The organism is Pseudomonas sp., assembly GCF_040514055.1.
Taxonomy (GTDB): Bacteria; Pseudomonadota; Gammaproteobacteria; order Pseudomonadales; family Pseudomonadaceae; genus Aquipseudomonas.
This window is the reverse complement of record NZ_JBEVDL010000037.1, coordinates 1-87,118: the sequence shown is the minus strand read 5'-3', so window position 1 is coordinate 87,118 and position 87,118 is coordinate 1. Positions and strand designations below refer to the sequence as shown.

General features: G+C 64.5%; 77 protein-coding genes, 2 tRNA genes and 1 pseudogene. 37 read left to right on the top strand and 43 right to left on the bottom strand.

From position 1 onward, the window contains the following. Positions 1 to 365: 365 nt before the first annotated feature. The 10 genes from ychF to ABWY06_RS10105 form a co-directional block, all read right to left on the bottom strand. A complete protein-coding gene (gene ychF, locus ABWY06_RS10150) occupies positions 366 to 1,463 on the bottom strand; it encodes a redox-regulated ATPase YchF (RefSeq protein ID WP_353925449.1) in 1,098 nt (365 codons plus the stop codon). Between the two features lie 20 nt (positions 1,464 to 1,483). After that, positions 1,484 to 2,074, bottom strand: coding sequence for an aminoacyl-tRNA hydrolase (gene pth / locus ABWY06_RS10145; RefSeq protein WP_353925448.1), 591 nt, complete (start codon positions 2,072 to 2,074; stop codon positions 1,484 to 1,486). A 34-nt stretch (positions 2,075 to 2,108) separates the two neighbouring features. Further along, entirely contained in the window at positions 2,109 to 2,711 is a 603-nt protein-coding gene (locus tag ABWY06_RS10140) for a 50S ribosomal protein L25/general stress protein Ctc (protein ID WP_353925447.1), read from the bottom strand. Positions 2,712 to 2,839: 128 nt separating this feature from the next. After that, complete coding sequence (locus ABWY06_RS10135; protein WP_353925446.1) at positions 2,840 to 3,781, bottom strand: ribose-phosphate pyrophosphokinase; 942 nt, start codon at positions 3,779 to 3,781, stop codon at positions 2,840 to 2,842. 93 nt (positions 3,782 to 3,874) lie between these two features. Beyond that, positions 3,875 to 3,949: transfer RNA gene (locus ABWY06_RS10130), tRNA-Gln, on the bottom strand. A gap of 59 nt (positions 3,950 to 4,008) precedes the next feature. After that, positions 4,009 to 4,083: transfer RNA gene (locus ABWY06_RS10125), tRNA-Gln, on the bottom strand. Positions 4,084 to 4,107: 24 nt separating this feature from the next. Next, positions 4,108 to 4,983 (bottom strand): 4-(cytidine 5'-diphospho)-2-C-methyl-D-erythritol kinase, encoded by an 876-nt coding sequence (gene ispE / locus ABWY06_RS10120; protein ID WP_353925445.1) that lies wholly within the window; start codon positions 4,981 to 4,983, stop codon positions 4,108 to 4,110. Next, positions 4,980 to 5,612, bottom strand: a complete 633-nt coding sequence (lolB, locus tag ABWY06_RS10115) for a lipoprotein insertase outer membrane protein LolB (RefSeq protein ID WP_353925444.1) — start codon at positions 5,610 to 5,612, stop codon at positions 4,980 to 4,982. Before lolB ends, ispE begins: the two co-directional genes overlap by 4 nt. After that, positions 5,609 to 7,339 (bottom strand): tetratricopeptide repeat protein, encoded by a 1,731-nt coding sequence (locus tag ABWY06_RS10110; RefSeq protein ID WP_353925443.1) that lies wholly within the window; start codon positions 7,337 to 7,339, stop codon positions 5,609 to 5,611. The genes lolB and ABWY06_RS10110 overlap by 4 nt, the downstream gene beginning before the upstream one ends. Positions 7,340 to 7,431: 92 nt before the next feature. Then, positions 7,432 to 8,430: a LysR family transcriptional regulator gene (locus ABWY06_RS10105; RefSeq protein ID WP_353925442.1), complete on the bottom strand. Its 999-nt coding sequence runs from the start codon at positions 8,428 to 8,430 to the stop codon at positions 7,432 to 7,434. A 139-nt stretch (positions 8,431 to 8,569) separates the two neighbouring features. On the opposite strand from ABWY06_RS10105, the gene ABWY06_RS10100 reads away from it, so the two are divergent. From ABWY06_RS10100 to ABWY06_RS10045, 12 genes are all read left to right on the top strand, one after another. Continuing rightward, on the top strand, positions 8,570 to 9,364 hold the full coding sequence (locus ABWY06_RS10100) for a response regulator transcription factor (RefSeq protein ID WP_353925441.1): 795 nt from the start codon (positions 8,570 to 8,572) through the stop codon (positions 9,362 to 9,364). After that, positions 9,361 to 11,760 carry a hybrid sensor histidine kinase/response regulator gene (locus ABWY06_RS10095; protein WP_353925440.1) on the top strand — a complete coding sequence of 800 codons (2,400 nt, stop codon included), beginning with the start codon at positions 9,361 to 9,363 and terminating at the stop codon, positions 11,758 to 11,760. Before ABWY06_RS10100 ends, ABWY06_RS10095 begins: the two co-directional genes overlap by 4 nt. 12 nt (positions 11,761 to 11,772) lie before the next feature. Beyond that, on the top strand, positions 11,773 to 14,109 hold the full coding sequence (locus ABWY06_RS10090; RefSeq protein WP_353925439.1) for a TonB-dependent receptor: 2,337 nt from the start codon (positions 11,773 to 11,775) through the stop codon (positions 14,107 to 14,109). A gap of 722 nt (positions 14,110 to 14,831) precedes the next feature. After that, positions 14,832 to 18,347, top strand: a complete 3,516-nt coding sequence (locus tag ABWY06_RS10085; RefSeq protein ID WP_353925438.1) for an IPTL-CTERM sorting domain-containing protein — start codon at positions 14,832 to 14,834, stop codon at positions 18,345 to 18,347. After that, a complete protein-coding gene (gene xrtH / locus ABWY06_RS10080; protein WP_353925437.1) occupies positions 18,348 to 18,860 on the top strand; it encodes an exosortase H in 513 nt (170 codons plus the stop codon). After that, positions 18,857 to 19,465, top strand: a complete 609-nt coding sequence (locus ABWY06_RS10075; protein WP_353925436.1) for an exosortase H-associated membrane protein — start codon at positions 18,857 to 18,859, stop codon at positions 19,463 to 19,465. Before xrtH ends, ABWY06_RS10075 begins: the two co-directional genes overlap by 4 nt. 125 nt (positions 19,466 to 19,590) lie before the next feature. Next, on the top strand, positions 19,591 to 20,868 hold the full coding sequence (gene hemA, locus ABWY06_RS10070) for a glutamyl-tRNA reductase (RefSeq protein WP_353925435.1): 1,278 nt from the start codon (positions 19,591 to 19,593) through the stop codon (positions 20,866 to 20,868). Further along, entirely contained in the window at positions 20,865 to 21,947 is a 1,083-nt protein-coding gene (gene prfA / locus ABWY06_RS10065) for a peptide chain release factor 1 (RefSeq protein WP_353925434.1), read from the top strand. Before hemA ends, prfA begins: the two co-directional genes overlap by 4 nt. A 53-nt stretch (positions 21,948 to 22,000) precedes the next feature. Then, entirely contained in the window at positions 22,001 to 22,828 is an 828-nt protein-coding gene (gene prmC, locus ABWY06_RS10060) for a peptide chain release factor N(5)-glutamine methyltransferase (protein WP_353925433.1), read from the top strand. Further along, the gene (locus ABWY06_RS10055; RefSeq protein ID WP_353925432.1) at positions 22,825 to 23,601 is read left to right on the top strand and encodes a molybdopterin-synthase adenylyltransferase MoeB; all 777 of its coding nucleotides are present in this window, start codon (positions 22,825 to 22,827) and stop codon (positions 23,599 to 23,601) included. The genes prmC and ABWY06_RS10055 overlap by 4 nt, the downstream gene beginning before the upstream one ends. After that, the gene (gene murI / locus ABWY06_RS10050; protein WP_353925431.1) at positions 23,594 to 24,385 is read left to right on the top strand and encodes a glutamate racemase; all 792 of its coding nucleotides are present in this window, start codon (positions 23,594 to 23,596) and stop codon (positions 24,383 to 24,385) included. Before ABWY06_RS10055 ends, murI begins: the two co-directional genes overlap by 8 nt. 90 nt (positions 24,386 to 24,475) lie before the next feature. Next, the gene (locus ABWY06_RS10045) at positions 24,476 to 24,994 is read left to right on the top strand and encodes an acyloxyacyl hydrolase (protein WP_353925430.1); all 519 of its coding nucleotides are present in this window, start codon (positions 24,476 to 24,478) and stop codon (positions 24,992 to 24,994) included. Positions 24,995 to 25,156: 162 nt separating this feature from the next. Here the strand turns inward: ABWY06_RS10045 and ABWY06_RS10040 are convergent, their stop codons facing one another. From ABWY06_RS10040 to sbnA, 14 genes are all read right to left on the bottom strand, one after another. Beyond that, positions 25,157 to 25,465: a YkgJ family cysteine cluster protein gene (locus ABWY06_RS10040; protein WP_353925429.1), complete on the bottom strand. Its 309-nt coding sequence runs from the start codon at positions 25,463 to 25,465 to the stop codon at positions 25,157 to 25,159. A gap of 43 nt (positions 25,466 to 25,508) precedes the next feature. Continuing rightward, positions 25,509 to 26,021 (bottom strand): DUF2878 domain-containing protein, encoded by a 513-nt coding sequence (locus tag ABWY06_RS10035; RefSeq protein ID WP_353925452.1) that lies wholly within the window; start codon positions 26,019 to 26,021, stop codon positions 25,509 to 25,511. 7 nt (positions 26,022 to 26,028) lie between these two features. Next, positions 26,029 to 27,303 carry a class I SAM-dependent methyltransferase gene (locus tag ABWY06_RS10030; protein ID WP_353925428.1) on the bottom strand — a complete coding sequence of 425 codons (1,275 nt, stop codon included), beginning with the start codon at positions 27,301 to 27,303 and terminating at the stop codon, positions 26,029 to 26,031. Then, on the bottom strand, positions 27,290 to 28,105 hold the full coding sequence (locus ABWY06_RS10025; protein ID WP_353925427.1) for a DUF1365 domain-containing protein: 816 nt from the start codon (positions 28,103 to 28,105) through the stop codon (positions 27,290 to 27,292). The genes ABWY06_RS10030 and ABWY06_RS10025 overlap by 14 nt, the downstream gene beginning before the upstream one ends. Further along, on the bottom strand, positions 28,102 to 29,349 hold the full coding sequence (locus tag ABWY06_RS10020; protein WP_353925426.1) for an NAD(P)/FAD-dependent oxidoreductase: 1,248 nt from the start codon (positions 29,347 to 29,349) through the stop codon (positions 28,102 to 28,104). Before ABWY06_RS10020 ends, ABWY06_RS10025 begins: the two co-directional genes overlap by 4 nt. Positions 29,350 to 29,375: 26 nt before the next feature. After that, positions 29,376 to 30,137: an SDR family NAD(P)-dependent oxidoreductase gene (locus ABWY06_RS10015; protein ID WP_353925425.1), complete on the bottom strand. Its 762-nt coding sequence runs from the start codon at positions 30,135 to 30,137 to the stop codon at positions 29,376 to 29,378. Beyond that, positions 30,134 to 30,592, bottom strand: a complete 459-nt coding sequence (locus ABWY06_RS10010; RefSeq protein WP_353925424.1) for a nuclear transport factor 2 family protein — start codon at positions 30,590 to 30,592, stop codon at positions 30,134 to 30,136. The genes ABWY06_RS10015 and ABWY06_RS10010 overlap by 4 nt, the downstream gene beginning before the upstream one ends. Next, entirely contained in the window at positions 30,582 to 32,048 is a 1,467-nt protein-coding gene (phrB, locus tag ABWY06_RS10005) for a deoxyribodipyrimidine photo-lyase (protein WP_353925423.1), read from the bottom strand. Before phrB ends, ABWY06_RS10010 begins: the two co-directional genes overlap by 11 nt. Before the next feature lie 9 nt (positions 32,049 to 32,057). Further along, positions 32,058 to 32,996, bottom strand: coding sequence for a MerR family transcriptional regulator (locus ABWY06_RS10000; RefSeq protein ID WP_353925422.1), 939 nt, complete (start codon positions 32,994 to 32,996; stop codon positions 32,058 to 32,060). Between the two features lie 3 nt (positions 32,997 to 32,999). Then, complete coding sequence (locus ABWY06_RS09995) at positions 33,000 to 33,962, bottom strand: YbgA family protein (RefSeq protein WP_353925421.1); 963 nt, start codon at positions 33,960 to 33,962, stop codon at positions 33,000 to 33,002. Positions 33,963 to 34,234: 272 nt separating this feature from the next. After that, on the bottom strand, positions 34,235 to 35,725 hold the full coding sequence (locus tag ABWY06_RS09990; protein ID WP_353925420.1) for an L-lactate permease: 1,491 nt from the start codon (positions 35,723 to 35,725) through the stop codon (positions 34,235 to 34,237). Between the two features lie 26 nt (positions 35,726 to 35,751). Continuing rightward, positions 35,752 to 36,801, bottom strand: coding sequence for an iron-containing redox enzyme family protein (locus ABWY06_RS09985; protein WP_353925419.1), 1,050 nt, complete (start codon positions 36,799 to 36,801; stop codon positions 35,752 to 35,754). 14 nt (positions 36,802 to 36,815) lie between these two features. Beyond that, on the bottom strand, positions 36,816 to 37,835 hold the full coding sequence (gene sbnB / locus ABWY06_RS09980) for a 2,3-diaminopropionate biosynthesis protein SbnB (RefSeq protein WP_353925418.1): 1,020 nt from the start codon (positions 37,833 to 37,835) through the stop codon (positions 36,816 to 36,818). Continuing rightward, positions 37,799 to 38,779 (bottom strand): 2,3-diaminopropionate biosynthesis protein SbnA, encoded by a 981-nt coding sequence (gene sbnA, locus ABWY06_RS09975; RefSeq protein WP_353925417.1) that lies wholly within the window; start codon positions 38,777 to 38,779, stop codon positions 37,799 to 37,801. Before sbnA ends, sbnB begins: the two co-directional genes overlap by 37 nt. A gap of 204 nt (positions 38,780 to 38,983) precedes the next feature. On the opposite strand from sbnA, the gene ABWY06_RS09970 reads away from it, so the two are divergent. Beyond that, on the top strand, positions 38,984 to 39,754 hold the full coding sequence (locus ABWY06_RS09970; RefSeq protein ID WP_353925416.1) for a substrate-binding periplasmic protein: 771 nt from the start codon (positions 38,984 to 38,986) through the stop codon (positions 39,752 to 39,754). Between the two features lie 25 nt (positions 39,755 to 39,779). Here the strand turns inward: ABWY06_RS09970 and ABWY06_RS09965 are convergent, their stop codons facing one another. Both ABWY06_RS09965 and ABWY06_RS09960 read right to left on the bottom strand, forming a co-directional pair. After that, positions 39,780 to 39,995, bottom strand: coding sequence for a TIGR02450 family Trp-rich protein (locus tag ABWY06_RS09965; protein WP_353925415.1), 216 nt, complete (start codon positions 39,993 to 39,995; stop codon positions 39,780 to 39,782). After that, positions 39,992 to 40,978, bottom strand: a complete 987-nt coding sequence (locus ABWY06_RS09960) for an NAD(P)/FAD-dependent oxidoreductase (protein ID WP_353925414.1) — start codon at positions 40,976 to 40,978, stop codon at positions 39,992 to 39,994. Before ABWY06_RS09960 ends, ABWY06_RS09965 begins: the two co-directional genes overlap by 4 nt. Before the next feature lie 164 nt (positions 40,979 to 41,142). Between ABWY06_RS09960 and ABWY06_RS09955 the strand changes: the two genes are divergently transcribed. The 3 genes from ABWY06_RS09955 to ABWY06_RS09945 all read left to right on the top strand — a co-directional run bounded on the left by ABWY06_RS09955 (position 41,143) and on the right by ABWY06_RS09945 (position 44,613). Beyond that, positions 41,143 to 42,045: a TIGR01777 family oxidoreductase gene (locus tag ABWY06_RS09955; RefSeq protein WP_353925413.1), complete on the top strand. Its 903-nt coding sequence runs from the start codon at positions 41,143 to 41,145 to the stop codon at positions 42,043 to 42,045. A gap of 12 nt (positions 42,046 to 42,057) precedes the next feature. After that, positions 42,058 to 43,083: a ferrochelatase gene (gene hemH / locus ABWY06_RS09950; protein ID WP_353925412.1), complete on the top strand. Its 1,026-nt coding sequence runs from the start codon at positions 42,058 to 42,060 to the stop codon at positions 43,081 to 43,083. 249 nt (positions 43,084 to 43,332) lie between these two features. Continuing rightward, a complete protein-coding gene (locus tag ABWY06_RS09945) occupies positions 43,333 to 44,613 on the top strand; it encodes a spinster family MFS transporter (RefSeq protein ID WP_353925451.1) in 1,281 nt (426 codons plus the stop codon). A gap of 44 nt (positions 44,614 to 44,657) precedes the next feature. Here the strand turns inward: ABWY06_RS09945 and ABWY06_RS09940 are convergent, their stop codons facing one another. Then, the gene (locus ABWY06_RS09940; protein ID WP_353925411.1) at positions 44,658 to 45,941 is read right to left on the bottom strand and encodes a uracil-xanthine permease family protein; all 1,284 of its coding nucleotides are present in this window, start codon (positions 45,939 to 45,941) and stop codon (positions 44,658 to 44,660) included. A 3-nt stretch (positions 45,942 to 45,944) separates the two neighbouring features. After that, a complete protein-coding gene (upp, locus tag ABWY06_RS09935) occupies positions 45,945 to 46,583 on the bottom strand; it encodes a uracil phosphoribosyltransferase (protein WP_353925410.1) in 639 nt (212 codons plus the stop codon). 256 nt (positions 46,584 to 46,839) lie between these two features. On the opposite strand from upp, the gene ABWY06_RS09930 reads away from it, so the two are divergent. From ABWY06_RS09930 to ABWY06_RS09905, 6 genes are all read left to right on the top strand, one after another. Next, on the top strand, positions 46,840 to 47,397 hold the full coding sequence (locus ABWY06_RS09930; RefSeq protein WP_353925409.1) for a hypoxanthine-guanine phosphoribosyltransferase: 558 nt from the start codon (positions 46,840 to 46,842) through the stop codon (positions 47,395 to 47,397). A gap of 248 nt (positions 47,398 to 47,645) precedes the next feature. Next, positions 47,646 to 48,137 carry an acyltransferase gene (locus tag ABWY06_RS09925; RefSeq protein ID WP_353925408.1) on the top strand — a complete coding sequence of 164 codons (492 nt, stop codon included), beginning with the start codon at positions 47,646 to 47,648 and terminating at the stop codon, positions 48,135 to 48,137. Next, positions 48,134 to 48,973 (top strand): beta-keto acid cleavage family enzyme, encoded by an 840-nt coding sequence (locus tag ABWY06_RS09920; RefSeq protein ID WP_353925407.1) that lies wholly within the window; start codon positions 48,134 to 48,136, stop codon positions 48,971 to 48,973. Before ABWY06_RS09925 ends, ABWY06_RS09920 begins: the two co-directional genes overlap by 4 nt. Beyond that, positions 48,966 to 50,501, top strand: coding sequence for a glycosyltransferase (locus ABWY06_RS09915; protein WP_353925406.1), 1,536 nt, complete (start codon positions 48,966 to 48,968; stop codon positions 50,499 to 50,501). The genes ABWY06_RS09920 and ABWY06_RS09915 overlap by 8 nt, the downstream gene beginning before the upstream one ends. Further along, entirely contained in the window at positions 50,492 to 51,388 is an 897-nt protein-coding gene (locus ABWY06_RS09910; RefSeq protein ID WP_353925405.1) for a Gfo/Idh/MocA family protein, read from the top strand. Before ABWY06_RS09915 ends, ABWY06_RS09910 begins: the two co-directional genes overlap by 10 nt. Next, complete coding sequence (locus ABWY06_RS09905) at positions 51,381 to 52,499, top strand: DegT/DnrJ/EryC1/StrS family aminotransferase (RefSeq protein WP_353925404.1); 1,119 nt, start codon at positions 51,381 to 51,383, stop codon at positions 52,497 to 52,499. The genes ABWY06_RS09910 and ABWY06_RS09905 overlap by 8 nt, the downstream gene beginning before the upstream one ends. Before the next feature lie 80 nt (positions 52,500 to 52,579). On the opposite strand, the gene dauA is transcribed toward ABWY06_RS09905, so the two are convergent. Next, a complete protein-coding gene (dauA, locus tag ABWY06_RS09900; RefSeq protein ID WP_353925403.1) occupies positions 52,580 to 54,295 on the bottom strand; it encodes a C4-dicarboxylic acid transporter DauA in 1,716 nt (571 codons plus the stop codon). Between the two features lie 160 nt (positions 54,296 to 54,455). Here dauA and ABWY06_RS09895 point away from each other — a divergent pair, with 160 nt between their 5' ends. Further along, positions 54,456 to 54,743, top strand: a complete 288-nt coding sequence (locus tag ABWY06_RS09895) for a PA4642 family protein (protein WP_353925402.1) — start codon at positions 54,456 to 54,458, stop codon at positions 54,741 to 54,743. A gap of 126 nt (positions 54,744 to 54,869) precedes the next feature. Here the strand turns inward: ABWY06_RS09895 and mqo are convergent, their stop codons facing one another. Next, entirely contained in the window at positions 54,870 to 56,387 is a 1,518-nt protein-coding gene (mqo, locus tag ABWY06_RS09890; protein ID WP_353925401.1) for a malate dehydrogenase (quinone), read from the bottom strand. A gap of 467 nt (positions 56,388 to 56,854) precedes the next feature. Next, positions 56,855 to 57,088, bottom strand: coding sequence for a hypothetical protein (locus tag ABWY06_RS09885; RefSeq protein ID WP_353925400.1), 234 nt, complete (start codon positions 57,086 to 57,088; stop codon positions 56,855 to 56,857). Between the two features lie 164 nt (positions 57,089 to 57,252). Between ABWY06_RS09885 and ABWY06_RS09880 the strand changes: the two genes are divergently transcribed. After that, the gene (locus ABWY06_RS09880) at positions 57,253 to 57,837 is read left to right on the top strand and encodes a YajG family lipoprotein (protein ID WP_353925399.1); all 585 of its coding nucleotides are present in this window, start codon (positions 57,253 to 57,255) and stop codon (positions 57,835 to 57,837) included. Between the two features lie 94 nt (positions 57,838 to 57,931). Here ABWY06_RS09880 and ABWY06_RS09875 read toward each other — a convergent pair whose 3' ends face one another. Beyond that, the gene (locus ABWY06_RS09875; protein ID WP_353925450.1) at positions 57,932 to 58,138 is read right to left on the bottom strand and encodes a hypothetical protein; all 207 of its coding nucleotides are present in this window, start codon (positions 58,136 to 58,138) and stop codon (positions 57,932 to 57,934) included. Between the two features lie 242 nt (positions 58,139 to 58,380). Between ABWY06_RS09875 and ABWY06_RS09870 the strand changes: the two genes are divergently transcribed. Next, positions 58,381 to 58,665: a hypothetical protein gene (locus ABWY06_RS09870; RefSeq protein ID WP_353925398.1), complete on the top strand. Its 285-nt coding sequence runs from the start codon at positions 58,381 to 58,383 to the stop codon at positions 58,663 to 58,665. A gap of 43 nt (positions 58,666 to 58,708) precedes the next feature. Here the strand turns inward: ABWY06_RS09870 and ABWY06_RS09865 are convergent, their stop codons facing one another. Next, the gene (locus ABWY06_RS09865) at positions 58,709 to 59,875 is read right to left on the bottom strand and encodes a 1-acyl-sn-glycerol-3-phosphate acyltransferase (RefSeq protein ID WP_353925397.1); all 1,167 of its coding nucleotides are present in this window, start codon (positions 59,873 to 59,875) and stop codon (positions 58,709 to 58,711) included. A 103-nt stretch (positions 59,876 to 59,978) separates the two neighbouring features. Between ABWY06_RS09865 and ABWY06_RS09860 the strand changes: the two genes are divergently transcribed. The 3 genes from ABWY06_RS09860 (at position 59,979) to ABWY06_RS09850 (ending at position 61,173) form a co-directional block, all read left to right on the top strand. Next, positions 59,979 to 60,161, top strand: a complete 183-nt coding sequence (locus ABWY06_RS09860) for a CPXCG motif-containing cysteine-rich protein (RefSeq protein WP_353925396.1) — start codon at positions 59,979 to 59,981, stop codon at positions 60,159 to 60,161. 61 nt (positions 60,162 to 60,222) lie between these two features. Continuing rightward, the gene (locus ABWY06_RS09855) at positions 60,223 to 60,483 is read left to right on the top strand and encodes a putative signal transducing protein (protein WP_353925395.1); all 261 of its coding nucleotides are present in this window, start codon (positions 60,223 to 60,225) and stop codon (positions 60,481 to 60,483) included. A 69-nt stretch (positions 60,484 to 60,552) separates the two neighbouring features. After that, entirely contained in the window at positions 60,553 to 61,173 is a 621-nt protein-coding gene (locus ABWY06_RS09850) for an SOS response-associated peptidase (RefSeq protein ID WP_353925394.1), read from the top strand. Between the two features lie 166 nt (positions 61,174 to 61,339). Here ABWY06_RS09850 and ABWY06_RS09845 read toward each other — a convergent pair whose 3' ends face one another. Beyond that, on the bottom strand, positions 61,340 to 63,478 hold the full coding sequence (locus tag ABWY06_RS09845; protein WP_353925393.1) for a methyl-accepting chemotaxis protein: 2,139 nt from the start codon (positions 63,476 to 63,478) through the stop codon (positions 61,340 to 61,342). A 192-nt stretch (positions 63,479 to 63,670) separates the two neighbouring features. Here ABWY06_RS09845 and ABWY06_RS09840 point away from each other — a divergent pair, with 192 nt between their 5' ends. Beyond that, positions 63,671 to 64,492: a M48 family metallopeptidase gene (locus ABWY06_RS09840; RefSeq protein WP_353925392.1), complete on the top strand. Its 822-nt coding sequence runs from the start codon at positions 63,671 to 63,673 to the stop codon at positions 64,490 to 64,492. Between the two features lie 76 nt (positions 64,493 to 64,568). On the opposite strand, the gene ABWY06_RS09835 is transcribed toward ABWY06_RS09840, so the two are convergent. From ABWY06_RS09835 to ABWY06_RS09820, 4 genes are all read right to left on the bottom strand, one after another. Next, complete coding sequence (locus tag ABWY06_RS09835; protein ID WP_353925391.1) at positions 64,569 to 65,012, bottom strand: ester cyclase; 444 nt, start codon at positions 65,010 to 65,012, stop codon at positions 64,569 to 64,571. 87 nt (positions 65,013 to 65,099) lie between these two features. After that, entirely contained in the window at positions 65,100 to 65,684 is a 585-nt protein-coding gene (locus ABWY06_RS09830; protein WP_353925390.1) for a TMEM165/GDT1 family protein, read from the bottom strand. 257 nt (positions 65,685 to 65,941) lie between these two features. Continuing rightward, positions 65,942 to 66,940, bottom strand: coding sequence for a methyltransferase (locus tag ABWY06_RS09825; RefSeq protein ID WP_353925389.1), 999 nt, complete (start codon positions 66,938 to 66,940; stop codon positions 65,942 to 65,944). A gap of 63 nt (positions 66,941 to 67,003) precedes the next feature. After that, positions 67,004 to 67,969: a 2-hydroxyacid dehydrogenase gene (locus ABWY06_RS09820; protein ID WP_353925388.1), complete on the bottom strand. Its 966-nt coding sequence runs from the start codon at positions 67,967 to 67,969 to the stop codon at positions 67,004 to 67,006. An 85-nt stretch (positions 67,970 to 68,054) separates the two neighbouring features. On the opposite strand from ABWY06_RS09820, the gene ABWY06_RS09815 reads away from it, so the two are divergent. Then, positions 68,055 to 68,684, top strand: coding sequence for a LysE family translocator (locus ABWY06_RS09815; protein WP_353925387.1), 630 nt, complete (start codon positions 68,055 to 68,057; stop codon positions 68,682 to 68,684). 100 nt (positions 68,685 to 68,784) lie between these two features. Here ABWY06_RS09815 and ABWY06_RS09810 read toward each other — a convergent pair whose 3' ends face one another. Continuing rightward, positions 68,785 to 69,960, bottom strand: coding sequence for a thiolase family protein (locus ABWY06_RS09810; protein ID WP_353925386.1), 1,176 nt, complete (start codon positions 69,958 to 69,960; stop codon positions 68,785 to 68,787). Between the two features lie 193 nt (positions 69,961 to 70,153). On the opposite strand from ABWY06_RS09810, the gene ABWY06_RS09805 reads away from it, so the two are divergent. From ABWY06_RS09805 to ABWY06_RS09790, 4 genes are all read left to right on the top strand, one after another. Next, the gene (locus tag ABWY06_RS09805) at positions 70,154 to 71,836 is read left to right on the top strand and encodes a fatty acid--CoA ligase (protein WP_353925385.1); all 1,683 of its coding nucleotides are present in this window, start codon (positions 70,154 to 70,156) and stop codon (positions 71,834 to 71,836) included. A 226-nt stretch (positions 71,837 to 72,062) separates the two neighbouring features. Further along, positions 72,063 to 73,934, top strand: a complete 1,872-nt coding sequence (locus ABWY06_RS09800) for a DUF1302 domain-containing protein (RefSeq protein ID WP_353925384.1) — start codon at positions 72,063 to 72,065, stop codon at positions 73,932 to 73,934. A 32-nt stretch (positions 73,935 to 73,966) separates the two neighbouring features. After that, the gene (locus tag ABWY06_RS09795) at positions 73,967 to 75,334 is read left to right on the top strand and encodes a DUF1329 domain-containing protein (RefSeq protein WP_353925383.1); all 1,368 of its coding nucleotides are present in this window, start codon (positions 73,967 to 73,969) and stop codon (positions 75,332 to 75,334) included. A gap of 205 nt (positions 75,335 to 75,539) precedes the next feature. Beyond that, entirely contained in the window at positions 75,540 to 78,272 is a 2,733-nt protein-coding gene (locus ABWY06_RS09790) for a winged helix-turn-helix domain-containing protein (protein ID WP_353925382.1), read from the top strand. Here the strand turns inward: ABWY06_RS09790 and ABWY06_RS09785 are convergent. Further along, positions 78,261 to 79,136 (bottom strand): hypothetical protein, encoded by an 876-nt coding sequence (locus ABWY06_RS09785; RefSeq protein ID WP_353925381.1) that lies wholly within the window; start codon positions 79,134 to 79,136, stop codon positions 78,261 to 78,263. The two genes, ABWY06_RS09790 and ABWY06_RS09785, sit on opposite strands and share 12 nt — an antisense overlap. A gap of 167 nt (positions 79,137 to 79,303) precedes the next feature. Here ABWY06_RS09785 and ABWY06_RS09780 point away from each other — a divergent pair, with 167 nt between their 5' ends. Further along, a complete protein-coding gene (locus tag ABWY06_RS09780; RefSeq protein WP_353925380.1) occupies positions 79,304 to 80,242 on the top strand; it encodes an alpha/beta fold hydrolase in 939 nt (312 codons plus the stop codon). 48 nt (positions 80,243 to 80,290) lie between these two features. Here ABWY06_RS09780 and ABWY06_RS09775 read toward each other — a convergent pair whose 3' ends face one another. Further along, a complete protein-coding gene (locus ABWY06_RS09775) occupies positions 80,291 to 81,121 on the bottom strand; it encodes a metal-dependent hydrolase (RefSeq protein ID WP_353925379.1) in 831 nt (276 codons plus the stop codon). Between the two features lie 43 nt (positions 81,122 to 81,164). Further along, positions 81,165 to 81,998 (bottom strand): metal-dependent hydrolase, encoded by an 834-nt coding sequence (locus ABWY06_RS09770; protein WP_353925378.1) that lies wholly within the window; start codon positions 81,996 to 81,998, stop codon positions 81,165 to 81,167. 131 nt (positions 81,999 to 82,129) lie between these two features. Between ABWY06_RS09770 and ABWY06_RS09765 the strand changes: the two genes are divergently transcribed. Further along, positions 82,130 to 83,152, top strand: a complete 1,023-nt coding sequence (locus ABWY06_RS09765) for an AraC family transcriptional regulator (RefSeq protein WP_353925377.1) — start codon at positions 82,130 to 82,132, stop codon at positions 83,150 to 83,152. Between the two features lie 290 nt (positions 83,153 to 83,442). Beyond that, a complete protein-coding gene (locus ABWY06_RS09760; protein WP_353925376.1) occupies positions 83,443 to 85,902 on the top strand; it encodes a heparinase II/III domain-containing protein in 2,460 nt (819 codons plus the stop codon). A 132-nt stretch (positions 85,903 to 86,034) separates the two neighbouring features. Here the strand turns inward: ABWY06_RS09760 and ABWY06_RS09755 are convergent. Beyond that, positions 86,035 to 86,652, bottom strand: a pseudogene (locus ABWY06_RS09755) (GDP-mannose 4,6-dehydratase); the annotation flags it as partial. Positions 86,653 to 87,118 lie beyond the last annotated feature (466 nt).

Genomic DNA, 87,118 nt, shown 5'->3' with positions numbered 1-87,118 from the left:
CTTCGGGCCGTATCGCGTGAATGTCGGGTCTTATAATTACGACAATGCCTGCAACCGCTTCTATTTTTACAATACCAGCAAGAGAAACTATCAGTGCGCCTGGAGTGCCATGTATAACCCAGGCCCGTTGAAGTAATAAGCAATACCTTCACCCGCATCCGCGGCCGCCCCCTCACCCCAACCCTCTCCCGGCGGGAGAGGGGGGGCTGGGCGAATGGGGATTTTCCCCGCACCCTGTGGCGCCATGGTGCGCATTGGGTGAGTGCGACTTTTCCCCTCTCCCTGGGGAGAGGGCCAGGGTGAGGGGGGTATTCAGAAACGCAAAAGCCGCGCGGGTGCGCGGCTTCTGGGGTGTCGCTGAACGCTTAGACGTTGAAGCGGAAATGCATCACATCGCCGTCCTTGACGATGTATTCCTTGCCTTCCAGGCGCCATTTGCCGGCTTCCTTGGCGCCGGCTTCGCCCTTGAACTGGATAAAGTCGTCGTAGGCGATGACTTCGGCGCGGATAAAGCCTTTTTCGAAGTCGGTGTGAATCACGGCCGCGCCTTGCGGGGCGGTGGCGCCGATGCGCACGGTCCAGGCCCGGACTTCCTTCACGCCCGCGGTGAAGTAGGTCTGCAGGTTGAGCAACTGGTAGCCGGCGCGGATCACCCGGTTCAGGCCCGGCTCTTCCATGCCCAGGTCGGCGAGGAACTCGGCTTTTTCATCGTCTTCCAGTTCGCCGATCTCGGCTTCCAGCTTGTTGCAGATCGGCACCACAATGGCGCCCTCGGCATCGGCGATGGTGCGTACCACGTCCAGCAGCGGGTTGTTCTCGAAGCCGTCCTCGGCGACGTTGGCGATGTACATCACCGGCTTGACGGTCAGCAGGTGGAAGCTCTTGATCAGCTGCTTGTCATCGTCACTGAGGGTCTTGAGCAGGGTGCGCGCCGGCTTGCCTTCGCTGAAATGCGGGATCAGCTTTTCCATCAGGGCCTTTTGCGCCACAGCCTCCTTGTCGCCACCCTTGGCGTTGCGGGTGACCTTCTGCAGCTGTTTCTCGAGACTGTCGAGGTCGGCGAAGATCAGCTCGAGGTCGATGATCTCGATGTCGCGCTTGGGGTCGACGCTGTTGGAGACGTGAATCACGTTCTCGTCCTGGAAGCAGCGCACCACGTGGGCGATGGCATCGGTCTCGCGGATATTGGCCAGGAACTTGTTGCCCAGGCCCTCACCCTTGGACGCGCCTGCCACCAGGCCGGCGATGTCGACGAACTCCATGGTGGTCGGCAGCACGCGCTCGGGCTTGACGATGGCGGCCAGGGCTTCCAGGCGCGCATCGGGCATCGGCACGATGCCGGTATTGGGCTCGATGGTGCAGAAGGGGAAGTTCTCCGCGCTGATACCGGCCTTGGTCAGGGCATTGAACAGGGTGGACTTGCCGACGTTGGGCAGGCCGACGATGCCGCAGTTGAATCCCATGGTGTATTCCTCGCGGAGCGTTAAGAGGTGGCTTTCTGGCTGTGCAGGCTGTGCATCGCTTTGCTCCAGTTACCGGCGAGCATGTCCGGCAGCACGCCGAGGGCATTATCGATACTGCTGTCCAGCAGGTCCTGCTCGCTGCGCGGGGCGCGACCGAGCACGAAGTTGGAGACCTGGCTGCTGTGGCCCGGATGGCCGATGCCCAGCCGCAGGCGGTGAAAACTGTTCTGGTTGCCGAGCTGGGCGATGATGTCGCGCAGCCCGTTATGCCCGCCGTGCCCGCCACCCTGTTTGAGTTTGGCGACGCCGGGGAGCATGTCGAGTTCGTCGTGAGCCACCAGCAGCGCCTCCGGGGTGATTCGGAAGAAATTCGCCAAGGCCGCCACGGCCTGGCCGCTGCGGTTCATAAAGGTGGTGGGGATCAGCAGACGAACATCGCGTCCCTGGTGGCTGAATTTACCAACCAGGCCGAAATATTTGCGATCAGGCAGCAATTGAACACCTTGGCTCGCGGCCAGGCGCTCAACAAAAAGGGCCCCTGCGTTATGCCGGGTCTGTTCGTATTCAGGGCCGGGGTTACCCAGGCCGACGATCAGTTGTATGGCAGTCACGACAGGAGCCCTTGTTCAGGCAGACGAGTAAAGCTTACTCGGCAGCGCCTTCTTCTTTAGCGACACGCGAAGCGTGGACGTTGGCCACAGCCAGGTCGTTGCCGTGCGCCAGTGCGACGAACTCAACGCCTTTAGGGGCCTTGAGGTCGGACAGGTGAACGATCTGACCGATTTCAACGGCAGCCATGTCGACTTCGATGAATTCCGGCAGGTCTTTCGGCAGGCAGGACACTTCAACTTCCACGATGGTGTGGGAAACCTCGGCGCCTTGTTGCTTGACGGCAACGCTGGTGTCCTGGTTGATGAAGTGCAACGGCACGTGCGCGGTCAGTTTCTGGCCGGCAATGACGCGAATGAAGTCGGCGTGCAGCACGTGGCCTTTGGCCGGGTGACGTTGCAGGGCCTTGATCAGCACGTCTTCGGCTTTGCCGTCGACGGTCAGGCTGATCACGTGGCTGAAGGCCGCTTCGTTTTCCAGCAGCTTGGCCACTTCTTTGGCCAGCATGCTGATCGATTGCGGAGCCTTGTCACCGCCGTAGATCACGGCCGGTACCAGGCTGGCGAGACGACGCAGGCGGCGGCTCGCACCTTTCCCCAGGTCGGAACGCACTTCAGCGTTAAGGGTAAATTCGTTCATGGTGACTCTCCAAAATAACAACAACGCCCGCAACGCTTGCGACCGGCGTTCGGGCGGTTCGGCAAAAAAGCCCCGCACGGGGCGGGGCACTTTTCGTTCTACGCGCTGTGGACCAAGGGTTTGACGCCTTAGCGGAACATCGCGCTGATCGATTCTTCATTGCTGATGCGGCGAACCGCTTCAGCCACCACCGGTGCGATATCCAACTGACGGATACGGCTGCAGGCTTGTCCGGCCGCCGACAGCGGGATGGTGTTGGTCACCACCAGCTCGTCGAGCACGGAGTTTTCAATGTTCTCGATGGCCCGACCCGACAGCACCGGGTGGGTGCAGTAGGCGAAGACCTTGGCCGCGCCATGGTCCTTCAGGGCCTTGGCCGCGTGGCACAGGGTACCGGCGGTGTCGACCATGTCGTCGACCAGGATGCAGGTACGGCCTTCGATATCGCCGATGATGTGCATCACTTCCGAGTGGTTGGCTTTCTCACGACGTTTGTCGATGATCGCCAGGTCAACACCCAGGGATTTGGCCACGGCACGGGCACGCACCACGCCACCGATGTCCGGGGACACGATCATCAGGTTTTCGAAACGCTGATCCTCGATGTCATCCACCAGCACCGGAGAGCCGTAGATGTTGTCCACCGGGATATCGAAGAAACCCTGGATCTGGTCGGCGTGCAAATCCACCGTCAGCACGCGGTCGATACCAACCACGGTGAGCATGTCGGCCACGACTTTGGCGCTGATTGCCACGCGGGCGGAACGCGGACGGCGGTCCTGGCGGGCATAGCCGAAGTAGGGGATGACGGCGGTGATTCGCGACGCAGAGGAGCGGCGGAAGGCATCGGCCATTACCACCAGTTCCATCAGGTTGTCGTTGGTTGGCGCGCAGGTCGGCTGGATCAGGAAGACGTCTTTACCGCGAACGTTTTCGTTGATCTCGATGCTGATTTCGCCGTCGGAAAATTTTCCGACAGAAGCATCACCGAGGGGAATATGCAGCTGACGTACGATACGCCGCGCCAGATCGGGGTTGGCATTCCCGGTAAAGACCATCATCTTGGACACGCGTATTACCTGTCGCTGAGGCTGGGCCTAATAAATCAAAAGCTGTTCGAGAAGGCCGCTGGTGCGGAATTCTCGAACAGCTTCCTAAGAATATGGCAGGGGCGGCTGGATTCGAACCAACGCATGGCAGGATCAAAACCTGCTGCCTTACCGCTTGGCGACGCCCCTGTATCCGGTGTGACTCAATGCAACTCTTCAAGGTTGACAGACCACTCCCGTGAAGGAGATGGCAGGGGCGGCTGGATTCGAACCAACGCATGGCAGGATCAAAACCTGCTGCCTTACCGCTTGGCGACGCCCCTATCCGTTTAACTCTCGAACTGCATTCACTTCCCTGCCAGTTCTTCAAGCCTGCGATGCAACATCGAAACGTTGCGCCCCTGGGCTATGAAACACGGCAAAGTGTCTGGAAGTTGGCGGGCGACTTTATCAGCATCGTCCTGGTTTGGGAAGCTCCCAAACACACAAGCTCCAGTGCCGGTCAATCTTGCGAAAACAAATTTGTTTAGCAAGATCAAAGCGTTATGAATTTCTGGATAACGCTTCTGAACCACCGGCTGACAGTCATTACGACCGCACCCCTCAAGAAGGCTGCGAAGTTTATTGGCCGGAGTATCCCGTGTCAACTCAGGGTCGGAGAAAACTTCCGCTGTACTGACAGACACTTGCGGTATTGCCACGAGAAACCAGGGCTCCGGCAGGTCGACGGGGGTCAGGCGCTCGCCTATGCCTTCGGCGAACGCGGCGTGTCCGCGCACGAACACCGGCACGTCGGCGCCCAGGGTCAGGCCCAGGGCCGCCAACCGGTCATGGTCCCACTGCAGGTCCCAGAGGTGATTGAGTCCCAGCAGGGTGGTGGCGGCGTCCGAACTGCCGCCGCCGATGCCGCCGCCCATGGGCAGCCGCTTGTCCAGCCAGATGTCCGCCCCCAGTCGGCAGCCGCTGTGCTGCTGCAGCAGGCGTGCGGCGCGCACGATCAGGTTGCTGTCGTGGGGCACCCCGGGCATGTCGAGGTGTAGCCGTATCTGCCCGTCATCGCGCGGGGCGAAATCCAGCTGGTCGCCATGGTCGACGAACTGGAAAAGCGTTTGCAGCTCGTGATAGCCATCGGCACGGCGGCCGAGGATATGCAGCATCAGGTTCAGTTTGGCCGGCGCGGGCAGGCTCAGGCGCGTGCCGTGGGCCGTCGGCGCGCCGCTCATTGGCCGAGCTGGCGCGGTTGCCAGTCCTTGATCACCAGGGTGATTTCCAGGTCGTGGCCGCGCAGTTTGAGGCGCTCGGGCAGCCAGTAGCCGTTGGCTTCGCCATAGCGCAGGTACTCGACCTGCCAGCCGTCCTGTTCCAGGTTGGCCAGGCGGCTGTCGCCATCCAGGGTCAGCCGACTCTTGCTGTCAGGCGCGGGCAGGCCGCGGACCCACCACAGCAGGTGCGACACCGGCAGCTTCCAGCCCAGCTGTTGCTCCAGCAGCGCCTCCGGCGAAGCGGCCTGATAACGCCCGCGGTTGGCGACCTCCAGGGTCGCCTCGTCGGGACGCCCCGTCAGGCGCGCGGCGCCTCCGCCCAGTGGGCCGGACAGGCGAATGTCGTAATAGGCCTGGCGTTGCAGCCAGAACAGCGTGGCGCTGCCACTCTGGCTGCTGGTGCCCTTGGGCGCGCGTATGCCGACCTTGCCGTCGATCTGCCAGGCGTCCAGGGCTGCCAGGTGCGCCTTGTGCGCCTGCCAGGCCAGGGGGTCGCCCTGGCCCTGCAGGACTTCACGGGGAAACCAGCCGGCGCAACCGCCGAGCAACAGCGTCAGGCTAAGCGCGGTCGTGAGACGAGCGGCCTTCACAGCTGCTCGGAGCCGGTCAGGCGTTGCAGGGTGCTGCGCAGCACCGGGCTGTCCGGTTCCGCTTCCAGGGCCTTGCTCCAGACTTTGCGTGCCTCGCGTTGCTGGCCCGCGGCCCACAGCACTTCACCCAGGTGGGCGGCCACTTCGTGGTCGGGAAAGCGTTCGAGCGCCTGGCGCAGCAGCCGCTCGGCTTCTTCCAGGTTGCCCAGGCGGAAGTTGGCCCAACCCAGGCTGTCGAGAATCGCCGGATCTTCCGGGCTGAGCTGGTGCGCCTGTTCGATCAGCGCCTTGGCTTCGGCGAAGCGAGTGGTACGGTCGACCAGGGTGTAGCCCAGGGCGTTGAGTGCCATGGCGTTTTCCGGTTCGCGCTGGATAATAAAGCGCAGGTCTTTTTCCAGTTGCTGCAAATCGTCGCGTTTTTCCGCCAGCATGGCGCGGGTGTAGAGCAGGTTGAGATCGTTGGGGAACTGGGCCAGGGCTTGCTCGACCAGCGTCCAGGCGCGTTGGACCTGCTGACGGCTGGACAGTGCCTCGGCTTCGATCAGGTACAGCTGGATGGCGTAGTCCGGTTGGCTTTCCCGCGCCTTGGCCAGCTTGCTGGCGGCTTCGTCGATGCGCTGGGCATCGAACAGCAGCTCGCTGATGCGCAGCTGCGCCGGCAGGTAGTCGTTCCCTGGGCCGACCAGGGCATACTCGCGCAGGGCGTTGTCGATGTCCTTCAGTTCTTCGTGGGCGCGACCCAGGTTGTAGTGCGCGGCGTCGGTGTGGCTGCCGCGCTCCACCAGTTCTTCGAGATAGACCACGGCTTCGGCCCAGGCCTCGGCTTCCAGGCAGACCAGCGCCAGGGAAAAGCGCAGGTCGTCATCCTCGGGGAACTGCTGGACCAGGCTGGCGAACTCGGCCTTGGCGTCGTCCAAACGTTCCAGCTCGACCAGTTGGCGGGCATACGACAGGCGCAGCCGTTTGTCGTCAGGGTGTTGCTTGATGCCTTTTTCCAGCAGCGGTACGGCTTCATCGCCACGCTTGAGACCTTGCAGCAGGCGGGCGCGCAGCAGCAACGGGGCAACCTCGTTCCTGCTTGCCGCGTGGTCTTCCAGCAATTCCAGGGCGGCTTCGGGCTTGCCATCCTGTTGCAATAACAGTGCCTTGCCGAACAGCAGCTGGCCGTTCTCCGGGTTCTTCTGCAGCAGGCGCTCGAAGCTCTGCAGCAGGCCGGCGCGGGTGTCCGGGTCGGTTTCGGCGGCGGACAGGGCGAGGAAATCGAAGTGCGTGTCGCCTTGCCCCAGCAGCACCTTCTCCATGTAAACCATGGATTCGTCGTAGCGACCGGCACGGGCCAGCTGCACGGCGGCGGCGCGCTGGGCATCCAGGTTGTTCGGGGCGTTCTGGGCCCAGATCAGTGCCATGTCCAAGGCCGGTTGTTCGGCGCCCAGGTACTCGGCGATGCGAAAGCCGCGCTCGGCCACCGCCGGGTCCTGGGTGGCCTGGGCCTGCTGCTGATAGTTGCCCAGGGCGATGTCGAAGCGGTTGCGTTGCCCGGCCAGTTCGGCCGTGAGCAAGGCCAGCAGGGTATCCCGGCTAAAGCTGCCGTAGACCTGCGGCGGCGGCTCGACCGGCACGCTCGCGCTGTCCTGCACCGGTGGCGAACCGTCCGGCGTGACGGGTGACAATGCCTGGCAACCGCCGAGGAACAATAAGGCGGCGAATAACGGAAAGGATCTGGTCATAAGAGTAGGGAAACGGCGACTTACCTGGGGTCGGATCATCATGACACAAGCCTTTGGCTAAACCCATGGTCGAGTGATTGGCCAGTGAACCACTAGACGGTGATGCTGGGACCCTCGAATACCCGGGCAGGTTGCATGCCCGGACGCTGACCATCGGCCAGGTCGTCACGCAGGTGCTGGATCAGGCTACGCACGGTCTGGGTAATGCCCCGGTGCGCCGGGGTCAGGGCGTAGAGGGTGGCCGGCAGTGGTGCTTCCGCCGTGCACGCTCGCCTCAGGGTGCCCGCAGCCAGCTCATTGAGGCAGGCGCAGAGCGGCAAGCAGGCGAGCCCCAGTCCGGCTTTGGCCGCCTCGCGCAACATCTGCAGGTTCTCCGTGGTGAAGGCGGCGCCGTGGGGAAGGTAGAGGCGGTCGTGCAAGCGCCAGGGTTGCAGGGCTTGCGGCGGGCCACCGGCGAGCAGGGCGCTGGCGGGCACCTCGGCGAGTCGGCGGGGATCGTCGAGCCGTTCCAGCAGGCGCGGACTGCCGACGATCACGTTGGCCAGTTCGGCCACGGGACGGGCGACGAGTTCGCCGCTGTCGGTGGGGATCTCGTTCAGGCTCAAGGCCAGGTCCAGGCGCTGGGAGGCGAGCTCGGCCACGCTGTCCTGGGTGGTCAGGGCGAAGCTGACCTTGGGGTGCGTGGCCTGGAAACCGGCGAATTGCCCGAGCAGCCAATCGGACAATATGGCCGGCGCAGCCACACGCAGCAGGCCGCCCGGGGCGCCGCGCGCCTCCTGGGCACTGGCTTGCACCCTATCGACCACCGCGAGTACATCCAACGCATGACGGTAAACCTGTTCGCCCAGGGTGGTCATGGCGAAGTTGCGACTGGTGCGGCTGAGTAATTGCACGCCCAGGTGCTTTTCCAGCTGGATGATGCGTCTGCTCAAGCTGGATTTAGCGATGCCGGTGCGCTCGGCGGCGGCGGAAATGCTGCCGGCTTCGACGACATGCAAGTACCAATACAGCTGATCCAGGAGGTTGGCTTGGGTCAACGCATGGGTCAGCTGTTTGGGTGCCGCCGCGGTCTTTGCTCTGGACCGTTCCATAGTGATCCCCTGTTTCGAGTGCGCTATCTTAGGGCCGCCTTGAAAAGCCGCTTCCTGAAGGGGAGGACGCTGGTGAGTGGGGCCCCGCCTACAACAATTCGGGCGCCCGGCATCACAGGCGTTGTCATGGAGTGCAGTGATGCGTGATGAGGATATCTGCTTCGGCCAGGCGCCGCATGTTCTGGTTATCGACGACAGTCCGCAGGACATCGGTTCCCTGCTGGCGCTGTTGCGTTTGCAGCCGTGGCGCCTGTCGCTGGCCAGCGATGCGCGTCAGGGTTACCAGCGGGCGCTGGCGTTGCGCCCGGACCTGATCCTGCTGGATGTGCGCATGCCCGGTATGGATGGCTTCACCCTGGGCCGCCTGCTGCGCGAAGCGCCCGGGCTGCGCCAGGTGCCGATCATATTCCTGACCTCCGCCGGTGCCGTCGAGGAGCGCCTTGAGGGGCTGGCATTGGGCGGTGTGGACTACGTGCTGAAGTCCTGCGACCCCCAGGAAGTGCTGGCGCGGATTCGCATCCACCTGCAACTGGCCCGGCGCGAGCCGTCGGCCGAGGCCACGCGGGCGCCCGGCGAGCCACTGGCGGCCGAGCAGATCGTGCTGCGTGCGGCCATGCGCCTGATCGAGCAGAACCTCGACAGCATGCCCACGCTGGCGCAGATCGCGGCCAAGGTCGGCACCTACGACAAACGCCTGTCGAGCCTCTTTCGCCAGCAGCTGGGCATGACGGTGTTCGCCTATATCCGCGAGGCGCGCCTGCGCCGCGGCCAGGAACTGCTGGCCGACAGCGCACTGGAGGTACAGGACATCGCCGAACGGGTCGGCTTTCGCAGCGCCGGTAATTTCACCACCGCCTTTCGCGAGCGCCTGGGCCTGACCCCCAGCCAGTTTCGTCAGCAAGCCCAGGGCGGCGAGCAGACGGGCCTGACATGAGGGCAGTGCTGCGCTGGGGGCTGCTGTTGGTCGCTGTGTGGGGCCTGAGCCTAGGCCTGGCAGCTGCGCCGCGGGCCTGCTCGGTCGAGCAGCTGGAGCTGACGCCCTGGTTGCACGTGTTTGAAGACCCGACTGCGCGGTTGACCGCGCAACAGCTGATGGCGCTGCCGGAGCAGCGTTTCCAGACCAGCGAAGCGGCGCGGCGGCCTGAGGGCTATAGCCGTTCGGCCTACTGGTTTCGCCTGACACTGGACAATCCGCTGGCCAGCGACTGCAGCCGCTGGCTGAGCGTCGGCGATCCGCGGCTGGAGGATATCCAGGTGCATGTGTGGCAGGCCGGGACCTGGCGAGTGATGCGCGCCGGCAGCCGCTATCCGTTGCAGGCGTGGGCGGTGCCGCTGCGCCAGCCGCTGTTTGCCCTGAACTGGGCACCTGGCGAGCGCATCGAGCTGGCGGTGCGGGTGGCCAGTACCTCGTTGCTGCCGATCCAGCTGCAGCTCTGGTCCACGCCGGCCGCGCTGGCGAATCGCCAGAGCGGCCATATGCTCGACGGCATCGTCCTCGGGCTGGTGATCCTGGTGGTGCCGTTCAGCCTGGTATTGGGCGGCATCCTGCGCTCGCGTCTGCTGAGCACCAATGCCCTGTCGGTGTTCGGCTACCTGGTGGTTATCTGCCTGGTCAACGGTTACCTGTTCTACTGGCCGCCAGCGTTGCCCTGGACCCGTGAGTTCATCCTGGTGGCGGGTTGCGTCTCCTTCTTTTTCTTTCTCGCCTTTTTGCGCGTGCTGTTGCGGGTGGGTCATTTACCCTCCGGTTGGGGGCGTGCCTACACCGTGCTGTTGCTGCTCTATACGGTGCTGGCCCTCGGCGAGCTGGTGGGCGACTACGAGCTGGCGCGGGCACTGCGCGCCGACCTGCGGATAAGTGTCTATCCCCTGGTCGTCGCTACGTTGCTGACGGGCTGGCGCCGCCAGCTGCGCTATGACTGGCTGGTCTGGCTGATCGCGGGGTTGTTGCTGCTGCAGTTCGTGGTGCGTTATGTACTGCAGTGGTGGCAGTTGCCGTGGCAGGCACCGGCGCAGGTCCTGAGCATTTCTTCGGTGCTGCCGGGTGTGCTGCTGCTGGTCTGTACCCTGGTGATGGAGGTGAGTCGCACCCGGGTGCGGGAAAAACGCGCCTTGGGTGAGCTGGAGCGCCAGCAGCAGGCGGAGCACGCCAAACTGGAGCGCCTGGTGGCGCTGCGTACCGGGCAACTCAACGATTCGCTGCGTGCACGGACCTCGCTGATGGCGCGCATCAGCCACGACCTGCGCTCGCCCCTGGTGAGTATCATCGACTACGCGCGGCTGATGCGCATGGAGGCTGGAGGCGACTACCCGCAGAAAATCGAGCGCCACGCACGCCAGCAGTTGGAGCTGATCGACGAGTTGCTGGAATTTTCCCGCAGCGAATCGGAGCAGATGGAGCTGATCCTGGCGCCTGGCTACCTGTACGGTTTCCTGCGCGAAATAGAAGAGGAAGGCGCCGTCCTGGCCGTGCGCCAGGGCAACCGCTTCGAGGTCCGACTGGGCGAGGACCTGCCGAGCCTGGTGCGTGCCGACTTCCGGCGCCTGCGCCAGGTGCTGGTCAACCTGCTGGTCAACGCCGCCAAGTTCACCCGTGATGGGCATATCACCCTGGAGGTCGAGGGCGGCGCCGGCGACTCCGCGCAGTGGGTGCGCCTGCGCTTTACGCTCAGCGACACCGGCATCGGTATCGCCGCGAGCGAGCGCGAACATGTGCTGCAGCCCTTTAGCCGGGGGCGCAATGCCGGGTCGCATCCGGGCAGCGGGCTCGGGCTGTCCATCGTCACGCAGATGCTGCAGCGCATGGACAGCCGGCTCGAGCTGGAGGTGCCGGAGCAGGGTGGCAGCCGCTTCAGTTTCAGCCTGCAGCTCGAGCGCGCCACCGAACAGGACCTCGATAACGCCTTGGTCGAGAGCCATGGTTTGCCGGTCGACGGCGAGGGGCGGCGCATTTTGCTGGTCGACGACGTGGAGCAGAACCGCGAGTGGTTGGGCGACCTGTTGGCGGGTTACGGTTTCGAGGTGAACGGTGCCGAGCATGGCGAGCAGGCCCTGGAGGCGCTGCAGCAGGCGCCCTATGACCTGTTGATCAGCGACCAGATGATGCCGGTCATGGATGGCTGGCACTTGCTGCGCCACGTGCGCCAGCGCTGGGCGCGCTTGCCTGTCCTGCTCTATTCCGCCGCGCCGGCGCAGCGCCCCCCGCAGTTTCCCGAACACCTGGCCTTTGACGCGGCGCTGCTCAAGCCCGCCAGCAGCGGCGAGTTGCTGACCCAGGTCGAGGCCTTGACCCGCGAAGCCCAAACCCGACGCTTGACCTGCCCCCTCTGAAGAGCCTTGACCATGTTGAAGTTGTCGCCGCCCCGCGGCTCGTGGCTCCCTTGCCTGCTTGGCCTGGCGCTGCCGCTGTCGACCCGGGCCGCACCGCCAGCGCCGGTGGCCCTCGAGGAGGTGACAGTGACTGCCCGTCATCGCCCCGAAGCTGCCCGGGATGTGCCGATTGCCCTGACCGTGCTGGACGGCGAAGCGCTTGCCGCCGCCGGCCTGTACCGCCTGCAGGATATCCAGGAGCGCGTGCCGGGCCTGGTGGTGTCGGGTCATAACGAGCGTTTTGCCGGCTTCGGCCTGCGCGGCTTCGGCGCCACCGCCTACAACGATGGCCTGGACCCCAGTGTCGGCACCTTCATCGATGGCGTCTACCTGGGCCGCCAGGGCATGGCCTTCGCCGAGTTGCTGGACATCGAGCGCATCGAAGTGCTGCGCGGGCCCCAGGGCACCTTGTTTGGCAAGAACACCAGCGCCGGCGCGGTGAATATCGTCACCCGCCAGCCGAGCTTCCAGACCCAGGCCGAGGCCGAGGCCCGCTTCGGCGATTACGGCACCCGACAGTACCGGGCCAACCTGTCCGGCCCTGTGCTGGATGGCGTGCTGGCGGGGCGCCTGAGTGTTTTCGACAGTGAGCGCGACGGACTGGTGGAGAACCTGGAGGACGGCGGCAACCTCAATGCGCTGAACAGCCAGGGCGTGCGCGGTCAGCTGCTGTGGGCGCCGAACGAAGACTTCAGCCTGCGCCTGATCGGCGAGCGCGGCCAGCAGGAGCAGCACGGGAATGTCCTGCTGAACAGCCAGTACAGCCGCGAGACGCGTCAGCGCGCGGCATTCAACCGCTACCCGCTGTTGCCCAGCGACCCTTACCGGCGGGAAATCCGCCTGAACGACCCGGTCAGCTCGGAGACAGTGCAAGATGGGCTGTCGCTGGAAACCAACTGGGCGCTGAACCCGGACCACCGCTTGACCAGCATCACCGCCTATCGCGACTGGCGCAACCGCAATGACCGCGATGCTGACGGCATGGCGCTGTCGGTGTCCCAGGTCGACACCGACCTGGACCACCATCAGTTCAGCCAGGAATTGCGCCTGTCCGGTGCGGCGACCGCTCAGCTGGATTACCTGGTGGGTCTGTATTACCTGCGCCAGCAGCTCGACCGCGAAATCGGCGTGGGTTTTGGCGATCAGGCGGCGGCCTGGTTTCTCGGTGACCGCCCTGAGCTGGCGGCCGTCGGTATTACCGGCCCGGAGCAGATTCCGGGCAACCTGCTGGGCGGCGCGCAGCAGACTTTCGACGGTGAACAGGCCGGTGACAGTCGGGCGATTTTCGGTCAGCTGTCCTGGCGCCCCGTCGATCCGCTGGAGCTGACCGCGGGACTGCGCTACACCGCCGAACGCAAGTCCGCCTGGATCTCGCGCCAGGTGAGCAATCTCAGCCCGCTGGGACCTGACCTGATTTCCCAGGTCGGTGGGCCGCTGCTGCGCAATGTCGCCTTGGGCAGCGATTACTACCGGCGCGATTCGATCAGCGAAAACCACCTGTCCGGCCTGCTCGGCCTGAGTTATCGCCTCGCCCCGCAGGTGCTCGGCTACGCCAGCTGGTCACGCGGCCACAAGGCCGGCGGTATCAACCTCGAGGTGATCGGCCCGCAGGTTCAGTCGACCTATGACGCCGAGCGTGCGACGTCCCTGGAAGTGGGGCTGAAAAATCGCTTCTGGGGCGAGCGGGCCAGTGTCGACCTGGCGATCTACCAGACCGATGTGAACGACTACCAGGCCTTGACCTACAGCCAGCCAAAAGACGCCCTGACGCCGCCGCCCCGGGACAACCTGCTGAACGTGGGTAAGGTGCGCCTGCGTGGGGTCGAGTTGGATTCCCTGTGGCGCCTGCACGAACGGTTGGACCTGCGTTTGGGCCTGGCCTGGAGCGATGCGCGCTACCTGGACTTCGCCAATGCGCCGTGCGCCCCGGGCAGCAGCCAGGTCAGCTGCAACCTTGACGGGCAGCGCCTGTACAACGCACCCGAATGGAGCGGTACGGCAGGACTGGATTACCGCCATCCGCTGGACGCCGGGCTTGAGGCGTTCGGTGCACTGGACCACAGCTTTCGCGACGGCGCCTATGCCACGCTCGAGGGTGGTGACGGCAGCTGGCAGCCGGCCTTCAGCTTGACCCACCTGCGTGCCGGCCTGCGCCGGGTCGATGGTGGCTGGGAAGTGGAAGGCTGGGTGCGCAACCTGTTCGACACCCGGCGCATCACCGCAGTGTATGCCTTGCTCGGTGTGGGCGACTACGGGGTGCTGCCCGGGGAGCCGCGGACCCTGGGTGTGACGGTGCGCACGCGCTATTGAGTCGAGCGTGGCGTCGGTAGCGGTTGGCGCTGAGCGGATAGTAGCAACGGCGCCGCATCCTGGCTCCGTCATCCGCTATCGCCGCGCCAGGGTTGTCGCGCCGACCCATCGCGGAAATTGGATCTGCCTAGCAAAACGGGCGTTTTCGGCCCGTGGGTGCTGGGTCAGTGGGCCGCCTGTTCGCGCCGTTTTACCCTCGGCTGGCCGCTCGGGCAAAGCCGTCTGGCAACCGCTGTGCTGCTTTGTAACGCCTGTTTTAGAGCGCTTCGCGTCGAAATAAAAATGCCGCGTCGATGGCTGCCGGGTTTGCCCAAGGGGAATAATTATCGGTTTATGGGAACTTGCATGCCGATTTCGCGTCTCGCTTTTGCCCCGGCCTTTCATGATCATCCCCGCCGGCAGCGGTACCAGATCGCTGCCGTAGACCACACAAAACCAATGCCAATGCTCGACTCGCCCGGTTAGACCAGGTGCCGCGTCCGCTCCGTTCCGGAACGGACTGGCGACCCGCTCCTTGGCGCTAGAGCGTCGCGAAATGCAGCTCCCGGTCTTTGCTGGTGACGGTCCGTCCTGTGCGGCGGCGTCCCGTGCCCGGGTGTGCGCCGTATTCGAAGGGGAAGGGACAGTTGATGCGAGCAGGATTCAAGCAAGGACAGGCGAGGGCGAACGACGTCGTCCTATTCCGGCGCCCCCTGGGGCGGACACTGGCCCCGTGGCTGGTGGTGCCCCTGCTGTTGGGTGCGGTCTCGGTAAGCGCGGCCGACTTGGCGCTGGACTTCCAGGACTCGCCCAATATCGGCGCTGCCGGTGGCCTGTTCAGCTACACCCTGACGGTGGCCAACAACGGCCCGACCGCGGCTGATACCGCCAACGCTGTCAACCTGACCTTCAATATGCCGTTTTCGGGTGGCAATGAAGCGCTATTCGTGGGGGCCACCCCCTCCGGCGCGGGTACTTGCAACTACAACGCCGGCCCGAAAACCGTGACCTGCAGCGGCCTGGGCAACTTGGCGCTCAACCAGTCCACCAGCGCGGTGGTCACCGTGCGTCTGCCCCTGGCCGGCGTCTACAGCAGCAGCGCCAGTGCCAGCAGCGCCAGCCTGGACCCCAACAGCGGCAACAACGGCGCGCCCCAGACCACCACCGCCCAAGCTGCGTCGGACCTGGTGTTGAGCGCCACGCCATCCTCGTCCACCGTAGTGGCCGGCCAGGAGTTCGTCTACACCCTGGGCGTCAGTAACCAGGGGCCGGATCCGCTGCCCGGTGATGCCAGCAGCCGCATCAGTTTCGCGGTGCCGAGCAACGCCTCGATCACCGCGCGCCCGACGGGCAGCGGCTGGAGTTGCCTGCCGGCCACGGGTTATCCGCTGAGCACCGGTACCATCGACTGTACCCGTGCTGGCGGCCTGGCGGTCGCTGCCGATACGGCTGACCTGCTGGTACCGGCCGTGGTCCATAGCACCGGCACCATCACCGCTAATTTCTCGGTCAGCGCCAGCCAGAGCAATGGCGACCCGATGCCCGACGGCAACCCGGCTAACAACAGCCAGGCCCCCAGCGTAACCGCCTCCACCGGCTCCGACGTGGCGCTGATCAAGGGCGCCTCGGCGACCGTTCTCGAACAGGGCACCAACGTCACCTATACCCTCACCGCCAGCCACCGCGGCGGCAGTGCCCCGGGGGCCAGCGGCAGCCAGCTGATCACCGTCACCGACACCCTGCCGGCCGGCATGAACTATGTGCCCGGGTCCGCGTCCGGCACCGGCTGGAGCTGCGACGTCGCTGGCCAGGTGGTGACCTGTACCCGTCCGGGTCCCTGGATCGCGGGCAACTACACCAGCATGCCGCCCATCACCCTGGTGGCCACCGCCAGCGTGCTGGGCTCTTTGGAAAACGTCGCGCAGGTGACGATTCCCGAGCCGGATCCCGACCCGGTCAACAATACCGGCCGTGTGACCATCACCTCGAGTGACCAGGCCAACCTGCGCGGGGCGAAAATCACCTCGTTCGGCAACGACCCGGCCGTCACCCCGATCGGCAGTGCCTACCCGTACAACTATGGCCTGGCGGCGCAAAACACCGGTCCCCTGGTGGTGCGGGCCGGTCAGACCATTACCCTGGTCGACACCGTCCCGGTCAATGTCACGGTCACCGGCATCGCCCCAGGCCCCTGGACCTGTATCCCAAGCAGCCCGTACCCCTTGGTGGGCAACGGCACCACCAGCACCATCAGCTGCAGCCTGACCCTGACTGGCACGCTGGCGGTGAATGCGTACACCCCCCTGGTCGGGCTGACCGCGCACATGACCGCGGCCGGTACCTCGGTCAACCAGGTGTGCTCCAGCCTGTCCGGCACCGGTGGCCGTGACGACGACGCCAGCAACGACTGCGGCACCGCCAACGTCAAGGCCACGGTGGACGAGGTGGATGTCAGTATCGTCAAGACCATCACCAGCCCTGCCGCGCCGCACCTGGTGCGCGCCGGTGAAGACTTGACCTACCAGCTGCTGATCAGCAATGCCGGTCCGGCCATCGCCAGCAACGTCAGGGTGCGCGATTCCCTGACCAATCTGGTCGGCACGGGCAGCGTCCAGTCGGTTGCCATCGACGGCGGCGGCACCTGCAGCATCAACGGTGGTCCGTCCAGCGCCACCCTGGGCGTCAGCAACGGTTCCACGCGGGAGCTGGCGTGTAATATTCCGGCGCTCAATAGTGGTGCCAGCGTGACCCTGACCGTCGTGGTACGCCCTGGCATCGCCATCAGTGGCACCCGTACCAACGTGGCCAGCGCCTATTCCGAAGACATTGGCGACACCGATCGGACCAATAACCAATCGACCATCGTCAGCCCGGTGGACGCCCAGGTGAACCTGGTGGCTGGCAAGACTGCCAGCCATACCAGCATTCCCGCCGGTGCGCCGCTGACCTTCGTGGTGTCGGTGAACAACCAGGGCCCGTCCACGGCCCAGGCGGTGACGCTGACCGACAGCCTGCCCGCCAATGCGACCTTTATCGACCTCACCGCGGACAGCGGCGGCAGCTGTACCACGCCCGCCATTGGCGCGGCTGGCGGCAGCCTGCAATGCACCTGGGCGTCGCTGCCGTCCGGCGCGGCACGCACCGTGACCTACCGTGTGCGGCCGACCACCTCGGGTGACACCGTGACCAACAACGTGTCGGTCGCCACCAGCACCCTCGAGGCCGACCTCACAGACAATGCGGCGACCACCAGCACGCCGGTGACCAATGCGGTCCTCGACATCGTGGTCAACAAGAGCGACAACCCGAATATCGTCGACCTGGGTGACAGTTCGCTCTACAGCATTGCCATTATCAATGGCGGCCCATCGGCGGGTACCGGCCTGACCATGGTCGATACCTTTCCGGTGAATGCGCCGGGGGGCGAAGCGCCGACCGCGGTGTTCAGTTACCAGGGTGAGCTGCGGGTCTACAAGGGCGGCGTCGAGATCACTGCCGACGCCAGCCAGTACAGCTGTACGGAACCCGCGCTCGACGCCACCGCCGGCGTGTTGTCCTGTACGTTCAGCGGCGCGTTCGACAGTGGCTTGAGCCAGGCACGCCTGGTCACCTACCGCTTGCGGGCGGAGTCGATCAGCGGCGTACAGGGCTCCGCGGTGGGCACCAGCTATAACGCGGTGGCCGTTTCGGTCAACGAAACCGAAACTCAACTGGACAACAACCAGGCGGTTGAGGCCACCTCGGCCCGTCGCGAAAACATCGCCACTGATCTGGGTGGCACCAAGACCTCCACCCCGGCGGCGTTGCTGCCCGAGCAGAACGTGGTCTACACCCTGACTGTCAGCAACAACGGCGGCCCCAACGGTGAGCAGGTGGACAGCCTCGGCGCTCAGTTGATCGACCCGCTGCCAGCGGGCCTGACCTATGTCTCGTCGACGCCGTCCGGTGCCTGTGCCGCCAGCGGTACGACCCTGACCTGCCAGGTGGGCACGCTGGCCGCCGGTGCCAGTCGTGTATTCACCATCACGGCGCGGCTGGCCGGTGATTACTCGGGCCCCAATCCGCTGGTGAACCAGGCGCAGATCGATGCGCCGGGTGACTGGAACCCGGGCAACAACACGCCGCGCAACGAAGTGCCGGTGATCAAGAATTCGGTCGGTGCGCCGACCCTGTCGCAATGGGCGCTGATCCTGCTGTCGCTGCTGATGGGGGTAATGGCGCTGGGGATGATGGGGAGCTCGCGTCTGCGGTTGCGTTAAGTGGCGCTTAAGCGGTTCTTCCTGCTCTTCTGCCTGATCCAGGCCCTGCTGTTTGTGCTGGAACTCACCGCTCCGGCACAGCGCTGGGTGGTGCTGCCCTTCACCGAAGGGCTGGCACAGGCAAGTATCTGGCTGATCCAGTGGTTCGACAGCGACGTGGTGGCCAACGGTATTCACCTGTACCACCTGCCGTCGCGGTTCGCCATGTCGATCGAGGCCGGCTGCAACGGCATCGAAGCCTCGATCATCCTGCTGGCCGCCATCCTCGCCTTTCCGGCCGCCTGGCGGCACAAGTTCTGGGGCCTGTTGATCGGCCTGGGCTCGCTGCACGGGGTGAACCTGGTGCGGATCATCAGCCTGTTCTACCTGGGCCAGTGGAACCTGCGCTATTTCGAATGGGCCCATCTGTACGGCTGGCAAGCCTTGATCATGCTTGACGTGCTGGTGGTGTTCCTGCTCTGGTTGCGTTATTTGCGCGGCCTACAGGCGCCGGGACAAGGGATCGAACCATGAACACCACACAGTTGATTCGTCGGGTGCTGGCCTGGCTGCCGCTGACCTATGGGCTGTGGTTCCTGCTGGCACCGGCCATGGCCTGGCTGCTGGCCGGGTTGCTGCAGCCATTGCTGGTCTGGATCAGTGGCGAGTTGATCTTTGCCGTGCAGCACGAGGGGGCGCTGGTGCAGGCCGTGGTGCGCCTGGGCGGCGGCACCTATGGCGACCTGATGGTGCCCGCGGGGCGCTTCGCCGAGGTGCTGATCGAGGTGCGGCCACTGCTCTACGGTTACGGCGTGCCGCTGTTCGCGGCGCTGTTGCTGGCCAGCGGCGTGGGTCGATTGAGCTGGCGCGCCTGGCTCGGTAGCCTGGCCGGCTTACTGCTGATGCTGCTGTTCGGGGTTGGCGTTGGGCTGCTGAAGGCGCTGGTCTTCGACCTGCACCCCTCCATCGCCGCCCCCTGGCAGCTGCAATCCTGGTCACGGGAGCTGCTCGCCCTGGGCTATCAGCTGGGGTTGCTGATGCTACCGATTGTCACGCCGTTGTCGCTGTGGTTCGTCCTGTTCGCCGATCAACTGGTGCAACTCAGCCGTCAACCCCGGGCCGAACCGCCGCGGCCCTGACCGGGTGGAGGGCGCATGGCAGGGTCCGCTGGCACGCCATCGGCCGACCGCGGTCGGTATAGCAGTTGTCCTGGCCGGAGCGAAGTAGGACAATTGCCGGCTTCCGACCCTCACAGCGACTGTGCATGGCCTTTCTCGCCCTCGGCATCAACCACAAGACCGCTTCGGTGGACGTTCGCGAGCGCGTGGCGTTTACCCCCGAGCAAGTGGTCGAGGCGTTGCAGCAGCTGTGTCAGCGCACTCCCAGCCGCGAGGCGGCGATCCTCTCGACCTGCAACCGCAGCGAACTCTATATCGAGCAGGACAGCCTGACCGCCGAGGCGGTGCTGACCTGGTTGGCCGACTATCACCGGCTGAACCTCGAGGAGCTGCGTGCCTGTGCCTATGTGCACCAGGACGAGTCGGCGGTGCGGCATATGATGCGGGTGGCGTCGGGGCTCGACTCCATGGTGCTCGGTGAACCGCAGATCCTCGGCCAGATGAAATCCGCCTATGCCGTGGCGCGTGAGGCCGGTACCGTCGGTCCCTTGCTCGGCCGCTTGTTCCAGGCGACCTTCAGCACCGCCAAGCTGGTGCGCACCGACACCGCGATTGGTGAGAACCCGGTGTCGGTAGCCTTTGCCGCGGTCAGCCTGGCCAAGCAGATCTTCAGCGATCTGCACCGCAGTCAGGCGCTGCTGATCGGTGCCGGCGAGACCATCACCCTGGTCGCCCGGCACCTCTACGAGCAGGGCGTCAAGCGCATCGTGGTGGCCAACCGGACCCTGGAGCGGGCCAGCCTGCTGGCCGAACAGTTCGGTGCCCATGCGGTGCTGCTCTCGGAAATCCCCCAAGAGCTGGTCAACAGCGACATCGTGATCAGTTCCACCGCCAGCCAGTTGCCGATCCTCGGCAAGGGCGCGGTGGAAAGCGCGCTGAAGCTGCGCAAGCACAAGCCGATCTTTATGGTCGACATCGCCGTGCCGCGGGATATCGAGCCCGAAGTCGGTGAACTGGACGACGTCTACCTGTACAGCGTCGACGACCTGCACGAGGTCATCGCCGAAAACCTCAAGAGTCGCCAGGGCGCCGCCCAGGCGGCGGAAGAGCTGGTCAGCGTCGGTGCCGACGATTTTATGCTGCGCCTGCGCGAGCTGGCCGCGGTGGATGTACTCAAGGCCTACCGCCAGCAGGCCGAACGCCTGCGTGACGAGGAGCTGGTCAAGGCCCAGCGGCTGCTGGCCAACGGCGGCGCGGCCGATGAAGTGCTGGCGCTGCTGGCCCGTGGCCTGACCAACAAGCTGCTGCATGCGCCCAGCGTGCAGCTGAAAAAACTTTCCGCCGACGGCCGCATCGACGCGCTGGCCGTGGCCCAGGAACTCTTCGCCCTCGACGAGGGTTCGACGGATAAATCGACGCAATGAAAGCTTCGCTGCTGAACCGACTGGACATCATGCACGACCGTTTCGAGGAGCTGACCGCGCTGCTCGGCGACGGTGAAGTGATCGCCGACCAGACCCGCTTTCGCGGCTACTCCAAGGAGTACGCCGAGCTCGAACCGGTGGTGAACTGTTACCTGAGCTTTCGCAAGGTTCAGGCCGACCTGGAGGGCGCCCAGGCGCTGCTCAAGGACAGCGACCCGGACATGCGCGCCATGGCCGCCGACGAGGTGGCCGAGGCCAAGGACCGCCTGCTCGTGTTGGACGCCGAGCTGCAGCGCATGCTGTTGCCCAAGGACCCCAACGACGGGCGCAACGTCTTCCTGGAAGTACGCGCCGGCACCGGCGGCGACGAGGCGGCGATCTTTTCCGGCGACCTCTTTCGCATGTATTCGCGCTACGCCGAGCGGCGCGGCTGGCGGGTCGAGATCCTCTCCGAGAACCCCGGCGAGCATGGCGGCTACAAGGAAGTGATCGCCCGGGTGGAAGGCGACAACGTCTACGCCAAACTGAAGTTCGAGTCCGGCGCGCACCGGGTGCAGCGGGTGCCGGAAACCGAGTCCCAGGGCCGTATCCATACCTCGGCCTGCACGGTCGCGGTATTGCCCGAACCGGATGAGCAGCAGGCCATCGAGATCAACCCGGCCGATTTGCGGGTCGATACCTACCGCTCTTCCGGAGCGGGCGGCCAGCACGTGAACAAGACCGATTCGGCGATCCGTATCACCCACATTCCCTCGGGCATCGTGGTCGAATGCCAGGAAGAGCGGTCGCAGCACAAGAACCGGGCGCGGGCCATGGCCTGGTTGTCGGCCAAGCTCAATGACCAGCAGGACGCCGCGGCGCAGAAGGAGATCTCCGACACCCGGCGCTTGCTGGTCGGTTCCGGGGATCGTTCCGAACGCATCCGCACCTACAACTTTTCCCAGGGCCGGGTCACCGATCACCGCATCAACCTGACCCTCTATTGCCTGGACGAAGTCCTGGCCGGTGGGGTGGAGGCGGTGATCGAGCCCTTGCTGGTGGAGTACCAGGCCGACCAGTTGGCGGCCCTGAGCGATTGAGTCCCCGCAGTGGATCGGCAACGCCTGATCCACTCCACGATCAAGAGAGCTGCATGGCTACCATCGAACACCTGCTCCGCCACGCCGACCTGGCCGACTCGCCCAGCGCCCGGCTGGATGCCGAACTGCTGCTGGCGGCGGCCCTGGGCAAGCCGCGCAGCCACCTGCACACCTGGCCGGAGCGTGAGGTCGAGGCCGAGCCGGCGGCGCGCTTCGCCCGCGACCTGCTGCGTCGGCGTAACGGCGAACCGGTGGCTTATATCCTCGGCCTGCAGGGTTTCTGGACCCTCGACCTGGAAGTGGCGCCGCACACCCTGATTCCCCGCGCGGACACCGAGTTGCTGGTCGAAATCGCCCTGGAGCGCCTTGCCGATGGCCCGGCCGAAGTGCTCGACCTGGGCACTGGCAGCGGCGCAATCGCCTTGGCCCTGGCCAGTGAACGCCCGGCCTGGCACGTGTGGGGCGTTGACCGCGTGGAGCAAGCGGTGGCCCTGGCCGAGCGCAACCGGGCGCGGTTGGGGCTGGCCAATGTACAGTTTCGCGCCAGCCACTGGTTCGAGGCCGTGGCCGGGGAAGCCTTTGCGTTGATCGTCAGCAACCCGCCCTATATCGCCGCTGGTGACCACCACCTGAGCGAGGGCGATCTGCGCTTTGAACCCGCCAGTGCCTTGGTCGCGGGCCCCGACGGTCTGGACGATATCCGCCTGATCGTCGAGCAGGCGCCGGCGCACCTGCTGCCTGATGGTTGGCTGCTGTTGGAACACGGCTTCGACCAGGCCGGCGCGGTGCGCCAGTTGCTGCGCCAGCGCGGCTTCGTTCAGGTGCACAGCCGGTGTGACCTGGGCGGCCATGAACGGGTCACCTTGGGAGAATGGGTATGAACCCTGACGCCGAGTCGTTGAGCGATGAGGAACTGCTGCGCTACAGCCGGCAGATCCTGCTGCCCCAGATGGATATCCAGGGGCAATTGCGGCTCAAGTGCAGCCGGGTGCTGATCGTCGGCCTCGGCGGTCTCGGCTCGCCGGTGGCGCTGTACCTGGCCGCGGCGGGGGTCGGCGAGCTGCACCTGGCCGACTTCGACCAGGTCGACCTGAGCAACCTGCAACGCCAGGTCCTGCACGACAGCGCCAGTATCGGCCGCAGCAAGGTGGATTCGGCGGTGGCGCGCCTCACCGCGATCAACCCGGGCATCCAGCTGGTCACCCACGCCCGAGGGTTGGATGCGGACTCGCTGGCCGCCGCGGTCGAGGCGGTGGACCTGGTGCTCGATTGCTCGGACAACTTCGGCACGCGCCAGGCGGTCAACGCCGCCTGCGTCGCGGCCACGCGGCCGCTGGTCAGTGGCGCGGCGATCCGCCTGGAAGGGCAACTGTCGGTGTTCGACCCACGGCGTGCCGACAGTCCCTGCTACCACTGCCTGTACGGCGCCGGCAGCGAGGCCGAGCTGACCTGCAGCGAAGCCGGTGTGGCCGGTCCTTTAGTGGGCGTGGTGGGCAGCCTGCAAGCGCTGGAAGCCTTGAAGCTGCTGGCGGAATTTGGCGAGCCGATGGTCGGGCGGCTGTTGTTGATCGATGCCCTGGGCAGCCGTTTTCGCGAGTTGCGGGTCAAGCGTGATCCGGCCTGCCCGGTCTGTGGGGAGCAGCCCCATGAGTGAGGCCGCGGTCGGCGTGTTCGACTCCGGTGTCGGGGGCCTGTCGGTGTTGGGGGAAATCCGTACCCGCCTGCCCGCCGAAACCTTGCTGTATATCGCCGACAGCGGGCATGTGCCCTACGGCGAAAAAAGCCCGGACTACATTGTCCAACGCTGTTATGTCATGGCCGACTTTCTGCTGGCGCAAGGCTGCAAGGCGCTGGTGCTGGCCTGCAACACCGCCACCGTTGCTGCGGTCGCGCAGTTGCGCGCGCGCTACCCGACGCTGCCCATCGTCGGCATGGAGCCGGCGGTCAAACCGGCCGCCGCCGCCACGCGCAATGGCCGGGTCGGGGTGCTGGCCACCACCGGAACCTTGAAGAGCGGCAAGTTCGCCGCCTTGCTCGATCGTTTCGCCAACGATGTACAGGTTTTTACCCAACCCTGCCCGGGCCTGGTCGAGCGCATCGAGGCGGGGCAGCTGCACGACGCCACCACCCGCGCGCTGTTGCAGGGGTACCTGCGGCCGCTGTTGGAGCAGGGCTGCGACACGCTGATCCTTGGCTGCACCCATTACCCCTTTCTCAAACCGCTGCTGGCCGAGCTGCTGCCCGCGGACATTCGCCTGATCGACACCGGAGCTGCCGTGGCCCGTCAACTGGAGCGCCTGCTGGCTGCCGACGGCCTGCTGGCTGCCGGACCGGCCGGGCCAACCCACTGCTGGAGCAGCGGTTCACGTTTTGTGTTCGAGCAGGTGCTGCCCCAGTTGTACGGTGATAGCACCTTAGTGCACGATTTTGAAAAGTAACGGTCGGTTAGCCTGAGCGGTAACGGATAGTGATCCGGGCTCACTGGTTCGGGTAAGAACTCATCAAAGAAGAAAATTAAGGATATGCGGATGACCAGACTCTTTTCGTGCGCCGCGCTGGCGGCCTTGTTGTTGGGGGCCGTGGGGGGCGCGCAGGCCATGGACCTGACCGTCGGTGCGGGCCAGTCCAGCGAATCGACCACCGTAGCGCGCATCGGCCTGCAATTCGACTGGGGCACCAGTTGGTGGCAGAGCGACACCGGACGCCTGACCGGCTACTGGGATGCGGGGTATACCTACTGGGACGGCGAGAGCGGTTCGACCAACCATTCGCTGGCGTTCGCCCCGGTGTTCGTCTACGAGTTTGCCGGCGACGCCGTACGCCCTTATCTGGAGGCCGGGATTGGCGTGGCGGCGTTCGCCGATACCACCCTGGAAGGGCGCGAGCTCGGTTCGTCGTTCCAGTTCGAGGACCGCATTGGCGCCGGCCTGCGTTTTGGCCAGGACCAGGAAGTCGGCTTGCGTGCCATCCACTATTCCAATGCCGGTCTCAAGGAACCCAACGACGGTATCGAGAGCATCAGCTTGCATTACCGCCTGGGGCTGTAAGCACGAAGAAAAAACCGGGCCTGGCCCGGTTTTTTTATGCCCTCGTAACCGGCGCCAGCGTAGAGGGCCCATTTCGGACTACGACCCAGGGGGGCAGAGCGGGTGCAGTCCGTAGGGCGGGCGAAGCCCGCGGCTCTTAGCGAGGCTTGAGACCCCGGGCCTCTAGCGATAGATGGTCGCCAGTGCGCCACGTTCGTCCAGGCACTCGGGCGAACCCATTTCGAACTCGCGACAGACCCAGGGGCGGTTTTCATAGATGGTGCAGAGCATGGTGTCGCGGTCCAGGGCGATGCACCACCCATCGTCCAGGCGGGCCATGACATCACCGCCCCATTCATCGGTATCGATATAGCGCTGGGGCACGCCGGTGTCGGTCAGCAGTATCACTTCCAACTGGCAGCAACAGGCCGCGCAGTTGGCGCAGGTCACGGCGGGCGTGGCCTCGACAGGGGTCAGGGGAATCGTGTTCATCGTGCCAGTGTAAGCCAGAGCAGCCTCTGGCGGCGAGGTGCTTTCAGCTCGCCTCGACGGCTGGGCGTGCCTGTCGGCGGGCCCAAGCCTGCAACAGTGGCAGCAGCAGTGCCCAGATAATGGCCAGCACTCCGAGGCTGGGCCAGGTCCCATAGGGCAGGTCGACGCCTGCCAGCTGCGCCCCGCCGTAATAGGACAGCGGCGCGCTGATGGCCCCGAGCAGGCTGGCGCGCCACCAGGGGCGAGCGGTCCAGGCCAGGCAATGGTTGAGACAGGTGGCCAGCAGCAGCCAGAGCAACGACAGCCAGAGTGGCACCCACGGCCGCGGTTCGCCGAAGTCGAACAGGCCCAGCCGCAGCAACAGGCTGTCCAGCAGCGTGCCCGCCACCCAGACGCCCAGCAGCAGATAGCCTTCCGCGGCCCAGCTGCTAACCCAGCTCAGGTGCACGGCCACCGCCAGCAGCGGCACCAGCAGCAGGGCGGGTTGCTGCGGGCTGAGCACACAGGCGAACCAGCCGGCCTGGAACAGCAGGCCATTGCCCAGGCGCTGGCCCAGGCTCGACTCAGGCATCGAAACGGCCCAGCAGCGGGGACGGTTGCGCGGCCGGTTTCGCCAACAGTAACTGCGCGGTGCCGATGGTGCGTTCGATAAACCCTCCCTCGCAGTAGCAGAGGTAGAACTCCCAGAGGCGGTAGAAATAACTGTCGTAACCCAGTTGCTCGAGGTTGGTCCGGGCGGCGCGCAGGTTGTCGTGCCACAGGCGCAGGGTCCGCGCATAGTGCTGGCCGAAGTCCTCCATGTGGTGAAGGTTCATGTCGGTTTCGCGGGTGACAATGTCGAGCATCTTGTTCACCGACGGCAGGGCGCCGCCGGGAAAAATGTAACGCTGGATAAAGTCCACCGTGCCCTTGGCCTGTTCGTAGCGTTGATCACGGATGGTAATGGCCTGCAGCAGCATCAGACCATCGGCCTTGAGCAGCCCCGCGCAGCGCTTGAAGTACGTCGGCAGGAAAGGATGGCCGACCGCCTCGATCATCTCGATGGAGACCAGTTTGTCGTATTGCCCGGTTAGGTCCCGATAGTCCTGCAGCAGCAGGGTGACCCGCTCGCCCAGCCCCAGGGCATCGATGCGCTGGCGGGTGTAGGCGTACTGCTGCTGCGACAGGGTCGTGGTGGTAACCCGGCAGCCGTAGTGCTGCGCGGCATACAGCGCCATGCTGCCCCAACCGGTGCCAATCTCCAGCAGATGGTCGTCCGGCTTGAGCGCCAGCTTCTGGCAGATTCGCTCGAGCTTGTTCAGTTGCGCCTGTTCCAGGCTGTCCTCAGGGCTGAGGAACTGCGCGGCCGAGTACATCATGGTCGGGTCGAGGAACTGCTCGAACAGCGCGTTACCCAGGTCGTAATGGGCCTCGATATTCTTGCGCGAACCCTTGCGCGTGTTGCGGTTGAGCCAATGCAGGCCCTGGATCAGGGGGCGCCCGAGCAGCGCCAGACCGCGCTCCATGCCATCGAGCACCTCGAGGTTGCTGACGAACACACGGATCACCGCGGTCAGGTCCGGGCTGGTCCAATAGCCATGGATATAGGCCTCGCCGGAGCCGATCGAGCCGTTTCCGGCGACCAGGCCCCAGAGGGCCGGGTCGAGCACCTGAATTTCGGCCTGCAGGGCTGCGCCCGCCTGACCGAACACCAGGCGCTCGTCGCCTTCCAGGATCACCAGCTGGCCGTGACGCAGCTGGCCGAGCTGGCGCAGCACCGCGCGGCGCAACAGGCTGGCGCCCAGGCCGTGACCGGCGTTGACCCGGCCCTTGGCGGAGGTGAGGCTAGAACTTTTCATGGTGCGCTTCCTTCGAGTCCGAACTGGCCACGCCGAAGGAACCGTGCGCTGCCTGGTGGGAAAACAACGGTGTACGTTTGAGCAGCAAGCGCAGCGCCTGCCAATAGATGGCCAGCAGGGTCTTGCCGGTCATCCAGGGAAAGGTCAGCAGGTGGCGGTGCAGGCCGCGCCGGTCCAGGACCTGGCGATGCAGGCTGAGACTGGCATCGAAGACCTTTTGCTCGCCTTGCCAGTCGGCCAGGTGCAGGCCCAGACGTGCGCCCGGCGGGCTGAAACGCATGCGGTACTCCAGGTCGCGCGGCAGAAAGGGCGAGACATGAAACGCCTTGCTCACGCTGACCTGCTGGTGCCCCTCGGCACTGGCGGGCAGCACGTAGTGGTAGCGTTCGCGCCAGGGGGTATTGCTGACCTCGCAGAGCACCGCGGCGAGGCGCCCGTCGGCTTCGTAGCAGTAGAAGAAACTCGCCGGATTGAACGCCAGGCCCCAGCTGCGCGGTTGCGTCAGCAGGCACACTGGCCCCTGGGGAACACGCCCCAGGGCGTCACCCACGCGCTGGCGCACGGCGTCCAGCAGGGGCATGCCCTGACCGGTGAACTGGGGCAGGTAGTCGGTTTCGCGGAAGCCGAAAGGGGCGAGCCGGCCGCGGCCGGCCAGCGGCGACAATGCCAGGACCGCGTCTTGCTCCTCGAGGTCGAGGAACAGCAGGCCCATGCTGTAGCGGAAGCTGTGCGGCCGCGCCCCAAAGCGGCGGTGGCTGACCCAGCCGCGGTACAGGCAGCTGCGCTGGATGGCGCTGTTCACAGCATTTCTCCGAAGGCTTGCGCCACGCGTAGGGCGCTGACCACGCCGTCCTCATGAAAACCGTTGGCCCAGTACGCCCCGCAGTAGTAGCTGTGGTGTTCGCCGAGCAGCTCCGGCCAGCGCGCCTGGGCGGCCATGCCGGCCAGGCTGTACTGCGGGTGGGCGTAGGTGTGCCGGGAAAGAATCTTGCCCGGGTCGATGGCAGCGGTCTGGTTGAGGCTGACACAGAAGGTCTGCTCGCTTTGCAGGCCCTGCAGGATATTCATGTCGTAGGTGACGGCTGCCGGCCGTTGCTGAGGACCGCCCAGGCGGTAGTTCCAACTGGCCCAGGCCAAGCGGCGATCGGGCAGCAGACGGGTGTCGGTGTGCAGCACCACCTCGTTGTCGGCGTAGGGCAGGGCGCCGAGGATGCTCGATTCGGCGGCACTGGGGGCGGCCAGCAGGCGCAATGCCTGGTCGCTGTGGCAGGCGAACACCACCTTGTCGAAGCGCTCCTCGCCAGCGGCGCTGTGCAGGGTGACACCCTGATCGTCGCGCTCCACGCGCTGCACCGGGCAGTTCAGGCGAATACGCTCGGCGAAGCCAGCGCACAGCGGCGCCACGTAACTGCGCGAACCGCCCTGCACCACATGCCATTGGGGCCGGTTGCTGACCGACAGCAGGCCATGGTTCTTGAAGAAGCTGACGAAAAACTGCAGCGGGAAACCCAGCATGTCGTTGAGTGACATCGACCAGATCGCCGCGCCCATGGGCACGATGTAGTGGTCGATAAAACAGCTGCCGTAGTGACCGATCCTCAGGTAGGTGCCCAGCGTGGTGTCGATTGGCAGGCGATTGTTGGCCAGGTCGTCCAGTGCCTCGCGGTTGAAGCGCAGGATGTCGCGCAGCATGCCCCAGAACGGCGGCGACAGCAGGTTGCGCCGTTGGGCGAACAGGCTGTTGAGGGTGTTGCCGTTGTATTCCAGGCCCGTGGCCGGGTCGTGCACCGAAAAGCTCATTTCGGCGTTCTGATAACCGACTCCGAGACGCCCCAGCAGGCGGATAAAGTTCGGATAGGTCCAGTCGTTGAAAACGATAAAGCCGGTGTCGATGGCATAGGCACGGCCGTCGATCTCGACGTCCACCGTGTGGGTGTGGCCGCCGACCCAGTCGCTGGCCTCGAACACCTGGATATCGTGCTGACGGTTGAGCAAGTAGGCCGTGGTGAGGCCGGAGATACCGCTGCCGATAATGGCAATCTTCATACTGCTTCCTCGGGAATGGCAGGTGCTCAATCGTTGGCGGAGCGTGCGAGGCGTTTACCGACCGCCAGCTGCAGGCGTTTGGGCAGACTGGCCAACAGGCGCAGGCCCAGGATGAACGGACCCGGAAAGGCGATCTCCAGCGGGCGGCGGTCCAGGCGTCGGGCGATATGCCGGGCGGCCTTGGCCGCCGACCAGCGCAGGGGCATTGGGAAATCGTTCTTCTGCGTCAGCGGGGTGTCGACGAAGCCGGGGCTGATCAGGGTGACCTCGATGCCCTCGGCGGCCAGGTCGATACGCAGCGCTTCGAACAGGTAACGCAGGCCGGCCTTGGAGGCGCCGTAGGCCTCGGCCCGTGGTAGCGGCAGGTAGGTCACCGAACTGGCCACTGCGGCCAGGTGCGGTCGCTGGCCAAGGCGCAGCAGGGGCAAGGCCGCTTCGACGCAATAGGCCGCCGACAGCAGGTTGGCCTTGACCACCCGCTCCACCAGGGCGGCCTCGAACTGCCGCACCTCGACGTACTCGCAGGTCCCGGCGTTGAGAATCACGCTGTCCAGCGCGCCCCAGCGCTGGGCAATGGCTTCGCCGATGGCGCGGACTTGCTCGGCGTCGCTGAGGTCCCCGGGTACCACCAGCACCTGCTGCGGATACAGCTGGGCGAGCGCTTCGAGCGGTTCGCTGGTGCGCGCGCTCAGGGCCAGGCGATGGCCCTGCTCAAGCAGCTCGCCGGCCAGGGCGGCACCGATGCCACTGCTGGCGCCGGTCAGCCAGATACGTCGGGCCTCGTTCATGCCAGCCTTCCTTTCAACCAGTGGATGATGCGACCGAGCAGCGGCAGATGCTCGTACAGCAGGGCGCCGGCATCGAAGTAGTCGCGGTGGTAGTGGACCTTGTTGTGCCACAGCAGGTGCGAACAGCCCTCGACCTGGATCGCCCGTCCGCGGTTGAGGCGCGGGTGGCTGAAACGCAGGGTCCAGCGCAGGTAGCCTTCACCCTTGCGCACCGCGTCGAAGCCGTGGAAGTCGAAACGCAGGTCGCTGACATGGGCGTACAGCTGCGCGAAGTAGTCCCGCAGCGCCGGCAGGCCGCGAATTTCGTGCAGCGGGTCGGTGAACAGCACGTCGGCGCTGTACAGCTCACCCAGGCGCTGCAGGTTGTGCGCGTCGAGCGCGGCAAAGGCATAGGCGAAGCGCCGCAGGAAATCCCCGGCGTCGCCGAGCGCGGTGGTCGGCGGGCTACCAGACATGGTCGGGCTCCGGGATGGCGTGTGGGGTGGCCAGGCGCTTGAACGCGGCGAGGGCGCGGGCGCGGCTTTGACCCAGGTCGACCATCGGCCGCGGGTAGTCGGTGTGGCTGAACAGGCCTTGGGCGCGGGCATTGAGCGCCGCCACCTTATGCAAGTCCTTGTTGCCGAGCTCCGCCAGTTCCGGCAGCCACTGGCGGATGAAACGGCCTTCGGCGTCGAATTTCTCCGACTGCGACAGCGGGTTGAAAATACGGAAGTAGGGTGCCGAATCGGTGCCGGTGGAGGCGCTCCATTGCCAGCCGCCGTTGTTGGCGGCCAGGTCGCCATCGATCAGCTGGCGCATAAAAAACCGCTCGCCCTCGCGCCAGTCGATCAGCAGATTCTTGGTCAGGAACATCGCCACTATCATGCGCAAGCGGTTGTGCATCCAGCCGGTGGCCAGCAGTTGGCGCATGGCTGCATCGATGATCGGAAATCCCGTGCGCCCTTGCTGCCAGGCGGCCAGTTCGTTCGGCGCGTGGCGCCAGGCCACGGCTTCGGTATCGGCGCGAAACGCGCGATGACGCGACACCCGCGGGTAGCCCACCAGAATGTGTTTGTAGAACTCGCGCCAGAGCAACTCATTGATCCAGCTGACGGCGCCAGGATTGCCGCTTTCGAACTCGCCCGCGTTGGCCATCAACGCCGCCTGCAGGCACTGGCGCGGCGACAGCACACCCGCCGCCAGGTAGGGCGACAGCTGGCTGGTGCCCGCGCTGGCGGGGCGATCACGGGCCTCGCGGTAGTCGGCCATGCTCTCATCGGTAAAGCGCTGCAGCCGCGACAACGCTTCCTGTTCGCCGGCGGGCCAGAGCTGGCGCAGGCTTTCAGCCGGACGGGCGAAGCCCGCGACGGCCTGGGGGATCGGATCGCTGTCCTGCGCCAGCGGTGCCTGCGCCTCGGGCTGCGCCGCGCAGGCCGGCGCGGCCAGGTGCAGGCGGCTGTAGCAGACCTTGCGGAACTGGCTGTAGACCTGAAAGTAGCCGCCGGACTGGGTCAGGATGCTGCCGGGATTAAACAGCAATTGATCGAGGTGGCGGCGCAGGCCGATGCCGTGTGTTTGCAGTTCGGCGGCCACCGCCTGGTCGCGACGGCTTTCGTGAACACCGTATTCATCGTTGACCTGCACGCAGTCGATGCGCTGTTCCCGGCACAGCGCGGCCAGTGCCTGAGGCGCCTGCTGCCAGCTGTCGACCGTGCGGATCAACAGCGGTACGCCCAGGCGGCGCAGGGCGGTCGAGAGTTCGCCAAGGTTGCGCAACCAGAAGTCCACCTTGCAGGGTGCATCGTCGTGGGCCAGCCACTGCGTGGGGCTGACGAGGTACAGCGCCAGGGTCGGGCCTGCGGCCATCGCCGCCGCCAGGGCGGTGTTATCCCGCACCCGTAGGTCGGTGCGAAACCAGATGAGTTGACGCATCGGTGGTCCTTATCGTGGATCAAGCAGCCCCTGCCGAAGCAGGCTGCGCTGGGCACTGAGGGGGTCTTCGGCCAGGTGCAGGGCGCTCAGCGCCCGCAATTCCTGCTGATGAATCGAGGCGGCCGGACCGACCATGAGCACCGGCACGCTGCAGCTTTCATTGAGTTTGGGCAGTTGCCGGCGTAGCTGGGTGGCGTCCAGCGCCTGGCTGGAATAGAGCAGCAGGGCACGGGGTGCCATACGCTCCACCGCCAGGTTCAGTTCACCCGGCGGCAGTGCCCAGTCGAGCACTTCCACCGGGCAATCAGCGCTGCTGACCAGCCAGGCGCACAGCCATAGCCCCGGTTCCATCGGCTGGATAGAGAGGTTGGCGAGCAACAGCGGCGCGCTGCTGTGCTGACGGTTGTTGTGGTAGATGCGCGCGCCCAGCTTGCTGCGCAACCAGGTGTAGAAGAACACCTGCTCGAGTTGGGCGCCGAACTGACCCTGCCAGCGCTGCTCGAGGTCCAGCAGCAGCGGCAACAGCAACTGCTCGCACAGCGTGCGGGGTGGATACAACGCCAGGGCGCGGTTAAAACCCTCGTCCAGGCGCCGCTCGGCCAGGTCGCCGATTGCCTGCAGCAGCTCCAGGCGCAGCGCCTGCCAGCCATTGTCGAGGTTGTCGTTGACCGGCTGACGGGCATCCAGCAGGCCCTTGACCTGACTGACGGAAACGCCTCGATTGAGCCAGGTGAGAATGGCCTGGATGCGTTCCACGTGCTCCTGGGCGTACAGGCGATGACCCTTGGGCGTGCGCTGCGGCACGATCAGGCCGTAGCGTCGCTCCCAGGCACGCAGGGTCACGGCGTTGACGCCGGTGGCGCGTGCCACCTCGCGAATGGGCAACAACCCACTGTCCAGGGCCGCCTGATAGTCGTCGCTGTCCAGTTCCACGTTGAGGTCGTCCATAGGTCAGAGGGCATTCCTGAGGCCGAGATTTTCCGGGTGAGGTTGCAGGTAGACCTGACCGGCCACGTACGGGTCGGGGTGTTGCCGGAAGTGGTGCTTGAGCAACGTCAGCGGCACCACCAGCGGCACTATGCCGTGGCGGTATTGCTCGATCAGCTGGGTGACTTCGATTTTTTCGTCGCGGGACAGTGACTGCTTGAGGTGGCCACTGAGGTGCTGCAGCACGTTGCTGTGGCTGCCGCGGGTGGCGCAGTTTTTCAGGGCGGCCATCAGTGCGCCAAAATACCGTGGGGCAAGCTCGGCCACGTCCTGCCGGCCCATGCTGCCGAGCAGTTGGCCGAGCGCCTTGTACTGCAGCGGGTTATGCGCCAGCAGCAAGTACTTGTAACGGGCATGGAAGCTGAGCAGGCGATGCCGTGAAATCCCGTCGACCTGCAGTTGTTGCCAGGCGGCATAGGCAAATACCCGGCTGATGAAGTTCTCGCGCAGCACCGGGTCGTTGAGGCGGCCGTCCTCTTCCACCGGCAGGTTGGGGTGACGCGCGCAGAAGGCCGCGGCGTAGATGCCGCGGCCCGCCGGTTCGCTCGGTTTGCCGCCTTGCTGATAAACCTTGACCCGCTCCAGCCCGCAAGAAGGCGATTTCTGCATAAAGATGTAGCCGCAGATACTGCCCAGCTCGCCCGCCATACGTCCGCCATATTCGGCCAGCGGCAGCGTCACATCACGGTCGGGTTGCACGCTGCCGACCGCTCGCGGGCTGGCGGGGTCGCCGACCAGGCGGATGGGTTCACGAGGGGTGCCGAGTCCGATGGCCACTTCAGGACATACTGCGACGAAGTCGAAATGGTCGCTCAGGGTCCGGCTGCACAGCCGGGATTCCTTGTGGCCGCCGTTGTAGCGCACGGTGTTGCCCAGCAGGCAGGCGCTGATGCCCAATATGGGTTTGCTGGACGATGACGCTGACATGGCCTACCCCTGGACGAGACTTGTACAATAAAAATTTTATGTACATGATTTGGCCATAATAAGACCGTTATTGTACAGGTCAAGTTATTTGTATAAGTTTTGTGCGTGGTCTGTGATTGCCGAGTGGCTACAAGGCGTCACGGCGGCTTCCGCCCGGGGTCCCCTGGCGCAGGGGTAAGCAGGGCGGGCGGTCTGGGGATGGCGGCGGGTTGCCGCGCCGGTGTCGCTGGTCAGCGTCCCGGGGCGGCCTTGCGGCGGGCGGCGACTGCTCGCTAATAGAAGGACAGCAGGCTAACGGCAGTGACGAGCGCGAGGTAGACCAGGACGGCGGTCTTTAACCCGAAGTTCAGCAAGTCGTGTTCCGCCGACCGGCTGGGCTGTGCGTGCTTATCGGCGTCGCGGGCGATGGTCATGATCAACACGATGATCGGCAGCGAGGTGAATACGCTGTGGCCGGCGGCGCTGTTTTGCAGGGCGGCGAACAGCAAGCCCTGACCACTCTGCTCGCCGATCTGCTGCTGCACATTGATCAACAGGGCGTTGCCACTGAGGTTGGACCCGGTGATAAAACCGCTGAACATGCCCAGGGCGGGTGCCAGCAGTAACAGCATCCGCGCATCCCCGGTCCATTGTTGGAGGGCGGTAGAGATCGCCGCGACCATGCCGGCGGCATTCATGACTTGCGCCAGCAGGATAAAACACAGCAAGCCCAGGCAGGCGATCCGCACCCGGCTCCACAGGGCCCGATGGTCGATGGTCGCCGGTCGCAGCCACTGCAAGAACAGGCATACCAGGGCCAGGACGATGCCCGGGCTGGCCAGCACGCTGAGTTTGATCCGCGCGCTGCTCAAGACCCAGGCTTGCGCGAGGAAATCATGCAGCACCGGCACCGTGCGGGTGAGCAGGATCAGTACGAGGACCAGTACATAGGGCAGAAACATCCAGAACTTGCGTGCCCGTGCAGCCGGGTTTGGCGGCGTCGGGGCAGTTTCGCTGCGCCGACGAAAGCAGAGGAAAGCCAGCAGGCCCATCAGTGCGCCGGCCAGAATGCCGGCGGTCTCCGTCAAACCGAGGCGGTTGAACAGGTAGAGGGCCGCCGACAGCCCCCCGCCAATCGCCAGGGCCCACAGGGCTTGCTTGCGCAGCAGCGCCACGCCCCCAATGACGAACAGCGCGACCAGTCCGATCAGCGGGAAGACCAGGGCGCTGGTCAAGGCCGTGCGACTGCCCAGCGGGGTCAGGGCCGTGCCACTCAGCGACGCACCGACCACGGTGGCCAACGCCAGGGTGCCCCAGGGCATGATGTTCATGCCGAGCATGGACAGACGATAGGCCTGGTCGGCGGCGAACAGGCGAAAGAATATCGGTACTCCGAGGAACAGCGAGACGCCGAAGCCGGTCAGGGCCTCGATCGCCGGCAGTAGTCCGAGCAGCAGCATCAGGGCCTTGTGCTCGGCACTCAGCGGCAGCGCCTGGATCCACTCGACCAGGTCGTCGAGTATGCCTTGGCCACGCAGCGTGGCATTCAGGTAGAGCCCCGGGACTATCACCAGCGCGGCGCTCAAGGTGAGAATCGCGGTGGCCCCGAGGGCCTCGAGCAGGCGGCTGGCCTGCAGCTCGAAGCGGCTGTCGAGGGCGATCAGCAGCGCCGCCAGGGCGATGCCCGCGAGGGCGCCGATGACCGCGCTGCGCCGCAGCAGTAAGATCACCACGCCACACAGGGCAATGGGTGAGAAGGCGAGGGCAATGCTCAGTGCGGGCATGGGAACGTCCTTGTAGAGAAGGTCGGCTAGGCGCCGTCGATGCGTCGCAGGTGACGCAACACGCGCTGGTATTGGGAAACGCCGCCGGCCACCGCCAGATGCGCGCCGCGCACCACTTCCTGGGCCTGCAGCGGGGTCAGTGCCGGCACCTGATGGCGCAGGCCATCGAGCAGTTCGAGGGTATGGTGCGGGTCGATAGTCTGGTGCGCGAGGAAATACACGGCGATGTCGTCGTGGTGCAAGCCGACGCGTTCCAGGCCACCGAGGATGCGCTCGAAATGCGCGTCGACCCAGGCCTCGGTGGTCATAAAGCAGCCGTAGCCGCGCAGTTTGTAGGCCGGGCGGGTCAGCAGGGCATTGAAGGTATTGGAGGTTACGCTGGAAAACCAGGGTTTTGCCTCGCGGCGATAGGCCAGTAGACCGTCCCAGTCCTCCAGCCGGCCCAGGAGCCGGCGCAGCCAGTAGGTATGGAAGCGGCTCAGCTCGCCATTGCCGCACTCGTCCCACAGGTTGGAGGCCATGACCTTCTTCAGGTTGCCCTGCAGCCCGCAGACCAGCAGGGCGACTTCATCGTCCACAACTTCGTTGCGGCACACCTCGAGCCGGAGAAACTCCAGCAGCGCCTCGCGCGAGGCCTGTTCGCGCAGGTAGTCGAAGAGTTCGTGATAGACCCCGGCGTTGCTCTGCACGAACTGCTGCAGGTAATCGGCCGCCTCGTGCTGGTTGCTGACGCTGGGGGGAGGCTCGACGGGCAACCAGGCCTCGAGCATCTCCTCTTCAAGCAGCAGTTTCGCCGTCAGCAGGGCGCTTTCCAGCGTGATGTCGCTGCGCAGGTAACTCGGGCTGTCGGGGTAGCCATAGACGTAGGCATACAGGGTGCCTAGGCCCTGATGGATAAACTGTCCGTGGCCTTCCGGATCGGCGCGCAGGTTGGCCAGCTGGGCGTACTGGGTGGCACGGTCGGCGAACAGAAAGGCCTCGAATTCGGGGGTGAAGGCCTCGAACTCGGGGACCGGCGGCCAGGGCCGGTCCTGCAGTTCGGGACGGTCTTGCGCAATCCTGGGAAGTCGCAGCACGTAGTAGCTCCTGGTTACTCGATATAGGCCGTGGGGAAAAAGTCGTCGAAGGCGCTGAACGCCACTTCGTCGGGGCTGTCGAGGATCGCCCGGCCCAAGGCCAGGTCCAGTACGCCCATGCCGAACGGCGAAAAAATCCGGGTGCGGTCGCGGTCGGGTTGCAGCACGCCGTTGATCATGCCGGCGATGTCGCCCGCCATAAATCGCCGGTCGCCACACAGCTGTTCGGCGAGGTGCAGCGAAGTCTGGGCTTTCAGGCAATGATCGACGTCATCGGCAACGTTCTGCGCGTCCAGCACGATCGGTGCCGACAGATCGCGCAGTGACAGGTGCAGTACGGTGGGGTGGTGGGCGAACCACTGGGCCTCGTCGACGAAGGGCTTGACCGCCGAGGTGGCGAACAGCAGCAGGTCCGAGCGGACGACGGTGTCCTCCAGGCTGGCGCCGCGCAGGTGGCCGTGGAAGGCCGAGCACTTGTGCTTGAACAGCTCGACGCGCTCGGGGCTCAGGTCGCTGAGCAGGATTTCGTCGATTTCCCAACCCAGGCGGCACAGCAGTTCGACCGTGTTGAAGGCGATCAGGCCGCAGCCGACCACCCCCAGGCACGCGACGCGCCTGGGGGTGGGGTGCAGGTAATGCGCGCCCACGGCGGCGGCGGCGGCGGTGCGGGCGGCACTGATCGCACTGCCCTCGAGGCAGGCCAGCGGATAGCCGGTGTGCCGGTCGTTAAGGATGAGCAATGCCGAGGCGCGGTTCAGACCCTGCTCGATATTGCCTGGGAAACTGGCGATCCATTTGATCCCGGCGATCGGTTGTTCGTCCTCGATCGACGCGGGCAGGGCGATGATGCGGTCGCGCTCGCTGTCGGGGAAGCGCAGGAAGTAGCTGTCCGGGTTGACGGTGCGACCGGCACCATGGGTCAGGTAGATATCCCGCACCAGATCGAACACCCGCTGAGGGTTGGCGTCGAGCCATTGTTCGATCTGGTGCGCACCGATCAGTTTGAGAGCGTTGGGGCGATGTCCGCGAGGCATTCGGGTCTTCCTTGAAAGTGCTGTTGGATCCAGTCGGGGTTATAAAGGGTGTCGATGTAGCGGTCGCCCATGTCGGGCGAAATGGCCACGACACAGGCGTCCTTGGGAATGTGCGGGGCGTACTGGCGCACGGCGCAGAGGACAGTACCGGACGAGCCACCGAGCATCACCCCCTGCGCGGCCAGGTCATGGCACATGCGCAGGCTGTCACGCTCCTCGATCATCAGCAATTGGTCGAAGTGGGCATGCGCGCGGATGGGGGGTGGGCTGCTGGTGCCCAGACCCGGGATCAGACGTTTGCCCGGCGGATGGCCGAAGGTCACCGAACCGACGCTGTCCACCGCCACGATCACGGTGCTCGGGGACTGTTCACGGACGTAACGCGAGACGCCGCCCAGGGTGCCTGTCGTCCCGGCTCCGACGAACAGGTAATCGGGGCGGGCGAACTGGCTCAGGATCTCCGGGCCGGTCATCTGATAGTGCGCGTCGACGTTCAGCGTGTTTTCGTACTGGTTGATCCAGAGCAGGCGTGCGTCCTGCTGGAGCATCGTCCTGATCAGGTCGATGCGCGTCTGCAGGTAGCCGCCATTCTCGTCGCGACGCTGAACGATGATCAACTCGGCACCGAAGGCTTTGATTTGCCCAGCGGTTTGCCGGGAAATATTCGGGTCGCTGATGCAAACGAAGGGGTAGCCCTTGATGGCGCAAAGCATGCTCAGGGCCAGTCCCAGGTTACCGGACGAGCTCTCGATAACGCGCATGCCGGGCCTGAGCTGGCCGCTCTTCTCCATTTCGGTCAGCATGTGCAATGCCGACTTGATCTTGATCGAGCCGCTGATGGACAGCCCCTCCAGCTTCAGGTTGACGCTGAAGTGCGGGGCGATGGTCTTGAGAGACAGGAAGTGTTCGCCAAACACCAGGCTTGCGGGCGAGTCATGAATCATCGTATCCCTCCTTAGATGTTGTATCGCTACCATGCGTGAACAAAGCCTAATTCATATAGCTATATGCTCGCAATATCATTTTTCTTATTCCATATATTCGTTATCTGGGCCTTCAGGGTGGGCGCGCGCGCAGGGCCACGGGTTGCAGCCTACCGGCAGGCAGCCATACTCCCTGGACTGTCAGTCGGTAAGTGAGCGACGTTGATGGCTGTTCGCTGGGTTGTAGTGCGGGTACTGGTGGGGATACTGGGCTTGTCGAATGCTGCTGCGCGGGCTCAAGGGGTGATCGTCTTTGGCGACGAGAGCTACTCCGGGGTGATCTACCGCGATGCCGCCGGCGAGGCGCAGGGGCCGTTGCCCGCCCTGCTGAAGTACTACGCGACCATCAGCGGCAACAGCGTGGCGGTGGAATTGTCACCTTGGAAATTGGCCTACAACAGCGCCTTGGCCGGACGCGGTGGAGTGATAGGCCTGTCCAAGACTCCGGAACGCCTGCTGCAGTTCGACTACTCGGCACCGGTCTATTACGACGATGTGGTGCTGGTGGTGCTCAAGGGCCAGGAGTTCCCTTACCAGCAGCTGGCCGACTTGCGCGGGAAAAAGATCGGTGCCCAGCTCGGCGCCAGTTTTGGTAGCGAAGTGGACCAGGCGATTACCCAGGGATGGCTGCAGGTCGAGCGGGACCAGCGGCATGGCGCGCGCTTGAAGAAGCTGCTGCACGGACGCATAGATGCCGCGGTGATCGGCAATGGTCACCAGGGGCTGACCTGGCTGATCGACGCCGACCCGGAGCTGCAGGCCGTGCGGGCACGCTTTGTCATATTGCCCAAGCCTTTTGTGCGTCGCTACCTGCACTTGGGGTTTATCAAGTCCATGGGCCAGCGGACGCTGCTCGACGAGTTCAACCGGATTATTCGCGAGGGCCGTCGGCGCGGCGATCTGCCGGCGCTCGAGCCATTGGTCGAGCCGCCTTAAGGCTCAAGGCGCTGGCCGGGGTGCGTTACTGCCAGCCCATCCGCCAGCGTTGTGAATCGTGCAGGGCGCGCCAGTCCAGCCGCTCACTGCGGGCGGTGAGTACCGCCTGCAGTTCGATCGCCAACAGGTTACCGGCCTCGTCACAGAACAACTCGGTGACCAGAAAGTGTTTTTCGCGGTTGCTCGGTTGGGTCGCGGTCCATTTCGACAGCAACAGCTTGCGCGGATTGAGCCGGTTCACTGCAGGTGTTCGAGCAATTTGCGCGCCGCTTCCTGACCGCTGAGCCAGGCGCCTTCGACCCGGCCCGACAGGCACCAGTCACCGCAGGCGTAGAGACCCAGGTCGGCGTCGGCCAGTGCGCCCCACTGGTGGGCGCTGGTCGGTCGGGCATACAGCCAGCGGTGCGCCACGCTGAACGCCGCCTGCGGGACCGCACAGCCGATCAGCTCGGCAAAGGCACCATAGAGCTGTTCGGTTACCGCCTCCTTGGACAGGTCCAGGTGGTCTCTGCTCCAGGCGCTGGTGGCGTGCAGCACCCAGGTGTCCAAATGGGTTTCCCGGCCGGGTTTGCTGCGGTTGCGCGCCAGCCAGTCCAAGGGGCTGTCCTGCACGAAACAGCCTTCCACGGGGGTGTTCAGCGGCTGGTCAAACGCCAGCGCCACGGCCCAGGTGGGGTCCATCGGCACGCTGGCCGCGGCGCCCGCGAGCTTTGGTGCGGCGGCCAGCAAGGTGCTCGCCTGGGGCGCCGGGGTGGCGATCAGTACATGGCTGAAGGGGCCATGGCTGGCCCCCTCGGCGTCCTGCAGGTGCCAGTGTTGCGGACCGCGAAAGACTTCCGTGATGCGGCAGGAAAAGGTCACTGGCAAGGCACCTAGCAGCGCCCGGGTGATGGCGCTCATGCGCGGGGTGCCGACCCAGCGCACCTGCTCGTCGGGCGAGGCGCTCAGTCGTCCATCGCTGAAGTGGTAGAGGCAGGGACTCCATTCGGCGACCCAGCCGCGGATCTGCCAGTGCTGCACGACTTCTACGAAACGCCGGTCGCGGGCGGTGAAATACTGCGCGCCCAGGTCGAGTGCGCCGGCGTCGCTGCGTTTGCTGGCCATGCGGCCGCCGCTGCCGCGGCTCTTGTCGAAGAGCTGGATCCGTTGACCGGCGGCGTGCAGGGCCTGGGCGGCCGACAGCCCGGCGAGGCCGGTGCCGATAATGGCGATTGGAGCGGTCATGGTCTACCTCGTTACCTGTCGTGAGGTTACGCTTGTGACAGAGCTTGTACAATAATCAGTTTATGTATAAGTTTTGGCGAATCAGCTGCGCCGGCCTGTCCCCTAAGGTTAGGACAGTCGCTGCGGTTAAAAAAGTCGTCGTCGATCCGCGGAGGGTGCCACTTATGAATATCTTGCTGACCGGTGGTACAGGGCTGATCGGTCGCGTCCTGTGCCAGCACCTGCTGGCTCGGGGACACCATCTGACGGTGTGGAGTCGGCAGCCCGGGCGGGTCGCAGCGCTCTGTGGCAAATCGGTCCGGGGCATTGGGCAACTGGCTGAATTGGAGGGCCAGGCGCTGGACGCGGTGATCAACCTGGCTGGCGCGCCGATCGCCGACCGGCCCTGGAGCGAGAAACGCAAGGCGCTGCTGTGGGCCAGTCGCGTGACCCTGACCGAACAACTGCTCGACTGGTTGCATGGCTGTGAAATCCGCCCAGAGGTGCTGATCTCGGGCTCGGCGGTGGGCTGGTACGGTGACGGCGGTGAGGCGTTGCTCAGCGAATCGCAGGCCCTACCGGGCGAGGATTTTGCTGCGCGCCTGTGCGCCGCCTGGGAGGCCATGGCGCTGCGCGGCGAAGCCCTGGGCATGCGCGTGGTGGTGCTGCGTACCGGCCTGGTGTTGGCCAGCGACGGCGGCTTTCTCAAGCGCCTGCTGTTGCCCTTCCGTCTGGGGTTGGGTGGGCGGATAGGAACCGGCCAGCAATGGATGCCCTGGATCCACCTGGCAGATCAGATCGCCCTGATTGATTTTCTCTTGCAGCAGGACAGCGCCCAGGGTCCTTATAATGCCTGCGCGCCAGCGCCGGTGCGCAATGCCGAATTTACCCGGAGCCTGGCCGGGGTGTTGCGCCGCCCGGCCAGGCTGCCGGTGCCCGGGTCGCTGCTGCGACTGAGCCTGGGCGAGATGGCGGGGCTGCTGCTGGGTGGCCAGCGGGTGGTGCCAGAGCGTTTGCAGCAGGCTGGATTCACTTTTCGTTTTACCGAACTGGAGACGGCCCTGCAGGATTTGCTGGGTCGGCCATAAGCAGGATTTCGCATGACTGAACACGCGCTGTTGCTGGTCAACCTGGGTTCCCCGGCCTCCACCGAGGTGGCCGATGTACGCCGTTACCTCGATCAATTCCTGATGGATCCCTATGTGGTGGATCTGCCCTGGCCGGTGCGGCGCCTGCTGGTATCGTTGATTCTGATCAAGCGCCCGGCGGCGTCGGCCCATGCCTATGCCTCGATCTGGTGGGCGGAAGGCTCGCCGCTGGTGGTGCTCAGCCGTCGGTTGCAGGAACGCATGCGTGCCAACTGGACCCAGGGTCCGGTCGAATTGGCCATGCGCTATGGCGAGCCGTCGCTGCAGACCGTGCTGGCCCGCCTGGCGGCCCAGGGGGTTCGCCAGGTCACCCTGGCGCCGCTTTATCCGCAGTTCGCCGACAGCACCGTGACCACGGTGATCGAAGAGGCCAAGCGGGTGGTGCGCGAGGACGAGTTGGGGATTCGCTTTGCGATTTTGCCGCCGTTCTACGATCAGCCCGAGTATCTGCAGGCGTTGGTGGACAGCGCCAAACCGCACCTGGCCCAGGGTTTTGATCACCTGTTGTTGAGTTATCACGGCTTGCCCGAGCGCCACCTGCGCAAGCTCGACCCGACCCGGGGGCACTGCCTGAAAGGTCCGGATTGTTGTCGCACGGCGCCGCCGCACGTATTGGCGACATGCTACCGCGCCCAGTGCCAGCATGTCAGCGCGGCCTTCGCCAAGCGCTCCGGCCTGCAGGACGGGCAGTGGTCGGTGTCCTTTCAGTCGCGCCTGGGCCGGGATAAATGGATCGAGCCCTACACCGAGACACGGCTCGAGGAACTGGCGCGCCAGGGGGTGAAAAAACTGCTGGTGATGTGCCCGGCCTTTGTCGCCGACTGCATCGAGACCCTGGAAGAGATCGGCGACCGTGGGCGTGAGCAGTTCCGCGCGGCCGGTGGCGAGGAATTGGTGCTGGTACCGTGCCTGAACGACGATCCGCAGTGGGCCGAGGCGCTCGCGACCCTCTGTCGGCGCGCACCGCAGGTGCTGTGACCGTTGGGTCATTCGTCAGGGCCGACCCGAAACATTCGCTGAGTGGATAAAGGTCGTCTGCTGCTATAAGCGCCAATGTTGATGGGGCTAAGCTGCCTGCACATCCAACCCGTCGCGCGTCGCGCAAGCGGCGCCGAGGAGCCTGCAGTGCCTGACGACAACAACAATAAGCACGATGAGTACCGCGATAATGGACCCGCCACCCCTCCCGACGGGGCCTATCCCTCCAGCGCTCGCGCCTGGAGCACGGTGGCCATTTTGATGCTGGCCTATGTGCTGTCCTTTATCGATCGGCAGATCCTCAACCTGCTGGTCGGGCCGATCCGCCGCGACCTGGTGATCAGTGATACCCAGATGAGCCTGCTGATGGGCCTGTCCTTCGCCTTGTTCTACACCCTGTGCGGCATCCCCTTGGGGCGCATGGCCGATACCCGTAGCCGGCGCGGACTGATCGCCGTTGGCATCCTGTTCTGGAGCGCGACCACCGCCGCCTGTGGCCTGGCCAAGGTCTACTGGCAGTTCCTGGTGGGCCGCATTGGCGTGGGTGTCGGCGAAGCCGCGCTGTCGCCCGCGGCCTATTCGCTGATCGCCGACAGTTTTCCGCCCGAACGCCGGGCGACCGCCATCAGTGTCTATTCCATGGGTGTGTACCTGGGCTCCGGGTTGGCCTTCCTGGTGGGCGGGCTGGTGATCAAATTCGCTTCGGCCCAGGGTGACCTGATCATTCCGCTGATTGGCGAGGTCCGTCCCTGGCAGTCGATCTTCCTGCTGCTGGGCGCGGCGGGCGTGCTGTTTTCCCTGCTGCTGCTGGCCGTGCGCGAGCCGCAGCGGCGGGGCGTCGGTGCCGGAGTGGTGGTGCCGCTGGCCGACGTCGGCCGCTATATCCTGGCCAACCGCCGCACCGTGTTACTGCATAACTTCGGGTTCGCCGGGCTGGCATTCGCCGGCTACGGCAGCGCGGCCTGGGTGCCGACCTTTTTTATCCGCAGCTACGGTTGGGACGCCGGGCAGGTCGGCATCGTCTACGGCAGCATCGTGGCAGTGTTCGGCTGCCTGGGGATTGTCTTCGGCGGACGCCTGGCCGACCGGATGGCCAAGGGCGGGCGCAGCGACGCCAACATGCGTGTCGGCCTGTACGCCGCCATCGGCGCGCTGCCCTTTGTGGTCAGTTTTCCGCTGATGAACGATGCCCTGTGGGCCGCGGTGTTGGTGGCGCCCGCGGTGTTCTGCCTGAGCATGCCCTTTGGCGTGGCGCCCGCGGCGATCCAGGAGATCATGCCCAACACCATGCGTGGCCAGGCATCCGCTATCTACCTGTTCGTCATTACCCTGATTGGCCTGGGCGTGGGCCCGACCGCGGTCGCACTGGTGACCGACTATGGCTTCGGCGACGACCTTGCCCTGCGCTATTCCCTGCTGATCGTCAGCAGCCTGGCCGTGCTCAGCTCGATCCTGCTGCTCAGCCGGGCGCTGAAACCCTATCGCGACAGCGTACTGCGGCTGCAGCAATGGGGTGCGCCAGCGAGTTGATCGAGACGGTCTAGCCGCCAATAGCCGGCCAGGCCGCGTATGCCTCAGGGGGCCGGTGGCTGTTGTTCGGCCAGGGCCTTGCGCTTCCAGTTGTCGTTGCCCGGCAGCAGAAGGTTAAGCCCCACCGCGACCACCGCACAGAGGGCGATGCCCTTGAGGCCGAAGTCATCCGGGCCGGTGCCGGTGCCGATCAGCACGCCGCCGATGCCGAACACCAGGGTCACCGAGACGATCACCAGGTTACGCGCCTCGGCCAGGTCGACTTGGTGACGGATCAGCGTGTTCATGCCCACGGCGGCGATGGAGCCGAACAGCAGGCAGAGGATGCCGCCCATGACCGGCACCGGGATGGACTGCAGCAAGGCGCCGAACTTGCCGATAAAGGCCAGGCTGATGGCGAAGATCGCCGCCCAGGTCATGATCTTCGGGTTGTAGTTCTTGGTCAGCATCACCGCGCCGGTCACTTCGGCGTAGGTGGTGTTGGGCGGACCGCCGAACAGGCCGGCGGCCGAGGTCGCCAACCCGTCGCCGAGCAGGGTGCGGTGCAGGCCCGGGGTCTTCAGGTAGTCGCGCCCCGTCACGCTGCCCACCGCGATGACGCCGCCGATATGCTCGATGGCCGGCGCCAGGGCCACCGGCACGATAAACAGGATCGCCTGCCAGTTGAACTCCGGCGCGGTGAAGTGCGGCAGCGCCAGCCAAGGCGCCGCGGCGATTTTCGCGGTGTCGACCACGCCGAAGTAGAAGGACAGGGCGAACCCCACCAGCACCCCGGAAATGATTGGCACCAGGCGCAGGAGGCCTTTGCCGAAGACCGCCACCACCAGGGTGGTGAGCAGCGCCGGCATGGCGATCCACATGGCGGTGGCATAGGGGATCAATTGAGTGCCGTCGCCTCCCTTGCCCATGGCCATGTCGGCGGCAATCGGCGCCATGGCCAGGCCGATGGAGATGATCACCGGCCCGATGACCACGGGCGGCAGCAGCCGGTCGATAAAACCGGTGCCCTTGATTTTCACCGCCAGGCCCAGGAAGGTGTAGACGAAGCCGGCGGCCACCACCCCACCCATGGTCGCGGCCAGGCCGAACTGGCCCTTGGCGAGGATGATCGGGGTGATAAAGGCAAAACTCGAGGCGAGAAACACCGGCACCTGGCGTCCGGTGACCAGCTGGAACAGCAGGGTGCCGAAGCCCGCGGTGAACAGCGCCACATTGGGGTCCAGGCCGGTGATCAGCGGCATCAGCACCAGGGCGCCGAAGGCCACGAACAACATCTGCGCGCCGGACAGCACCTGGCGCCAGAGCGGTTCCTTGAATTCGTCGAGCATGGCTCAGTTGTCCTTCTGTTTGGTGCCGAAAATCTTGTCGCCGGCGTCGCCCAGGCCCGGGATGATGTAGCCGTGCTCGTTCAGGCACTGGTCGATGGAGGCGGTGAAGATCAGTACGTCGGGATGGGCCTTTTCCACCGCGGCGATGCCTTCCGGCGCGGCGACCAGCACCATGGCACGAATCTCCTTGCAGCCGGCTTTTTTCAGCAAGTCGATGGTGGCGACCATGGAGCCGCCGGTGGCGAGCATCGGGTCGATGATCAGCGCCAGGCGCTCGTCGATCTCCAGGACCAGTTTTTCCAGGTAGGTGTGCGCTTCCAGGGTCTCTTCGTTGCGCGCCACGCCCACGGCGCTGACCTTGGCCCCGGGAATCAGGCTGAGCACGCCGTCGAGCATGCCGATGCCGGCGCGCAAGATCGGCACCACGGTGATCTTCTTGCCGGAGATTTTTTCCACCTGGACCGGGCCGCACCAACCTTCGATCTGACAGTTTTCCAGGGGCAGGTCCTGGGTCGCCTCGTAGGTCAGCAGTGCGCCGACTTCCTGGGCCAGCTCGCGGAAATTCTTCGTGCTGATGTCGGCGCGGCGCATCAGGCCGAGTTTGTGGCGGATCAGCGGGTGACGGATTTCACGGATGGGCATGGCGGACGGCTCCTGCGAACGGGCAAAAATACCGACAAGAGTAAAGCATTTGCAGCGTCCGGGCATGTCCCGCGAAAGACTTGCGGGCCAGGCGCGGGCGGCCTTAAATGCACGAACGTCGGCAACCTTGGGGCGACCCCGGCGTTTCGGGGCTTGCTCCGCGGCGCGCGGATCAGTACCTTTGCCGGCTTTTATCTTGACGCCTCGATCAGCTTATCCGGCCGGCCGAGCGTCCCTACCCCGAAGAGGAAAACCCATGTCCGTCGATCTCGCGCACATCCGCCAAGTCATGGCGGAAGCCGATTGCCTGTACCCCGAAGCCGAGGTCGAGGCGGCCATCGAGCAGATTGCCGTGTCGATCAATGCCGAGCTGGCCGAGAGCAACCCCGTGGTGTTCTGCGTGATGAACGGCGGCTTGATCTTCTCCGGCAAGCTGTTGCCAAAGCTGAATTTCCCACTGGAGCTGTCCTACCTGCATGCCACCCGCTACCGCAACGAGACCAGCGGCGGTGAGCTGTTCTGGAAAGCCAAGCCAGAGGTGTCGTTTATCGACCGCGAGGTGTTGGTCATCGACGATATCCTCGACGAAGGTCATACCCTCGGCGCGATCATCGACTTCTGCCGCCACGCTGGCGCAGCCAAGGTGCATATCGCCGTGCTGATCGACAAGACCCACGACCGCAAGGCGCGCCCCGACCTGAAGGCCGATTACGTGGGTCTGCCCTGCGTCGACCGTTATATCTTCGGCTACGGCATGGACTATAAGGGCTACTGGCGCAACGCGCCGGGCATCTACGCGGTCAAGGGGCTTTAAGCGCCAGGCTGAGCGGGTTTTTGTCGAGGGGCAGGGCGTCGCTGCAGGGTCATCCATGGCCCTTGCTGCACGCGTTGCCTGGCGGGCCGTCGTCACCGCCGAGCCTGTCTTGCATGCGCCTGGCGCAGCTGTAACACTGGGTCGCCAACACAGGGTGGTGGGGTTGCTGTGCCACACTGTTGGCCAATGCGATGGCTTATGTCTATTTCGACTCGCCATTTGCCTTACCTGATCAGTGGAACCGTCGCATGCATGATCTGGAAGAGCGCTTTGCGCAGGTCAATTTTTATAACGCCCGCCTCACCGAGGTGCAGGCGGACGTCCGCATCGGGCCAGGCTCGCGCATTGGTTCGTTTTCCCTGATCCATCAGGGGGCCACCCTCGGCGATTCTGTCACCATCGGCTCGCACTGCAATATCTGCGCCTGCACCATTGGCAACCGTGTGTCGATCCAGACCGCCTGCCATATCACCCGTGGCGTCATCATTGAAGACGATGTGTTTATCGGACCTGGCGTGATCACCTTGAATGACAAACTCAAGGGCGGCGCGCTGAGTTATCCGCGCATTTGCCGAGGCGCAAAAATCGGCGGAGGCAGCGTTATCCTGCCCGGGGTCACCATTGGCGAAAACGCGGTGGTGGGAGCGGGCAGCGTGGTCACCCGTGACGTGGAGGCCGGTGCGTTGCACCTGGGGTCGCCTGCGCGTATCCGTCTGCGGGCCACCGACGGACTTCTATGACGGGTTTTTTCCTCAACCTGGCGCCCACCGGCCTGGTACCGACGCGCGCCATGTCCGCGCAGGTGCCGCTCAGCGTCGATGAAATAGTTGCGGATGCTCGGCAGTGCATCGCCCTGGGCGTGAACATGCTGCATCTGCACGTGCGTGATGAGCACGGGCGCCCGAGCCACGACAAGGACACCTATGCCCGCGTGATCGGCGGAATCCGCGAGTTCAATGATGAGGTGATCATCGGAGTGTCCCTCAGTGGTCGTCAGGCCAGGCATTTCGAGGAGCGCGCGGCGCCGCTCGGGCTGACCGGCGACCTGCGGCCGGACATGGCCAGCCTGACCCTGTCCTCCCTCAACTTCCGGCAAGACGCCAGTATCAACAGCCCCGAAATGGTTCAGCGCCTCGCCGCGCGCATGCTCGAGACCGGCATCAAACCGGAACTGGAGGTGTTCGATGCGGGGATGCTCAACTATGCACGCTATCTGCTGGACCACGGGCTGCTGGAGGGACCCTGCTATTTCAACCTGCTGCTGGGCAACATCGCTTCGGCTCAGGCCACGCCCCTGGCCCTGGGTGCGCTGCTGGCCGATCTGCCGCAGGGTGCTTATTGGTGCGGCGGGGGAATCGGCAGCGCTCAACAGTCCATGAACACCCTGGGCCTGCTGTTCGGTCACGGTGCGCGTGTCGGTCTGGAGGACTATCTCTGGCTGGATGAGGGGCGCACCCAGCCGGCGTCCAATGCCGACCTGGTCAAACGCCTGGTGGCGATGGCCGCCCTGCTGGGCAAGGTGCCGGCAAGCCCGGCACAGGCCCGCCAGGCCTTGGGGATCAAGCCAATTGCCTGACGCCGAACCGCGCAGCCTGCGCATCCTGTTCACCAACAACACCCTTGCTGCGAAAGCCGGTTCCGAGCTGTATGTGCGCGACCTGGCGATCGAATTGATGAAGCGCGGCCATCGGCCCGTGGCCTACAGCAGCGTGCACGGCCGGGTGGCCGAGGAGCTGCGCACCGCAACCATTCCGGTGATCGACGACCTGGCCGCGTTGGGTGAGGCGCCTGACCTGATTCACGGCCAGCATCACCTGGATGCCATGGCGGCCATGTTGCGTTTTCCGCAAACGCCCGCCTTGTATGTCTGCCACGGCTGGGCCCCCTGGGAAGAGCGCCCGCCGCGGTTTCCGACCATTCGCGGCTACGTCGCGGTCGACGACTTATGCCGGGAGCGGCTGCTGAGCACGGCGGGTATTGGTGCGGCGGATATCCAGGTCATCTACAACTTCGTCGACCTGCAGCTGTTCCAGCCGCGTGCCGCCTTGCCCGCCACCCCGCGCAAGGCGCTGGTCTTCAGTAACTATGCCGGGGACAGCCCGCAACTGGCCGCCATCCGCCGGGCCTGCGCCCGTTTTGGCATCGAGCAGGTCGATGTGGCAGGCGTCGCGTCGGGCCATCCGGTGCTGCACCCGGACAAGACCTTGCCCGCTTACGACCTGGTGTTTGCCAAGGCCCGTTGCGCGCTGGAAGCCATGGCCGTCGGCTGCGCGGTCATTGTCAGCGATTACGCCGGTCTGGCCGGCATGGTGACCACGCAGAACATGCGGCGCTTGCGCCAGCTCAACTTTGGCGTGCGCAGCATGCAACAGGCGCGCGTCAGCGAGGACAGTGTGTTTGCCGCGCTGTGCCAATACGACCCCGCCGATGCTGGGCGAGTGAGTCAATGGATTCGCCAGTGCGCGGATTTGCAGGGGGCGGCGGACCAGTGGGAAGTGCTGTATCAGAGCGTGCTGGACAGCCCTGCTGCGCCGCCGTCGACCGACCAGCTGCTGAGCGCCGCCGCTGACTATCTGTGCAGCCTGCATGAGCCCTTGAAGCGGCGCATGGAGGCCGAAGGCCTGGCCGTCAGGGCCACGGAAGAACTCCAGGCCAGTGCGCAGGTGCAGGACCAGTTACAGCGGCAGCTCGCCGCCCAGGGCGAAACCGCCCTGGCGGAGCAACGGAGCGGATTGCTGTTGCAAGAGCAATTGCGGCAACAGATCGTCGAGCGAGACGAAATTGCCGCGGCGCAGCAGGCCCGCAGGGCCGAACTCGAGGCCGCCCTGGGCCAGCAGGACGAACTGCAGCACCAACTTGCTGCGCAGCGATCGCGCCTGGTCGAGCTGGAAGCCCAGGCGCAGCGCTGCCAGGCGCTTGTAAGCCGGCTGGAACTCGGCGAAGTGGGCGGGCAGCAGCAACTGCTCGAACAGCGACAGCGCGCCGACGCCTTGGCCGACGAGCTGGTCCGTTGCCAAACGGCGCTCGCGGAGATCCACCGTTCGACCGGCTGGAAGGCCATTGGCCTCTACCGTCGCGTGCGAGTCCGTCTGCCGTGGCGTTGACCCCCCGTCTGCGCCTGGGCATCGTCGGCCTCGGTCGCATGGGCCTGCGCCACTGGCACGCCTGGAAACAGCTGGATGCGGTGGAGCTCGTGGCGATCTGCGACCCGGCGGCCGCTGCCCAGCAGTGGGCCCTTCAGCATCGGCTGTTTCACTGCACCGAGGTCGAGTCGCTGCGCGAGCGCATCGACCTGGCGGTCATCGCTTCGCCGTCGAGCACACACTGCGGCTACGGCCTGGCGCTGTTGAGTTATGGCATCGCCTGCCTGGTGGAAAAGCCGCTGGCACTTAGCAGTGAGCAGTGCCGGCAGTTGGCGGAGTGCGCCCGGCAGCATGACACGCTGTTGGCGGTAGGGCAGTGCGAGCGCTTCAATCCCGGCGTGCGACGCGCGCTGCAGCGACTGAATGCCTCGACCACTTCGTTGCAGGTATTTCGGCATGCCAGCCATACGCTGCCTGCCGACAGCGATGTGATCGACGATCTGTTGGTGCATGACCTCGACTGGGTATTGCAGGCCGGACAACGGCTGATCTCGACTGAGGTGCTGGCCAGCAGCCTGGTCGGGGAGCGCGTCCAGGCGATTCAATGCCGTTTGGAATTTGCCAGTGGCGTGCAGCTTTACCTGAGTGCGGGTTTCGATGTCGAGCGACGGCGCGAAGTGCTGTCCTCTCCTTGCTCGGTGGAAGGCAGTATTTCCCTGGAGTGGCAGCCGGGTGGCGGTCAAGGCGATCCGCTGACCCTGCAGGCGCAGGCTTTTCTGTCCGCGTTGCGGGGCGAGGCCAGCGGTATCGCCACGGCGATGCAAGCCCTGACGGTGATGCAGCTCTGCGAGCAGCTGCGTCGGCAACTGCGGCCCATGCCTGTCCAGCGGGAGGCGGTGGATGCCTGAGCCTGTTCCATTCGCGAACCTGGTGGCCGAATGGCAGCCGCTCAAGGCCGAAGTGCTGCAGCGTATCGCGGCCATCTTCGAACACGGGCGTTTTATCCTGGGGCCCGAGGTCCTCGAACTCGAGCAGCGCTTGGCCGCTGACCTGAACATCGCCCACGCCATCAGCTGCAGCTCGGGCACCAGCGCCTTGCAGTTGGCCCTGATGGCCCTCGGCATACAGCCGGGTGACGAGGTGATACTGCCGGCGTTTACCTTTGCCGCGCCCGTGGAGGCAGTGCTGTTGCAAGGGGCCACCCCAGTGCTGGCCGATATCGATCCGCTGACCTTCAACCTGAACCCAGCCTCGGTCGAGCGCCTGCTGAGCCCGGCGACGCGGGCCATTGTCGCGGTGTCATTGTACGGCCAGCCGGCCGACTTCGAGGCGCTGCAGGCGCTGGCCGGGTCCCGCGGCATTGCCTTGGTCGAAGATGCCGCGCAGAGCTACGGCGCCACGCTAGGCGGCCGCCGCAGCGGAACCTTGGGCCTTATCGGTTGCACCAGTTTTTTTCCGACCAAACCCCTGGGAGGCGCTGGGGAGGGCGGCGCGCTCTTCACCGCGAACGATGAGTACGCGGAGCGGATACGCTCACTCAGGGACCATGGTCAAAGCGGTAAATACCAGCACAGCCTGATCGGTTTCAACGGCCGGCTCGACTCCCTGTCCTGTGCGGCCGTGCTGACGGCGTTCAGCCATCGTCAGGATCACCTGGCGCGGCGCCAGCAGTTGGCCGAGCGCTATCAGCACCTGCTGGGAGGCGCCGCGCCGCGGCTGGTTTGCCCGCTGGTCCGCGCGGGCCGGACGTCCGCATGGGCCCAGTATGCTGTCCGTGTGCAAGGGCGTGAGCGGATCGTGGCGGCCATGAATCAGGCGGATGTGCAAACGGCCATTCACTACCCCAGTCCGTTGCACACTCAGCCAGCCTACCGCTCACGCGTTCGCCACGGACCGCTGGAGCAGGCCGAACGCGCAGCCCGGGAGTTGCTCTGCCTGCCCCTCTATCCGTCACTCACCGTCTGCCAGCAGGATCGGGTCGTCGATGTGCTGCTGGGTGCCGTTCGGGCTGAGGGGTAGTCCCTAAGGCAGCCTGTTCCTGTGTGTCGGCATGCCGCGCGCTGGAACCCGCTCGGTCGGGGGTGAAGCGCCTGCGTCGTTCAAGGCGTTAGCCAGCGCAGGGCGGTTCGCCTGGCGTGATCCAGGGTCGGCACATAGGCCAGCTGCCCGGGCGCGCTCTGGATGCCGGCGCGGCGCAGCTTCAGCCGTACGCGTGGCGAGGTGGCGACCAGCACCAGTCCAACGCCCTGCTGGCGGTAGTCGCGCAGTAAGGTGCCCAGGGCGGCCAGGGCGGTCATGTCCAGCAGCGGCACGGCACTCATCTCGACAATCACCACCCTGACGCCAGGACTGACGCCTCGCAGCACGGCCAGGGCTTTCTCCGCCGCGCCGAAGAACAGCGGCCCGCGGATGGCGTAGGCGCGTACCGGTTCGGGTAGCCCCTGCAGGGCCTGGTGAAAACCCGCGGGCAGCGCGGCGGTGTCGGTCAGCTCGCTCATGCGCTTGATAAACAGGCCGGCGGCCAGCAGCAAGCCAACGCCCACCGCCAACACCATGTCGAACAACACGGTGAGCACCAGGCAGGTCAGCAACACCAGCACATCGTTACGCGGCGCGATGCGCAAGGTACGCAGCACATGGTGCGGCTCGCTCATGTGCCAGGCGACCATCAGCAACAACGCGGCCATCGCGGCCATGGGCAGGTCGCTGAACAACGGTGCAAGCAGCAGCATGGCCAGCAGCACCACGCCTGCGTGAATGATCGCCGCCAGCGGCGAGAAGGCGCCGGCGCGCACATTGGCGGCGCTGCGGGCGATGGCTGCGGTCGCCGTGATGCCACCGAACAGCGGCGCCACCAAATTCCCCAGGCCCTGGCCAATCAATTCGGCGTCGGGGTCGTGTTTGCTGCCCGTCATGCCATCGGTGACCACGGCGCACAGCAGCGATTCGATGGCGCCGAGCAGGGCGATGGCCAGCGCCGGTGCCAGCAGCGCGCGAAACAGGTCAAACGACACCCGCAAGGGCTGGCCGTCCGCACCGGGCCATGACCAGGGCCAGGCGAAGTCAGGCAGGAAGGGGGGAATGCCAGGATGCGTCACGCCGTCCAGCACATAGCTGAAACGCTCGCCCAGGGTGGCCACGGGGATGTGCCAGTGTTCCAGGAGTAAACCGAGCAGCGCGCCGAGGACCAGCGCCGGCAGGTGCGCGGGGATTTTCGGCAACCAGCGCGGCCACAGCAGCAGCACGGCCAGGCAGACGGAGCCGACCAGAACGTCACCAAGGTGAGCGCTGGGTAGCGCGTGCAGTAACCGGCCAAGTTGCGCCAGGTAATGGCCGGTGCTGGCGTCCAGTTCGAGGCCCAGCAGGTCCTTGACCTGTAACGTGGCGATGACGATGCCGATACCGGCGGTGAAACCCAGGATAACCGGGTAGGGAATAAACTGGATCAGTCGGCCGATGCGCAGCAAGCCCATGGCGATTAGGATCATACCGGCCATGAGGGTACAGAGCAGCAGGCCGGCCGGCCCATAGTGCTGGGTGATGGGCAGCAGGATGACCACAAAGGCCGCGGTGGGCCCGGACACGTTGTAGCGTGAACCGCCGGTCAAGGCGATCAGCGGCGCGGCGACCAGCACGGTATAGAGGCCATGCTGCGGCGGCAGACCGACGGCGATCGCCAAGGCCATGGCCAGCGGAATGGCGATGATGCCTACGCTCAGGCCGGCGGCCAGGTCACCGCGCAGGGCGGCCAGGGAGTAACCCGCCTTGAGTGTCTGGCGCCAGGCAGCGAACAGGGGGGGCAGCGACAAGGCCATGACAACTCCGGAGCGGGACCGGCTGTCAGTATAAGGGTCAGGCCCGGCCGGTGTTTTGATCTGGGTCGGTCTGGCGGACGATCACCGGGCAAAAGGGCTGAACTAAACCCAGGGGCACAGGTAAACTGCCTGCCCCTGACAGGCTCGATCGGAGTGGACGATGCGTAAAGACAAAAAACAGGTGATTGGCGAAGAGATTGGCGACGAGCCGATCAAGTTGTTTCTCGAGGTTGAACCCGCCGATGCCACGCCGCCGTCCCTGCACAAGCTGATTAAGGCTTACCGGGGCCTGCGTATCGATGATTTCGAGCGTTTTGTCGGTTTTTTCGTCGCCGCCGGTTACGACCTGAATGCCCGCGACGAGCAGGGTCGCGACTTTGTCGCACTGGTCGGCGACCAGCGCCTGGCCCAGGCCTATATCGAGATCATCGAAGCGGCGCGAGGCTGAACCGCCCCAGGGGCGGCCAGCTGGGGCGCCCTCAGGTGTTAAAAGCCCGTCTCCAGCGGGTTTTTTGCCGCGCCCCACGCATAAAAAAACCGCCCGAGGGCGGTTTTTTTACCTCGCCGCCATGGACTAGAACGCCTGGGCGTTCAAGTTATCGCTGGTGGACAGCTGCAGCAGGGCGTCGGAACGTGACTGCACGTCGCGGTAGAGTGCCGCATCGGCTTCCAGGTCTTTCGCCAGGGCCGGGAACATCTCGTGCAACTTGCTGGACCACTGCGGCGAACGTACCTGTTCGGGGAAGCAGCGGTTGAGCAGGTCGAGCATGATCGAGACGGTCACCGACGCACCTGGCGAGGCACCGAGCAGGGCGGCGATGGAGCCATCGGCGGCGGCCACCAGTTCGGTGCCGAACTGCAGGATGCCGCCTTTCTTTTCATCCTTCTTGATGATCTGCACGCGCTGACCGGCCATTTCCAGGCGCCAATCGCTGGCCTTGGCCTCGGGGTAGAACCGGCGCAAGGCCTCCAGGCGCTGCTCCTCGGATTGCAACACTTCACCGATCAGGTAGCGGGTCAGGTCCATGTTGTCGCGGGCCACGGCCAGCATCGGTCCCAGGTTGCTCGGGCGGATCGACAGCGGCAGGTCGAGGAACGAGCCATGGCGCAGGAACTTGGTGGAGAAGCCGGCATAGGGGCCGAACAGCAGGGATTTCTTGCCATCGACCACGCGGGTATCCAGGTGCGGCACCGACATCGGCGGCGAGCCCACGGCGGCCTGGCTGTAGACCTTGGCCTGGTGCTGCTGGACCACCTCGGGGTTGTCACAGCGCAGCCATTGGCCGCTGACCGGGAAACCGCCAAAACCCTTGCCTTCCGGAATGCCGGACATCTGCAGCAACGGCAAGGCCGCGCCACCGGCACCGAGGAATACGAAACGGGTGGTGATTTCACGGCTGCCGCCGTTTTTCAGGTCCTTGACCGTGACGCGCCAACCGGCATCACTGCGGTTCAGGTCGACCACCTTCTGGCTGCACTTGACCTGGGCATCGGCCTGTTTGGCCAGGTAGCCGAGCAGCTGATTGGTCAGTGCGCCAAAGTTGACGTCGGTGCCGCCTTCGACCCGGGTGGCGGCGATCGGCTCGTCCGCCGCGCGGCCTTGCATCATCAGCGGCATCCACTTGGCCATGGTGGCGCGGTCTTCGGTGTAGCGCATCTCGGCGAAGCCATGGTACTGGGTCATCGCTTCGAAACGGGTCTTGAGGAACGCAATGCCGTCATCGCCTTGTACGAAGCTCAGGTGCGGCACCGGGCTGATAAAACTCTTGGGCGAGCCGAACGTGCCTTTTTGCACCAGGTAGGCCCAGAACTGCTTCGACTCCTCGAACATGGAGTTGATGCTGACGGCTTTTTTGATATCGATCGAGCCATCCGCGGCCGGTGGCGTGTAGTTCAACTCGCACAGCCCCGCGTGGCCGGTGCCGGCGTTGTTCCAGGGGTTGGAGCTTTCCACCGCGCCGGACTCCATCAGCTCGACCACCTCCAGCTTGAGGCTGGGGTCGAGTTCCTTGAGTAGCACGGCCAGGGTCGCGCTCATGATGCCCGCGCCCACCAAAACCACATCAACCACTTCGTTATCGTTACGCGCCATTACCCTTCTCCCAAAATCCAGCATCACAGTGACGGCCTCGCGGCCCTAGCCAGAAACGCGCCTGTCAGTGACGGCTGCCGGTTGTGCATAACGTGGAGGGAGGGTTAGTGGTGCTGTTCGCCGACGCCAGGGTTTTCATGTGTACGCGACACTCTTGTGAAGTTGTAAAACCGTTTTTCCACGCTCTTTTGGAACCGTGGACCTCAAAAAAGGCTGGCTGCCGGGCGCAGAGGCTTCAAGGCCGAGCGGTACGCGGCGGCTGGGCGGCGTTCGACGCATCGGCGGTAAAGCGTCTGCTGGCCGAAACGGACAGCACAGGGGGACGACGCTGGGGGCAGAACGGGGACTGATTGCGGTAATCAGTGGAGGAAAGGCCCGATCAGCAGACGTCCTTACAATCGGGGCGCGATTATAACGGCGAATTCGGGAAAGTTGATCTTTTAGCGTGACTTTTATTCATCCGCCGGTCAGGCCGGCAACGGATGGCCTGTGCGCGGTTGTGTGACGACTGGCGCCACGCGGGCGGCGCTGGGCAGCGGGCGTTGCAGCCAACTCAGGCGGCACTCGTGCACCTGGACCCACTGCGGGCCCGTAGGCGGCTGTTGACCTTGGTGAAAGGCCTGGCAGAGGCCGCGGCTGTCCACCCACGCGTAGTGGCGTGCACGGCGGTGCGGGGAGAGCAGGGTGCGAATCCAGGACATGGCAGGACACTCTTGGCGGGGCATGCGTCCTTTATCCCCGCACGGCATGACAGGCCGATGACCGGAACCCCACTCAGTGGCTCGGGTCTTAATCAGCACGCTGTCAGCGACGGACGGCGATCGTTATACTGCTGCCACTTTGCGCCCCCTCTGGAGAGATAAGCATGCTGCACCGCCTGTTGCTTGGTGTGATCGCTGTCACCAGCCTGACCTTGGTCGGCTGTGCCCACAGCCCACAACAACTCAGCCCCGATCCCAAGATCACCACCCCGATTACCGCCGTTGGCCAAGGCCAGCCCGTGGTGGTCAAGGTCGTCGACGGTCGGCCGTCACCTTTGTTGGGCACCCGGGGCGGTCTTTACCCGGAAACCAGTGGCATCAGTGTGAGCAGTGCGGCGCTATTGCCCAAGTTGCAGGCCCAGGCCGAGGCTGCGGTGCGCCTGCTGGGGTTCACCCCTACGCCGAACGCCTATAACGCCCCGCAGCTGACGGTGACCCTGGCGGACCTGAAGTATCAGTCGCCCAAAGACGGTGCCTATGTGACCAAGGCGACCATCAGCGCGACCTTCCGCGCCGACGTGCAAAACGCCAACAAGCGCTACAGCGGTCGCTACGGTGCGTCGTTGGACCAGAGCTTCGCCATGGCGCCGAACCAGCAGACCAACACCAAGTTGGTCGGGGAAGTGCTCAGCGATGCCTTGACCCGCACCTTCAAGGACGCGGCCATCGGTCAACTCCTGGCGCAATGATCAGCCTGCGCTGATGCCGCTGATAAAAAAGCCCGGCTCTGTCCGGGCTTTTTTGTGGGCGTGATGGCAGGCCATCCTGGCCTGGCGGCGGTGGTCACGCGGCGGCGGCGTACCCATCTGGCATGCGGAAGCCGCTGTTTTGCTCGATATCCGGCAAGTCATAGTGCTCGTGGCCACCGAGGGCGCAGTACACCAGCCAGTGGTGGTCCTGCACGTTGAAGGACAGTTCGTCGATGACCGCCTCGATATCGTCTAGCGCATCGATCAGGTAGTCCTGATCCTGGGGTTGGCTGTGCAGCATTGGGTATTCCTCCATGAACAGTGATTCCGTCTTGGGCGGCGTGGCGGGTTGCGTCTCGTTCGCCAAGGCAAGTCCAAACCTTAGCGCAAAAAAACCAACGCGGACCCGCACTCGTCGGAAAACCGCCGCATTTGTTCTTCGCTTGGGTAGACTGCGCCGCGCTTTTTTGACCGGGGGTTTCCACCCGGGCGATCCCTATTCAATCGGTCACCGCCTCCGTCGTGGTGCCCACAGGAGGTCCCGTGTCGTTGCAACTGTTGTGGTCGCTGTGGCTGAGTAGCCCGGGGCCGTTGGCCAATGGCCTGGCATTATTCTTCGCGCTGGCGGGCAGTTGGCTGTTACTGGCCACGCGCTGGCGTGAACAGCGGGCGCTGCCGGCCCTGGCGCTCGAGGATCAGGCTGGGGCGACTGCGCCGGCACTGGCTTGCGAGCCTGCGGTGCAGCGTATCAATCGCTTCTTCAAGGGCTTCGGCGCGACCTGCCTGGCGTTGGCGCTGGGGCTGACGTGGCTCAGTACCCAGCTCTGAGCGGGTCGCTAGCCGGAAGGCGTGTGCCTTCCGGCATTGCCGGCTACAGGGGCAGGCCGGCCTTGACCCGGTACTGATTACGCACCGGCGTGGCGTACTGCAGCACCAGGTAGGGCTGCTGTTCGGTCGGACAGGCGGCCAGGCGGCTGTTCCATTGCGCCTGGGCACGGCTCAGTTCTTCGGGGTGAAACAGCTCGGTCGCGGGGGGGACCGCCAATCCCGGGTCGCGCTCCTGCCACATCTCATAGGCGAGGTAGTGCGCCGGAAACAGGCGGTAGCCAGCCAGGATCTGTTGGTCGATTTCCGCGGCCAGCTGCTTGCTGTCTTCACTGGCCTGGCCGATCGGCGCCGAGAAATTCACATGCACCCGGCCTTTGTAGCCGGTGATGCCCAGGGCGATGCTCTGGTCGTCCTCGCCTGGGGCTTTTTCGTAGCTGCCGGTGGTCGCGCGGATATACAACTCGCGGGCCTTGGCTTGGTCGCAAGGGTCGTACTCGTAGCTGATCGACACCGGCGTCAGGTTCAGGCTATCGATGACCTCGGCAAAGGTTTCGCTCTTGCGGCTCATATGGAACATCTTCAGGATCGCCGAATCGGTGCGGTCGTCGCCATCCTTGGCCCGGCCTTCGGCCTGGGCGATCCAGATCGATTCGTTGTCGTTGCGGATCGAATGGTTGATATAGGCCGAGAGCAGCTGAAACGCGGCGAGTTTTTCACGGCGACCGCTGAGCGAGCGGTGCACGATAAAACTTTTGTTGACCCGCATCAGGTCGCTGACAAAGGGTTTTTGCAGCAGGTTGTCGCCGATGGCGATGCGCGGTGTCGGCAGGCCGGCGTGGTAGACCGCGTAATTGACGAAGGCCGGGTCCATGACGATGTCGCGGTGGTTGGCCAGGAACAGGTAGGCGCTGCCGCTCTTGAGCTGTTCCACACCGGAATAGGTGATGCCGTCGGTGGCCTGCTCGATGGTCCGGTCGACGTAGAGTTCGATGCGGTCCTGCAGCGCGGCCACGCTGCGGATGCCGGCGAATTCGCGGCGCAGGCGAAAGGCGATCAGCGGCTTGAGCAGCCAGCCTAAGGGGCTGGCCAGGCGCGGAAAGCGAAAGTGTGTGAGGATCTCGAGAAAGGCCTGGTCGGCCAGGAGGCGAGCCAGCACGGCAGGGACTTCGGCGTCGTTGTACGGTCGGATGGAATCGAATTCGCCCATCATGTTCTCTTGTTGTCGTAACGGCTGCGGTAGGGGCCAAGCCCCCCGAAAAGCGGAGCCAGAGATAGACCCATCATTATACCTAGAAGTCACAGCGGAGATCGTCATGCTCGAGTCCCAGGATTATCAGTGCCCGTACTGCGGCGAACCGGTGGAGGCGCTGCTTGACCTGTCGGCCGGCGACCAAAGTTACATCGAGGATTGCCCGGTCTGCTGCCGGCCGATCGTCTTCGACCTGCGCAGTGACGGCGTCGACTGGTCATTGGCGGTGCGCAGCGAAAACGAGTGACGCCCAACTGCTAACCTGTAGGGGCGCCGTCCTGGCGCGTCGTCGAAGAGGAGCAGCGCGGATGCAGCGGGTCTACGAACCCCAGGATATGCTCGAAGCGGACCTGCTGGTGGGTATGCTGGCCAGCGAAGGGGTGGAGGCGCACCTGACCGGGCGGCATCTGCTGGGCGCCGTGGGCGAACTGCCGGCCTCGGGCCTGCTCGGGCTGCTGGTGGGCGACGAGCAAGCCACGCGGGCGCGACTGCTGATCGCCGCGTACAATAGCGCGCTACCCCTGCCCGGCGACGAGCCGGCGGCCGAGTACGGCACGCTGCTCTGCTGAGGCCGATTCCGCTGAATCCCGGTCGCTATCCCCAACGGCCCGCGCCCTGCCTCGAAGAGCTTTCCCTCCATGTGTGGACGTTATGCCCTGTTTCGTTGGCCGCCCGCGTTGGCGGCCCTGCCCGGTTTTCCCGCCGATCAGCAACCCCACTGGAGCATCGCCCCGCACAGCCAGGTGCTGATCCTGCGTGGCACTGAAGGCACGCGCGCGGCAGCCCGTGCGCGCTGGGGCCTGACCCCGCCCTGGCTCACCGACCTGTCCAGGACCCCCGCCCATGCCCGCGCCGAAACCCTGGTCGACCAACCGATGTTTCGCGATGCGTTTCGCCTGCGCCGCTGCCTGCTGCCCGCCAATGGCTTTTATGAATGGCGCGGCACGGCACGCAAGCGCCCGTATTGGCTGACGGCAGGCGACGGTGCACCCTTGTACTTCGCCGGCATCTGGGAGGATTACCCGGTGCAAGAGCAGCATTACCTGAGTGTGGCCATAGTGACCCAGGCGATATCCGGGCAACGACGGCCGCTGATGCTCGATGCGGCGGGCCAGGCCGCCTGGCTGGACGCGGCGACAGGACAGGCGGATTTGCTGACCTTGTTGGCGCAACCGCCGGTGGCCCTGCGTGAGCGGGTACTGGCCGGGCTGATCAACGACCCCACGCTGGACGGACCGGAGTGCCTGACGCCCGCCTGAAGTGTCGGTCCGTCAAGCCCATAGCGCTGGACGGAGCGCTCGCGACCAGTGGCCGCTTCTGCAACGGCAAGGTCAGCACACCCGTCGGTAGACGGGCGGGACGCCGAGGCACGGCGGCGGGCTGTTCGCTGCGCTCCGGAGTCCGCCCTACGTCCGCCTCTCGTGGCTACACCTTGAACTGGTTGATCAGGCGCCGCTGCTGCTCGGCCAGCTTGGTCAGTTCGGAGCTGGCCTGGCTGGCTTCATCGGCGCCACCGGCCACTTCGTTGGCGACCTGACCGATATTGGTGACGTTACGGTTAATATCCTCGGCCACCGCACTCTGCTCCTCGGCGGCACTGGCGATCTGGTTGTTCATGTCATTGATCACCGACACCGCGCGGGTGATGGCTTCCAACGCCTGGGCGGCCTGGGCGGCGTGATGCACGCTGTCGTCGGTGCGTGCCTGGCTGTCCTCCATGACCTTGACCACTTCGCGGGTGCCATGCTGCAGCTGCTGGATCATGCTCTGGATTTCGGTGGTGGCCTGCTGGGTTTTCTGCGCCAGGTTGCGCACTTCGTCGGCGACCACGGCGAAACCTCGGCCCTGCTCGCCCGCCCGCGCCGCTTCGATGGCGGCGTTGAGTGCCAGCAGGTTGGTCTGTTCGGCGATGCCGCGGATCGCCACCAGAATGGCGTTGATGTTCTCGCTGTCGTTGGCCAGGGTCTGCACCACACCGACCGCGCGGCCGATTTCGCTGGCCAGGGCGGCGATGGCATTGGAGGTGCTATGCACAATGTCCTTGCCCTGGTTGGCGGCCTGGTCGGCGTGGTGCGCGGCCTCGGCCGCATGGGTGGCATTGCGCGCCACGTCCTGGGCCGTGGCTGTCATCTGGTGCACGGCCGTGGCCACCAGGTCGATTTCCGCCATCTGCCGCTGCACCCCCTGGTTGGTGCGAATGGCGATGTCGGCGGTGTGCTCCGACGAGTCGCTGACCTGCTGCACCGAGCTGACCACCTGGCTGATCATGACCTGCAGTTTGCCGAGGAAGGTGTTGAAGCCGCTGGCGATGGCACCCAGCTCGTCGACACGGTCGGTGTTCAAGCGGCGGGTCAGGTCGCCCTCACCCTTGGCGATGTCATCGAGCATGGCGACCATCTGCCGGAGGGGACGGGCGATACCGTAGCCGACGAACCAGATCACCAGCAGGCCCAGCCCGGCGATCAACAGGCCCACCAGCGCCATGCCCAGGGTATCGGTTTCACGCTGATCGGAAAGCTCCTGCTGCAAGCGTTGCAGGTCCCCCATGACGGCATCCAGCGGCAGCTGCAACATCAGGGTCCATCGGGCATCGGTGCCCGCGATGGAAAACGGCAGGAACAGCTCGATCAAGCCGCGGGCCTGGTCGACGTCGTAGGACGGCTGGTCGCCGGACAGGTCCTTGAGGGTCGCCACCTTGTCGCTTTGCAGGACGCTGCTGGCCGGTTCGCCGAGCTTGCTGGCGTCCTGAGTGAAGGCCACCAGGCGCCCATTATTGGCGATCAAGGCCAGTTCGCCAGCCCCCTCATAGAGCTGTTTGTCGGCATTGATCAGCAGCTCCTGGATGAAGTTCACTGCCAGGTCGGCGCCGGCGATGCCACGGAACTCACCCTTGACCAGGATCGGCGAGGTGAACGAGGCGAGCATGACCATCTTGCCGCCGACCTCATAGGGGGCCGGATCGATCACGCAAGGGCGTTTGCGCTCCTTGGGGCACAGGTAGTATTCCCCCTCGCGCACGCCGGTCGGCAGCAGTTTTTCGCTTTCCAGGGTGCCCAGCGAGTCGATGGCCAGGCTGCCGTCGGCATTGCGGTACCACCAGGGGATAAAGCGCCCGCTGCCGTCGTAGCCGTTACCCTTGGGGCCGGCGTAGATGTCGTCGCTGGCGTCGAAGGCGTTGGGCTCCCAGCCGATGTAAGTGCCCAGCAATTTGGGATTCTGCGCGGTGGTTTCGCGGATCAGGTTGGACAGCTCCTCGCGACTGACCGACAGCAGCGGGCTGCCGCTCTCGTCCGTCATGCCGAGCAGCGCCGTGGTGCGCGCCAGGTCGGCGGTGACCATCAAGGGCACCTCCAGCTCCCGTTGGATCTGGCTGACCTGGGCCCGGGCCAGGGTCGCCAGGCGTTGTTCGATCACCTGTTCGAGCAAGGCGCGGGTGCGAACCTGCACCAACTCCTGGGTCTTGCCGCTGGCATACAGGGTGTAGAGTACCAGTGCCGCAACCACGCTGAGGATGCTGGCGCCGGCCATGACCACAACGGAAAACTGGATGGACTTGAACTTCATACGAACTCCAACGACGGGTCCATGAAACGGTTTGTGCACGGTGCCGTCCGTCTGTGGCTATCGGCGGAACAAAGCAAAGCTTGATCGTTCCTACACACACTAGTCGATAACCGCCACCATTCCCGCACTTGCTGTCATGTGGCACCTGCCTGGCATAGCATGGGGCTGTGCCCTTCGCTGGAGACACCGCTCATGCCTGCCCTGGCCCGTTTGCTTACCCTGACGTTGTTGGTCCTGTCGTGCGCCTGCCAGTCGGTCAATACCACCCGCGGCGGTGCCGTCGGCGTGGAGCGCAAGCAATACATGTTCAGCCTGCTGTCGACCGAGCAGGTCAACCAGCTGTCGTCCCAGTCTTACCAGGAGACCCTGGAGAAAGCCTCGGGGCAGGGGGTGCTGGACAAGACCGGGCGCAACGCCAAGCGCCTGGACCAGATCGCCGGTCGGCTGATCGCCCAGGCGCCGTATTTTCGGCCGGATGCGGCGCAGTGGCAGTGGCAGGTCAGCCTGATCAAAAGTCCTGAACTCAACGCCAGTTGCGCGCCGGGCGGCAAGATCCTGTTCTACAGCGGGTTGCTCGACAGCCTGAAGCTGAGTGACGATGAAATCGCCGCGGTGATGGGCCACGAGATCGCCCATGCCCTGCGCGAACACGGGCGCGAAGCCATGTCCAAGGCCTATGGCATCGAGATGGCGCGTCAGGGTGCCAGTGTGTTGTTGGGTCTGGGGGAGGACAGCATCGCGCTGGCCGATACCGTGGTGCAGTACGCCATGACCCTGCCGAACAGCCGTAGCAACGAAAACGAAGCGGACCTGATCGGCCTTGAACTGTCGGCACGCGCCGGCTACGACCCCAGCGCTGCCGTCAGCCTGTGGCAAAAAATGGAGAAGGCCAGCCAAGGCGCGCCGCCCGAGTTTATGAGCACCCACCCGGCGTCCGCCAACCGCATCGCCGCCTTGCAGGCGGCGATTCCGAAAGTCATGCCCTTGTATCAACAGGCCCGGGGGCGGCTGTAGCACCTTTGCCTGCTGCCTGCTGCCTGCTACCGCTCCAGCGCTGTCGCAGGCAGGGCTGTTGCGCCGTCCGGTGAAGTCAGCGCATGGCTTTCGGTGGGTAGGGCAAGGCCTCCAGGCCGAGCTGGGCTCGAAAGTTTTCCACGTCGAACAGGGTGCAGATTTCCTGGATTTCGCCAGCGGGGGTCAGGGTCCAGAATGCCATGGCGGAGATGCTCAGCACCCGGTCGCTGGGCTGATAACCCAGGCTCGGCTCGGCGATGGTGCCGATCAGGGTGCTCCAGGTGACGACCTGGTTACCCTCGGCCAGGCATTCCTCCAGCACCACCTCCAGGTCGGGCATGGCGGTGCGGATTTCGGTCACCAGCTGAGAGAACCCGGCGCTGTCCAGCGGCAGCTCGACGAAGGAGTTCTTGTACAGGAAGTCCCGCGTATGCAGCTGTTCCGCCAGGGCCAGACGGCCTTTGTTCCAGGACAGGTCGATGTGCTGACGAACCACTTTCTTCATATCGTCCAGTGACATGAGCCACTCCCGGTGACGGCGTGACGGCGCCCATTGACCCTTCACTGTAGCAGGGGGCGGCGGCGCGTTCCCGGCGCCGCCGTCGGGCTACCCGAGCATGCCGCTCAGTTTCAGGCCCTGGTAACCGGCGTAGAGCGCCAGCAGGGCGAAGGCGCAGGCGGCGATCCGTCGGATCAAGGTCAGCGGCAGGCGTTCGGCGGCGAAGTTGCCGAGCAAAACTACCGGCACATTGGCCAGGAGCATGCCCAGCGTGGTGCCGAGCACCACCAGGATGAAGTGCGGGTACTGGGCGGCGAGCATCACGGTGGCGACCTGGGTCTTGTCGCCCATTTCCGCCAGGAAAAACGCGATCAGGGTGGTCAGGAACGGGCCGTAGCGTTTCAGGCCTTGGGCCTCGTCGTCATCCAGTTTGTCGGGGATCAGGGTCCAGAGTGCGACGGCGACAAAGCTGGCGGCGAGGATCCAGCTCAGCGCCGCTGGCGAAACCAATCCGGCCACCCAGTTGCCCACGGCGCCAGCGGCGAAATGGTTGGCCAGGGTGGCGACCACGATGCCGGCGATAATGGGCCAGGGTCGGCGAAAACGTGCCGCCAGCAACAGGGCCAGCAACTGGGTCTTGTCGCCGATTTCGGCCAGCGCAACGATCAGGGTAGGGATGTACAGCGATTCCATCAGGCTTCCTAAGGGGCGGGTCGACATGGCTATGACACATACGACCTGCCCGCCCCGGGTGAGGTGTACGTGTCATAGGTCTTGTCGAGCCGACGGCCATGAAAGGCCGGGGCCGCGCGCACCAGGGTCGGTTGACCCAGTATGTTGATGCGTGCCGGGCGAGCCTGCCGTGCGGCGGCTCGCGGGAGACTACTCCCCTAGGACGGCGCGCAGTGTGCCCAAGTGTCGGCGATTGGGCAAGTACCGACGGGCTGCGCTCAGCGGCGACGCGCCTGGTAGATGCGGAAACCCTGGCCCTCGGCCAGCACCTTGCAAGCGCCCAGATGCTCTTCGATCAAGGGTTGGTAGCGCAGAAAACTGTTGGCCACCAGGCGCAGCTCACCCCCGGGCTTCAGGTGCGCGCGGGCCTGGCGCAGCAGCTGTTCGGTGGCCTGATAATCGGTGTGCACGCCTTCGTGGAAGGGCGGATTGCTGAGGATGGCGTCAAGCCCCAGCGGCGCCGCGTCGATGCCGTCGCCAGTCAGGACGTCGGCCTCCAGGCCATTGGCGGCCAGCGTTAGGCGGCTGCTGGCGGCGGCGAAGGCGTCAACGTCGAGCAGGGTCAGCTGGTTATGGGCAAAACGTCGTTTCAAGGCGGCGCCGAGCACGCCGGCACCGCAGCCAAAATCCAGCAGGTGGCCGCTGGGCAGTTTGTCCAGGTGTTGCAACAGCAACGCGGTACCGCGGTCCAGGCGGCCATGGCTGAAGACCCCGGGTAGGCTGATAACCGTCAGCGGACCGTCGGCCAACGCCAGTGAGTAGGACTGGGCCAGGCTATTCAGGTCGGGGGTGGGCGGCGCCTGGTCGACCCGTACCTGCCAGAGCTGGCAGTGGCGGGCGCTGTCGAGCTTGCGTGGCTGGCCAAAGGGCTGCAGCTGTTTGGCGGCCCGTTCGATGCCGCTGCGCTTTTCCCCGACCAGGAACAGATTGCGACCGGCCAGGCGCGAGGCCAGGCTCTGCAGCAAATAGTCGGTCAGCTCGCGGGACTTGGGCAGGAACAGCACCGCGTCGTCGAATGCCGCGGTCGGCAGGGTCACGCCAAAGGCGCTGCGCTGGACGAAGCGTGCCTCCAGTCGCGCGTGCTCACCGGCATGCCAGCTCCAACCGTGCGCCGCGGGCAAGCGACCGAGCAGGTCATCGGCTGGCAGGCCGGCGAGCAGCAGATTGCCGCCAAACAGCTCGACTTGACGCAGGAGAACTTCGCTTCGCGGGTCCATGGCTACTCCGGGCAAAACGCCAAGCATAACAAAGCTGGCCAGTGGGTACCGCGCTTGCGCGCCCTACGGACTCACCTGGCGCAGCGGCGTTCCGGCGAGAAAGCCCCGGGCGTTTTCGGCCAGCTGAAGGACGATGCGCTGGCGCGCCTCGCGGCTGCCCCAGGCCGTATGGGGGGTGATGATCAGGCGTGGAATATCGTCCGCCAACAGCGGGTTGCCACGCCGCGGTGGTTCCTCGGTCAGCACGTCGGTGGCCGCGCCGCCCAGATGCCCGCTGCGCAGGGCATCGGCCAGCGCCTGTTCGTCGACCAGGCCGCCGCGAGCAGTGTTGATCAGAAAGGCGCCGGGTTTCATCAGGCGCAGGCGCCGGGCGTCGATCAGGTGGTGGGTCTGGGCATTCAGGGGGCAGTGCAGGGTCAGGGCGTCGACCTGGGGCAGCAGCTCATCCAAGGTCAGGCGATCGGGGCGCGGTGCACGGCCCGGCAACTGACCGAGCAGCACCTGCATGCCGAAGGCTTCGGCCAGTCGGCCCACGGCACTGCCCAATTCACCGTGACCGAGCAGGCCCAGGCGTTTGCCACTGAGTTCGACGATGGGGAAGTCCAGCAGGCAGAACTGCTCCGCCTGTTGCCAGCGGCCGGCGCCGACCGCCTGCCGGTAATCCGCCAGGCGGGTGGCCAGGGCCAGCAACAGCATCAGCGTGTGCTGGGCCACGGAGGGGGTGCCATAACCTTGGCAGTTGCTGACCACCACACCGTGGGCGCGGGCTGCATCCAGATCGACCAGATTGGTGCCCGTGGCGGCCACCAGCACCAGCTGGAGCTCGGGGCAGGCGGCGAAGGTCGCCGCGTTCAGCGGCACCTTGTTGCTGATTGCCACGTGGGCTCCTTGCAGGCGCTCGATCACCTGCGCGGGTGCGGTCTGCCGATGCAGGGTCAGGGTGCCGAGCGCCCGTTCGAGCGCTGTCAGGTCGAGGTCACCCAGGTCCAGCGAACCCTGGTCGAGGAATACGGCGGGTCGACTGATCATCTGCAGCTGTACCTTTTGTGCGACGGGGTGACGGGGTAAGGTAAGCAGCCTACCAGACCGCCCGCAGCCACCAGGACCCCTCAGCATGTATTGGACAGAATTTTTGACCGTTGCCTTGATCCACCTGCTGGCCGTGGCCAGCCCAGGGCCCGATTTCGCCATCGTGGTGCGTGAGAGTGTCAGCGCCGGCCGACGTGCCGGGACCTGGACCGCAATCGGTGTCGGCAGCGGCATTCTGGTGCACGTGACCTATTCGCTGTTGGGTATCGGCCTGATCGTGTCGCAGTCGGTGGTGCTGTTTAACGCCTTGAAGTGGCTGGCGGCGGCCTACCTGTTGTATATCGGCATCCGCGCCTTGCGGGCCAAGGCGGCCGACCCGGCGCAGGCCGACCTGGCCCAGGCGCCGGTCGAGCGCAGCCCGCGTGCGGCCTTTGTCAGTGGTTTCGTCACCAATGGCCTGAACCCCAAGGCGACCCTATTTTTTCTCTCGCTGTTCACCGTGGTAATCAATCCACACACCCCGTTGGCGGTGCAGGCCGGTTACGGACTCTACCTGGCGGTGGCGACCGGGATCTGGTTCTGCCTGGTGGCCTTGCTGTTTAGCCAGTCGCGGGTGCGCGCCGGTTTCGCCCGCCTGGGCCACTGGTTCGATCGGGCGATGGGTGCAGTGCTGGTGGGCTTGGGCGTGAAACTGGCGTTTACCGAGCTGCGCTGAGGCGGCTTGCGGCACTTGCCGGTCGCCGTGCCGTGGCCGGGGAGGCGCAACCGGCCGCTGGTTGAGGAGCACGCCGCGGCGGGCGTGCCCTCGTGCAGGCTTACAGCAGTTCGACCGCCACTGCGGTGGCTTCGCCGCCGCCAATGCACAGCGCGGCGACCCCGCGGGAACCGCCGGTGTTTTTCAGCGCATTGATCAGGGTCAGGATGATCCGCGAACCGGTGGAGCCGACCGGGTGGCCCTGGGCGCAGGCGCCGCCATAGATGTTCACCTTGGCGTGGTCCAGGTCGTGCTCGCGCATGGCCAGCATGGTGACCATGGCAAAGGCCTCGTTGATCTCGAACAGGTCCACCTGGTCCTTGCTCCAGCCAATTTTCTTGAACAGGTTGGCGATCGCCCCGATCGGCGCCACGGTGAACTCGCTGGGGTCCTGGCTCTGGGTGGCGTGCCCGACGATGCGCGCCAGTGGCTTCAAGCCGCGGCGGCTGGCCTCTTCGGCGGACATCAGCAGCAGGGCGCTGGCACCGTCGGAGATCGAGCTGGCGTTGGCCGCCGTGATGCTGCCGTCCTTGCGGAACGCCGGTTTGAGGCTGGGGATCTTGTCCAGGTTGGCGTTGAGCGGCTGCTCGTCGTCCACCACCTGCACTTCACCCTTACGGGTGGTCACGGTGATGGGCACTATCTCGGCCCGCAGCGAACCCTCGGCAATGGCCTTTTGCGCGCGCTTGAGCGACTCGATGGCATAGGCATCCATGGCCTCGCGACCGATGCCGTACTGGTCGGCGGTTTCCTGAGCGAAGGAGCCCATCAGACGGCCGGTGCGGGCGTCCTCCAGGCCGTCGAGGAACATATGGTCCTTGATCTCGCCATGGCCCATGCGCAGGCCGCTGCGGGCTTTTTCCAGGATATAGGGCGCATTGGACATGCTTTCCATGCCGCCTGCGATCATCACCTGGTTGGTGCCGGCCTTGATCAGGTCGTGGGCCAGCATCACCGCCTTCATGCCCGAACCACAGAGCTTGTTGATCGTGGTGCAACCCGTGGCGCTGGGCAGGCCGGCGTTGAGTGCAGCCTGGCGGGCCGGGCCCTGTTTGAGGCCGGCGGGCAGCACGCAGCCCATGATCACTTCCTGGACATCGGCGGCCGGGATGCCGGCGCGGCTCACCGCTTCGCGAATGGCGGCGGCGCCCAGGTCTACGGCGGGCACGCTGGACAGGCTGCCCTGGAAGCCCCCCATGGGGGTGCGGGCGCCGCTGACGATGACGATATCGGACATGGAAAAATCCCTCGCTAGCTGTAAAGGGGTGATTGGATGGCCGGTTCCGGCCCAGGCCATCGATTCTAGCGCGTGGTCACCGATGGCCAAAGCCCGCGCCAGGCAAATCATTCTTTTGACTGATTTATGAGCACAGGAGGGGCTCTAGAGTGGCCCTCAGTCCAAAAACAATATGCTCCGAACAGGTGCCACCATGCTGCAGACCCGTGTGATTCCCCCCGCCGACAATGCTTACCCCTATCCGTTGCTGATCAAGCGCCTGCTGCTGTCGGGCAGCCGCTATGAGAAAACCCGGGAAATCGTCTATCGCGACAGCGTGCGTTACAGCTATGCGACCTTCAACGAGCGCGTCGCACGCCTGGCCAACGTGCTGACCGAGGCCGGGGTCAAGGCCGGTGATACCGTGGCGGTAATGGATTGGGACAGCCATCGCTACCTGGAATGCATGTTCGCCATCCCGATGCTCGGCGCGGTGCTGCACACCATCAATATCCGCCTGTCCCCCGAGCAGATTCTCTATACCATGAACCACGCCGAAGATAAGTTCGTGCTGGTCAATTGCGAGTTCGCCGGGCTCTACCAGGGCATCGCCGCTCAGTTGACCACGGTGGAAAAGACCCTGTTGCTGACCGATGCGCCGCAGCGCGACGTCGAGTTGCCTAATCTGGTCGGTGAATACGAGGCCCTGCTGGCCGCCGCCAGCACCCACTACGACTTTGCCGAATTCGATGAAAACTCGGTGGCCACCACCTTTTACACCACTGGCACCACGGGCAACCCCAAAGGGGTCTATTTCACCCACCGGCAACTGGTGCTGCATACCCTGTCCACCGCCACCGTGATTGGCAGCCTGGACAGTATCCGCCTGATGGGCACCGACGACGTGTATATGCCGATCACCCCGATGTTCCACGTGCACGCCTGGGGCCTGCCATATGTGGCGACCATGCTGGGGGTCAAACAGGTCTATCCGGGCCGCTACGACCCCGAGTTGCTGGTGGAGTTGTGGAAGCGCGAGAAGGTCACCTTCTCCCACTGCGTGCCGACCATCCTGCAGATGGTGATGAATGCCAAGGCGGCCCAGGGCGTGGACTTCAAGGGCTGGAAAGTGATCATCGGCGGCAGCGCGCTGACCCGCTCGCTGTATGAAGCCGCCAAAGCCCGCGGTATCCAGCTGACCGCGGCCTATGGCATGTCGGAAACCTGTCCGCTGATTTCCTGCGCCCACCTCAACGATGAACTGCGCGCCGGCAGCGACGACGAGCGCATCACCTACCGGATCAAGGCCGGGGTACCGGTCCCCCTGGTGGACGCCGCGATCATCGACGCCGAGGGGCATTTCCTGCCGGCCGACGGTGAATCCCAGGGTGAACTGGTATTACGGGCGCCCTGGCTGACCCAGGGCTATTTCCGTGAAGCGGAAAAAAGCCAGGAACTCTGGGAAGGTGGCTGGCTGCATACCGGCGATGTGGCGACCATCGACGGCATGGGCATCATTGATATCCGCGACCGCATCAAGGATGTGATCAAGACCGGTGGCGAATGGATTTCCTCGCTGGAGCTCGAGGATCTGATCAGTCGCCACCCGGCGGTGCGCGAGGTGGCGGTGGTCGGTGTGCCCGATCCACAGTGGGGTGAGCGCCCGTTTGCTTTGATCGTGCTGCGCGAGGGTCAATCCCTGGATGCCAAGCGGCTCAAGGAACACCTTAAGCCGCTGGTGGAGCAGGGCTTGCTGAACAAGTGGGCGATTCCCACTCAGATCGCGCTTGTTACCGAAGTTCCCAAGACCAGTGTCGGGAAACTGGATAAGAAGCGCATCCGCCTGGATATCGCCCAGTGGCAGGCCGCCGGCAGCGCATTTCTTTCCACCCTTTAACGACCAGGGTGCGGGGGTGGCTAAAGTGACTGCTCAGTCAAACAAGCGTTTGGCTTGCTTATTGCTGTTCTCAGGCCATTCTTGGCTCGGTACGAGTGTGACTGCGCAGTCAGACCTGCGAGCCAGAGTGTCCGGGAGTGCAAATCACACTTTCGAGGGATCAAGCCGTACTGGCTGCTGGCTATAGTCCGCACCATCCATAACAAAAAACACATGGAGTAGGTCGATGACATCTAACAAACCCTTCTGGCGCCTGGCAAAACTGCCATTGGCTGTCAGTCTCGCCTCCACCCTTGCCGCTCCGGCGTTTGGCGTTACCTTCAATATTGGCGAGATCGAGGGGCAGTTCGATTCGTCGCTCTCCGTCGGCGCCAGCTGGTCGGTCCGCGGCGCGGATCCAGACCTGATCGGGGTGAACAACGGCGGCTCGGGTCTTTCCCAGACCACCGATGACAGCCGTTTGAACTTCAAGAAGGGCGAGACCTTCTCGAAAATCTTCAAAGGCATCCACGACCTGGAACTGAAGTACGGCGACACCGGCGTGTTCGTGCGCGGCAAGTACTGGTATGACTTCGAACTGAAAGACGAAGACCGTCTGTTCAAGGACATCGACGACAATGACCGCAAGGAAGGCGCCCAGTCGTCCGGCGCGCAGATTCTCGATGCCTTCGTCTATCACAACTATTCGATCGACGATAAAGCCGGTTCGGTTCGCCTGGGCAAGCAGGTGCTGAGCTGGGGCGAAAGTACCTTCATTCAAAACGGTATCAACGCTACCAACCCGGTCGACGTGTCGGCGTTCCGCCGTCCCGGCGCCGAGATCAAGGAAGGCCTGATTCCGGTCAACATGTTCTACGTGTCCCAGAGCCTGACCGACAACCTGTCGGCTGAGGCCTTCTACCAGTTGGAATGGGACCAGACGGTCGTCGACAACTGCGGTACCTTCTTTGCCCAGCCGGACGTCTATGCCGATGGCTGCGATGAAAACCTGCGCCTGTTGAGCAACAACAGCGCCCTGATCGGCGCGGTGAACGCCCAGCTGACGGCCGCCGGTTTCGATCCGCTGAGCCAGAACTCCGAAGGTAACCTGGTCAAGCGCGGCGGGGACCGTGATGCCCGCGACGACGGTCAGTTCGGCTTGGCAATGCGTTACTTCTTCGAACCGCTGGACACCGAGTTCGGCGGCTATTTTATGAACTACCACAGCCGCGCGCCGATCTTCAGCGCCTCGTCGCCAAGCCAGGGTCTGTTCGACTGGGCGGCCGGCAAGGGCACCGTGGGCGTGCTGGGCGTGGCGGGCAACTCCGAGTACTTCATCGAATACCCGGAAGACATCCGCCTGTACGGCCTGAGCTTCTCCACCACCCTGCCCACCGGCACGGCCTGGAGCGGTGAAGTCAGCTACCGGCCCAATGCGCCGGTGCAGTTGAGCACCACCGATATCCTCTACTCGGCGGCCCGCCCGGTTGGCGGGCCATTCGCCGATGCCTCGGTGCTGACCCCGATCCCGGGCCAGGACCTGCACGGTTACAACCGCAAGGAAGTGACCCAGATCCAGACCACCTTCACCCATTTCGTCGATCAGGTCATGGGCGCCAGCCGCCTGACCCTGGTTGGTGAAGTCGGGATGACTTTTGTCGGTGGCCTGGAACACAACAGCGAAGCCCGTTATGGCCGTGATCCGGTGTACGGGCCGGGCGAACTGCCCAACGGCACCTGCCAGTTGCTCAATACCCTGACGTCCGCCGGGTCTGTGGGCAACAACGACACCTCCAACAAGTCGCGCAACTGCAACGATGACGGTTACACCACCCACAGCTCCTGGGGCTACCGTGGCCGGGCGATCTGGGACTACCCGGACGTCGTTGCCGGTATCAACCTCAAACCGAGTGTGGCCTGGTCGCATGACGTGGACGGTTTCTCCCCGGGTCCTGGCGGCAACTTCGAGGAAGGCCGCAAGGCGGTCAGCCTGGGCCTGGACGCGGAATACCAGAACACCTACACCGCCAGCCTGGCTTACACCGATTTCTTCGGCGGCAAGTTCAACACTTCCAGCGATCGTGACTTCGTGGCGCTTAGCTTCGGCGTGAACTTCTAAGGGAACAGGGAATTTTGAGGAAGACCATGCAAATGAAAATAACAAAAAGCTTGTTGCAAACCGGTGCTCTGACACTTTCCATGGTCGCGACTGGGGTGATGGCCGCGGTATCGGCCGATGAAGCGGCCAAACTGGGCACCAGCCTGACGCCCGTGGGCGCCGAGATGGCGGCCAATGCCGATGGCAGCATTCCGGCCTGGACCGGCGGCTTGCCGAAGAATGCCGGTGCCGTGGACAGCAAGGGTTTCCTGGCGGATCCGTTCGCCAGCGAAAAACCGCTGTTCACCATCACCGCGCAGAACGTCGAGCAGTACAAGGCCAAGCTGACCCCTGGGCAACTGGCCCTGTTCAAGCGCTATCCGGAAACCTATCGGATGCCGGTGTATCCGACCCACCGGTCAGTGACCTTGCCCGATGACGTCCTGGCCGCGGCCAAGGCCAATGCCACCACCACCAAGCTGGTCGAAGGCGGCAACGGTCTGGAGAATTTCCAGAGCGCCAACCCCTTCCCGATCCCCAAGGACGGCATGGAGGTGATCTGGAACCACATCACCCGCTACCGCGGTGGCAGCGTGAAGCGCCTGGTGACCCAGGCCACGCCGCAGGCCAACGGCTCCTACAGCCTGGTGTACTTCCAGGATGAGTTCACCTTCCGTGACAAGCTGAAGGATTTCGATTCGACCAAGCAGAGCAACGTGTTGTTCTACTTCAAGCAGCGTGTCACCGCGCCCTCGCGTCTGGCCGGTAACGTACTGCTGGTCCACGAAACCCTCAACCAGGTGAAGGAACCTCGTCTGGCCTGGCTCTACAACGCCGGTCAGCGCCGTGTGCGTCGCGCCCCGCAGGTGTCCTACGACGGTCCAGGCACCGCCGCGGACGGCCTGCGCACCTCCGACAACTTCGACCTGTACAACGGTTCTCCAGATCGCTACGAGTGGAAGCTCAACGGCAAGAAAGAGATCTATATCCCGTACAACAGCTACAAGCTGGATTCGCCAAGCCTGAAGTACGAGCAGATCGTCAAGGCCGGTCACATCAACCAGGACCTGACCCGCTACGAGCTGCACCGTGTCTGGCATGTGACCGCGACCCTGAAGTCCGGTGAGCGCCACATATACGCCAAGCGTGATTTCTTCATCGACGAAGATACCTGGCAAGCGGCGCAAATCGACCACTACGACGGCCGTGGTTCGTTGTGGCGTGTGGCCGAAGCCCATGCTCAGTACTACTACGACAAGCAAGTACCCTGGTATACCGTGGAAACCCTGTATGACCTGCAGTCGGGCCGTTACCTGGCGCTGGGGATGAAGAACGAGGAGAAACAATCCTACGACTTCAACTACAGCGCTTCGGAAAGCGATTTCACCCCCGCTGCACTGCGCCAGGCAGGTGTGCGCTAAACGCGTGAACCTGGTCTGAAAGGAACCGGCCGAAAGGCCGGTTTTTTTTGCTCCGTGGTTGCTCCATTCGCTGCGCTTGCGCGCACGCGGCGGATAGGCTAATTGGATGCGCAGGGGCCGATGGGCAGGCAGGCGTGGACATCGGCTAGCACACGCCCTAGTCTGCTGGACTTCGACTGCCGCTCATTCTTGCAAGAACCGGGTAATGACTGACCTATCCAGTATGCACCGCTTGAGTAATGCCCCTGGCCTAGACGCCGAGGGTCGCTTCTTTCGTCCTCCCTTGCCTGCTGGTTATGTGCCGCGCCCTCGGCTGTGCGTGCGGCTGGAAGCGGGTTTGGACGGGCGCTTGCTGCTGGTCAGCGCACCCGCCGGGTTCGGCAAAAGCTCACTGGCCATCGAGTTCTGCGAACGCCTGCCCAGTCAGTGGCGTAGCCTATGGCTGGGATTGAGCGCTCGCGACAGTGACCCGGGACGTTTCCTCGAGCGGCTGCTCGGCGGCTTGCAACCGTACTTTCCTGGGGTGGGCGAAGACGCCTTGGGTTTGCTGAAAATGCGCCAGCGCCACCAGCCCTTTGCCTTCGAGGAGTGGCTTGACGGTTTGCTCGATGAGTTGGCGGTTCGCCTGGATCCCTTGAGGCCGCTGCTGCTGGTGGTGGACGACTACCACTTGGCCCAGGGCGCGGTGTTGGACCGTTGCCTGCAGTTTTTCCTCAACCACCTGCCAAGCGGTCTGGTACTGCTGGTGACCAGCCGGCACCGGCCTGACTGGCACCTGGCGCGGCTGCGCTTGTCACGCCAATTGCTGGAACTGCACGAACAGGACCTGCGCCTGACGGTGTCCGAGATTCGCGAATTGCTCGCCAGCCAGGGTGCAGGGTTGCAAGGCGAAGCGCTGGATTGCCTGGTACAGCGCAGCGAGGGCTGGGTTGCCGGGTTGCGCCTGTGGCTGCTGACGGCAGCGCAAAGCGGCAGCCTCGATCCCCTGGGGCATCATTTACACGGGGCCGAGGGGTTGATCCGCGACTACCTGTTGGAAGAGGTGATCGAGCGACAGCCGGCGGCGGTACAGGCGTTTCTCTACGAAACGGCTTGCCTGGAGCGCTTTTCACCCGCCTTGTGCGATGCCGTGCGCGAGGCCCACGACAGCGCTGCGATCCTGCAGCATTTGCAGGCTCACCAAGTGTTCCTGGTGCCCCTGGATGAACAGGGCCTGTGGTTCCGTTACCATCACCTGTTTTCCGACCTGCTGCGTGCGCGTCCGCCGCTACTGTCGCTGCCCCAGTCCAGCCTGCACCTGCGCGCCTGCCGCTGGTTCAGCGCCCAGGGGTTGCTGGACGAAGCGGTGGATCAAGCCTTGCGGGCCGGCCAACCGGACGTGGCGGCGAGCCTGGTGCAGAACCTGTCCGAGGAGCAGCTGCTGGCGGAGCAGAACGTCGCCATGCTGCTGCGCTGGAAGATGGACCTGCCCGACAGTCTGCTGGCCAGTACGCCGCGGCTGATTCTGCTGTATGGCTGGGCGTTGACGCTGGCCTGCCAGCTGGACGCGGCCGAAGAGTTGGCGGCTCAGCTCAGCCGCTTTTTGCCGGCGCCCAGCGCCCCCGAACAGCAGGCGCTGTTGGCGCAATGGTTGGCCCTGAGTGGCGTGATCGCCCGCGGGCGCGGCCAGCGTGTACGAGCCGAAGCATTTTGCGTCGAAGCCTTGGCGGTATTGCCGCTGGAGCGTTACGGCCAGCGCCTGATGTGCCTGTCGACCCTGGCCAACTTGGCGATCGTGCGCGGTGACCTGTGGCGCGCCCGCGGGCTGAACCGCGAGGCCCTCGAGTTGGCGCAGCGGGTCGGCAATCCATTATTCGAGGCGCTGACCCATTATGATCGGGCGCGTGTGCTGCAGGCTCGTGGCGAGGTGCTGCGCGCCCTGGATGAAGTGCGCCAGGGCCTCGAGCGCTTGCGTGGCCTGGCGCCACAACGCTCCTATGCGGTGCGTGCGCGCCTGACCCTGTACCAAGGTTACCTGCTGACCCAGCGTCTGCAGTCCGAGGACGCGCGGGTGCTGCTGAGCGCGGGCATCACCGAGGCGCGTGCCTGCCGGGACATCAGTCTGTTGATCGGCTATTGCGTGCTGGCCAGCCTGGACGGGCGTGAGGGACGGGTGTCGGAGGCCTTTGCCTTGCTCGCCGAGGCCGAACGATTGATGCATATCTGGGATGTGCCACCGATCTATTACCTGGCCATGATTACCCTGGTCAAATGCGAACTCTGGCTGGCCCAGGGGCAACTTGAACTGTCGGCTGCCTGGCTGGCGCGACTGGCCGAGGCCTACAGCGGAGAGGAGGCCGCCACCGCGCCGGAGTTCCATCCGCAACTGCCGCTGCATATCGAACTCAAACAGGCCGCGTTGGAGCGCCGGCAAGGCCGACTGGTCGAGGCCGAGCGGCGGCTGCGGGCGCTGAGCCAGCGGGCCCAGGCGGCTGGCGGTCAGCTATTGGGCGTGATCGCCCGGGTGCAGTTGACCCTGCTGTTGCGTGACAGTGGCCGCGAGCGCGAAGCCCAACAGCAATTGCACAGTTGCCTGGAGGCCTCCTGTGGCGGGGCCTTACTGGCATTTAATGAGCTGCTGGTGCTGCAGCCGGCCTGGTTGCGCGAGCAGTTGCAGGCGATCCGCGCCTGTCCCCTGCGCGATGCGTTACTGACACTGTTGCCGGAGCCCGGTGCGCAGGACACGCTGGCCATTGCGCCTGCCGAGACCCTCAGCGTGCGTGAACTGGCGGTGCTCGAACAGATCGCCCAGGGCTGTTCCAACCAAGAGATCAGCGAGCGCCTGTTTATCTCCCTGCATACCGTCAAGACCCACGCCCGGCATATCAACAGCAAGCTGGGTGTCGAGCGGCGTACCCAGGCGGTGGCACGGGCCAAGGCCCTGGGGTTATTGCACTGAGGGCAGTGACAGGTCAAGTGCGCCGCTGGCCGAGCCTGTGCGGGCGGGTTGGGTCGCTTGAGCCGATTGGCCGAGCTGGGCCTGGATGTCCGCCTGCAGGACCTGCAGCACCGGCAGCGACTGGCTCAGGCTGGCCCGCACCTCGGCGTAGGGGTGCTCGTTGGCCATCCGGGCAATGCGCGCGAGCAACTCGCCGCGTACCTCGGCGCGCAGATGGACGAACAGCGCCGGCAGCTGCTGACTCAGTTCGGCGCCATACCGTACCAGGTCTTCCCGATTGAACTGGGCCGTCAACATCAGGTAGTCGAGGGCGCTGGCGGTCAGCATCGCGGCGGCGGCCTTGGTGTCCTGCAGCCCCTGCAGGCGCACCGGATTGCGTTGTTCCTTGGCCGACAGGGTGGTCCAGAATTCCGTGGTCAGGGTGAACAGCACCGCCTGCTGGCGCAACGAATGGGTCATCAATCCCAGCGCCTCGGCGCCATAGGGCTGCACGGCGGCGCGGAAATTAAAATACAGACGCATCAAATCCTTGAGCCGGAACAGCACCTCGCGGGCCTCGTTCTGGCGCTCTTCAAGGGGGGCATAGATATTCAGCTGACCGCGAAAGTTCTCTTCGCTGACCAGGCGTTGGTAGATCGGCCCGGTGAATTCGCCGCTGCGCCGCGGCAACGCATCAGCCTGGTCGCTGTCGATTTTCGCCAGGGCGCTGATCAGGTCCTGGTAATCGGCGCTGGTCCAGGGGCGCTGGATATCCGGTATCGGTTGGCCGAGGTAAAACAGCTCGGCGGCCACCAGCGGCGACGCCCGCGTGATCAGCAGCAAAAACACCAGGGACAACCATGGGCGGTGGGACGGGCTGGGCACAATGGGCTCCGAAAGCCAGGAACGTTACCCAGGGTAGCCAGCCGGCGGGCGGGCGTCACCTGCGCCTTGGTTGGGTCGGTGCACCCTTCCTAGGTTGGGGCGCCACCCAGGGGAGGGCGTGCTCTGATAATCCCGTGCGTTTCGACACGAGTCCCGAGGAGCCCGCCATGCCCGCCATCCCCTTGTCACCGCTCCCCCTGGCCGCCGGCGTTGCCCGTTGGGGGTTTGGCGCCTTGCCGCTGCAGCGTCTGAAAGCGCGTTATGCCGGGGTCGAGAGCGGCTCGCGGTTCGTCGAACTGGACGGCTTTTCCCTGCATTACCGGGACGAGGGCGCGCGCGACCTGCCGGTGCTGGTGCTGATCCATGGTGTGGTGTCGTCGCTGCACACCTGGGACGACTGGGTGACGATTCTGGGGGGACAGTACCGCATCATCCGCTTCGATGTTCCTGGGTTCGGCCTGACCGGCCCGGCGCGGGACGGCCGTTACACGGCCGAGCGCATGCTCGCGGTACTGGTCCAGTTGCTCGACTACCTGGGCGTCGAGCAGGCCGACCTGGTCGGCAACTCACTGGGCGGCTACATCGCCTGGAATTTTGCCCTGCTGCAACCGCAGCGGGTGCGCAGGCTGGTTCTGATCGACCCGGCGGGTTACCCCATGCAGAAGGTGCCGTGGATGATCGCCGCAGCGCGTTTGCCGGGGGCGGTGTGGGCCACGCCCCTGTGGATGCCGCGTGCGCTGATCGCCCAGGGCATTCGTGAAGTCTACGGCCAGCCGGGGCGGATCAAGGCCGGCGTCGTCGACCGTTATTACGACCTGAGCCGCCGACCCGGCAATCGCGGGGCAATGATGGCGATCTTTCGCGAATTGCTGCGGGTCAATGCCGGGCACCTGCACGAAACGCCGGCCCGGGTGGCGGCGTTGCGCAGCCCGACCCTGTTGTTGTGGGGCGAATGCGACCGCTGGATATCGCCCCAGCACGTGCCGTTGTGGCAACGCGACCTGCCGGGTATCCAGGTCCGGGTCTACCCGGGTGTCGGCCATGTCCCGATGGAAGAGATCCCTCAGCGCAGCGCGGAAGATACCTTGCGCTTTCTGCGCAGCTGATCCACGCGCCCGTTGCCGCGACGGCTACAGGGCCGTCGCGTGGGTCGGTCAGCCAGCAGCGACCGGGTCGAACTCCTCGCGGGTGCTCTGCAGCAGTGCCAGGTTGTCGTGTTGCCAGGGGTGGAAACCCTCCTGGAAAAAATCCCGGTAGGGGCCGACCAGGCCACGGAAAAAGCCCTGCTTGCCCCACAGCCAGCGCAGGCCGTCGCGCCAGACCTGCCAGTTCCACAACAAGCCGTCTTCCTTGAGCATCAGGATCAGGCCGCGGCTGGTGTCCAGCAGAAAGAACCAGGTGCCCAGGCGCATGGCACGGTGCAGCATGCGCCGATCGCCGCAGACCTGATTGAACACGTCGAAGGCCACCGCCTTGTGTTCGGTTTCCTCCAGGGCGTGCCAGCGCCACAGCCGTTGCAGCGTCGGGTGCGCGCCCTGCAGATGGCGGGGCTCGCGCAGCAGGGCGTCGGCCATGATCGCGGTGATATGTTCCAGCGCCACGGTGGCGGCCAATTGGCGTTGTCCAGAGAATTTTTTCTGGGTGTAGCGAATCCGTCCCTGGGCGCGGCGCTCCAGCGGCGTGATGGCGTACCCCAGATCGCGCAGGCGCGCGCTGTAGGCCAGGTGTTCGCGGCTGTGGTGCCCCTCCTGGCCGATAAAGCCGCTGATCTGGGCCTTGAGCACGGGGTCCTCGATCCGGTCGCGGAACTGGCGCACCGAGTCGATGAAAAAACGCTCGCCGTCGGGAAACAGCACCGACATCGCGTTGAACAGGTGGGTCTTGAAGGCATCGCCGCCGTGCCAGTGGCGGGGCAGCGGATCGGGTAGCTGGAAGTCCAGGTGACGTGGACGAATCTGCAAACCGAAGGGGGTGCTACTGGCCATGGGGAATCTCCCGGGGGCACGCGGTGGAGGAGGGTGGCGCGTATCAGGCGGCACGCGGTTGAGGCTCGAACTCGGCGCGGTACTGGTAGACCAGGTGCAGGTTGTCATGCTGCCAGGGATGGAAATCGCTCCGGTAGAAATCCAGGTACTGCCCCACCAGCTTGCGGTAGATGCCGTTTTTGCCCCAGAGCCAGGTCAGGCCGTCGCGCCAGACCCGCCAGTTCCACAGCAGGCCATCGCGCTTGAGCATATGGGTCAGGCCCTTGAGCGTGTCGAGGGTGAAGAACAGCGTGCTCTGGATAATGGCGCGACGGCGTAGCCATTTGCTGCCGGAGATGACCTGGAATACGTCGAAGGCCACCGCCTTGTGCTCGGTTTCCTCCAGCGCATGCCAGCGCCACAGCCGCGCCAGGCTCGGGTCGGCGCCGTCCAGCCAATTGGCGTCTGTCAGCAGGGCGTGGGCCATGATCGCGGTCAGGTGTTCCACCGCGCAGGTGGCGGCCAGTTGCAGCTGGGGCGACAGGTGCTTTTGCACAAAGGCCAGGCGACGCTTGAGACCCCGCTCAAGGTAGTCCACGTCGTACCCCAGGTCGCGCAAGCGCTGGCTGTACTCCAGGTGCTCACGGCTGTGATGGGCTTCCTGGCCGATAAAACCGCGGATCTGCTCCTTGAGCAGCGGGTCGTCGATGCGCTCGCGGTGCAGGCGCACCGAGTCGATAAAGAAGCGCTCGCCGTCAGGGAACAGCACGGACATGGCATTGAACAGGTGGGTCTTGAAGGCATCGCCGCTGTGCCAATGACGCGGCAACGGTTGCGCCAGGTCAAAGTCCAGCTGACGGGGGCGAATCTCCAAACCGGGAGGGGTGGTGCTGCTCATGGGACGCTCCGTGGGACTGAATGGAACCATGGTCCACTATGGTCTTGTGGGACTTTGTAGGACAAGGTTATCTTCTGCCAATAATTCGGTCATATCCGGCCATTTTTTCGGCCTGCTCAAGGTGCACTGCCATGAAATCCTCCCGTACCTTGACGGCCGAGCGGGTGCCACTCGCCTATGCCGCCGCATTGCTGGACCTGGCTGAGAGCCTGGGAGCGTCGCGTGACCAACTGCTGGCCGACGCCGGAATCGATGCGCGGCTGCTCGGCAGCCCCAGCGGCCGGATGTCCTTTGTCGATTTCCGGCTGTTAGCCAGTACTGTATTGCTGCATTGCCAGGAACCGGCGCTTGGACTGTTGCTGGGACAGCGATTGAATGTTTCGACCCATGGCATCCTAGGTTATGCGGTGCTCGCCAGCGCCAACCTGGGGGAGGCCCTGCGCTTTGCGTTGACCTACTACCGGGTGCTGGGCCTAGCCTTCGAACTGGAGTTGGTGGAGGTTGGTGACGCCGTGGAGGTGCGCGCGATCGAGACCCTGCCGCTGGGTCCGCTCGGCCGTTTTGCCGCCGAGTGCCTGATGGCGAGCCTGCACGGCATCGCGGCGTTCCTGTTGGGTGAGCCGCTGCAGCGGGCGCGCCTGGGTTTTATGCATGCCGCACCGGAGTATGTGGGGCGTTATGCGCAGGTCTTCGCCGTGCCAGTGCTGTTCGAGCAGCCCTTTCATTTTTTCGGTCTGCCCAAGCGTTATCTGGAACGGCCAATGGCACTGGCCAATCCGGCCACCGTGCAGATGTGCGAGCAGCAATGCGAGGCACTGCTGGTCAGCCTGGACCTGCCCGACGGGCTATTGACGCGCTTGCGTCGGCTGCTGTTGGCCCGTCCCGGTGATTTTCCGGACATGGACAGTGCCGCCCAGGCGCTACACACCAGCAGTCGCACCCTGCGCCGGCACTTGGCGCAGTTGGGTACCCGTTACCAGGCGGTGCGCGATGAGGTACGCAAGCGTCTGGCGCTGCAGTACCTGACGACGACGCACCTACCGTTGTTCGAAATCGCGGCCCTGCTTGGTTTCAGCGATGCGTCGAACTTTCGTCGGGCTTTCAAGCTCTGGACGGGCAAGGTGCCGCGGGAATACCGCGAAGGCCGCCGCTGACGAAGGGGCCACTGCCCGTCAGCTCAGGGTATTGGTGGCCATGCACGCAGACATACAGTTTCAGTGGCGATTGCGAGAGTAAACCACCTGCTGCAGGTGGGTGTCTGGAGTATCCATATCGGCTGACCTGGCAGGCACGTATGGGCGCTGCTTATCGTTCGACTTTGGCCAGTGCGTCTCCTTTCGTTAAGTAATAGGCAGCGAATACCAAAAACTTAAAGATAAATGCCAGACCGAAACATAGTATGCGCTCAGGTATAAATTAAGCTGAGTATTTTGGGGTGTCTGCATTGAATTATCTGGTCTGTTCATTGGCCGCTGTAGTGGCGCTCTCCTGCGCGTGGGGGAATGCGGCCGAAATTACGTTGGATGGGTCTGGTGTCTCGCAGGGCTATGCTGCGGGATGCAAGCCCGCAATCTTAACTGATTACATGGAGACGGGTAGCTGGAACGCCAGAAGGATTGAACCCAGGGATTGCGCCAAGGTTAAAATTCTTACGCCTATTTTTTCCTGGGTCATGCCCCCAGACCTGGCGCCCTCGAGTCAGATGACCTTGACTGTGCAAGGCGCGAACAATACGACCTTGACCTATTCCAGTGCGACGCCGCGGCTCTTGCTACCGCAGCAGCTGGCCGTAGGTTCTTATACGTGGACTGTCACCTATAGCCGGCGTAACGGCGAAGTCGTCAGCAGTCAGCCGCGACGCTTCGCCATCACCAAACGCAATGCCATGATCATTCCGGGCGGTGTGGAGTTTGCTGATAAAGTCGCGGTAAGGGGGCACCCACGGGCGGTGCCGGTTCAGAAAAACGCCCAGGCAATTGCGCGGCTGGCGGCGGCTGGTGACCTGGGAGTTTCCTACGCTGCCTATATCGTTCGTGCGGATGCTTACCTCACTAAAGGTATCCCCGCTGCGCCCAGGGAGCATGTTCGTGCCGATTTCCCTAATGATACTGAATACAACAATTGGCTGCGGGTATTGAAGGAGAGCAGCGCCGAGGAAACGCTTGCCATTCAAACCCTGGGTTACGCCGCACACTTCACCGGCGACCGAAAATATATCCGGCCGGGTATTGATCGGTTGCTCGCCTTGGCCGGCTGGCGGTCGGACGGCGCGACCAGTGAAGCCATCCAGGATCAGGCCAATAGAGAAATATACCTGGGTTTGGCCAGCGGCTATGATTTGTTTCTACTGAGTCTGACGGAGGAACAAAAAAACCGGATTGCCCTGGCATTCAATACGCGTGTCACGCAAACGCTAAACAGGTTTCCCAGGCTCAATACCGTCCCGTATGAGTCGCATTTGCTCACGGGTATTAAATACAGTACGGAAGCCCTGATGTATGTCATTGGCGATCGGCAGCACTTTCCCGCAGCCAAGGCGCAGTTGGCATTGGCTTGGGAGGCTTTGATCACCACCTCCGGTACTTGGGCGGGCAGCAGTGATGGAGCATTTGGCAACGGTGATCACTATGGCTGGATGGCGATGCTGTCGCTCAGTCGTTTGATGGCCGTGGTGAAATTGACCGCCGGTGTGAACTTGTCCGATTTGCCGGCCATGGGCAAGACAGGACTCACTCAAATTGCGCTTACGCCTATCGGAGCTCGCCTTCGCGGTCAGTTTGGTGATAGCACCGAGGTCGAGTCCAATTACTGGGCGTATTCTTACGATGAATTTCGCTTGCTCGCCAGTGTCACTGGCAATCCGTTATATGAGACATATTGGCGCCAATTCAAGGATAATTTAAACTCCGCCAGACCCATGTTGCCCTACCACTACTTACTCCTCGGGTTGGCGCCAGCCGCCGCCCCGGCGTTAGCCGTCGATCCGGCGTTTCCCAATTCTTATGTCTTTGACGATGCGGGCATCGTGGCCATGCATTCGAAAACAACCGATCCGAACCGGAGCAGTGTATTTTTTCGTTCAAGTCGTCTAGGTAGCTATAATCACTCCCATGCGGACAACAATGCTTTCACTTTTGTTTCAGAGGGGAGAGCCATGTTGATTAGTGGTGGTTATTATCCCGCATATGGTACGAAGCATCAGCGTTATGTAACCCGGGCCACTCGCTTTAAAAATGCACTTACATTCGATGGCGGCCTTGGTCAGGCAGAGCCTGTCGTTGACCCGAGAAATCCAAATGCCCCGGGGGCTCCGGTGCACAGTATGGATGCCCGGGGTAAATTGATTAATTTTCAGGACGACGAGAACTGGGTCGTCGCCAGCGGCGATGCCGCTCTGGCGTATCGGCGTAAGGTGAATGAAAAGAGCTGGTCGCCGTTGCTGAGTAAGGCCTATCGGACGGTGGCTTACAATCGCCGCGAAGGTCTTGTGGTTGTCTATGACTATGCCAAAAGCGATACCAAACGGAAGTGGGAGCTCAATTTTCAGGTGTTGAATAAACCCAGTTGGGCTGGATCCAAGACGCTCGTGATTGTCAACGGGCCCGCTACGGCCTGTATCAATGTATATACCGCGAAAAGTGCGCCAGGTACTTATTCCGAAACAAGCGGATTTCCTGTCGCTGCTGCTGATCCAGTGGATTTGCTTCGCTATCCGGATCAGTTCCAGGTTCGTTTTGCCGTGGGGACCGCCACCGAGGAGTTCACCGCGGTCACCGTTATTCGAGAAAACTGTCAGCCGCTGATCGCCGCCCCCGAAATTAGTTTCAATGGTGCCGAGGCGCTCGTGAAGATCAATAAGGGCTCTTTGAGCGCCAACCAGGGGGCGATTCGGATCGCCTATTGATGAATGCCCTAGGGGCTGCAATGTCGAGGCTATCTGCCCTCTGGTCTGTCAAGGTGCCTTGCTTTGTGAGTGAGCGCCGACAAGCGATGCGCTCTCCGCACAGGTGACTAGCCAGGGTGTGGGTGTCGTCGATTACGGGCGGGTGTGCTCTTTGTCGTAGTCACTGGGGTTCCGGCATTGCCAGCGCCAGGCGTCCTCGAGCAGGCGGGGCTGGCCGTATTGCGCCTGCCAGCCAAGCTCGCGCCGAGTCTTGCTCGGGTCTGCCCAGCAGTGGGCAATGTCCCCGGTTCGCCGTGGCACCACTTTGCGTGGCAAGGCGTGACCGATTACCGCCTCGAATGCCGCGAGCGTTTCCAGCATCGAGTAGCCACGGCCCATCCCCGCTGTGGCTCTGCAGCAGATGCGGTGCGCTCAGATGCCCTTTGGCCAAATCGACCAGGTGGATCTAGTCGCGAATGCCGGTGCCGTCCGGGGTCGGATAATCCGCGCCGTAGATGCTCAGTTGCGGGAGACGGCCAACGGCGACTTGCAACATGTAAGGCAGCAGGTTGTGCCATTGGGGTCTTCGCCGATTTGCCCCGAGGGGTGAGCACCGAGGGGGTTGAAGTAACGCAGCAAAGCGATCGACCAGCGCGGATCGGCACGGGCCAGGTCGCGAAAGAGGTTTTCCGCGGTCAATTTGGATTACCCCTAGGGGCTGCTCGGAATGCGGGTAGGACTGTCTTCGTGGGCAGGTGTGCTCGCCGATTCGCGGTGGCGCCCCAGGAAACCGCGCTGTTCAACCGCAACCCCTGCGACAACATCCGCTACGGGCGACCGGGGGCCCGCGATTTGCTGGACAAGGGTCGTATCCTGGAAGATGGCTCCCCCAGCAGCTGTGTCAGTTGGGCGGTGTCTTCGATTCCTCGTGGCGCTTGCAGAAGAGCAACGGCAAGCGTGGTGGGCGCGGACATCCATCTGAGCGCGATTGAAGCTTGAGGTGCGCTGTGGGTTGGGTTGCTTCTATATAGGTGCGACGGTCAAGAGCTACGTTGACTTCCGATTGGCGCGCTTAGCGGCGATTTGCCAGTCTGTGGAAAATAGGCCTTGACGGCAGTTCTGGCGGGCCTATAATGCGCACCTCTTCCGGCGTGAACCTCTCGGAAAACGGCTTGTAAATCAAGCAGTTAGCTTAAAAAGAGGGGTTGCTAAGCGGTGTAGATCGCGTAGAATGCGG

Bases quoted from the DNA above. Each gene is read 5' to 3' on its own strand.
- ABWY06_RS10075 (WP_353925436.1), top strand. From the start codon at position 18,857: ATGAACACCACACAGTTGATTCGTCGGGTGCTGGCCTGGCTGCCGCTG.
- ABWY06_RS09775 (WP_353925379.1), bottom strand. From the start codon at position 81,121: ATGGCCAGTAGCACCCCCTTCGGTTTGCAGATTCGTCCACGTCACCTG.
- ABWY06_RS09830 (WP_353925390.1), bottom strand. From the start codon at position 65,684: ATGGAATCGCTGTACATCCCTACCCTGATCGTTGCGCTGGCCGAAATC.
- ABWY06_RS10030 (WP_353925428.1), bottom strand. From the start codon at position 27,303: ATGAAAAGTTCTAGCCTCACCTCCGCCAAGGGCCGGGTCAACGCCGGT.
- ABWY06_RS09765 (WP_353925377.1), top strand. From the start codon at position 82,130: ATGAAATCCTCCCGTACCTTGACGGCCGAGCGGGTGCCACTCGCCTAT.
- ABWY06_RS09770 (WP_353925378.1), bottom strand. From the start codon at position 81,998: ATGAGCAGCACCACCCCTCCCGGTTTGGAGATTCGCCCCCGTCAGCTG.
- ABWY06_RS09825 (WP_353925389.1), bottom strand. From the start codon at position 66,940: ATGGACCCGCGAAGCGAAGTTCTCCTGCGTCAAGTCGAGCTGTTTGGC.
- ABWY06_RS10010 (WP_353925424.1), bottom strand. From the start codon at position 30,592: ATGTCTGGTAGCCCGCCGACCACCGCGCTCGGCGACGCCGGGGATTTC.
- ABWY06_RS09970 (WP_353925416.1), top strand. From the start codon at position 38,984: ATGGCTGTTCGCTGGGTTGTAGTGCGGGTACTGGTGGGGATACTGGGC.
- phrB (WP_353925423.1), bottom strand. From the start codon at position 32,048: ATGCGTCAACTCATCTGGTTTCGCACCGACCTACGGGTGCGGGATAAC.
- ABWY06_RS10015 (WP_353925425.1), bottom strand. From the start codon at position 30,137: ATGAACGAGGCCCGACGTATCTGGCTGACCGGCGCCAGCAGTGGCATC.
- ABWY06_RS09995 (WP_353925421.1), bottom strand. From the start codon at position 33,962: ATGTCAGCGTCATCGTCCAGCAAACCCATATTGGGCATCAGCGCCTGC.
- ABWY06_RS09835 (WP_353925391.1), bottom strand. From the start codon at position 65,012: ATGTCACTGGACGATATGAAGAAAGTGGTTCGTCAGCACATCGACCTG.
- ABWY06_RS09865 (WP_353925397.1), bottom strand. From the start codon at position 59,875: ATGATGGGCGAATTCGATTCCATCCGACCGTACAACGACGCCGAAGTC.
- ABWY06_RS09845 (WP_353925393.1), bottom strand. From the start codon at position 63,478: ATGAAGTTCAAGTCCATCCAGTTTTCCGTTGTGGTCATGGCCGGCGCC.
- ABWY06_RS10020 (WP_353925426.1), bottom strand. From the start codon at position 29,349: ATGAAGATTGCCATTATCGGCAGCGGTATCTCCGGCCTCACCACGGCC.
- sbnA (WP_353925417.1), bottom strand. From the start codon at position 38,779: ATGATTCATGACTCGCCCGCAAGCCTGGTGTTTGGCGAACACTTCCTG.
- hemA (WP_353925435.1), top strand. From the start codon at position 19,591: ATGGCCTTTCTCGCCCTCGGCATCAACCACAAGACCGCTTCGGTGGAC.
- ispE (WP_353925445.1), bottom strand. From the start codon at position 4,983: ATGAGCGGCGCGCCGACGGCCCACGGCACGCGCCTGAGCCTGCCCGCG.
- prmC (WP_353925433.1), top strand. From the start codon at position 22,001: ATGGCTACCATCGAACACCTGCTCCGCCACGCCGACCTGGCCGACTCG.
- ABWY06_RS09960 (WP_353925414.1), bottom strand. From the start codon at position 40,978: ATGACCGCTCCAATCGCCATTATCGGCACCGGCCTCGCCGGGCTGTCG.
- ABWY06_RS09855 (WP_353925395.1), top strand. From the start codon at position 60,223: ATGCAGCGGGTCTACGAACCCCAGGATATGCTCGAAGCGGACCTGCTG.
- ABWY06_RS10055 (WP_353925432.1), top strand. From the start codon at position 22,825: ATGAACCCTGACGCCGAGTCGTTGAGCGATGAGGAACTGCTGCGCTAC.
- ABWY06_RS09880 (WP_353925399.1), top strand. From the start codon at position 57,253: ATGCTGCACCGCCTGTTGCTTGGTGTGATCGCTGTCACCAGCCTGACC.
- ABWY06_RS09940 (WP_353925411.1), bottom strand. From the start codon at position 45,941: ATGCTCGACGAATTCAAGGAACCGCTCTGGCGCCAGGTGCTGTCCGGC.
- ABWY06_RS09925 (WP_353925408.1), top strand. From the start codon at position 47,646: ATGCATGATCTGGAAGAGCGCTTTGCGCAGGTCAATTTTTATAACGCC.
- ABWY06_RS10045 (WP_353925430.1), top strand. From the start codon at position 24,476: ATGACCAGACTCTTTTCGTGCGCCGCGCTGGCGGCCTTGTTGTTGGGG.
- ABWY06_RS09820 (WP_353925388.1), bottom strand. From the start codon at position 67,969: ATGATCAGTCGACCCGCCGTATTCCTCGACCAGGGTTCGCTGGACCTG.
- ABWY06_RS09955 (WP_353925413.1), top strand. From the start codon at position 41,143: ATGAATATCTTGCTGACCGGTGGTACAGGGCTGATCGGTCGCGTCCTG.
- ABWY06_RS09895 (WP_353925402.1), top strand. From the start codon at position 54,456: ATGCGTAAAGACAAAAAACAGGTGATTGGCGAAGAGATTGGCGACGAG.
- ABWY06_RS10100 (WP_353925441.1), top strand. From the start codon at position 8,570: ATGCGTGATGAGGATATCTGCTTCGGCCAGGCGCCGCATGTTCTGGTT.
- ABWY06_RS10000 (WP_353925422.1), bottom strand. From the start codon at position 32,996: ATGGACGACCTCAACGTGGAACTGGACAGCGACGACTATCAGGCGGCC.
- ABWY06_RS09875 (WP_353925450.1), bottom strand. From the start codon at position 58,138: ATGCTGCACAGCCAACCCCAGGATCAGGACTACCTGATCGATGCGCTA.
- ABWY06_RS09850 (WP_353925394.1), top strand. From the start codon at position 60,553: ATGTGTGGACGTTATGCCCTGTTTCGTTGGCCGCCCGCGTTGGCGGCC.
- upp (WP_353925410.1), bottom strand. From the start codon at position 46,583: ATGCCCATCCGTGAAATCCGTCACCCGCTGATCCGCCACAAACTCGGC.
- ABWY06_RS09990 (WP_353925420.1), bottom strand. From the start codon at position 35,725: ATGCCCGCACTGAGCATTGCCCTCGCCTTCTCACCCATTGCCCTGTGT.
- mqo (WP_353925401.1), bottom strand. From the start codon at position 56,387: ATGGCGCGTAACGATAACGAAGTGGTTGATGTGGTTTTGGTGGGCGCG.
- ychF (WP_353925449.1), bottom strand. From the start codon at position 1,463: ATGGGATTCAACTGCGGCATCGTCGGCCTGCCCAACGTCGGCAAGTCC.
- ABWY06_RS10040 (WP_353925429.1), bottom strand. From the start codon at position 25,465: ATGAACACGATTCCCCTGACCCCTGTCGAGGCCACGCCCGCCGTGACC.
- ABWY06_RS10110 (WP_353925443.1), bottom strand. From the start codon at position 7,339: ATGACCAGATCCTTTCCGTTATTCGCCGCCTTATTGTTCCTCGGCGGT.
- ABWY06_RS10140 (WP_353925447.1), bottom strand. From the start codon at position 2,711: ATGAACGAATTTACCCTTAACGCTGAAGTGCGTTCCGACCTGGGGAAA.
- ABWY06_RS10095 (WP_353925440.1), top strand. From the start codon at position 9,361: ATGAGGGCAGTGCTGCGCTGGGGGCTGCTGTTGGTCGCTGTGTGGGGC.
- prfA (WP_353925434.1), top strand. From the start codon at position 20,865: ATGAAAGCTTCGCTGCTGAACCGACTGGACATCATGCACGACCGTTTC.
- sbnB (WP_353925418.1), bottom strand. From the start codon at position 37,835: ATGCCTCGCGGACATCGCCCCAACGCTCTCAAACTGATCGGTGCGCAC.
- ABWY06_RS09795 (WP_353925383.1), top strand. From the start codon at position 73,967: ATGAAAATAACAAAAAGCTTGTTGCAAACCGGTGCTCTGACACTTTCC.
- ABWY06_RS09815 (WP_353925387.1), top strand. From the start codon at position 68,055: ATGTATTGGACAGAATTTTTGACCGTTGCCTTGATCCACCTGCTGGCC.
- ABWY06_RS09905 (WP_353925404.1), top strand. From the start codon at position 51,381: ATGCCTGAGCCTGTTCCATTCGCGAACCTGGTGGCCGAATGGCAGCCG.
- ABWY06_RS09780 (WP_353925380.1), top strand. From the start codon at position 79,304: ATGCCCGCCATCCCCTTGTCACCGCTCCCCCTGGCCGCCGGCGTTGCC.
- ABWY06_RS09920 (WP_353925407.1), top strand. From the start codon at position 48,134: ATGACGGGTTTTTTCCTCAACCTGGCGCCCACCGGCCTGGTACCGACG.
- ABWY06_RS09810 (WP_353925386.1), bottom strand. From the start codon at position 69,960: ATGTCCGATATCGTCATCGTCAGCGGCGCCCGCACCCCCATGGGGGGC.
- ABWY06_RS09805 (WP_353925385.1), top strand. From the start codon at position 70,154: ATGCTGCAGACCCGTGTGATTCCCCCCGCCGACAATGCTTACCCCTAT.
- dauA (WP_353925403.1), bottom strand. From the start codon at position 54,295: ATGGCCTTGTCGCTGCCCCCCCTGTTCGCTGCCTGGCGCCAGACACTC.
- murI (WP_353925431.1), top strand. From the start codon at position 23,594: ATGAGTGAGGCCGCGGTCGGCGTGTTCGACTCCGGTGTCGGGGGCCTG.
- ABWY06_RS09790 (WP_353925382.1), top strand. From the start codon at position 75,540: ATGACTGACCTATCCAGTATGCACCGCTTGAGTAATGCCCCTGGCCTA.
- ABWY06_RS09800 (WP_353925384.1), top strand. From the start codon at position 72,063: ATGACATCTAACAAACCCTTCTGGCGCCTGGCAAAACTGCCATTGGCT.
- ABWY06_RS09885 (WP_353925400.1), bottom strand. From the start codon at position 57,088: ATGTCCTGGATTCGCACCCTGCTCTCCCCGCACCGCCGTGCACGCCAC.
- ABWY06_RS09860 (WP_353925396.1), top strand. From the start codon at position 59,979: ATGCTCGAGTCCCAGGATTATCAGTGCCCGTACTGCGGCGAACCGGTG.
- hemH (WP_353925412.1), top strand. From the start codon at position 42,058: ATGACTGAACACGCGCTGTTGCTGGTCAACCTGGGTTCCCCGGCCTCC.
- ABWY06_RS09930 (WP_353925409.1), top strand. From the start codon at position 46,840: ATGTCCGTCGATCTCGCGCACATCCGCCAAGTCATGGCGGAAGCCGAT.
- ABWY06_RS09840 (WP_353925392.1), top strand. From the start codon at position 63,671: ATGCCTGCCCTGGCCCGTTTGCTTACCCTGACGTTGTTGGTCCTGTCG.
- ABWY06_RS10105 (WP_353925442.1), bottom strand. From the start codon at position 8,430: ATGGAACGGTCCAGAGCAAAGACCGCGGCGGCACCCAAACAGCTGACC.
- ABWY06_RS10090 (WP_353925439.1), top strand. From the start codon at position 11,773: ATGTTGAAGTTGTCGCCGCCCCGCGGCTCGTGGCTCCCTTGCCTGCTT.